Origin of the sequence: Paraliobacillus ryukyuensis (assembly GCF_003315295.1) — a bacterium.
GTDB classification, from domain to species: domain Bacteria; phylum Bacillota; class Bacilli; order Bacillales; family Amphibacillaceae; genus Paraliobacillus; species Paraliobacillus ryukyuensis.
Map to the genome: position 1 here is coordinate 73,398 of NZ_QNRI01000005.1, position 115,343 is coordinate 188,740.

The window sequence follows — 115,343 nt, forward strand, 5'->3', positions numbered from 1 at the left end:
GAAAAGCAGCCTAATAATCACGTAAATAAGAAAAACTCGTCTTCATCATCCTCTTTCGATTCTTTTGGTTTTCTGTTTTTTGGTAGGTTAATTCTTTCTTCTAGGAGGTAACGGAATTGTGCAGTGCGTTGTAGTTGGTTTAACATGGAGCCGTAAGAAACATCTAAAACAATCGTTTTTCCATTTCGAAAAATAATTTTTGTTCTATTTTGAGGTGTGCGTTGTAGGTCATAAACAAAGGAGTGGGAAATCCAAGAACAAAATGGTTGCTGAGGATAAGCGGTCGGAAAAAAGTACATGCTTAACACAGTATAAATGTAGTTTTAAAAATATAATATAATACCTACACATCAACGTTTTAATGATTTTATTCTAAAATGAATAAAACGATTTTTTGATTAAAAGTGTATCATTTACAGTATCACAAGCAAAAGCACCCTACTTTATAGATAGGCGTTTTCTTACATATGTAAAAGTTAGTTGGTGGTCATACACTTTAATATTATCATCTAATGTGGAAAGTATTCTTTAATTTATTTTGGTCAAAATGATTTTTCTTTTTACAAAAATTCCATAATGATTCAATTTTCTGCTGCAATATCAGTATTACAGAACTTATAAAACTGGCTTATATAAAAGAGGAGGAACTGATATTTTGAAGGAAAACAAAAAAGGCACAAAAAAGGCAGTTAAAATTTTACTGATTGGTAGCCTATTATTTATTGCACTCGTTGGAGATGGAGTATATTGGGCATTTTTCGATATGAATAGATTACCAACAGGAGAATATCTTACAGAAGAAACATCTCCAGATGGAAGCTATACTTTAAAAGCATACCTTGCGAATGGAGGAACCACGACTTCGTATTCTATACGAGGGGAATTAGTATTTAACAATCGTGATGGAAAGACAAAAAATATCTATTGGAATTATCGTGAAGAAACCGCCAATATTGAATGGAAAGATAACGACACAGTAGTAATTAACAGTCATACACTTAACGTTCTTCAAAAAAAATTAGACTTTAGAAACCAATAAATTTAGATATCTTAGTCTCTCCCGCTAAAGTGTTTTTCTGCATTTCTCTAAATTTCAACTGTTCCTAAAATCTTTTTTCTAGTACGCTCTTCTTGCGCTAGAAGCATACGGTAAAACGCAACGTTTTCCTTCGCTTCAACTAGGTGGCTGCTCATTTTTGGTAAGACAGTCGCAAAGTTTTTATTTGCCTCTGTGGCACCCGCTTGTGCTCTTCGATCCATGAAGCGCTTGATTTCCTCTAGTGCATGATCTACCTGCTCCTCATCACTACGATAACTAGTGCTGAAGCCGTTGAGTTTATTGGATAGTTTTTTCATCACTTGGACGCTGGCATGTTCATCTTCATCCATGGCAGATGGTGATGGCGCTTGAGCAGCTGTAATATCACTTACGCTAGCGGCGACAATTGTAAAATAATTTCTAAAAATTAAAACCAACTTAATTATTCTAAAAGGTTATTCTCAATCATAAAAATTGTGGCGCAAGAGAAATTTTATCTATATTAACAAATAATCTTATTTTTTACATAAAATTAATTTACATTATTTGTTTTATTTGTATAATTTATTTTATACAAATAAAAAGGAGAGATTTTCATGAAAGATAGTAGTTTTAAAGTTTTATCTATTTTTATGGCTTTAATGTTATTTTTTTCAAGTTTAGCACCATCGCTAATCTATGCTTCTGAATCAAGCAATGAAAGTTTAGAATCTCTAGAACTAAGTTAAATAGATTTTAAGAACATTCCTAAAGAGTTGCTAGATCCGAATTATTACAGCGAAGATGAAATTTTATACATACCAAATGAGTACTTTAACCCTTATCATGAAGATTCGATAGGAGCAACTTTTAATCCATACAAAACAGAAAAATCAAAATATGAAATGCATGCAGCGTTTGCGGCGGCTGCCGGTATTTATTTAATTCCTGGAATTGGTGAAGTAGCTCTCACTGTAACTGGCGCTGTAGTAATCGGAGGAGTTACAATTAAGGCGGGATCGTGGCTGTATAACAAGGTAGCAGCATACTTTACTGCAAGAGCATATGGTAAAGCAAAAAAGAATGGAACAAAAACTAAAGATCATTCCACTACTAGTTCAGGGTTATCTAGACACGGAGACAGCTATTCATCAAAGGACAGGGTCAAAAATGGTAAAGTAATTCAAAGGAGATACTACGACAAAAACGGTAACGCTGACATGGATATTGATTACACAAACCATGGGAACCCTAAGAAGCACCCTAAAGTTCCTCACAGACATGATTGGAAAAAGGGAAAAAGGGGCTCTGGTTATTAGAAAAAAGGAGGATCATAATGACAAAACAAGAGTTTGATAAATTAAAAAATTTAATAGCTATAGGTGAAGAAATAAATTTTGATTATAACAGCCAAGAATATTGGATTAGTCAAACTCCCGGAGAATATCATTTAACTAGAGTAAGTGACTCATATTCTCAAACTTTTAAAACTGTCGATAATTTATTTAATAATGCAACTTTAAACGGAGAGTATTTAAAGGATGTTTATTCAGAAATAACCTGGTGAGTAATTAAATATTTACTCTAATAATTTAGAAAGCCTCCACGATGTGGGGGCTTATTTTTTTATAGATTACCATTATTTAACCTGCATTGTAGCTCTTTAATCATCGTAGATGGTTCACTGATCTTCTTGTCATAAGGTGTACCAAGATGTTTTTGTAAAGCGCCTACAGTGTTAGGGCCAAGTAGTCCATCGGCTTTAGAACCTACTTTTCTTTAAATGCATGAATTACTATACTACCATCCTTGCCATTATCGAACTTAATACCACTTGTAATAGCGTTTGTAGTATGGTTGTGTACTGGTCGCTCATATAACCATCTTCTGTGGTTCCGAGTTCATCTTGCAATGCTTTCGTTGTTTTACTTCCCCAGTAGCCATCAACGCTAAGGTTTGCGCCACCTTTAGATGAGCGACTTGATTTACCACCAAGATTAGGTTTTTTACCAGATCTAAGTTGTGATAGTGATAAACCGCCAGGCATTTGTAAATGTGGGTAGTCTTTAAAACTAGACCAATCACCGCCCCATTCAAATCCAAGAGACTTACCAACAGCTGCAACACGTCTCCAGTCTTTGTTTACATCCCAAATAGCTTTTTTCCCGTCATTTGATACTAAGAAGTAGTCTACAGATAATCCAAAATTATCCATCCACTCGAAAAAAGTAGAAAAAATTATTAGAGAACTAATGTCTAAAGCTTTAGCTACCTTCGAGCAACCAACCGTTCAATAAAAACAAAAAAGCATGAAGTCGATGCCTAACTATATCGACTTCATGCGCAATGGCATAGTACTTCTAAATGAATATATACGAAAAAGCAGCCTAATAATCACGTAAATAAGAAAAACTCGTCTTCATCATCCTCTTTCGATTCTTTTGGTTTTCTGTTTTTTGGTAGGTTAATTCTTTCTTCTAGGAGGTAACGGAATTGAGCAGTGCGTTGTAGTTGGTTTAACATGGAGCCGTAAGAAACATCTAAAACAATCGTTTTTCCATTTCGAAAAATAATTTTTGTTCTATTTTGAGGTGTGCGTTGTAGGTCATAAACAAAGGAGTGGGAAATCCAAGAACAAAATGGTTGCTGAGGAGAAGCAGTCGGAAAAAAGTACATTCCACTAGAAGGATCAATGGAGATAGGTACTTTATGTTTTACATTTAAAATCGTACGAGCTCCTTCTTGTCTTCCTTTTAAACTACTGCCAAAATACTTACAGGCAAAATCAATCAATTGCACCGGAGCTTGTCTTACATAACTAGATTGTCCATTACTTTCAATTACGTGTGAAACATAGTAACCATCAACCTTTTCAGCAATAATAGCTACAGTTACTGGATTCACTTCGTAGTTATCTTTCATAAAAACCATCTCCCTTAAATAAAATTTATTTTAAGTAATAAATAACTCAAAATATGTATACAATATACTATATTATTGTAAATATTGGTAGTATTTTGAATAATTGTACCCAAAATTGTCACATTTATCTTTTACAAACATTTTTTTGATATAATAAACATAAAATATGATAAGGAAAAGGAGGCACTTTGATGTGGAATCCTTTCAAGAAACAATCAACAGATGCTCAAAAACAGGAGCAAACATACCCTACGATTGATATTTCATTAGCAGAATTAAAATATGCCATTCATGAATATGGTATGCAACTTCCAAAAGAGATCCCTTTAAGTATTTTAATTAAACATGACTTAAGTGTTGACTACAAGTTATTAGCCCCGATTTTAAAAGGTATACCAAACAAAACGTATTATATGTCTCATGAAACTTATGAAATTTTTGAAGAAAAGGATCGCCAGTTAGCAATTGATTTTGATAATGTACAGCAAGCTGTCGACAATTATATGCAACAAACAAAAGAACTACCAGTTATTCATGGTGATCCTTACCGCAAAGTAAGTTACCACAAGCTAGAAAAACTAGGATTACTCGATTATCGACCACAACAAGAATTCTATATTACAGATGAAGAACACTTGATTTCTAACCAACGGCCGTAACGTTAGCTGAGTTTTTTCTCCAAGAAAAAAACACGAACTATAAAAATAAAATGTACTCATTTTATTTTTATAGTTCGTGTTACGCATAGATAGCTTGTTAATCATGTAGTAGAATTGATTTATTTGGATAAGATAACTTGTTCCCAATGTTGTTTGGACTTAACCAGCGTTGCTTTTGTATCCTTCCGTAATTCATCCAACTTTGCTAACGTATGCGATGTTTGTTGATACATTTGGTTTACTTGCTCTTGTGAACGATGAATTTTATCTTGTACCATCCAATCCGCAATGACACCATCAAAAAAATAATCCATAAACGTTAAACCACCAGAAATAGATACATCTGCCGAAAACTTCGTACCGATATCATCTAATTCTCTAGCAAATTTACGTAATAATTGTTGCGCATAACGCACTTCATTCCGGGCATCATCCATATGACCATGTTTAATTGATGTAGAAATAAGTCCGCCACCAAACAAATCAACCGTACCCCAATTACCAGCTTTCTCTAAATAATTCAGCGCACGCTTTAAAGCTAATTTTGCATTTAATCCTGCTTCATAGGCTTCCTCTATTTCTTTTTGATCGGCTTGTAGATCTGCAATTGTTTCATTTAATTGTAATAATTGCGGCGTTTCTTGCTTATGGATCAAAACTTCTTGTTTTTCATTCAACATTTTTTGATAACGAGAAGGAGCATCGGCTATGTCACTAATTTGCTTTTTTAAAGTCATTAGCTCTTGATAAACTTCTTGTTTAGCTGCCTTTGCTTCTTCAAAACGCAATTGAGCAGCAAGTACTTCTTCTTTTTCTTTTAACAAGCGATCATCTTTCTTTCCAACTAAGGTCACAAATAAGCTTGTGAGACTAACCCCTTCCAGCTTCTCTACATCTACTTTCTCTTCCTCTAATTTTTTCCGATAACGATTTTCCTGAAGTACTAATTGGTCATATTCTGCTTCTACTTTATTTAAAGCTTTCTTATACTTTTCTAATTCACGTACCTTTTCTTTTTCCATCACTAATTGTTCATGCGTAACCATTATTTACTCACCTCTTTCGTCCTATCTACGAAAAAGACTACATATGGGTTTCACGTTGTTTAATAGTTTTTTCAATTTTATTAATTCTCTCCTGCATCGGTGGATGGCTATACCGCATCCATTTAACAAAGAACAGTGGATCGGTGTCGCTTTTTGCTTGCTTCGCGATACGTTCAAAACTTGCTAAAGCAGGCTCAAGATCTTCGGTATGTCTAATTGCATAATTATCTGCTTGTTTCTCCATTTCGCGAGAGATAAATAGTGAGACTGGTTCACTAACCGTTAATAACGCTAAAACTATCACCAAAATAATTGGAATCGCACGAATATCACATAATCTGTAATTCGGAAATTTCTTTTGCATCAACCAACGATAAAAACGTGACGTCAAAAATAGTAACAAGAAGGCAAACAGTAAATAGCCAATTGTCCCTACATAGACATGATGCATGGTATAGTGCCCTATTTCATGGGTCAGAATAAATAAAACCTCATCAGGCTTCATTTGATTTAATGTGGTATCCCAAAGCACAATCCGTGCATTGCCAAATATACCTGTTACATAAGCATTAAAGGTAGAAACTTCCTCACTCCTATTGACTTGTAAAATGGTTGGGTCTGTTAATCCCAATTCTTCGGTTAACGCTTCAATATCATTCCTAAGTTCTCCAGGCTTAAGTAAAGAAAAATCTTGATAAAGTGGATCAATGAGAACAGGTTGTACATAAACAAAAATGATTGTGAATGGGATCAATAATAACCAGATGACCAAGTACCATTTGTTCGGCCAACGTTTGACCACCGGTCTAAAGATGCTCATTAAAGCTGCAAGTAAAATCCATGTGAATACAAAATCTAGCACTTGATCCCAAGACCAACTTGCAAATGTTTGATGACTGGTTTCGGCTACATGGGTTACGATATACCAGAGGAGATGAAAAGGTAGTTGAGCTACCTCATAAATAACTAAAAGAAACAAGCTAATGACGATATTTTCTAACCAGAAGCTCTTAAATTGTAATCGCTCCTTCCACTGTTCAACCCATTCACGTTGTATGCAAGTAAGCAGTAACAAAATGGGTAGTGGTAGTTTACTAAAAAAAATCGCGTGAGCAATTGCTGGGTATCTTGAATTGTCGAAAGAGACAAGCGGATAAGCATATAAAAAGTAACTAAACACTATTGCTACATAAAGTAAATAAATAAACAAGATCTTTTTACTCAATATGATCGCTCCTAAGAAAAATCGTTAATCTAAATAAAAGGAGTTGTCCCTTAGACAACTCCCTTTATTGTTGAAACTTCATAAACATGATTGATTCAATTAATAAATTAAATCAATTAATTGTTCTTTTGTTATTTTACCTAGATAGTGCGGTACATCTATATCAGCTAATGCATCTTCTAACGCTTGACGTTGGTATCTTGTATCTACTAAAGCTTGTTCAAGTTCGGTTATATCTCCGATTCCAAAAAAGTCTCCGTAGATTTTAAAATCTTTGATCACCCCTTTTGAAACATCCATTCGAACATCGACTAAACCAGCGTCAAACTTGTGTGACTTTTGAATATCAAAAGCTGGTGATTTTCCGTAGTTCCAATCCCATTGTTGATAACGTTCTTTTGATAGTTGATGAATATTATCCCAATCTTGTTCCGTTAGCTGGTAACGTGGAACATCCTTAACATCTTTAACATTAAAAATATATTTCAAAATATGCTCTTTGAATGCTTGCATTGACAATTTTTCATCCATAAATTCCGAAATATTTGATACACGACTGCGAATAGATTTAATCCCTTTTGATTTAATCTTTTCCGCATTTACGTTTAAAGCCGAAACAACATGTTCAATCTCTGAATCGTACATTAATGTTCCGTGGCTAAACATACGTCCACGAGTCGTAAATTGTGCATTTCCGGATATTTTTTTTCCCTCTGCAGCCAAATCGTTACGTCCTTTTAATTCGGCAGGAACTCCCAGTTCTTGGAGTGCATCCACAACTGGTTGGGTGAATTTAGCGAAGTTATGAAAACTGTCCCCATCATCTTTTGTAATAAAACTAAAGTTCAAATTGCCTTCATCATGATAAACTGCTCCTCCACCAGAAAGGCGACGAACAACATCGATGCCGTGTTCTTCCACGTATTTCGTATTAATCTCTTCAATCGTATTTTGGTTTTTTCCAATGATAATAGACGGCTTGTTGATGTAAAATAATAAATATGTATCTTCTTCACTGAAATTTTTTAGAATATATTCTTCAATTGCTAAATTAATATGTGGATCAGTAATCCCCTCGTTATCAATAAATTTCATTGCAAAAGCGCCTCCTTTTTTATCTATTATCAGTGTAAAACAAACGATATGGTAAGGCAATATTTCTGCATTTTTCTACCACTTGCTTTGCCATTGAAATCCGCCATTTGCCAAATCAATCACGCCTTTAAAAACAGATGCCGCTTCTGTCTTTAAATTTAACCGATCACCAAAATGCGGATGATGACTTAGTAGTAAATGACCGACATTTGCCTGTGATGCAATTCTGCCACATTCGACACTATTCATGTGCCCAAAAGCAGCAGCATCTTGATCATGATAGAAACTACAGTCCGTTATTAATAAATCAACATCCTTCGCAAATGGAATAACTGCGTCTTGAAAACTTGAATCTGCTGTATAAACGACAGTAGATTCACCATCTGTAATACGCATCGCATAACAGGGAGCCGGATGAATGGTTTTTAAAAAAGAAATGCTAAATGGACCAATTTCTAATGTTTCTTCTGGTTGATAAGCAAATCCTTTCGTTGCTTCATGTGTTAGTCTATCAAAAGTTGTTTTATCCTCTTGATGTCCAAAAATCGGTAGAACATGATCGGTTTGACGAATATCATTTTGAACCAACCACTGGTATTGAAGCACACCCAGGTCTGCAATATGATCTTGATGATAGTGCGATAGAATTAGCCCATTAATATCCATCACATCTGTATATTTGGGTAATTGCGCTAATGCACCACTGCCACAATCCAATAAAATTTTAAAATCGTCTTTTTCAAGTAAATAACAGGAGGTAGCACTATCTTCTTCGGGATAGGCTCCCCAAAATCCAACAACGGTTAATTTCATGATTTACCTCTTTTCATCATCTAAAAAGGTTATGATTTGGTCCACCACTTGCTCTCCCTGACGAATACAGTCAGGTAAACCAATTCCTCGATATGAATTGCCTGCTACAAAAACCCCTGGTAGTTGATCATCTAAATCATGGGAGAGTGTCTCTAATCGTTCTAAATGACCAACTGTATACTGTGGCATCGAATCTCTCCATCGTGTCACCACATGGAAGTCTGGTTTAGCGGTAATCCCCATAATTTTTTCTAAATCTTTTAACGCGATAGCAACGATTTCTTCATCTGTTAAATTTACCACTTCTTCATCGCCAGGCTTTCCTACATAGCAACGAAGCAATGCTTTATTTTCTGGTGTCGTAGTTGGCCATTTTTTATGTGTCCACGTACAAGCAGTAATACGATAATCGCTATTACGGGAGACGACAAATCCAGTTCCATCGATATCTGTTGGAATAGCAGCTTGATCAAATGCCATTGCAACATTAGCTACAGAAGTGGCTTTCATCTCTCCAAATTGTTCCCAGAAGTCATATTGACTAAACATGCGCTGTGCTTGTTTTACAGACGTTGTTAAAGCAACACTGTCAGCTGTTAACACTTCTCCATTATCTAGCAACAAATGATAGCCTACTGGCTTTTTTTCAATATGATTCACTTTCGTTGTTGTTAAAACTTGCACAATCGAAGAATCGAACTGATTTTTAACTTGGGTTACTAATGATTCTAATCCATCTTTTAATGAATAGAATTTACTCGATTTTTTAGCCGTTTTTTTATCTTTTTGTCCCATTGTTTGACGGGACGCTTTTATTAAACTACTATACTCTTGTTCCATTTGATAGAATTGCGGAAAGGTAGCCATTAGGCTTAATTGATCAATATCTCCCGCATAAATTCCAGATAAGAGTGGTTCAATTAAATGTTCAAGTAATTCATTACCAAAGTGATAACGAAAAAATTCTCCAACCGATTGATCGGATTGTGCTTCTTTTTTCGATATGGACAAATCACGCAACATGCGTAACTTCCCTTTTAAGGAAAACATTTTAGACAACATGAATGGTGATAGTTTAGTAGGAATCCCCATGAAAGAACCTTTAGGAATTTCGTGTAACGACTCGCCTACTAGAACAAAAGATTTACCTGTATTGTTTTTAACAAGTTGATCTTCAAGTCCAATTCGACGTGCTAAACGAGCAGCAGCTTCTTTCCGGATTAAGAAAGAATCAGGACCCCGTTCAATGGTAAAACCTTGTTTTTTTACCGTTTCAATTTTCCCACCTAATTTGTCTGATGCTTCGATTAAGGTAACTTTATATGGTAATTGATTGTCTTTAATTGCTTCTTGTAAGTAGTAAGCAGTGGTTAATCCTGTAATACCGCCACCTACAATTACTATTTCCTTTGTCGTCATCATTATTGATCCCCACGCTTTTGGAATTGTTCCCACACAACATCTGCCAATGTTTCAATAAATGCGTTCGCGACATTTGGCATTGGTGGTCGATAATAAGATGCACCCAATTCCTCACATACTACTTTACATTCATAGTCATTGTCATAAAGAACTTCTAAGTGATCCGCTACAAAACCTACCGGAGCATAAACAAATGTGCGATATCCTTGGTCATGATAGAGATCACGTGTCAAATCTTGCACATCAGGTCCAAGCCACGGATCCGGTGTGTTGCCTTCACTTTGCCACCCCAATGCATAATTACTAATACCAGTAGCTTCTGAAATTAATCTAGCTGTTGTTGCCAATTGGTCTGGATATGGGTCGCCATTTTTTATAATTTTTTCGGGTAGACTATGGGCAGAAACGACTAATACAGCCTTCTCCCTTTCTTCATCGGTCATCTTGGCATATTCCCCTTTTATTGCTTCTGACCAATAATTGATAAACCCCGGTGCATCGTACCAACTTTCTACCGAATAAATGGTTGGTTTTCCATGCTTTTCTGCTTCTTCCTGTGCACGGCCATTATAGGACTTCACGCTAAAGGTGGAGTAATGAGGTGCTAGCACAAGTGATACTGCTTCTTCGATGCCGTCTTCCGCCATTTGTTTTACAGCATCTTCAATAAATGGTTCTATATGTTTTAGTCCTAAGTAAGGAACAAATTCTACTTCTTCTTGCATATCATTGAGTTTATGCAACAGAGCATCTTTTTGTTGATCAGTTATGCGTGCTAACGGAGAAATACCTCCAATTGCGCGATAACGATCCGTTAAGTCTTGCAGCATTTCTGGGGTTGGTTTACGACCATGACGAATATCAGTATAGTAACGTTCAATGTCTTCTTCTTTGTATGGCGTACCATATGCCATCACAAGTAAACCTATTTTTTTCTTTGTCATAAAAAACACCTTCCTAATAATTTAATAAATATATTTATTTTGCAGAATAAGTATGAATAAATTGCGTTAATCGTTTTAATGTTTCAGGTTTAATTTCTGGTGTCACCCCATGTCCTAAATTAAATACGTGACTTGGATGTTTTTTGCCTTGATCAATAATGAATTTTGTTCTTGTTTCAATCGTATCCCAATCTGAAAGCAAGATAGCTGGATCAAGATTTCCTTGCAGTGTCTTCGTTATGCCTAAATTTCTTGCTTCTTGAATTGACATTCTCCAATCAAGTCCAATGACGTCTATAGGTAAATCATTCCATTCTTGAATTAAATGACTTGCTCCTACACCAAAGAGAATAAGTGGTACATTTTCCTCTTGTAAAGCAACAAAAATGCGTTTCATTACAGGCTTGATAAACGTCTGGTAATCAGCTGCAGGTAACGCCCCTACCCAGGAATCAAAAATTTGGATAGCTTTGGCACCTGCACGGATTTGAGCTTTCACATAGGAAATGGTCATCGTAGCTAGCTTATCCATTAATGCAAACCAGATGGCTGGGTCCTTATACATCATTGCTTTCGTTTCTTGATAATTTTTCGAAGGACCACCTTCAATCATGTAACTAGCCAGTGTAAAAGGAGCTCCACTAAAACCAATTAGCGGTACGTTCAACTGCTCATTAGTTAACAAACGAATCGTATCTAAAACGTAGGGCACATCACGTTCTGGTGCAATCCTGCCAAGTCGCTCTACATCTGCCATCGTACGAATCGGTTGTTCAATAACAGGACCAACGCCAGATTTAATTTCAACATCTACACCAAGTGCAGGTAGAGGAGACATGATATCTTTATATAAAATCGCTGCATCTACCCCATACTGTTCGACTGGCAACCGTGTTACATAAGCACAGAGTTCAGGCTCATGTGTAATCTCAAATAAAGTATATTTTTCTTTCAATTTACGATATTCGGGTTGCGACCGACCAGCTTGACGCATAAACCAAACTGGTGTATAAGCGGTCTCTTCCCCTCTGAATGCTTTTATTATTGTGTCATTATACTGTTTACCCACAAACGTCACCCTTCAACTATTTATTCCTGCTTTTTTTGATCACTCTTCCTATCATATTGGAATTTATCTTAGCATTGTAGTACTTATGAAAAATTGTCACCAAATTGTAATTATTATAAATAAATAACCCTTTTAATTGTATCGATTAATTTCCAAATGATAAAGTAATTTGATTTGATTTTGTTCCTTGCTGTTTGGTCAATTGATTATACGGTACAACATAATAACTAGAAGATTGAAATACTGATACATCTGTTAAAATAAATTGGCCTTTACCTTGCACTTGACCAATCTTCTTACTACCTGCATCTGTTACGCTATATATATGATAAACCACGCGTTCATCATCACTTGCGGTCCATGTTAATTTTCCTTGCACAAGTGACCATCCACCAAGTTGATACGAAACGTCTAGATCATCAATCACAGGCAATTGAATTGGTTGTTCCACATCATCTACATTAATTGGTTTGGTGAATTGATCACCTAGTGGTTGTTGTTGATCAATGGCTTGTAGTATCGCTTTTGTTGCAATCGTAGCTGCACTACTTCCTTTGGTTAAATAATGTGTTTCATCACTTTGATCATATCCCATCCACAATGCAGTGGTATATTCTGGTGTCACACCAGCAAACCAAGCATCTTTTGCTTGACCTTCTACTTGTGGATGTTGTGTTGTACCTGTTTTACCCGCTAATGCTTTTGCGTATTCTCCAGCAGTAGCAGTTCCATTATTTACTACATTTTCGAGCATGCGCAACATACTCCACGCAACTTGTTTGGAAAATACTTGGGTAGTCGTTGGATTCGCTTCACCAATTAGCGTCCCATTACGATCATGAATCGATACAATGGCATGCGGTTGAATCCACTCCCCATCATGAATAAATGTGCGATATCCTGCAGCAATTTCGATTGGGGTTAACCCATTTTTCAAACCGCCTAATGCGATTGCCAACCCTTGATCAGATAATGAGATATCCATTTTTTCTAAGTAGGTTTTGCTATAGTCGATTCCAATTTGATCCAACAACCAAACTGCTGTTGCATTTTTTGATTCTGCTATCGCTTGGTACATAGATATCTCACCAGCATAACCCCCGTCTGCATTAGCTACTTGATAATCATCATAAGATTGTGCGCGATCTTGTAATAAGGAATAGGGTTGATAATTATTCATTAAAGCAGGTCCATAAACAGCTAACGGTTTAAGAACCGAACCAGGTTGACGTCTGAGCATTGCTCGATTATGCTCACCGATTTGAAAATTACGTCCTGCAATAACCGCTTCTAATGCGCCAGATTTTTGATTCATCAGTACAAAAGAAGACTCCACATTTGGTTCCGATCCATAGTAAAAATTTTCTTGTTGTAGTTGTTGATAAGCTGTTTTTTGTGCAACGTTATTCATGTAGACCGTTATATCATATCCACCACGTTTTAGTTCTTCTGTTGTTAATTGATATTGTGAAGCTGCTTCACGAATCACAACATCTAGATAGTCGTCTAACCATGGAGATTGCGCTTCTTTTTGTTCCACAACATCTACGGTCTTTCCTTGTAACGTTAGTTTTTCCTCAGTCTCTAGCATACCCGCTTTTTCCATTTGAGATAAAACAATGTCCCTGCGCTTTTTCGTTGCATCTTTATCTAAATAAGGAGAATACGTATTAGGAGCTTTTACTAACCCCGCAAGCATAGCACCTTCTGTAATTGTTAATTCTTCCACTGGTTTATCAAAATAATAATCGGCGGCTGTACCAATCCCATAAATGCCATGAGCAAAATACACTTCATTCATATACAACTCTAATATTTTATCTTTGCTATAATGACGCTCAAGATAAATGGAAGCCATTACTTCTTTTGTTTTTCTCATCCATGTTTTTTCATCGTGTAAGAACAAATTTTTTGCTAATTGCTGTGTTATCGTACTGGCACCTTCTACTTTTTGCAAAGCCACCACATCTTTATAGACTGCACGAGCTACCGCATTAAAATCTACTCCAGCATGGTCATAAAAACGAACATCCTCGACTGCAACAAATGCTTGTTGGACATGTTTCGGTACTTGATCTATGGTCACAAGATTTCGGTTTTCTTGATATAATTTACCTACTACATCACCGTCTTGTGTCTTGACTGTAGTTGTAGCTGGCAAAATTAAATCTTCTTCATCAACCACTAATCCTCCACCGTAAATAATAATCATAAAACCTACAATAGCTAATAAAGCCATCGAACCAAATCCAATACTTAGCCATTTAACCCAGGAAGACCAGCGGATTTGTCGCATTCTATCTATATATTTCATTTCATTCTCCTCTTTGTATAACCCTTCATTTCATAATTTTTTCGATTTAAATATAGCATAGCTAGTACATTTAACCACCAAAAGGAAGCAAACAACTGCTAATCATTGGTTAATTATACGACAGTTTTCGACTTTTAGAAAGAATAACTGTAAGCTATTGTCAGATCAATGTACATGCAAATAAATTATTGGTAAACTAGAGACAATAACATATCATACTTGTATAGGAATCTTCATTTATAACATCGCTTATCTTTTCGAAAAAACCAAAATTCAACGAGGTGATAACAATGAAAGCTTATATGACAAACGGAACTTTACCTTACCTTGAACATATTGCGCTTCATCATCCAGAATTAACCATCACTTTGATGGAACGGGATAACTCAACACTTGCTTATTATGAGATAGATCAACAAGTTTCGCTTTTTCGTGAAGCTCGAATTTACGATGTACTCATGACTTATGGAGAATTACAACAACAAGGTATCGTCACAATGCGACATATCCCGCTTACAGATGATGGCAAACCAGTTTTTGAAGCGGAATGGAAAAAAAATAATGATGTATTAAAAAAACAAGAAGAATTGTTTGCTTACAGGGTATTAAAGCCCCTTTACGGTAACACCTATGTGGTTATGATGCAGTGGAAAAACAGAGACGCTTTTCATCAATGGGACGTAACTAACCTTACAAATGAACATATTGCAACTGATTATCGAGCTGGTCGAGCGTTCACCACCTATTACACTATGGTCGATTGGGAAGAAGAACAATAGTAAAAAAACTCGTAAAATACTATTTTACGAGTTTTTTATGCGAAATAATCCATTTCGATGTGCATAAACCGCTGCTTGCGTGCGATCGTTGACATTTAATTTACTTAAGATATTACTAACATGTGTCTTGACTGTTTTTATCCCGATAAATAACCGATCGCCAATTTCCTGATTTGTCAACCCTTCCCCAATACACATTAAAACTTCTAATTCTCTCTCGGTTAACTGGTCGTGTGGTTTCTCCTGATGTGATCGAAAGCTAGTCATCATCTTATTGGCAACTTTCGGTTCAATCACCGTATCACCCCCGTAGGCTTTTTTGATTGCGTCACATATTTCTTCGGCTGAAGAGGTTTTAAGCAAATAACTAAATGCCCCGGCTTCTAAAGCTGGAAATACTTGTTGATCATCATAATAGCTAGTAAGTATAATTACTTTACAATTTGACAATTGGCTCATAATTTCTCGCGTTGCTTCAATTCCATTGCCGTTTTCCATGATGAGATCCATTAACACAACGTCAGGCTTCTGAGCTAAAACAATTTCCACCCCTTTTGTACCACTTGAGGCTTCTCCGACAACTTCCAATTGTTCTTCTGTTTCTAAATACGTAATGACACCTTTTCTAACAATATCATGGTCATCAACAACAACAACTCGAATCATACTACTCTTCCTCCCCTATTTGTAACGGTATACGGATATCGATATGCGTGCCTTCCTCTAACTTTGATCGAATAGAAAAAGTACCGCCGATTTCCTCTGCTCTTTCTTTCATTGTTTTTAAACCATAAGAAGCAATTTTTTGGTGATCAGCAAACAAATCAATTCCTTTGCCATTATCAGCTATATGTAAAAAAAACTCTTGTTGATACTTTTTGATATCGATGGTAACTTCTGTTGCTTCAGAGTGACGTAAAATATTTGAGAGTGCTTCTTGGACAATTCGAAACACATGTTCCTCAGTAGTTTGTGATAATCTATCAAAGGGGTCAATATGCATTTGAAAGTTAATCGAACATTTTTGTTCTAGTTCATTGACTAATTGTTTTATCCCAATCGAAAGCGAATCACCTGACAAGTGTACAGGTCGTAGGTGAAGTAACAATGCACGCATCTCTGTTTGTGCTTGTTTTGCCGTCATTGCAATTTCTTTGATTTGTTTTTTTGCCTTTTCAGGATGCTTATCTACTACGCGAACAGTTGCTTCTGACATCATGGTTAAAGCAAACAATTGCTGACTTACAGCATCATGCAGATCCCTAGCTAACCGCTGCCTTTCCTCGATTGTGGCTGCTTTATGAGCAGATTTTGCATACTCTGATTTTTCATCAGCTAAACGTTGCAACGATCTAACCTGGCCTTGCATCTTCTCTCCTAGTTCATTCAATTCATCACCAATACGGCCGATCTCGTCTTCCCCAATATCATAAATGCGTGTAGTGTAGTTTCCTCTGGCCAATTGGGCAATTAAAACAGATAAATAATCCACTCTTGTTTTCGTATCACTACTAGCTTTAAACCCACTGTAAATAGAGAATATGAAGGCAATAACGACATACGCAAGGATAAAGACAAATATGCTAATACTTGTAAGCCAGGTAGGTGAAAACAGGACATGAATGGTTAATAAAAATGCTAGTAAAGTAATTAGTGTAAGAAATAACGCATATAAATGAGCTCGTATATACGTATAACGAATAGAGTTTAACCGATTTAACAACTAACCTTCACTTCCTTCTTTATACTTTATCGATTCGTATCGAACCTATCCTTAATTTTAAATCCATTGTTAATTTTCGCGTAACTGTTTGATAGTTCTCTGTTTCATAAGCGAAGCTCCGATTGAATCCTTCACTTACGTCTTGATCAAATAAGGTAATATCTCCGGTATTCACTTCTGCATTTACTGCAAATTCAACATTTTCAGGAATTAAAATTTGAATATCTCCAATTAAACCATGGATACGGATAGGAATATTCTTATCAGCAATAAAAGCTTTCGTGAAATCAATATGATAGTCACCAATCGCATTCCACATCTCCATTGGCTCTACTTTCCAATTTGGTGTGTTAAATTTGTGATCTCCTATCATAAATTTCTGTTTACCACTATACATGGCTTCACTTTGTTTATGATCATCAGAATCAAAAATTACTTTGAACTTGTTTTTCTTCTTTTTAGGTTTGAGAAAACTAAATCCAATATAAACAATTAATAATGGCCATAATTTAAAAACATCCCAAAATGTAAACGTAATATAATCTAGTCGATCTGCTAACAATAGACCTCCAAATATTAAAAAGAAAGAACCAGAAATCCATCCACCTTTGCCTCTTATTCCGTCAAAACACCATTTCCCACCTAATAAAGCAAAAAATATTGGATAGATAAAAAACCAAGCTTCTGCAAACCCCCAGTCTAATATACCAATATTGGTCAAAATTAAGCTTACACCCAATAAAATGATGAAAAGTGCAATGATATTACGGACTAAATTATTTTTCATTACGATGCCATCCTTATCTATTAAAATTAAATTTTATTCATATTGACGTGTTACGTTGATTATAAGTATAAAAGAAAAACTGTCGATCGTATACAACCGACAGTTTGGTTTTCCATCAGACCTTAGACGGAGAAAAAATTTAATGATGTTTAGTAAAGATTTCTAAACAATATCCATCAAAAATAGTATTATCTCAACCGAATGATTTTTTTGAAACGATATTATATACTATAATCCATCCCACGATAAATAAATATCCAAATCCAAAACCAGCCAGCACATCTGATAAGTAATGAACATTAATGACGTAACGACTTAGACCGATCATTAAGATCAGTATGACACCGATCAATTGTATCACTAACTTCAACGATGCTTGTTTGACTTCTTTACTTACAAAATAAATTAGTAGACCATAGGTAATCATGGCTCCCATTGCATGACCAGAAGGAAAACTAAAACCTACTCCTTCGGCTTCCTCTAAAATACTCGGGCGCTCTCGCTGAGCAATCAGCTTTATCCAACCATTCAAGCGATATCCGAGGAAGGACCCTGCTACTATCCATATAGAAGCAAACCACTTCTTCGTCCATAACAAATAAAGAAGTGCTACAATCAAGATGAAAGGAGTAATAAAACTTCCTGACCCGAGTTCTGTAATCCAACGAAAGATAGAAAAAAATGTAGTACCTGTCCATTGATTAACAAACCTAGACGACCATTGATCAATTATTGGTTCTGTTCCATGCATTACTTGCCAAGTTATCCAGCTTAAAAATAAACTAACTACCACCGTTGAATGAAAAATGAAACGTTTCTGCATTTATATCCCCCATAATAATTTTCCCTAATAAGAACCACCAAGCACTTTTAATTTTAACCTATGCTAATAAAATTAGTTTATCACATGTTTAGTTAGAACGAATTCGGGAATTGTATTATTAGAAATAAACACAGATAATAAAGTAAAGAAAGGATGTTATCAAATGGCAGACAATATTCGTCAAATGAAAAATAGTGAATTAGAAGAATTAATTGAGGGGTTAAATGTAGACCTAGCTAATGAATATGCAGCAGCAATTATGTACACGCACAACGCTTCTGTATTAGAAGGCTTGTATCGCCCATTATTAAAACCTTTCTTTGAAGATGAGATTTCCGATGAAATGGGCCATGCTTTATACCTATCAAATAAAATAAAAATATTAGGTGGATCTCCTACAACAACACCAGCAAAGGTAAGTCAATATACGGATCCAAAAGATATGCTAGAAGATACACTGAAAGCTGAAGAAGATACCATCGAACGTTATCAAAAACGTAAAGAGCAAGCTGAAAAATTAGGCTTAACAGAATTGACTAACCATCTAGATGATATGATTGATGATGAGACTGGACATAGAGAAGAAGCTATGCGTCTCTTAAAAGATGCCACATTTAATAAATAATGAATGACTAGTTAAATTAATTTTTAATACGTGACCGATCTGCTTTTTTAGAGACGGTCACGTTTTCTATATCTATGTTAAACTAAAGGAATAAACATTTTATTGGGAGGAGTTAAATCATGTGGGAAGCTATTAACGATATGCTTGATGCAAAGTACGGAGATATGGTCTCCATACGTAGATACTTACATCAACATCCTGAATTATCATTTCAAGAAGAAAAAACAGTACAATATATCGCTGCTACATACGAAGAAATAGGGATTCCTTATGAACAAAATGTTGGCGGAAATGGTGTTATTGCTAGACTCAAAGGGAACAAACCAGGTAAAACAATTGCTTTACGCGCTGATTTTGATGCATTACCGATCCAAGACGAAAAAGAAGCACCTTACAAATCAACCGTAGATGGTGTTATGCATGCATGTGGTCATGATGGTCATACTGCGACATTGTTAACAGTTGCCAAAGTATTAAAAGAACACCAAGCTGACTTAGCAGGTACGATTGTTTTTGTTCATCAGCACGCGGAAGAATTAGCTCCAGGTGGTGCAAAACCAATTGTAGAAAGTGGCGTATTAGATGATGTTGATCTAGTATTTGGTGCACATCTATGGACAAATACCCCTTATGGACTAGTACAGACTGCAGAAAAAGAATTTATGGCAGGAGCAGATAGATTCTCAATTGAGATCCAAGGGAAAGGTGGTCACGGGGCAATTCCTCAACAAACGAAAGATGCTATTGTAATTGGATCTCAATTAGTTTCTAACTTACAACAGATCGTTAGTAGAAGAATTGATCCATTGAGCACCGCTGTATTAAGTATTGGTACCTTTCACGCCGGAAATACATTTAACATCATTGCCGATACCGCAGAAGTCACTGGGACAGTTCGAACGTTTGATCAAGCCTTGCAACAACAAATCATTGATGAAATGGAAGATATCATTAAAGGGACATGTATTGGTTATGGAGCCTCCTACACATTTAATTATGAGAAAGGTTATCCACCTGTCGTTAACCATGCAAAAGAAGCTAATGTTGTGATAAAAGCAGCAACTCAAGTGTCAGAAGTCACAGAAGCTGCATTGGTCGAACCAACCATGACAGGAGAAGACTTTTCCTATTACTTACTAGAAAAACCAGGTGCTTTTTTCTTTGTTGGTGCACAACAAGAAGGAAACTTCCAACCACACCATCATCCAAAATTTGATATCGATGAGCGTGCAATGCTTGTTGCTGCAAAGACATTTATAGAAATCTTAAAAAACTATCAGTAATATAAAGAAAGCTACGACGAATGATGACCGCAAGTCATCTAAGGGTCGTAGCTTTGTTAGTATTTCTATACTGTTTTTATTTTAATTTCCCTTTTATATAACCGTACACAAATAATAAGCTAAATAACAAACCACCAATCAACATCATAAGCGAACCTGTTATATCCTTCGAAACCACTACTGTTAGTGTAAATAAAATCGTCTGTAAAAACAACAACTGTTGTAGCATACGAATAACCGCCTGCTTCCGCGCGTCATGAGATAATGGATACAAATCAATCCATAAAACTATACGATGATGTTGCCATATCGTCATTAACTGAAGTCCTGCTAAATAAAGAAATAGTATCCCAATCAAAACAGCTATCCACTGTTGAGGAATATAATAAATAGCAATTAATCCGATAACAAGCAATCGTATATACATTCCCAAGTAATCACTACTACGTGCCAGTGTAATGCGATATAGATAGGTATAGCTATTCTTTTGATCAAATGGGACACGCGCAGTTAGCAAATGCACAAGCCAATGTCTTTTTTTTACTTGTGATTTTAAATGCGGCACATCAGTAAACATATTTGCTAAGCGATAAAAACTACGCATTCGCATACGGTCTTTTTCGATTAATAAATCCCAAGCTAAAGCTTTCTGCCGCATATTTAGATAATAAGCATATAAAAATAAAATAAACAATAAAAAAGTTGTTATTCCAGCAAAAACTGGCGAACCTTCAATGAAAAAGAAAAACAATACAAATTGCAAAATAAAACGTGCAACGTTATCAAACATTCGGCTATACTTATCCCTTATTTTCAACATCCACCATGTCGCCATGAGATTCCATGCTTTTAAAATAAGTAACACAATTGCATACAACCAGTATCCACGATAATCACCAAAACTTGCTGCATACAACGGAGCAAATACAGCTAACACTAAGATAACTAAATACAACTGTAATAAGTAACTAACAAAAATCGCATTAAAAAAATACCGACTCATCTGTTGTTCAGCAGGTAATAAAAAAACTAAATCCGCTTCTTTTAAAAATGTTTGGATCGGACTATAGGTAGCAACTAAACTAAAAAAGAAAGCAATAATCCAGACTGTTGGAAAATTGGCTGGTAAGGTGCTTAGAAATTGCTGATAATAATATGCTCCCGCAGATAGTAAAAACAGGATAGCAATCGCCGTATGTCCATTTAACATATATTGTAAATATCGGCTTGTTTCTTTCACATACGCACGAAATCGATTCATAAAAAACCGTTGCGCATTAAACATGGTTATCTGCTTCTTTCGTTAATTGAATATAAATATCATCAAGTGTCGCATCTGGCATATCAAACTCTAGCTGTAGATCACTTAATGTTCCATTCGCTTTGATCTTTCCTTCATGTAAAATGATAAATCGATCACAATAACGCTCAGCTGTAGCTAAGATATGGGTAGACATTAATATACCCGCCCCACGTTTTTTCTGTAATTCCATCCATTCTAGAAAAGATTGGATACCTAGTGGATCTAAACCCACAAATGGTTCATCCACAATATAGAGTGCCGGTTCAACTAAAAACGCACACATAATCATTACCTTTTGTTTCATACCTTTTGAAAAATGAATAGGGAACCATTTAAGTTGTTTCTCTAAACGAAATGCTTTTAATAATGGCTGTAACCTCGCTTCAAAAGTCGTTTCATCCAACTGATATGCCATTGCAGTTAAATGTAAATGTTCATATAATGTCAATTCATCATACAGTAAAGGCATTTCAGGGATATACGCAAACTGTTTTCGATAATACTCAGGTGCTTCTTGAAAAGTTTTTTGATTAATCTTAACTGCGCCCTTTTTTGACTGCATTAATCCAATGATATGCTTGATAGTGGTACTTTTCCCTGCTCCATTTAAGCCAATTAATCCAACGATTTCATTTGGATTAACATCAAAAGAAATACCATGTAGCACATTTTTATTTGTATAGCCACCCACTAATTGATCAATATGTAATAACGCGCTCAACTTAATTCCTCCACTCTCTAACGGTTACTACTCAGATTTTACCATTAAATTTTAATAAATCCAAAAAAATTAGGTATATATTTTGTTAATCTGTAGATATTAGTAGTGAGGGAGTTGGATATAAGCTTTTACCACACATTCATAACAAATGAGGTGTTTGTGAAAGATAATTAACTGCTTGTAAAATCTTTGTTAAAAAGAAGATATCCGAAAAAGACATGAGGTGTTGACAATCGGTATTTACTAGCAATATACGTGTTTAAAGAATCATTCCCCTGATTCCAAAACAAAATAAATATCCTTCTCCTTTAGACAAGTGGGTTGTCAGGAACAACAGGTCTTTATAGATACTGTTTCCAACGACATACCCACTTGTTTTTTTACTTCATTACTTTTAAATGTTAGTATAAAGGTAAAATATGATAGGAGTTGAGGATTTACATGGCTGAAAGAGATGAACTTTTTTTAAAAATAATCAATGGAGAAATCCCTGCTGCAAAGGTCTATGAAGACGACGATGTATTCGCCTTTTTAGATATTAGCCAAGTGACAAAAGGTCATACACTACTCGTACCAAAACAACACGTTAAAAATATTTATGAAACATCTGAAGACATTGCAAGTAAATTATTTGCGAAAGTTCCTAAGATAGCTAATGCGATAAAAGAAGCCTTTCAACCAGAAGGAATAAATGTACTTAGCAATACTGGTGAAATTGCTGGTCAATCTGTTTTTCATTTACATATTCATTTGATCCCACGTTACGGATCAGAAGACGGCTTTAAACCAAAATGGGAAACACACGGTGATGACTATACCTCAGAAGACTTACAATCCATAGCTCGCAATATTCATCAAAAAATTAATTAGCCAGAGGCTGAGACAAAACAGAATTAGAGAAACCAGAATGCGAACAATGTGAACGAAGCGTAAGCAAAATACGTAGACTTCGGATTTTGCTTATTCAGTTCCTCTTTTGTCCTAGCCTCTTTGTGGATTTCTTTTTGTATTAATGTCTGTTATAATTAAATAACTTCGCATTCGGCAAACAGTGCACGAATGGAAGAATATAGTTAGTTGAGCAGAGGAGAGAATTAGATGCAGACCAAAGTATTGGTTTTGTTGGCCTTATTTATTAGTATTGGAGCGGTACTTCATATCATTGCACCACCGATATTTGGTGTGAAACCCGATATTATGTTAACAATGATGTTTTTAGGTATTTTGTTATTCCCTAAATTCCAGTATGTGATCGTGCTTGCGTTTGCAACCGGGATACTATCAGCGTTAACCACAAATGCACCGGGAGGACAAATTTCAAATTTAGTAGATAAACCTATCACAGCACTTGTTTTTTTTGGATTACTACTAATGCTACCGAAATCTACCAACCAAAAATTAGTTGCACCTGTTCTAGTGGCTATTGGTACAGCGGTAAGTGGTACAGTCTTCTTAACCATGGCGCTATATGTAATTGGATTATTACCCGGAAGTTTTGGTGGATTATTTATTGGCGTGGTATTACCAGCAATTGTAATTAATGTAATTTTAACTATAATCTTGCACCCATTGTTAAAAACAATTATGAATCGTTCCCAAATCTCAGCTGCATAATTGAGAGTGAGAACATACAACAACAAGGAAATCAAAGAGACTTTGCTTATCATTGATGGATAGATAAGCAAAGTCTTTTTAGCATAAAGCTCAAAAAATAAATGAATTTTATGTTTGATGCTGATAAAAATAGAGAAAATAGTATAATATAAGGGAAAGGAGTGTTTTTTATGGCAAACGGAAAGTCTTTACTACTTGGAATGTTAGCTGGAGGCGCTGTAAGTGCAGTAGTAACTTTACTAAGCACACCAAAATCGGGAAAAGAACTGCGACATGACGCAAAATCAAGAGGCGAAGAAATTGTTCAATCTTTGGATAAAATTAAAGCTGAAGGACGTTTACTTACTGAACAGATTGCAAATACCTCTAAAGAGGGTGCTGAGCTAATCAAGGAATTATCAGCAGATATGAAACATTCGATTGAAAACTGGAAAAATACTATTGAACCACATCAAAAAAATATACAAAGCTATCTTGCTCAAATTGAGGATAGACTAAAAGAATTGGAAGAACAAACAAGTTCAAGAACATAAAAAAAATTGCCCTTCAAAGGGCAATTTTTTGTTTATCTTGTTGCATTTAAATCTTCAATTGAATTTATATCCATATAACTTGGTACTACTAATTCAAGTCTTACTCCTTCAAAGTTCAGGCCTGAATTCACAAGATTTTTTTTATATTGTTCATAAAAGTTTTAGAAATTTTGATTCTCTGTCAAATGTGGTGGTGCAATTTTCACTCCATCATCTCTTTTATTACACTTACATTATTAATCCTACTTGTACCTGAACCGCAGGGGAAATATACTCGCTTTCCTCGGGCACGGCCTCGGGCACACAGGACGTGGGTCAGTTAGACGTTGTCACAGGACGTGACGGTTTTCGTCTAACTTCTAATCACTTAACCAAGTGGATCTTCGGACGCGTGGGACTGCGATTACTCATCCCATCGAAAACATTTGCTGTTCCCGTAGGAGTCTCGCATATTTCTTCTGCTAAGGTACTTTTATAATAAGACGCTTCTTATCTCTTGACGCCCCAGTATCTTCTTTTTCAATCGCTCAAAACGCTTAATACCATAAGATATGCATTTCGTCACTTTTATTGTATTGTTCACACCCTCAATATATCCATTATTAAAGAGAGGGGTTGCATGTATTTTTTTCTTCGAGGGAAGCTTTGAGAAATCAAGGGATACCACCACATTTAGTATAGAGCCGAAATTTTAAAAGGCTATCTTTAGATTTCACCTAAAGATAGCCTTTTCAAACATAAAATTAAATTTTATTGTTCTAAGTTTGTCCACTCATCTACTTTGTCTTGGTTATCTTCAATCCATGTTTGAGCTGCTTCTTCTGGTGCAGTTCCATTTTGAATATCAAGCATAACTGATTCAATATCTGCAGATTCCCAATTGAAGTTATCTAAGATTTGGTATGCAGCAGGGCTATCTTCTTCAAGTCCTTGACGAACCATTGTTTCAATAGTTTCTTCTTCACCAAAAGAACCTTCTGGATCTTCTAAATACTTAAGATCATATTTACTGAACATCCAGTGTGGAGACCAACCAGTTACAACGATTGGTTCTTCATTGTCTATTGCCTCTCCTAATGCAGTTGCCATTGCACCACTAGAAGAAGTTTCAACAGCCCATCCATCTAAACTATAATCTTCGATAGCTTGTTCTGATGATTGCACTACACCTGAACCTGGTTCAATACCAGTAATAGCACTGTCAAGTTCATCAGATACATCTGCTAAATCACCGATAGAATTAACATCCATATATTCAGGTACCACTAGGCCAGTTTTAGCACCTTTAAGGTTCACACCTAATTCGACTAACTGGTCTTGATACTCTTCGTATAAATCACCGTGTGTGGTTGGTAACCAAGCAGCTACCATTCCATCAGCATCACCACTAGCTACAGATTCCCACATAACAGCATTATCTAATGGAGTTACAGTGACATCATAACCCTGTTCTTTTAGTACTTGAGCAATAACATTTGTAGAAGCAACCTCTGTATCCCATTCAACATATACTAACTCAATTTCTTTATTACCTAAATCTGCTCCAGATGCTTCTTCAGAATTATTGTCATCAGATGAACTATCATCCGTTGAATCCCCGTTGCCACATGCAGCTAGTACAAGTGATAACATCAGTACAAATACTATTCCTAAATGTTTCCATGTTAACTTAAACATACTAAAAAATCTCCCCTTCTTAAAAAATTTAAATTTATGATTAACTTTTCATTTTGAAAAGTTACCAACTTATTTAATTAGATTTATTCAGATTCTGTGTAAAGCGGTCAATAATAATTGCCAAGATAACAATACCCATACCTGCAACGAAACCAGTACCAACTTGTGCACGTTGAAGTGAAGATAATACGTCACGTCCAAGTCCAGGTGCACCAATCATAGATGCGATAACAACCATGGAAAGAGATAACATAACGGTTTGGTTAATCCCTGCCATAATTGTACTTTTGGCCATTGGCAATTCAACCTTAAATAATTTCTGAGATCCAGTACTACCGAATGCTTCTGATGCTTCCACCAATTCTTCAGACACTTGTCGAATACCTAAATTTGTAAAACGAACAGTTGGTGGAGTAGCAAATATTAATGATGCAAAAATCCCTGGTACCATCCCAATACTGAAGAACGCTACCGCTGGGATTAAGTAAACAAATGCAGGCATTGTCTGCATAAAGTCTAATATTGGAGTAATAATTGTTTCAGCTATTTTACTTTTCGACATTAAAATACCGATAGGCACACCAATAATAACGGATAATAAACTAGCAATAAGTACTAATGCAAAAGTGCTCATTAATTCTTCCCATGCACCTTGGTTATAAATCAACCATAATCCTACAATAGAGAAAACGGCCAGTCCAAATTTTTTACCTGTAATGAAAAATGCGACTACGGCTACGATAATAATAACAATAATTGGTGGAATTAGAGCTAAAGTCTCAGCAAACCATTCCATAAAGTCACCAAATTGATTTTTGATTGGATTAAATAAAAATGCAAAAACATCTGTTATCCAATCAGTTAGTCTACTAATCCAATCTGCTATAGGTATTTGTGGTATAAAATCAAGCATTTTCGTTAACCTCGCCTTCTCCAACTAATGCTGCAATAACGGCACCGCGGACAATAATCCCTAATAATTTACCATCTTCAACTACTGCCACTGGAACTGGTGTGTTATGAATAATTTCAAAAATATCGTGCATTGGTTTATCGCGATCAACAGTTGGTGTGTCTGTTTTTAAGATCTCGTTAAGATCCCGAATTTCTTTTTTGCGGGCTGCTGACGCATCGTCCGCAGTCACATAACCTTTTAAGTTACGGTTATTATCAATAACATAAATACTAGAAATTCCTTCTTCGCGCATGCGTTCTAGCGCAACACGCGGACCATGTTTCTCAATATTAACTGTCTCTGGACGCTTCATAATATGTTCTGCTGTTAATACTTTCGAACGATCAACATCTTCAACGAAACGTTCCACATAATCATTTGCAGGACTTACTAATATTTCTTCCGGCGTACCGATTTGAACAATAGAACCATCTTTCATTAAAGCAATACGGTCACCAATACGGAGCGCTTCATCTAAATCGTGCGTGATAAAGATAATCGTTTTCTGCATTTTTTGTTGTAAATCTAACAATTCATCTTGCATATCTTTACGAATTAGTGGGTCTAACGCTGAGAAAGCTTCATCCATTAGTAATACTTCTGGATCATTTGCTAACGCACGAGCTAAACCTACACGTTGTTGCATACCACCAGACAATTGTCCAGGTAATTGGTTTATGTAGTTACCTAGTCCAACTAGTTCAAGTGATTCTTTTGCTTTTGCACTTCGTTTTTCTTTGTCCATTCCTTGTATTTCTAATCCAAATTCAGCATTCTCTAGAATTGTTCGGAATGGAAATAGTGCAAATCGTTGAAATACCATACTTAGTTTTTCACGACGAACACGACGAAGGTCTTCTTTATTCATGGTTGCTAAATTTTCACCATCAACAAAAACGCTACCTTCTGTAGGTTCAATCAATCGATTAATCAAACGTACTAGTGTGGATTTACCACTTCCGGATAGACCCATTATTACGAATACTTCTCCTTGTTCAACTTCAAACGAAGCACGATTGACCCCTACCGTATCACCAGTTTGTTTTAATATCTCTTCTTTTTTCATACCTTGATCCAAGAGCTTTAATGAGTCTTTCACATTTTTACCAAATACTTTTGATAAGCCCTCTACTTTGATGATCGGCATGCTCTTCACCTCTCTCTTACTTTCTTTATGAGAATTCAACAACTAACAGTTCCCTGTTTTATCAAATTCTAAACCAGTGCTGTAATATATAAGCTAATAATTTTTTGCTCATAATGTGCTACTTTAATACTATAACGCTTAACTTTGTATTTTTCAAACGATAAAAACCATTGATTTTGTACATATTTTATATACAGTTTAAACTGGATATATTTTAATGTAAAATACTTTAATTATCTTTGATTTTCTTTAATTTTCGTCAATCACTCGCATTTTATTTCATCTCAAACATAGTGTAACCCATAAATAGAACTTTATTTATTAGGAGTAGAAGAAATTTTTTCCGATTTTTAAAAAAGCTTTGCAACAAAAATAGCAAATGCATTAAAAAAATTTGAATAGTTTGAAGTATCTCTTGTCGAACCATGCTTTTTCATCATCATATATATCAGTGATATTCCGATGATACTGAATGACATGGGTAATGTTTTAAGAAAACGGATAGACTGGAATCGATGCATTAATGATGTTTAAACTTGTCTAGCGTGTTTGCATACAAGAATTGCGTAAAGATATATACAGAGCTAACGACAAAATGTACCGAAATTTAAGGCAAACCTACTGGAACAAGTGAAATAATCAGACGGTTAGGCAGGTTTTCATAGAAGTAGTTAACTAAAGGAACAAAATAATAAGTAACAAAATTTATGGGGCTTCCTCCTGCTGTTGAACAAACATTTTTATATATGTATCCCTATATGTATCCCTAAGTATAATAATGTTTTTCCATCCTTGGATATATAGGCTTTGAACTATATTTGAACTATATATGTTTTTTTATATATTTTTTAAGAAAATCTATTGATTTTTCCTTTGAATCATACTATATTCATTTAAGGATATTTCCCATTAATATGTTGAATCAGGGGAGTGATCGATGATGAACTGCTGGAAAACTGTGAATGTTCACAGAGAAGTAGGCATGAATCGGATCTTTATTTTTTCTTTTTTAATCGGATTTTTATCATTTATTTTTTTGTATTTACCTTTTTCAGTTATACATCAAACCAGCAGTATGAAAGATTATGGTATTTTCCCATTAATTATAGGTTTGGTATTGTTACCTTATTTGCACAAATTAACGCACGTGATTCCTTTGTTCTTAACAAATCGTGCATTTAAAATAAAATTTCGTATAAACAAGTGGAAATTTCCTATTATAAATTTTTTATCTACAACTAAAATGTCAAAGCAATTATTGATTATTCATTTATTAGCACCAACGTTATTTATTACAGTTCCAAGTTTAATCGTAAGTTATTTTTTTCCGAACTATTTTGTTTACTTTCTTATTATAGCTTCTTTGAATCTGGGGATTTCATACACTGATTTTATTTATATTGGACGGCTCATGAAAGCTCCTAGAAAATGTGTAATAGAAAATGACGGTGTCGGTTACGATATCCTAATTAGTAAATAAAAGAAAAAATTAACAAAAAGCAAAAACGAACTATATGAGAGGTAGTCCCTATCATTATATAGCTCGTTTTTGCTTTATATTTTTTTCGTAATTTATTTATGTACATAGGGTGCTAAGATTTAATTGATCAATTCTACTATTCAAAATAGTAAATTTCTGATAAAGTATTACTAAGGTAAAAGGAGGGCATAATTATGGTATTCGTTTTCTTTTTCGTTGCCTTTGCATTTTTTATATTGTTCATGATTAATTCACTAACCTATCGTCTTTGTACCCAGACAGAGATGTCCCAGGAAAAACAAAGTTCTGTGTTTCGAACAATCAACGTTTTGATTACCATTTTATTAATTTCTTCATACATACAAATTTTTTATACAACGAACGTATAGGGTACAATTCAATTGCATCCTATACGTTTTTTATTCCTTATACCCATGCAGCACCAACGATAATTAGTAAGATAAACAAAACTACAATTAGCGCAAATCCGCCTCCGGAGCTATATCCCAATTCAAGCACCCCCTTTTAGTCTCTACTAATATGCTATGCAAACCTCATTCATGAAGTAATAGGATATTCGCCTGAAAAATATGTAAAAAGTGAGTAATTTGGGATTTGACTATTAATTTATAATCAAAATGTGTTATATTATCTCAAGAGCGCTTAATAGCGCTAGGAATACAATTGTTTAAGAGTAGGAGTGTAATAAAATGAAAAAATTAGCTATGGCAGCAACCATCGCAGCAGGTGTAATTGCATTATCTGCTTGTTCATCTCAAGACCCAGAAACGGTTGTAGAAACGGATTCTGGTAATGTAACAAAGGACGAATTCTATCAAGAATTAAAATCAACTAGTGGTGAGAGTGTTTTACAACAATTAGTTACGAAAACAATCCTAAACGATAAATATGAAGTTACTGATGAAGAAGTGGACAAGCAATTACAAACGTACAAAGACCAATACGGCGATAAATGGGAATCTATTCTACAGCAGAGTGGATATGTAGATGAAGATGATTTCCGTGATGATTTAAGAACGCAGTTATTGCAACAAAAAGCAATTACAGAAGATGTTAAAGTTAGTGATGAAGAAATTCAGACACGTTATGATCATATGCAAAAAGAAGTAAAAGCTAGTCATATCCTTGTTGCTGATGAAGAAACAGCAAAAGATATTAAGTCACAATTAGATGATGGCGCAGACTTTGCTAAACTTGCAGAAGAAAATTCAACCGATACCGGTTCTGCATCTAATGGTGGTGACCTTGGATACTTTGGTGCAGGTGACATGGTACCTGAATTTGAAGAAGCTGCTTATAACTTAGAAGTTGGTGAAATCAGCGATCCTGTACAAACTCAAAATGGTTGGCATATCATTAAAGTAACGGATAAACGGGAAACAGAAGAAGATGTAAAACCTTTAGAAGATATTCGTGATCAAATTAAACAAGAAATTGCTTTAACTAAAGTAGACAATGCTGCTGCTCAAGAAAAAATGAATCAATTAGTAGAAGATGCAAATGTTGATGTGAAAGTAGAAGGCATGGAAGATCTGTTTGAACAAAAGGCTACTTCTCAACCGGCATCAGAAGACAACTCTTCAAGTAATGAAGAATCCTCTGAAGATAATTCATCTTCTGAAGATAGCTCTTCAGAAGAATAATTATTAATAAAAACTACAGCGAACACATTTCGTTGTAGTTTTTTTCTATTCAATACACTTATTTTACGTTACAATAAATTAATGTGATATGTTCGCTATTGTAATTGGAGGTTAACTTATGCCAGCGCAAGGGCACTATTTTTATCAATTTATACCTGTCTCTTATCAACTAACAGAAAGCGATAAACAAAAGATATTGACACAATTTCCTTCTCCTACATTACCAACAGGAGAGCATTTTTTTTCTATACAAGAAAAAGAAAAAGGCGACTTCATTAATGAATTATTATTACTGAATGAAAGTGAAACAAGATTAACTAAAACAAATAAACAGTTTTTAAAGATGTCATTCAGCAACAATGCGGGCATCATACAGGCAAAAATGTGGGATAACAATGGAGAAATTGCAGCTAATAAATCACTTATTGAGCAATATTCGATATTCCAAGTGCAAGGCATGGTTGATGAATTTAAAGGCAATAAATCGATCACAGTTAATCGATTAGAACCCGTGAAAGAAGATATTAACCCTTTTAAACTGTTACCTTACACGAATCAAGATCTTGATCAATTGACAACGGAATTGTTTTCCTATCTTTATGAATTAGAAGAACCCTATCAAACCATCTGTCTACAAGCGATGAATGAACTTTGGCAAGATTTTTCTACAGCCCCAGCTGCTAAAGGTTTTCATCATAATTATTTAGGTGGACTCTTAAAACACACTGTTGGTTTAATGCGGTTTGCTCGTTACATACTGAAGTTTGAAGACCATCCTATTCAAGCATTAATAAAATTAGTAAGTATCGTGGAAAAGGCATATAAAAATGAGTTATGGCAATCCTATCAAGCTCCAAATGCTAAACTTATTTGGAGAGACACAGTCGATCATTTGTATCACATGATTGAAGGGACAAAAGATTATCAAGAACAAACGCCTAATTATGATGTGTTACTTACCAGTATATTATTTCATGACATCGGGAAGCTCTGCGAATACGATTACACCAGTAGATCAGCCAAAGCCTTTGAATTGTTGTATCCCACTGCAGATATGACAAATTTACAGAATAACAAACAGGCTGGAATCGCAATGGATCCACTTGGTGTATTAATTGGACACATTCCGTATGGTGTCATGTTATTTAATAAGATGATGGAATTATCTAAGGTACAACTTTCTGTTACCTCCATCCATGCAATAAGTCATTGTATTCTTTGTCACCATGGCTTACCTGAATGGGGATCTGCTGTTCGCAAACCACAATCATTAGAAGGCTATCTTATTCATATTGTTGATTATTTAGATAGTAGATATGAAAATACCGAAACAACAAAGTAAATTATGCTAAAAAATCCCCTCTAAAGCTTTAGAGGGGATTTAGAATATAACAGATACTTTTTATTATCAGTGTTTTGGAACATACTTGAAAATTTCACCAGATTCAACCACTTGTATAAACCGCATCAACCAGCGATAATAATTTTGTGCATAACGCAATCGATCAATATCATTCGTGATTTTTTTGATTAATTCTTCATCAGTAGAATTATCTCGAATTACTTTTAGTTCATGAATGGCTTCTTCTGCTTCTTCAATGTTGGTTTCAGTGTGGTGTCTCCAACGATTACCAAATAAAGAAGTGAATGATTTGTACCAGTCTTCCTCTGATTTATATAGATCTTTTCGTATACCTTTCTTAAAAGCTGGCTCTACCATTTTCATTTCCGATAATGAGCGAACACCAGTAGACATACTTGTTTTACTCATCTCTAGTGCATCTCTCATATCATCTAGTGTCATAGGTCCATCATTAAAATATAATGTTCCATATAAACGACCAACGGAAGGTGTAATACCATAAAGATTCATATTTTTTGCTATTACTTGAATAAATTTATCTACCGTTTCTTCATATGAGACCCACTCTGCTTGACTTCTATCTTCTGCCATCTTAAAAACCTCCCGGATACAGACCTATTTTTGAGAAAGGTAGGATCTTATACATTAATTAGGAAATCCCTATCTCACTTACCCGTATCTAATGAAATGCAAACTTCACTACCTTATACCAGCAAAAATAGATGCATTACAAATTGTCTCCAAATATTTTACCATTATTATATATAGATTGCGAATAGATATTTAGTCAAATTTCGAGTAAATGCAAATTTTTTTTCCTTAAAGACGGCATACTCCCTATTTTTTCTTTTGTAAACCAAATAATTTGGTGTGTTTCAGACAGTTCTCCAATGATGGTAACCATTGCTTCGATCCGATTTTTATCAAAATGTACAAAAGCATCATCGACAAAAAAAGGCATAGTATGGTTTCGTTGGATCAAAATACTTAAGCCAATTCGAAGGGAAACATACAACTGATCCTTTGTTCCTTGAGATAATTCAGCAATGGTATAACGCAAACCTTGTGGATCCTCTACTAATAATGCACCATTTTCTTCATTGATCAAAACAAGGTGATAATGCCCATTAGTTAAACGTTTGAAATAGGAAGATGTATGAGCTAAGACTGTTGGTAAATAATTTTGAAAGTATAGTTGCTTCGTTTGCTTCATCTTGACTCTAGCTAATTGATACATCGTCCACTGCTTCGCTTGATGCCGCAATTCACTTTTCATCTGATGAAAACGATGTTTTTCATCCATTAAAGCATGTGAGTTTTCTAAGTTTTCCATGGTTACGTTGATGTCAGCTAGTTGTTGTTGTTTGGTTTTTATTTTATCATTTGCTGTTAACAATGCATGTTCCATATTTTCTAACGTTGCTTGCAACTCAGATTTTGTGATAGGCTCTCCTTTAATTATATTAGACATATCTTCACCTGTCAGGACAGCTTCTAATGTTTTCCGATAGGATTTCATTTGATTATAAAGCAATTCGTATGCTTGTTTTAGTTCTCCTTTTGCTAGAAATGCTTCTTCATCGGAAACATTTGCTTTTTCCCATAATAGTCGAATTTGATTTTGGTAGGGAATCATTTTTGCATATACTTCAGCAAGCTGTTCTTCCAGCTGTTTTATCGTATCTTTTGATTGCTCTAATTGTTGGAAAAACAGTTTATGTTGATCTAACGTGCCTTTCAATTTGATTTGGATTGCTTCAATGGATGGAACGGTTTTATCCTCTGTAAAAATCGTTGTATATGATTGTCGAATTCTTGCTGCATAATCATTTTGCATTTGCCCGAGTTCTTCTACCACATTTAACAGTTTCGTATACTTTTTGGTCTGATCAATTGCTTGTATTAAATAATGGTACAACTTTGGCCAATGTTCTAATGAAACATCGTGCAAAAAAGGGAATTGAATCAACTGTACTTGTACTTTTTGATTCAATCGTTCTTGACGTTGTAAATGAAATTGTTTCGTTTCCTCTTGTTTCAATTGTTGTAAATTCAAATCTCTTAATTGATTAGCCAAAGCTTCTTGTTTTCGCTTAATCCTTACCTGTTCCTCAATTACTTGTTTCCATTCTCCTAACGTCTCATCCGTTACTGTTCTTTTGTTTTTACCTTGGTTAAGATCATAAGATCGCATAAAAATTGGTTCCATCGATTTTATTGATGAACGACTAATCAAAAAAACAATTAAAGCTGCAGCTGTCATCCCCAGTCCAACAATGAACCAAGTTAATTGTCGGTCTAGTAATAAACCAATTACCATTGCTACGAATGCTAAACTTAATCCCAGTATAGTGAGCCATTTTGTTTGAATTTGCTTCTTCTTTTTAAATTGATACCACTCTTCTTGTTGTTGGCTATTCAAATAAGTCTGTGTTTGATATTGTATAATTTTTTCTTCATTCTCAACGTCGTGTTTTAATTGGTCTACTCTCTCCGTCTTTAATGCCCTGCGCTCCAGGTCATCTTGTTCTTGTTGCAAATAACGAGCTTGCTCTTTAATTAATTGACCTTCTTTGTCTATATTGATTAAAGATTGGTTGATTGCTTGGTTTTCTTCTTTTAACTGAATCCAGGTGTCTTCTGTCGCAAAAGGTAAAGACAGGGATTGGATATCTGACAAGTTTAAATCTAGATTTAGTTGATTGATGTCATAGATTAACTGTTGTTCTAACTCATTTTTATCTTTCTGTTTGTATTGCAGCTGATTGGTTATATCTTTCCATCCATTAAAACCTTCCAAGGTCGCTTCTATTTCTTCCACTACCCCATCGCTTAAAATATTTTCCGACAACTGTTTGTTTTGTTGTTTTTCTTTTTCTAATTTACGCTCAAACACGGTCGCTTCGCTGTGCAATGGGTAAAGTGATTGTTGCAATTGATCATATCGTGTTAATCCTTGTTCAGGAAAACTTATCTCATCAGGAAATGTTGCTAATTCTTGATTTACTTGTTGAAAAGCTGCAATGGTATCAAGGTAATGTATTTTTTGTTTCAAATTTTGTAGTTGTTGGTTAAGTAACGATTGCTTGTTTTGGTGTTCTGTTATTTCTTGTTGTAATCTTTGCTTTGCTTGCTGTTTTTCTAAATAGTCTCTCGTTTCGGCTTCTCTTTTTGTGACTTCTTCTGCTTGATGAGACAACGATTCTAGTAATTGATTGATTTTTGGCTTTTTACCTTGGGGTTTAAAATATTGATTTAACTGTTGATCTAACCATTTTTCTGTCCAATACAGTTGGTCTGTTCCAGCCATTCCTACCCCTAATAAAATTTCACCAATATCTTGTTGTTTGATTTGATGTAATTTTTGCAGCATCGTTGTATCAAAAGCGAATATATCCAAGAATGTTTCCCTATTCACTCCTGCTAATTGTTTTGTTAACCAATCTTCCCCTTGTACATTACCATCACTAGTGTAACAACTTGCTTCTCCTTTGTTTCGATCATGCAAGCGTTCGATGGTAAACGTGCTACCATCATCTGTTTCCACCGTTAAGCGGCCACCTAGTTTACCACCCTTTTTAGGCAAAAATAAGCGACGTTCTTTTGGTGACATTCCAAATAACATAAACAATAAAAATTGTTTTAACGTCGATTTACCTGCTTCGTTGTTACCAGATACAATCACTAGCGATTGACTTGATAAATCAAATTGTTTATTTTCCCATTTTCCAAAACCGAATATATTGATTTGTTTTATCTTCATTCGCTATGCTTCCTTGTTAATTGATATAATAAAATGTTTTCCGCTTCTTCGTTAAGTTCCATTTTTTCTTCATCTGTTAATTGATCTAATAATTTTCGCGCCTCTTGATGTTTCCATAATGGAGCAAGTGCAGCATCCAATTCATCGATGCCTGGAGAAAGTTGTAACAATTGTGCTAAAAAATGTTCGCCTTGCCGATAATCGGCTTTATCTAATTGGCCTTGCCCAATGAGTTCTACCTGTTGAATCCAGACCCAATTAGTGGTTTTCATCATGGCTTCATTTATAAAATCTACCAAATCCACTAACATTTCTTCATAATAAAAGTGCTTTACTTCGTTTGTATATTGTTCTAACGCAATCCAAACAAAAGTTTTACCATAGAAAGACAATTGTTTCACTGTTTCATGAAGAAGTTGCTCAACTGCTGATAGTGCAGTTACTGAACGAACATTTAACGTAACCCGCTCAAATCGTATCGCTTGCAAAGGAATAAATGTCATGGCTACTTCCTTACGATCTAATTCTACATAATAGCAACCTTTTTCTCCAGTTTCTTTTTTTGATCGCCCTTGTATATTACCTGAATATACAATTGGTGGGGACTGACGGCATTCTCGGCGTTGATGAATATGACCTAACGCCCAGTAGTCAAACCCTTTATCAGCCAGTTCGTTCAGTTTAAAGGGCGCATATGTATCATGATCGGTATTTTGTTCCACACTACCATGCAACATCCCAATATGATAGGGTGTTGATGTTTGTTTAACAAATTGACTTGTCTTATTTTCAAATACAGCTTGATTTCGATAGCTAAAACCATAGATGGTTGCAAGTGGTTGATCGTCTTTGTGATAGATAAATGTTGTTACATTTTCATCGGTAAAAAGATGCACATTAGTTGGAAAATCCAGATTCGTCCACCCACGTTGAATATAATCATGATTACCGAATGAAATATAGACTTTAATCTGGTGGTCATTCAGTCGTCTACAGGCATCTAAAAACTTCATTTGTGCATACACACTTTGAATACTTTGATCAAACACATCTCCCACCATTAGAATAAATTCAACTTGTTTATCAATTGCTGTCTTTACTAATTGATCTAATGCTCGATAAGTACTTTGTTTTACTTCTTTCACTAATGAATCTGGTAAATGTTCTAATCCTTTAAATGGACTATCAATATGTAAATCCGCACAATGTATAAAACGGAGTTTAGTTGTCATAAATCGTTTCCTCTCTAAACTATGGATTGCTATTATTGTATCAGACAACAAAAACGAATGCACGTTCGATTAATTTTATTAAACAACATACGAAGAGCCCTGCTAGTAGCAAGGCTCATAAAAAAGTTATTCTTTTTTTGATAACTGCAATGCTTTCTTAAAATCTTTGATTGAAGAAGCGCGACCATACATTAACACGCCCCCACGATAAACTCGAGCACCAATAATGGCGAGAATGGTTATAGTAACCACCATAATTAAGATACTTAAAATTGGTTGCCAAAACGGAATGTCTAGCATCCCCACCCTTAAGAACATTACCATTGGTGTAAAGAATGGGATATAGGATGTGATCGCAATAAAGCTATTGTCTGGATTGTTCAATCCAAAGATAGAAATCATAAATGCGATGATAATTAAAAACATTATTGGTGTCATCATTTGCTGCACATCTTCCATGCGACTAACTAATGAACCTAGCATGGCCATCAGTGTAGCATATAGCAAATAGCCTAACAAAAAGAAGATGATAGCATAGACAAAAGTAGAAATTGGTGTATCGGCAAAACCTAACGCTGTTAATATTTCATTGTCTTGTTTCTGTTGCATTAGTGAAAAACCTACAATAAAGGTTAGCCCTATCTGCGTTAAACCCAGTAAAGCAATTCCAATGATTTTGGCAAACATTTGACTTACCGGGGGAGAACTAGAAATTAAAATTTCCATAACACGAGATGATTTTTCATTTGCAATGTCAACAGCAATCATATTTCCATAGACAATAACCGTAATATATAGAAGAAACAGCATGATGTAGACTAGTCCACGTGCACTATTTAATTCTTCTTCTGTTTTTGCAGTTGTTCCATCCTCTTTTTCAATAGCTACCGTATCAAACGAAACAGGAGCATAAATGGACTGGATCACCGACTGCTCAACGCCAGCTTGATTGGTTGCCATTGCAACTTTAATTTGCTGTAATTGATTTTCAAGCATTGTAGAAATTGAAGTGTTCGCTAATTGGTCGGTGTGGTAGGAACCAACTGGTAAGTTTTCTTGATTGTATGCTATCTCTAGCACTCCTACATATTCTCCTGACCTTACTAGTTCTTCTACTTCAGATAAAGAACCATCATAAGCTTCTAGCGTCACATTATTGTCCAATTGTTTGACACTTTCTTCCAATGAATCAAATACGGTATCTGTATTATCAATCACAGCGACAACATCTGTTTCATCCTCTTGATCAAATAACTCAACTATTGATTGAATATTTGCCATACCAATAACGAATAAGAGAAAAATTGCTGTAGTAATAATAAATGATTTGGATTTAAAGCGAGTCCAATAACTGTGACCTAATACAATCCAAAATTTATTCATACGATTCACCTGCTTTCTCAATGAAAATATCATTTAATGAAGGCTCTTCTAGTTCAAATCGACGAATAAATCCTTTATCATGCAAGGCTTGTAATACCTTTTGCGAGATAGCTTCACTTTCAATTTGAAGCTTACAGCCCTCAGTATATTTCTTTATTGCTACTACACCAGGAATATCTTTCAAGAAATCAAGATCAAAGTCGGCATGCACAAACAAATTTTTCTTTCCAAACGATCGTTTAATTTCTTTTAATGCGCCGTGTACAACTGGTTTCCCATGTTGCATAATGCAAAGATGTTCACACAATTCTTCCACATGAGCCATTTGATGGGAAGAAAATACAATCGATGTGCCTGAATTAGCTAGATCAACCACTGCTTCTTTTAACATCTCTACGTTAACTGGATCCAAGCCTGTGAATGGTTCATCTAAAATAAGTAGTTTCGGATTATGTATGACGGCAGAAATGAATTGAATCTTCTGTTGGTTTCCTTTAGATAATTCTTCAACTTTCTTGTCGAGATATTCTGGTACTTTAAATCGTTCCAGCCATTTTTTTAATGCTGGTATAATGTCATTTTTCTTCATACCACGTAATCGCGCTAAATAAATAATTTGCTCACTTACTTTTAATTTTAGGTACAATCCTCTTTCTTCTGGCAGATAACCAATTTGATTACTTTTACTATAGTCAATAGTTTCCCCATTCCATGTAACTTGACCATCAGTTGGATCAATTAGTCCTAAAATCATACGGAATGTTGTTGTTTTACCTGCACCATTTGCTCCTAAAAAGCCAAATATTTGTTTTTCAGGTATTTCTAATGACAGGTGATCTACAGCAGTAAATGTACCATATTTTTTGGTGACATCTTCTAACTTTAATGACATCTTTTCCTCACTCCTTCGTTTTCTCTTTATTAATTATACGAAAAGGAAGTTAAAACGTTTCGTAAAATTGAGTTATTATTTACCATCATTTAAGATTTTAAAAAATCTCGCTATGTGAACCATAACGAGATCGCTTCGATTACTTATTCTTGTTCTTGTACACCATATAAATCTTCTAATGGCTTGGTAATAATTTTACTTACATCGTTAATTAACACGTTTAAGCGTTGTTCTTCTTCCATTAGTTTAGAGATTTGCTCATGTTGTTGAACAGTTTCCACAACTTTACGTGCTTGCTCTATCTCCTCTTCGGTGATTTCTTGTCCTTGCATTTGTTTTTCTTGCAATTCAATTTGCGTATTGCGGAAATCATCGAACATTTTCTTTGCAATTTCATCCGCCATTACGGTTTCATATGCTTCCTTCAGTGCTTGAAATTCATCACTGTTACGAATTGCTTTTTCTAATTCATATGCGCTATCATAGATATTTGCCATTTAAAAAAATCCTCCTAGAATTATTGCTTACCTTTACACTATATCAAACCTATTTTAATTATCCAACCGTGAGAGAATAATTCCTTGATTTCACCCAATTCTAACAACTTTATCAAAAGACAAAATTAAATATTTTTTCTAGTTCATGGTTTGTTATAATATGATGAGAGAGAAATATTTTTCAATTTATTTCTTTGTAAACGCAACCAAAAATAAGAAAGAGGATGAACTATGTTAAAACAATTGAAAGCAATTTTTCCTTCTCTTATACATGGAGCTTATACGAACACGATAGATAAACAAGCTTACCTCTGGTTTACCACACCTGCTGATGAAGTGATTGGCATTAATAAAACAGAGATAACTGACAAAGATAAAGCCCTATTATTGACTTTTCTTACTCCATATAATGGTGTTCAACAACCAACTTCAGAAGCAGAAAAATATTGGTCATCTTATTTATTTCATAATCAAATCTTTCAACGAAAACAGCAATCAACTACCTATCGTTTTATTTTCTTTTCGCTATCTGATCCCCCAGTTGATGTAGCTGATTTTCAAGAGGCAATTCATGCCTTGTTTCCCAAACATGTGCCTATCTTGTGGGAAACACCTTTAGACGGAGTTATTATTGAAGAAGAGAAGCCCCCGGTAGATGAAGAAATTGACTATGCTAATATTATTGATGTGTTTAGTAGTGATTTTTATTTAGACCTTCAACTGTTTATTAGCCCTTTTTTTAACGAGATATCCAAAGCGAATGCATACTACCATTGGTTAAAAAAAGCGTATGAATTAAGTAAACATACAAATAAAAAGTCTGTTGTTGATTATACAGAAATTATTCCGTTGCTATTCAAGCCTTCACTCACAGAAAACGACTATAAGCTAATGGTAGATACTGTTTTACAAGAAACACGAGAAGATGAAACACTTCTTGAAACGATTCAAACTTTTTTAGAATGTAATTCCAATGTAAGTCTAACTGCTAAAAAAATGTATATGCACCGCAACAGTTTACAATATCGAATTGAAAAATTCATTGAAAAAACAACGATCGATGTAAAACAATTTACCAATGCGGTATCAGTGTATTTAATCTTGTTACTCAAACAAAAAATTGATTAACTTATGTAAGCGTGCACAAAACAAGTTCCATTTTTTGTGCATACTTACCATTTACCTATATGATAGCTTGACGTACACTAAGTATATAAAATGAAACGCTTTCAAAAACTTAGGAGGGTATCTAATGGCACAGTTAGCATTAAAACATATTGATAAAGTATATGAAAAAGGTACATTAAAAGCAGTAAATGATTTTAATCTTGACATAGCGGATAAAGAATTTATTGTGTTTGTTGGTCCATCTGGTTGTGGTAAATCTACTACGCTACGTATGATTGCTGGTTTAGAGGACATTACAGATGGAGAATTCTATATTGATGATACATTAATGAATGATGTTGCTCCTAAAGATCGTGATATTGCAATGGTATTCCAAAACTATGCATTATATCCACATATGAATGTATATGATAATATGGCGTTCGGTCTAAAGCTTCGTAAATTCAAAAAAGACGAGATTGACAAACGTGTACAAAACGCAGCTAAAATTCTTGGATTAGATGCATACTTGGATCGTAAACCAAAAGCATTATCAGGTGGGCAACGTCAACGTGTAGCATTAGGTCGTGCGATTGTGCGTGATGCAAAAGTTTTCTTGATGGATGAACCTTTATCTAACTTGGATGCAAAACTACGTGTACAAATGCGTGCAGAAATCCAAAAATTACACAAACGTTTACAAACAACAACAATCTATGTTACACATGATCAAACAGAAGCGATGACAATGGCATCACGTCTTGTTGTAATGAAAGATGGTGTTATCCAACAAGTTGGTGCACCAAAAGAAGTATATGATAAACCAAACAATGTGTTTGTTGGCGGCTTTATTGGTTCACCTTCTATGAACTTCTTTAGTGGCGTATTAGAAGAAGGAAAATTTGCAATAAATGATGAGGTCAAACTTGATGTACCTGAAGGAAAAATGAAAATTCTTCGTGAACAAGGTTACATTGGAAAAGAACTAGTTCTTGGTGTTCGTCCAGAAGATATGCATGATGAACCTGTTTTCATCGATGCTAACCCGGGATCTACCATTACGGCTACAATTGATGTAGCTGAGTTAATGGGATCAGAATCTTACTTATATTCCAAACTAGCTGATCAAGACTTTATCGCTAGAGTTGATTCACGTTCCGACATTCAAGGTGGAGAACAAGTAAAATTAGCACTAAACATGCATAAGGCACACTTTTTCGATAATGATAGTGAATTGCGAATTAAATAGTATTATATCAAAAGTAGCGGATGCTTCCGCTACTTTTGATTATGTGATAAAAACTTCCTGCAATGCTATTTGCTGTTCATTTTCACAATTAGGGCATTGATAAAGATGTAAACAGCTATGTTGCTCTAGAGAATGTGGGTCCCCATCTACCTGCTTGATGTGCTCGTCATCCATATACGGCGTATAATCATCAAATTGATCAGCAATTTTGCCCATATCTACCATAGCTGAACCACAATTCACACAACTTTTCTCTTTTTCTTCTATGCCGTTACACGCTAAACAAATGTACATACTCCGCTACCTCATTTATTAATCATACTGTAGACAAACCTCATCTAAAAAAGGAGCACAAGTAGTGCCCCTTTATAGCCATATACTATTCAATTATTGTTGTGAGCCAAATTGTTGTTCCGCTTGTTGTACTAAACGTTTGGTGATTTCTCCACCAACGGAACCATTTGCTCTAGCTGTTTCACTTGCTCCTAGTGAAACACCGAATTCCTGAGCAATTTCATACTTCATTTGATCCAAAGCTTGCTCAATTCCAGGGACTAGTAATTGGTTAGATCGAGTTTGATCAGCCATCTTTACTCACCTCCTATAAGCATAGTGTGAGCAAAAATGAAAAAGTTATGATATCAATTCTTGGACACGTTTCCTCATTTCTCCTTTGGTTGTACCATTTGATGTGGATTTACTAAACGATCATAGTCCTCTGCTTTAAGGATACCTAAGGAAACAGCAGCTTGCTTTAAAGATAGATTTTGTTGGTAAGCCGTTTTAGCAATTGTAGCTGCTTTTTCATAACCAATATGCGGATTAAGTGCGGTTACAAGCATTAGTGAATCTTGTACATATTGACTCATTTTCTCTTCGTTCGGCTGTAACCCTTTGATACACCTTTTTTCAAACGAAAGAATTCCTTCCGTGAGTAGGTGTAACGATTGCATGAAATTATAAATAATGACCGGTTTATAAACGTTTAATTGAAAATTGCCTTGGCTAGCTGCAACCCCAATTGTTGTATCATTTCCCATCACTTGTGTCGCAACCATAGTAATTGCTTCTGTTTGTGTGGGATTGACTTTACCCGGCATAATTGATGATCCTGGCTCATTAGCTGGAATCGTTATTTCCCCAATTCCTGCACGCGGTCCACTTGCTAACCAACGGATATCATTTGCTATTTTCATGAGATTGGCAGCTAACGCTTTGATCGCACCATGTGTATAAACAAATGGATCATGGCTTGTTAATGCATGAAATTTATTAGGTGCAGAAGTAAACGTGTGCTTTGTTTGTTTACTAATCTCTTCACAGATATTTGTTGCAAAATCAGGGTGTGCATTAATACCCGTGCCAACAGCTGTTCCTCCAATGGCTAAATGTTTTAGATAAGCATAACTCTCGCTAATCATCTGTTGGGTTTGTTCAAGCATTTCTAGCCACCCACTTATCTCTTGAGAAAAAGTCAATGGAGTAGCATCTTGTAAATGGGTTCGACCAATTTTAATGATGTGATGATAAGCAGCTACTTTCTCATTTAAAGTTATCTTGATTTTTTCAATTGCAGGAAATAAATGTTGATCAATGTATAATACGGATGCAATATGCATTGCTGTAGGAAATGTATCATTTGAGCTTTGCGATTTATTTACGTCATCATTCGGGTGAAGATGGTGTTCACTTTTCTTGTCCTTCAACCACCCATTCCCAATATAAGCGATCACTTCGTTTACATTCATATTAGTTTGTGTCCCACTACCCGTTTGCCATACGACTAAGGGAAAGTGATCCATTATTTTACCACTAAGTATTTGGTCTGTCGCATATTCAATTGCTTGTAATTTTTCCGTTTCTAATAAGCCAAATTGATGATTCACTTTGGCAGCACAGCGTTTAAGGATCGCAAATGCAGTAATTATTTCTAAAGGCATTTTTTCTGATCCAATTGGAAAGTTTTCTATACTACGTTGCGTTTGTGCTCCCCAGAATTTTTTATCATCGACTTTTATTAGACCTAGTGTATCTTGTTCAATGCGGTAAGACATTAGTTCCATCCTTTCTTTTACACTTTATTCTATTGTAGCTTGTTTGTTTTTAAGACCCTATCCTACTTTCGATATACAATAGTAAAAACCTTTCTTGCTTAAACAAGAAAGGCTTCCCGACTATTAATAATCATAGCCAAAATATTCTTCTAATGTTATATCTTCATTATAAATTTCTGTTGCGATTTCTTTACCAACATAACGAATATGCCAAGGTTCGTAGTTATAGCCAGTAATTTCGTTTTTTCCTTCAGGATAGCGAATAATAAATCCAAAGTTATGCGCATTTTCGGCCAACCATGTTCCTGCATCTGTTTGCTTAAATGACTGTTCTAACAGTGTTGCTGCTGTTTCTGTTGCCGATGCTACATCCATTGCTAATCCAGTCTGATGTTCACTTGTTCCTGGTCTAGCAGAAAATTTGTCAGCATGCTCTTGCCCTTTATTAGCTACCGCACTTTCATATATTTGCTTTTGCCGTTCATAAGAACGATATCCAGATACAGCAACTAAACCAATACCTTGCTGATCTGCTTCTGCAAATAATTGTTCTAACGCATCAGCAGCAACCTTTTGAAGTTGTCTTTTAGGACTACCTTCAGACGAATAGTGTGAAACATCTGGAACCACTAAATTAGGCGGAACATACCCTTCTGGTAATGTGCGTTGTTTATTTACATACACTTCAGGACTTTCAGGATTGTCTACTACATGTAAACCAGTACTTTTTTCAACTTTAGCAATATGCTTATCTATTTCTTTTTCTTCTTTTTGTTTATCTTCTTCGTTAGTAGAATCATCAGCTTTTGCTGATTCATTCTCATTTAATCCATCAGAAGCATTGTCTTGTTCTTCAGTTTTCGCTGTCTCTTTTTTTGGTACTGATTGATCTGCTTGTTGTTCTTGTTGTGTTGTTTGTTCTTTCTCGTCTATATTTGTGTTTGGATCACCTTGCTGACAAGCTGTTAAAAACAGTCCAATTAAAAAAATAGATGCGATATAAATTTTTTGCAATGTCAAAATCCTTTCAATTGTACTTTTACTCACTTCTTAACTATAACATAACTTAAAAAAACAAGGGGAAGAAAAAAGTAGTAATTCAGTTACAACTTACATATAGCCGCTATAACAAATAATAGAAAAAGCCCTTGTCATAATGACAAGGACTAGCGATAAATTATTAAAATTCATACGTGTAAGTCTGATATGCTTTACTTAATCGCATAAACGTTGGTTTGTCTTTTTGATCAATGGATTCATTAATGCGCTGCTCTAAATTTGACTTATTCCAAGTGGAGACAAGTTCATCAAGTAGTAATCGCGATGCTAACTTGATCTCAAATGAAATTTCTTTCTTTGCTTTAATTGGTGTACCTTCGAGAGCAGAATAGGTGCTTAATACAAAGTTGGTTTTCTGCTTTTTCATAGAACACGCCCCCTTGCTCCTTTTTTTTATTATCCTAAATTTTTTGTCCAATTGCAATAGGCAAACGTTAAATTTTCTGAATATTTTTTATATATTTACCCCTTTAACCCCATTATTAAACAAAAAACGTCAAGAAACAGGCGAATGTATCTTTTTAAAAGCAAAAAACAATGCGATACCTATAGAGAAACTGAAGACAACTACCATCCACCAAATTGTGTATTTCATTAAAAAAGCAGTAACTGGTGGGCCAAGTGCTACACCAACATATCTGGCGGAACTGTACAAACAAGTAGTTGTTCCGCGAACTTCTTTGTCAATGGTTTCCGTAATAATGGCATCTAAACAGGGCAGACCAATACCGATACCTATCCCACCAATTAAAAATACAAATAAGACATAAAGAAAATAGCTTGATAATGCAATGATCAATACTGCCGTCACCAATGTTACTAATCCAATAATAGTAAGTAATTTCATCCGCTTAATGTCAGAACCAATTTTTTTACCTGTAATATAGGAAGCAGAACATAAAGCAGCTAATGGTGCTGCCAAATAAAACCCTTTTTTAATCCCTGTTATTTGATACTCATCCTCTAGCACGCTGGAGAGATAAAATAAAATACCAAATAAGACAAACATTAAAATTGCTCCAATGATAAATACAGCAAGTAACCAAGCACCATGCTCTTTAAATGTATGTTTTGTATCTTTCCAATATTTTCGAAATGAAAAAGGATCCTCTACTTTTTTTGGTTTTTTTACTAAAAACAGAACGGAAACGGCCGATATTAAACAAAAAACTGGAATAGACCAAAATGGTAAAAACCAAACAATTCCCGCAAGAAAGGCGCCTAATATCGGACTAAGTACCTTTCCAAGAGTATTTGACGTCTCAATTAAACCAAGCGTCGCACTAACATCTTTTTCTCGTTTAAACATATCGCCTACCAAAGGCAAAACAATTGGAGCTGTTCCAGATACTCCCACCCCTTGCAAAATACGTCCGATTAATATGATCATATAGGGTGATTCCATTTTCCAAGCAGCGTAACCAGACAATAATCCTCCTGCGCCTGCAATAAGTAAGGACGGAATAATGACAATTTTTCTACCATAGCGATCCGATAAAAATCCAGCAAGAGGAATTAAAATAATCGCAACAACGGAATAAAAGGTAATGATATAACTAGACTGTAATGCTGTTATATCTAACTTTTTTTCCATTAGCGGTAATACGGGAATTAGCATGGAATTTCCAAGTGTCATAATTAAGGGGATCGATGCTAATGATACAATTGCCCACCTTTTCTCATGGATATCCTTTGATACACTTGCTCTATTATTACTCACTACTTGTTCGCCTTCCTTCTCAAAATAACTATCCTCTATTATGCTTTTTTATTTAAAAATCATGTATTAGGCATATAAAACTAGCCATGCTAGGATTGTTTACCTAAGCAAACTTCCTTTCCACTTTACAATTGATGTTCCTTGAGGACGTATTTTTTCTCTAGACTCAACCAAAATCTATTTGATAAACTTATGTTGTTTTATGAACAGGAGGAAAGGTCATGAACCAATATGAAAAGTTTAAAAAGGGAGAGAAAGGTGCTTGGATTAGCATCGTGGCTTACCTTGGTTTAGCGACTTTGAAGTTAGTTGTTGCTACCATTGGTGGATCAGCAGCTTTGCGAGCAGACGGACTAAATAATACGACAGATATTGTTGCCTCTGTAGCTGTGTTAATTGGGCTACGCATCTCTAGAAAACCCCCTGATGAAGATCATCACTACGGACATTACCGAGCAGAGATGATTGCTTCATTAGTAGCAGCATTTATTATGGTTACCGTAGGTTTACAAGTCATCTTTGGAACCGTTCAGTCCGTGATACAAAATAATTATGACCAACCTTCTATGTTAACTGGTTGGGTCGCATTAATTGCGGCTTTTATTATGCTCGGTGTTTATAAATATAACTTACAATTAGCAAAAAAAATAAATAGTAGTTCCCTCCGCGCAGCAGCGCAGGATAACAAATCCGATGCGCTTGTTAGTATCGGAGCCTTTATTGGAATTGTTGGTTCACAATTTGGCGCTTTTTGGCTTGACCCAATTGCTGGTTTTATTGTTGGGATCATTATTTGTAAAACAGCATGGACAATATTTTATGATGCAAGCCACACGTTGACCGATGGATTTGATGAAGAAAAATTAGAAGAAATTCGTACCAGTGTTGCACAAGATGAAGAAGTCTTAGAAGTAAAAGATATTAAAGGTCGTCTACATGGCAATCAAGCATTAATAGAAATGACATTATATGTTGATCCACAATTAACTGTAGCACAAAGTCATAAAATAACCGATCGCATTGAGGATTTATTAAAGCAAGAACATGATGTACCACGTGCACATATTCACATCGAACCATTTCCTAACTAAAGGAGGATAGATTGCCGTTTCAAGATAGAGCATGATGGCAATCTAATCATCCGTTATGCCAGTAAAAATATAACTCCACTTGCAATTGCGACAATCAAAATGGTTTGTACTCGAAAAATAGCTAATAGAACCGCTACTAAACCACCTACAAAACCAATCCAAGGTCGTTCGGGTATCACAGTCAATACCCCTGGAAATATTAAAGCACCTAAAGCTGCATAAGGAATAACGTTTAACCATTGATTGATCCATTCTGGAAATTGAATCCTATCAACGATAAATACAGGAATAAACCTTGGAACTATCGTCACCAGTGCCATTCCTATAATAATCATCATCATTTCCCTTCACTCCTTCTCATTATCATCATTCCGATAAAACTTGCAAGAAGCGTACTACAAACAATAGCCCATCCTTCCGCTAGGGCTACATAATACGTGAATACATAATTACAAATCATTGCTATCAGTGCGATAAATCCATACTTTACTTCGTTTTTCACTGAAGGAATTAATAATGCAATAAACATCGCATATAGCGCAATCCCCATACTTTGACTAAGAGAAGACGGTATAACATCACCTAGTACGCCTCCAATAAAGGAACCAATTATCCAAGAAGCATAAGCAGCAATCATGAGTGCTCCATAAAAGTAGCTACTGTGTTCCTGTTTCGCTTTTTCTGTATGTAAAGATGCAACGGAAAAAGACTCGTCTGTTAACCCTAAAGAAAGCGGTAATTTCCAACTATTAGTGATTCCTTTCGTTCGGTTAGCAAATGATAAACTCATGACAAAATGTCTAAAATTTAGAACAAACGTAGCAAAGACAATCTCTATACCGCCTGCTCCAATAGCGAACATATTGGTCCCCATAAATTGAGCTGCCCCTGCATAAACAAGGATGCTCATTGCTGTTAATTCGAGTAAAGAAATTCCTGATTGAGAAGCTAATACCCCATAGGTAATCGCAATTGGAAAATAACCCAACGTGATTGGGACACCTGCAGCTAGCCCACTCCGCATCATTTTCATTTTTTCCGTAGTTTGTTTGTTAGATATGACACTATCCATCAGTGCAATCCCACCTAATTTTTTATATTTTTAGACACTTTACCATACATTTATGGAACTGTGTATGAATTTCAAGTAAAATTTTAATTTCTTCATAAAAAAAACAGCACGCTATTGCGCACTGCTTATGGTTTATTCTTGATTTTGCTCTGTTAAAACAAGTGGGCCATCTTTTGTAATAACAACCGTGTGCTCAAATTGGGCAGAACGTTTACCGTCTACTGTTCTTGCCGTCCAATTATTATTATCCATTTTACTTTGCCATGATCCTTCATTTAACATCGGTTCAATGGTAATCACCATACCTTCTTTTAGCCGCACACCTTTGTTAGGTAAACCGTAGTGCGGAATATGTGGGGATTCGTGAATGGTTGGTCCGATGCCATGACCAGTAAAGTCTCGTACCACAGAAAAACCTTCTGCTTCTGCATACTGTTGAATGGCATGACCTATATCGCCAATACGACTTCCTACTTTTGCTTGTTCAATCCCACGATACAATGATTCTTTGGTTACATCTAACAAATGCTTCGTTTGTTCATCTGGTTCCCCTACAACATAGGTCCAAGCTGAATCAGCTAAGCCACCATTCAAATTAACTACCATATCAATGGTCACAATATCACCCTGTTTTAACGGTTCATTTCTAGGGAAACCGTGACAGATTTCATCATTTATAGATGCACAAGTTGCATATTCATAGCCGTTATATCCTTTTTGTTCTGGTGTTGCACCATTTTTTGCTAGAAAATTTTCTACAAAATCATCAATTTCTTTTGTAGTGATCCCAGGCTTGATTCGCTTTGCTATTTCTTTATGACAAGAAGCTAATAACTCTCCTGCCTTTTTCATCATGTCAATTTCTCTTTGACTTTTTCGAGTAATCATTACTTTACCCCTTCCTTCTTAAAACTTACCATACTTTTTTATTTTCTTATGTACAAAACGATTGATCCATTACTACATTTTCTTCTACTATGGAATTATTGTCAACTCAAATGTATGTAAAAATAGAGAACGCCAAAAGCGCTCTCTACTTTATAAAGCTTGTTACATTTACTTCTTAGTAACCATAACCCCAAGATGCACCAATGATAATCAACAAGATGAATAAAACAACAATTAGCGCAAATCCTGCACCGTAATTATAACCTGCACTCATCTGTAATTCCCTCCTTTAGTTATTTCACTATAGAATATGTAATTCTCTAAAGAATGGGAGGGCAAAATGGAAAAATGGGTATTTGCCTTAGATATTTTTTTATGACAATAAATTTTTTACGCTATAATACTTTCCGTTTTCAATGGTTGAACTATTACTCAGTTGATCCACTAATACCTGAGCTACTTTATCCGTGCTTCTAAGATTATTCTCTCTCTTATATGCTTTGAATTTCTCCACATCTTGAAATGAACTTTCGGATGATGAGCGAATTTCCTTTTGCATATCCGTATCCATAATACTCGGATCAAAAATGATTGCTTTATGAGGCGTACCTAATTCTTTTTGTTCTAATGCAACTGTTGAAGCGTAACGGTTTAACCCTGCTTTTGTGGCGCTGTAAGCACCCCAACCGTAAACGGATCGTTCAGCAGCACCAGATGTTACATATACATTAGTGAGTGGAATTTCAGTTTTGTTCGCTGCCATTAAAAAGATACTAGAACCGATCATTGGCGCAATTAAATTGACATGAACGTGTTTATTTATCGCCTCCGGGATGTGTTTATCAACCGTATCAATTGGATTCACTGTACCAGCATTGTGTATGAAATAAACAGTTGAAGTTTGTTGGTTAAATAGTTGGTTTGCAATAATAGAAAAAACTTTATCTACTTGTTCCGTATCACCAAGATGACAGGTGTAATGTTGATACGTCACACCTTGCTCTTGTGCTATTTGTACTAATGCCTTGTTTTCATTTCTCGCTACTCCAATCACATGAAAACCTTTTTCTAAAAACAATTTTGCTAATGAAGCACCTAGTCCTCTAGAAGTACCTGTTATTACGACATAAATCATTTTTTGCCTCCTAATCGTTTGATCTTTATTCTATTATACCTAATATAAACATTGAACAAAATTCGATTGTTTAAAAATACCCATAACGGGTATATTGCGAGTAGATCGTTCGGTATAATAAGCTGGAGGGATAAAATTGGATAAGAAGAATCACGAACACAATCACATGGAACATGAACATCATGAGCAGCAGCATCAACATGATCATAATCATGACCATCACGATCATCACGCACACATGATGGAAGATTTCAAAAAAAGATTCTATGTCAGCCTTATACTGACAATACCAATATTACTCTTATCGCCTATGATTCAAGACTTTATGAACGTCGATTGGCGTTTCACAGGTGATATGTACGTATTGTTTGCATTATCTACCGTAGTATTTTTTTATGGTGGTTATCCATTTTTAACAGGTATGATCGATGAAGTAAAACAAAAAAATCCAGGAATGATGAATTTAATTGCAATGGCAATTATCGTTGCTTATGGTTACAGTGCTTTAACCGTATTTGGGTTATCAGGCCGAAACTTCTTTTGGGAATTAGCCACTTTAATTGATGTTATGTTAATCGGCCATTGGATTGAAATGAAATCAGTTATGCAAGCTTCATCTTCTTTAGAAAAATTAATGAAATTAATGCCAAATACAGCTAATAGACTTAAGGCAAACGGTGAGACAGAAGAAGTATCCATTTCTGACTTACAAAAAGGCGACCAACTTCTGATTAAACCTGGTGAAAAAATACCTGCAGACGGTAATATACTTAAAGGGAAATCAGATATTGATGAATCTATGTTAACCGGTGAATCTACCCCTGTTACAAGAAGCGAAGAGGATGAGGTAATTGGAGGATCGATAAACGGCCAAGGATCATTAACCGTGTCCGTAGAAAAAATCGGTCAAGATAGCTATTTATCACAAGTAGTCAAATTGGTGCAAGATGCACAAAATGCAAAATCAAAAACACAAGATCTATCTGATCGAATGGCCAAGTGGTTATTTTATGTGGCCGTTGGCGCGGGGTTAGTTACTTTTCTCATATGGATTTTTGTCGCACAATCGTTTGATTATGCCTTAGAACGTGCCGTAACTGTTATGGTTATTGCTTGTCCACATGCCTTAGGACTAGCTGCTCCTCTTGTAGTAGCAAAATCAACATCACTGGCTGCTACCAATGGATTACTCATTCGTAAGCGTGCTAGCTTTGAAGAAGCACGCAAGCTCGATACAGTTATTTTTGATAAGACTGGTACGCTTACAAAAGGGGAATTTGGTGTTGTACAAGTCGAAACGTTTGCAAATTGGAATGAACAACAAATTATCAGTTATGCTGCAGCTTTAGAAGTTCAATCTGAACACCCTATTGCCCAAGGTATTGTCAACTATGCACAAAATCAAGAAATTTCCACTAAACAACCAACAGATTTTGAATCCATTACCGGTAAAGGGATCCAAGGAAATGTAGATAACAAGTACATTCAAGTTGTTAGTCGAAATTATTTAGATAGCAATAACTTAGACTACCAACATTCGATAAATCAAGAAGGGGCGACTGTAGTTTATGTTGTCATAGATAAGCAAGTTGCTGGAGCAATTGCTTTGGCTGATCAAGTTAAACCTTCTGCAAAAGAAGCTATTCAGTCATTAAAACAAATTGGCATAGCGTCTAGCATGTTAACTGGTGATAATCAAAAGGTTGCCAATTGGGTAGGAAATCAACTCAACCTAGATCATATTACTGCAGAGGTATTGCCAGATCAAAAAGCTTCTTATGTGAAAGAATATAAAAATCGAGGTAAAAAAGTTGCGATGACTGGTGATGGTATTAATGATGCGCCAGCCTTAGCAAGTGCTGACCTTGGTATCGCTATCGGAGCTGGTACAGATGTAGCAATGGAAACAGCTGATGTTATTTTAGTCGAAAGCGATCCAAATGATGTTGTGCATATTATTCGATTATCAAGAGCTACTTATAAGAAGATGATGCAAAACTTATGGTGGGCTGCTGGGTACAATATTATTGCAATTCCATTAGCCGCGGGAATCTTAGCACCAATTGGAATCATTTTAAGTCCCGCAGTTGGAGCAATCTTGATGTCACTAAGCACAGTGATTGTTGCGATTAATGCTAGACTATTTAAATATAATAAATAAAATAGTAACGTCGTTTAATCATCCCCTGCTTTAGAAATTTTCTAAAGCAGGGGATGTAAGAAAAAGACGATGATAATTTAATATTTAGCTGTATCGATAGCAGTTTCAAAAGCTTCAATAATATCTGTAGCATCTTCAATTCCTACGGATATACGAACCAATCCTTCTGTTATGTTTAACTCTTTTTGTTTCTCTGGTGGTAATGCACGATGCGATGTTGCTAAAGGATAAGAGACTGACGTTTCAACACCAGCTAATGTTGGTACAATTTTCACCCAATCCAAAGCTTTGAAAAATGCATTAATATCACAGTTTCCCGTTATATCAATGGAAACAATTGCGCCGCTCCCTTTTTCAGTTGCATGCTCTGGGTAATAAACCTTCGTAACTGCATTATTTTTCACTAAAGCATTTGCAAGTATATTTGCATTCTTATTATGACGTTCCATCCTTACACTAAGGGTTTTTAAACCTCTTACTGCTAACCAAGCATCAAATGGGCTTAAATTCGTTCCTATGTTCACTACTTTTGTTCTCGCCTTTGCGATTAGCTCTTTCTCACCTACTAACACTCCTGCTGTCACATCACTATGCCCAGCTAAATATTTAGTAGCACTATGTACCACTAAATCAACTCCAGATAAAATTGGTTGGACAAGATAAGGTGTTGCAAACGTATTATCAATCATTGTATATAAGTGATGTTGCTTAGCAATTTGCACAATACTTTTAATGTCTTCTACACGTAATAATGGGTTAGTAATGGACTCTGAATATAGCAGTTTTGTATTCGATTGGATGTTACGCTCAATCGCTTGATGGTCATCAAATGGTACAAAAGAAACTTCAATACCAAAATCAGTTAATTCATTCGCAAGTAGTTGATACGTACCACCATAAATATCATTAGCTGCTACGATATGATCCCCAGCTTTAGCAACTGCCAACACCCCGACTAGTATAGCGGAGAGCCCAGATGATGTTGCTATACCATCAGAAGCATTTTCTAATTGTGCTACAGCAACTCCTAATTCATCTGTATTAGGATTGCCAACACGTGAATATAGGTAATCCTTTTTTCCTTGGTAGAATCCTTCTAAATCATCTAAATCGGTGAACTTAAATGCTGTTGTTTGATAGATAGGTGTCACCTTACTATCAATGTTTGCTGCATGGTTTAATGAAGATTGAACAGACTTAGTATCAAATTTTTTTCCCATCTTTATCATCTCCCTATATAAAATACAATTACATAAACTCTTGATCGGGTATGTATCCATATTGTTTTAAACTTATTTTATTAGCATGATTTACTATTACGCCTTCTTTCTCCAGTAACTGTTTTTGCGTAACTGCTCCTTCCCCTTTCAGACTTATTTCTCCTTTACTATTAATGACACGGTGCCACGGTAATTGATATTTTTCACTTAGTGTGTGCAAAAGTCTTGCTACTTGTCTGGCGCCTCTTGCTTTGCCAGCAACTTTAGCAATTTGTCCATAGGTCATTACACGACCAACTGGAATTCCGCTAATAATTTGAACCACATTGATTGAAAATTGTTGCATTTCATTCATACCTTTTCATATTTTCTAAACGTCTAAAAAGCTAATAGTTTATTGCAAAGTATAGCATGAATTATCTGAAAAATAAATAAAAGCTATCTCCTAATATACTTAGAAAATAGCTTTTATTTATTTTTTATGTCGACGACGGCCTTCATTTGTTTCATCCTCTCTAGTCTATTTTGGTCGTCGATCATTGATTAAATATTCAAGTTCAAACAAATTCACTTTTTATCAGCTCCTATTTTATAATTTGAATCCATTACTTTACACGTTTTTCTGCAATATAATATTCCAACTCATTTATGTTCACGCTAACTCCTCCTCTCTGTTTCTATAATAAGTATAAAGAAATGGCTTCAAAATCGTAACGGCAGCACGATTGAAAATACTTCCTCCTTTAGACGGAAATGCTTCTAAGACCCTTAATGAAAAATAAAAATACTCGATGTTTGCCGAGTATTACAGAATAGGTGAATATAAAAAAGCCTATCCTCTTCCCAATATGGGAAAAGAATAGGCTTTCGTTTGTTTTAATGCGCCGCATGTCCAGTTGTTAAGATCCAAATCGATCCTGCAACAATGACAACTGCTAAAAACACACTATACACAATATTGATAATATTAATTTGACCTGATTTACCTTCCGTAATATGCATAAACATAATTAGCTGCACTAATGCTTGAAAGACAGCTAACGTACCGATAATCCACATTTTAATGTTAGAAGCGAAGTCGGTTTGCATTGCAACAAGCGCTGCTAATATAGTTAATACAATGGACAACAGAAAGCCTACGACGTGATTTAATGGAAATTGTCTTTTTAACATCTTACATCAGTCCTTTCAAGTACACAAAGGTAAAGATAAAGATCCATACAACGTCTAGGAAGTGCCAGTATAAGCTCACAATAAAGAATTTACGTGCTGTAACGGCAGTAATTCCTCGTCGCAGAATTTGAATAATCAACATTAAAACCCAACCAATACCTAGTGATACGTGTAGTCCGTGTGTACCAAGTAGTGTGAAGAACGCAGATCCAAATGCATTTGTCTGCATTGTTAATCCTTCATGTACATAATGAATAAACTCATTTATTTCAAAATATACGAAACCAGCACCTAATAATAAAGTAATAACTGTCCAAACGAGCATAGCTGTTTTATTGTTATCACGCATTTGATGAAGCGCAAGTCCCATTGTGAAACTACTCGTTAATAGTAAGAATGTTTCAATTAATACATCTTTTAAAACAAAGATTTCGCCTTGAGCTGGACCACCTACTGTACTGCCTTCTAACACAGCATATGAAGCAAAGAGTGTTGAGAAAAGCACAATCTCTGCACCTAAAAAGATCCAAAATCCAAGAATATTCATCTCATTTTGTTTTGTACTATATTCTAATGGTGTTGATGTATGTGAAGCCATTATAGATCACCTCTCCACTTTCGTTCTGTTTCCCAAACCTTCTCAGCCGGAATATGGTAACCATCATCATAGTCAAATGAGTTGGCGATTAGACCAGCGATAATTAAAACGGAGAAGATCGCTGCCAAAGTGATCCATTCAAAAACTAAGAAGAAACCAACAATACCTAATGCAATACTAAATAAGATTGGTATCCCAGAACTACTTGGCATGTGAATATCTTTAATATCTTCTCGTTTAATCTTCGTTCTACCTGCTTTTTTCATATTCCAGAATTCATCATGATCAGAAACTTCTGGTACCACTGCAAAGTTATATTCTTGTACAGGGGATGCCGTTGCCCATTCTAGCGTACGAGCATCCCAAGGATCTCCACCAATATCTCTTGACGCATATCGGAAACTCCAATAAATATTGTATACTAATGCTGCGAATCCAGCAGCAAGTATAAAAGCTCCAATAGCTGATAATAATAACCATGGACCCCAGCCAGTACTTTCGGAGTAAGTGTACATACGACGAGACATTCCATCTAAACCAATAAAGAACATTGGCATAAATGTTAAATTAAAACCAATAATAAACAACCAGAAGTGCCATTTTCCAATTTTTTCGTTTAGTTTAAAGCCAAACATTTTTGGCCACCAGTAATACAATCCAGCAAATACAGCAAACACTACACCAGGAATTAATACATAGTGGAAGTGAGCCACTAAGAACATCGTATTGTGATATTGATAGTCAGCTGCAGCCATTGCTAACATTACCCCTGTAACACCACCAATAGTGAAACATGGTATAAATGCTAATGACCAAAGCATGGCATTCGAAAACTTAATACGCCCTTTTCGCATGGTAAAGAGCCAGTTAAATATTTTTACACCAGTTGGTATAGCGATCATCATTGTGGTAATCGAGAATACTGAATTAACTGCTGCACTGTTCCCCATTGTATAGAAGTGGTGCACCCATACAAGCATACTTAAAAAAGCGATACCTACAATAGAAAGAACCATTGTGGCATAACCAAATAGATTTTTTCGTGAGAATGTTGCAATTACTTCGGAGAACATTCCGAATGCTGGTAATACAACAATATAAACTTCAGGGTGTCCCCAAAGCCAGAATAAGTTTAACCAAAGCATTGGATCCCCGCCAGCCGCAACTGTGAAGAAGTGTGCACCAAATATACGATCAAGTGACATTTGCGCTAGTGCTACTGTTAAAATCGGGAATGCTGCTACAATTAAAACGGATGTTACAAGTGTTGTCCAAGTAAACATCGGCATGCGCATTAACTTCATTCCAGGAGCACGCATTTTTAAAATCGTAACAATAAAGTTAATACCAGAAGCAAGCGTACCGATACCAGCAATCTGGAGTGCAATTGCATAATAGTTATTCCCTATATCTGGGGAGAATTCTTTACCAGCCAATGGCATATAAGCTGTCCATCCTGCATCAGGAGAACCTCCGATGACAAAGGAAACATTAAATAGCATCGCTCCTACAAAGAATGTCCAAAAACTTAACGCATTTAATTTAGGAAACGCTACGTCTCTTGCTCCAATTTGCAATGGCATTACTACATTAATAATACCGATTAACAATGGCATTGCCATAAATAAAATCATAACAACACCGTGTGTCGTAAATACTTCGTTATAATGTTGTGCATCTAAGAATTCCATGTTTGGTCTTGATGTTTGTGTACGCATCATTAGTCCATCTACTCCACCACGGAAAAACATTAGTACACCAGCAATGATATACATAATACCTATTTTCTTATGGTCAACAGTTGTAAACCATTCTTCCCATAGCCACTTCCATTTTTTAAGATAGGTGATTAGGACAACTAATCCTACCATTGTTAGACCAATGGCTATTTGTGATCCCAAGATTAAGGGGTCACCTGTAACAAAAAAATTACTTAAATCCATGTTTCCATTCACCTCCGATTAGTGATTATGCTGTGATTCTTCGTCTTGGTGATCGGAATTAGACTGATCGTCTGCATCTTGTTCACGCTCATGCGACTGTGTATCATTTTCCGAATCAAATGTCTTACCCTTTGTTCCATGCCCTGTATAGTAGGCTTCTGTATCTATATATTTTTCTGATCCACCTTGTGCATGATCAACCCACTGTAAATGCGTGCCATTATATGTTTGACGACCGATAATGGTTGGTTCAAGTAATTGGGCATACTGTTGTTCCGTCAGATCTTTTGCAGTGTTCTTTACTTCTTCTACCCATTCGGTATAATCAGCAGGAGATTGGGCCGAGACATCGAAATCCATTTCTGCATAACCTTCACCATTAAACCCATTATTCGTTCCCATATAGTCGCCTTCCCTATCAGCAACCAAATATAATTGAGTCTGCATGTTGGCCATTGTATATTTTTGGCCAGCCAAAGCAGGTATCCACATAGACTGCATCGTACCAGCTGAGGTCATTTTAAAATGTACGGGACGATCAACAGGAATATTGATATAATTCACTGTTTCAATACCTTCTTCTGGATAGCTAAATATCCATTTCCAATCAGCAGAAGTAACATGAATTACAAGGGGCTCTTGGTCATCATATCCTTCAGGGATGTCCTCTACTTCTGTGATTGTTTTAACTGTTGGAATCGTTAACGCAACAACGATAACTACAGGGATTAAAAACCATGTCACTTCAAGTGTTTTACTACCTTCTTCAAATTCTGGTTCATAATCTTTATTGTCTTTTTTTTCACGGTACTTCCAGACAATAACTCCAAATAAAATAAATACGGTTATAACTATAACTGCCATAAAAATAATCGAGAATATAATTAAATCTGATAAGTTACGTGCTACCGGCCCTTGCGGATCAAACACGGTTAACGGTTCACACCCGGTTAAAGCTAACGTTCCTAAGAATAAAACAACGTACTTCATTATTGAACGAACACGCTTCATTTTTCTGTCTCCTTTCTCTTGTAGCCTACTTCTTTATTACTAATACTTGATAAACAACAAGAGATATTATACTTAAATGTTTATCAAGTGTAAATAATAACTAGTCATACAAATTTATTTTAACAAGTAATATGAAATTAGTATGTAATTATTATTAAATGTCACAAAAAGTTCACAAACGTATTTATTAAACTTGGAATAACATGTAACTATTTACTTATTACCCACTATTGCGGAACAATAAAACCACGAACTGACAATCATCTTACCAAATTCGTGGTGTACATTTTTACCTTATTTTATTTTATATTTACCGTCTTACTATTTTTGTAGTGATTTATATACGTAGATACGTTGATTTTGAAATGCTTGTTTCTGATAAAATTGGGTTGCTTGAGTATTACTATACCAGTAATCTAATTCTATTTGATCCGCTTGATAAACTTTTGCTAAGTTATCAATTTCATTTAACAAAGCTGTCCCATAACCTTTATGCTGTGCTTTTTCTTCAATACTTAATTGTCTAACAAAAACAGAACGATAGCCATAGCGAAAATCATCAGTAGGATATTCACGGTATTCAATCCAAGCATAGCCAACTGGTTCAGAATAATCATTACTTATTATTAAAAAGGTGAATTGGGAATAGTTTATCATTTCTTTTATATAATTTTTTACACTATTGTAATTATAAGGTTTAAAAAGTGCTGGATATAATCTGTGATGCAAATCATGAACCGTTTTATTTAATTGTGCAATTAAATGATAATCATGTGTTTGTCGAATTTTCATTTTAAAACCCTCCGTAACATACATTATGATACATAGCAAAACTACAATGCGCTATCTTTTCACAATTACCCAACCGTTAACTTGCATGCAATTTTCCCAAAGTAACAACACTAAAGCAAGCTACTATTACTTATATTTAATTAAATTTACAAATGTAACGACTTAAGACATATTGAAATCATTCCGATAGTAATATCATATCTCGATATCTTGGTTAGAGAATCACCATGATTTTATATAACTGGAAGAACGCTGTATCCCATATTACACCATATGCTTGAAGATGGTCTATTGTCGATTGAGAAGTGTAGGGTTGTTTAATAGAGAAGTAACATAGTATTATACCATTACAGAACACGACATAATACCCTTAGAAGAAGTCCGCATCAAAGTTTACGAACTGTTTAAAGAAATAAAATAAGGAAAGGTGCGTAGCAGCATGACACAATTAAAAACATTATGGGAAATAGTAAAACTAGCTACACAACTTGGCTTCACTTCCTTTGGTGGTCCAATTGCACATTTAGGTTTCTTTCATGAAACGTATGTCAAACGGCACAAGTGGTTAAATGAAAAAAGTTATGCAGATTTAGTTGCGCTATGCCAGTTTCTTCCTGGTCCAGCGAGTAGTCAAGTGAATATGGGGATTGGCATTATTCGCGGTGGGATGCTAGGTGGAATTGTTTCATTTATCGGCTTTACTCTACCTTCTGTATGTGCGCTTATTATTTTTGCTAATGTGCTGAACTTGTTTGCTATAGAAAATACTGGCGCCATTCAAGGCTTAAAAATTGTTGCAGTTGTTGTTGTTGCGCATGCCATTATTAATATGGGAAAAAAACTAACGCCTTCGCTTAGTCATAAAGTAATTGCATTGTGTGCATTAATCATGATGCTATTATGGCAAACAACATTCTCACAAATAATTGTTATTATAACAGCGGCAGTAATAGGGTTAATGTTTTTCAAAAAAGATATAGATGAAAGTGATGCCGATTTACCCCTAAAGCTTTCGAAAAAAACAGCTATCATTAGTCTGACCTTGTTTTTTTTCTTACTTTTCCTATTACCTTTATTAAGGGAATGGATTCAAAAAGATTGGATAGCTATGTTTGACAGTTTTTATCGATCTGGTGCTTTAGTCTTTGGTGGAGGTCATGTTGTCTTACCTTTATTAGAAAGAGAATTTGTTCCTCCTGGTTTTTTAACAGAACAACAATTTCTAACAGGGTATGGCGCTGCTCAAGCAGTACCTGGACCGTTATTTACATTTGCTGCATATATCGGAGCAGTTAAAGCCAGTTGGCCAGGTGGTTTACTTGCTACATTTGCTATTTTCTTACCAGCTTTTTTATTAATATTTGGTACACTACCTTTTTGGCAACAACTACGGAATAATAAAACAATACGTGGTGCTTTTGTTAGTGTTAACGCAGCGGTAGTAGGTATTTTAATTGCTGCCTTTTATCAACCAATTTGGGTTAGCACGATTAACTCGTCTAATAGCTTCACATTTGCAGCTGTATTATTTAGCTTATTGGTTCACTTTAAACTTCCTGCTTGGTTGATTGTTGTATTAGGTGCGATTGGTGGTATATTACTACCGCTTTAGTTTTTTTATTATCAATGATAAATGAAGCAATAAGGGGATAATAACCGCTATTATATAAGAAATAACCACATACGTACTATTAATAAATTCTGGAATGTAATACGAGTTTTTAAATCCTTCATATGCAGCATAGAAAATTAAAAAGGCTAAAGGGACAATAAATATTTTATAAGATTTAAATCGAAAAAAATGTTGAAGTCCCTTAGCCAGAACAATATACGAGATACATATTTTAAAAAAATTAGTAAAAAACCAAATAAAAGCAACAATACCTTCAATACGTTGGATAAAATCAGCGAGACTAATTTTTTGGCCTAGAACATAGATGGGGTAAGTTTGACGTATGGTAGCATCAACACCTAGCACGCATATACATAAGAATGTCACCACAAAAATTACGATTCCTCCCATAATTCCCCCAATCAAGTAACCGCGCATTAATTTTTCTTTATTACTGACTTGCTCCATGATACCAAGAAAGATGATTAATTCTAAGTAAGTAAGTGTCAATATTGGAATAATACCCACAAAAGTACTTGCTTGATTCATCTGAAACACAGGAAATACATTTTGGATATCTATTTTAGGAGACACAAATAAAAACAATAAAATAATACTAATTACAATAAAGGAGAAAAAAAACTCTGCTGACCTCGCGATTACCTCAAGACCATACCGAACACCTACAACTGCTGTGCATAATACAATAAAAGTGATTACCTTTGACGGCGTTCCCATCAAAACTTGAACAGATACGAAATCACCTATTGTTATTAAGTTAGCCACGGCATTTAAAAAAACATAACTTAAAAATAAAAAACCAAAAATAAAGCCTCCTTTTCTTCCAAAACCTTGCTCAATTATAACAAAGAAATTTTGCTTTCCCCCTTCAATAAACAATGTTGTATACCAACAAATCACGAAGCAGCCAATCACAACGGTAATAACCATTGTTATCCAACTATCAGCTTTAGCAAAATTAGTAGCAATACTTGGAAGGAAGATAACCGCGGTCCCTAAAAGATTAATAAAGATCAAAATCATGAATTGTCGTAAATTGATTTTTTCTTTCACAACGGCTTAATCTCCTCCCCCTGTTTGAAATGTAGATAATATTCTTTCAATTGGGTCTGCAATAGGCTTAGCTACCCAGCTATATCCAGAAATGATATTTAAACTGAAGATATTACTTACTTGTAAAGTAGCAAAAATGATTAAAACAACCATGGATAGCAGATAGAATCTTGTTTCTCTCTTATCTGCAATTTTTATCAATTTTTTGTATTCAAATATAAGAACACTTATCGAGAAAATCATAAATAAGATACCCACTACTAGTGCCAATTTTATTCCTCACTATTCTTTTCTTTTATTTTCTTATAAAATGGCGAAGTAATCATACCAGATTTGTCAATTTGCACTTCTGCTTTAACGTTAATCTCAGCAAATACGAATTGCTTTGACCAATTATCTTTCACTTTTCCCCATTCTTCAGGACTTGTTTTTCGCATAACTTCACCAAAACCAAATATATCACTTTCATATTCTTTTGCTTTTGTTATACTAGCTTGACAAATTCTTTCTATTTTTTCCGCTACTTTTTCTTCTATCTTTTGTACATCAGACTGATCCATTATCATAAAATCTGTTTCCACTTCGCCAATGTTTACAACTGTTTTTAATACGACATCGAATGTTTTTGCATCATTTTTTTGATTCATGATTATTTTTGTATCATTTTTTTTAACCTCCACAGATACTTTTCCATTCCCTATGCTTACCCATCCTACGGTGTTTTTTACATTATTTGTTATATAATTAAAACCTTTACTTTCCTCCTCATTTAACCAACCAACTAATTGATCACCGTTAAATACACCAATTCCATTAATATAAATATTAGCTAAAGGTTTAGTCTGTTCCACACTTTGTAATTTCTGTCCTTCTTCACTATTTCCCACTATATAAATACCTGTTAGTACTGCTTCTTTTCCTTCTGCTGTTAAAGAATTCACTAATTCATCCACTTGTACTTTTTTCGTTGGCGCCCAATAGTCTTGCGCGGATTCAATGCTATCATATATTTTTGAAGCAGAAATCTTTTCAAGTGGTGTTAAAACAGAAATAAGTTCTCCTGCTGTATTATCCTTCACTATAGCCATAACAAAATCGGTTCTTAATTCATGATCACGAATAAGAAAATCTAGCGAACTAGAAATCCCTTCTTCAGCAACTGATTCACCATATGCCACTAGCATTAAATGGCTAAGAAACACTTTCCTTGGTGTTACTTTAGTTAATTTTCGAACAGCTTCAAAAAAAGTAGCCCCACTCTCTGTGTAATTACTGATAGCTGTTCGAGATGATAATCCTTCTTTACCAGCAATTTCATTAGGGTTTAAAACTTGTAATGTTAAGGTAAATCCTTTTTCAGATTTATCAATGCCTAGTGCCGTAGCAATTGTTATGGAAGACAATTCATTCGCACTCCAACATCCAGACAACCATACACACAAACAAATCGCATAGAGCATGTTTATGTACTTTCCCATAAATCAGTCCTCACTTACCTATTTTTTATGATTAACCTTCCATGAACGTTCCCTACGGATATTTTTTTGATTAATGAGTTTTGGCCGATTATCCCTTAACCAAATAGGAACACGAAAAATTGCATCCTCTTGATCACTACTGTTATACGGTGCAAATGGAGATAGATATGGTACTCCAAATGAACGTAAGCTGGATAAGTGCATAACTAGTAACAGTAAACCAGTAAATATTCCAAAAAAACCAAACGTTGCTGCCAGAATCATAAAACCAAATCTTAGCATACGAAGCGAAATAGCAAAATTGTAGCTTGGAAAAACAAAGCTTGAAATTGCAGTAATAGATACGACGATGACCATCATGGCAGAGACAATTCCTGCATCAACAGCTGCTTGCCCCAAAACTAAAGCCCCTACGATAGAAATAGCTGACCCTACTGTAGCAGGTAAACGGATTCCTGCTTCACGAAGCAATTCAAAAGTTACTTCCATAATAAGTGCTTCTACTAATGCTGGAAATGGAACCCCTTCTCGTTGCGCAGCTAAACTAATTAATAATCGAGTCGGAATCATCTCTTGATGAAAAACAGTTAAGGCAATATAAATCGATGGAGTTAATAACGATAAGACAACAGCCAGCATCCGTAAACACCTTAATAGTGTTGCAATATCACTACGTTGATAATAATCTTCTGGTGTTTGTAAAAAATTAATCAATAAAACAGGAACTAAGAGGACAAAAGGGGTTCCATCTATAAATATCGCAATTCTTCCCTCTAATATACCTGCAGCTATTGCATCTGGTCGTTCTGAATTATAGACAGTCGGAAATGGTGTATAGGTTTGGTCTTGGATAAACTCTTCGATGTTGCCACTTTCTAGAATCGCATCAACTTTTATTTTTTTTAACCGACTTCTCACCTCTTTTATCAAATCTTCATTAACTACATCATGTATGTACGCTATCATCACTTGTGTTTGGGTTTTGGTGCCGATAACCATTTGTTCTGTCCATAAACTTGGATCTTTTATTCGCTTTCGAATTAAAGCTACATTTATTAAAATTGATTCAGTAAAAGAATCTTTCGGTCCACGAACTACTTGTTGTGTCGTGTTCTGCTCTACCCCTCTGTCTGTGTTACTACCTTTCGTATCAATTGAAAAAGCAGCTATTTTCCCATCAATGAAAAGAACTGTTTTTCCATTAATAAGTGAATCAATAATAGTTTCGACTTCCGTTAGTTCATTGGCTATGATGCTTAATTCATGATATAAATCTTCTTTGCTTTTTGTCTTATTTGATAAAATGGGTACTGCTTCTCCTATGTCAATTAGCAGTATTTCTAAGATAATTTCTTGGACTAATTTTTGGCTAACGAGACCATTCATATAGAGAAAAACGACTGTTACAGATTCTTCCTCCTCTAGATTAACTTGCTTGCTAACCAACTCTGTACTATTCCCTAAGAGCTCTTTTATCAATTGTTCGTTATACAACGCCCTACTCGTGAGCTTATTTTTTTTTTTGTTTTTTTCATTCCATTTAGATTTATTCATTCACAAACATCCTTTTAGTCCTTCATGAAACGCCGTATCAAACATGTGAAAAATATTACTACTAATGGTATTCTTTTTCAAAAGTCTTTTTTTATACGTTTTGCATTTTCACTTGTATTATTACTTTATATATTATAATATGAATATATGATCATATTAAATACAGGAGTGATAACGATGGCTCATAATCATACGCACGATCATAGTCATAGCCACAATCATAATGCTAATAAAAAAGCGTTACTTATTAGTTTTTGTTTAATTGCTGGCTTTATGGTAGTCGAAGTAATTGGCGGAATTATTACTAACAGCCTCGCGCTATTATCAGATGCTGGGCACATGTTAAGTGATGCCGCTTCCCTAGGTTTAAGCTTCTTCGCCTTTAAATACGGGGAAAAGGCTGCTACATCTTCTAAAACATTTGGTTACAAACGATTTGAAATATTAGCTGCATTTATCAACGGATTAGCATTAATGGTTATCTCTATTTATATCTTTTGGGAAGCTTTCCATAGATTTTTTGAACCACCTTCTGTAAGTGGATCAATGATGATTATTGCTATTATTGGTTTAATCGTCAATATTTTAGTAGCTTGGATTCTCATGCGTGGGGATACAAATGAAAACTTGAACTTACGCAGTGCTTTGTTACATGTGATGGGAGATCTTTTAGGTTCTGTGGGAGCAATTATTGCAGGTATTCTGATCTTAGTATTTGATTGGAATATTGCCGATCCAATCGCAAGTGTAATCGTTGCTATTCTTATTTTAGTAAGTGGGTGGCGAATAACACGTGATTCTATCCATGTATTAATGGAAGGTATACCAAGTAATATTGATCTAAAAGCTGTAGAAGATCAATTATTGCGCATCGATGGGGTACACGAAGTGCATGATTTACATGTTTGGTCAATTACGTCTGATTTTCCAGCACTTAGTTGTCATCTCATTGTTCAGAGTGAGGTGAATCGTGATACACTTTTACAAGAAGCTTCTTCCGTATTACACAACCAATTTGACCTTGATCACACAACGATTCAAATGGAAGGAGAAGGGACGTCGATTATCGATCATGAACATAGCTGCAATTAAAGAGGTGTTATAATGAAAAACCTAAAAAAAGAAGACTATCAACCACTTGATGAGGAAACGCTATTTGTGGTATCTCAGACCTTTAAAGCATTATCTGATCCTACACGCATTCGTATTTTACACCTTTTGTTTGAGAAAGAATGTTCTGTTACTGAAATATCCAACTGCTTAGAATTAAAACAATCCAATGTTTCCCATCAGTTACGTTTTTTAAAACAACTACGTCTTGTTAAATATCGCCGAGAAGGGAAAACAATTTATTATTCACATGATGATGAACACGTGATTAATACGTTGCAACAGACCATTCATCACGCAAAACATCACTAATTAGAGCCAATAACAAAATTACTCGCAATTGTTTGTTTAAAATAACAATTACGAGTAATTTTGTTTCCTTTCTATTTTATTTATTTCTTTTCATCACACGATCTCCATTATAAGTATAAACAACTGCTTTTTCATCAACTACGGTTTCTAAAGAAACAGCTCTTCCCCACAACTGGTAAAGATAAGGCATTGTTTTCTCTAAATACCGAAGATCTAACTCAATACCTTCATAATGATGCAATAAATATAATTCACCATTCTCTTGATAATCACCATTTTGTACTGTTATATAGGGAAATCCTCCATTTATCCGTTGATTAATTAATTGATCACGAACATGTTCCCAATTTTTGTCCACTACTTGATAATCTGATCCTTGTTTTTGGAACAAATATAAATCCTCTCGTTCTACAAAATCTTTCGTTAAGTAATTTCGCAAAAATGATATATCTGATTCCATCTCTCTAACTTCAAAGATTTTTTCACGTCCTGCACCAGGAACCACTCCCCGTTCTTTCATTTCTGCAGTTGGATGATCAAAACGCCGCTCAATATCTTCAAACATTCGCACACCTAAATAGTAAGGATTAATTCGGGTTTTAGAAGGCTGTACGACGTTTGCATTTAATGAAGCAAACTCAATGGACTCATCGCTAGTTAATGATAATTCTCTTAAAATACGTTGATGCCAATAAGATGCCCAGCCTTCATTCATGATTTTGGTTTCTAGTTGCGGCCAAAAATAAAGCATTTCAGCTCGCATCATGGTGAGAATATCTCTTTGCCAATCTTGTAACTTTTTACTGTGTTCTTCAATGAAAAGCAAAAGATCTTTTTCTGGTTGGAGAGGTAATTTTGCATGTTGACTTTTCCCTTGTTTGATTGGTTTTATTTGTTCATCAAGTTCCCAAAGGTCGTTATAAAGATTAACCTTTGGCTTACGTTGAACTTCTTCAACAATTGGATGATGTTTTATTAATGAAGGGTCGATATGTTCTTGTATAGCTAATACAGCGTCTAAGAATTGTTCTACTTCTGCTTTACCATACTGCTTTTCGTAAGCTGCGATACGTTCAGCAGTTGCAGACATACTTTCTACCATATCCCGTTGTGTATTTTTAAATCTAGCATTATTTTTAAAAAAGTCACAATGTGCTAAAACATGAGCTACGATTAATTTGTTTTGAATCAGACTGTTTGTTTCAAGAAGGAATGCATAACATGGATTTGAATTGATAACTAATTCGTATATTTTACTTAACCCTAAATCATATTGTAGTTTCATCAGATGAAATTGTTTACCAAAACTCCAATGTGAAAATCGCGTCGGCATCCCATAGGCACCAAATGTGTAAATGACTTCAGGCGGACATATCTCATAACGCATAGGAAAAAAATCAAGTCCAAATCCTTTCGCAACTTCGGTGATCTCATCAATGGCGGTCTCCAATTGCTTAAGATCTGCTTGCTTCATCCAATCACCTCTTATTTCTGAATTAATTCAGTATATGAGAAGAGACGAGGTATGATGAAAGGAAGTGAACTTGATTATGCTCGTTATCTTTATCTACTTTTGACTAACAGGTTGACTGCTTCATTTACATATTCTGAGGAGTCTTCCCCTTGTTCTTCTGCTTTTCTTACACATTCTACTAGGTTCGAACTAACGACAACACCCATCGTACGATCCATAGCAGTACGAACTGCTGACATCTGAGTGATTAAATCTTTACAATCGCTTCCTTCTTCCATCATTTTAAGAATTCCGCGAATTTGTCCTTCCATACGTTTTACTCTATTTTTCATTTGTGGTGTGTATTCCATTCCAATCCCCCCTCTAATTAAATAATTTCATTAGCTTCACGTGGACATTGACATTTGGTAATCGTATAGCCGATTACTTGATAACCTTTTTGTTTTAATATCCTTGTTGCAAGATTTCTTTCTATTTTATCCGATGCAATTAAATATATTTGTTTGGAAGGAATTTGATTATGATACCTTCTTAAATACGCAACGGGCATTAAGATAGAATCAGCAATTGCTCCTTTTGATGAATCATTGTAATCACGAATATCTACTTTTACATTTGTCTTATTTTCACTTAATTGCTGCATATCAATACACGGTATTCCTTTAATAGGAAAGTAACGGATATAAATCAAGTAACCGATAAACAACAAACATATGAGCGCAAAAAAATACATAGGAACCCCCCACCCCTATCGTTTACACATGCATTATATACCCAATAAGGTATTTCAGTCAACTAATTAAATTACGCCATTATATGTTTTGTACATTTTATCGTGCAAGAAATGTTGTTATTAGTGTTGAATGAAATATAGGACATGGAGAAGATTGTACTATCCATGTCCTTTCACTAGGGAATAGACCTAAATTATTTAAATAGAAGAATCTCTAACTGAACTCCAATAATGAACAAGTGTTTCCATTCCTTTAGTAAAATTATCTAGGGGAAAGCTTTCATTTGGAGAATGCAAGCGATCATTCGGTGTACCAAAACCAAGCAGTACAATCGGCATTTGATAGATCGCATCAATCCATTCTACCACAGGAATGGAACCACCCATACGGACATAAACCGTTTCTTTACCAAAAGCTTTCGTATAGCTTTCTGCAGCTGTTTTTATTAACGAATGATCCGGATCGACTTTGTATGCTTTGGCAGACAGCGGCTCTTTTTTCACTTCTATGCGAACACCTTTAGGGGTATGCGCTTCTAGATGCTTAATCACTAAATCTTGAATGTGATCAGGTTCTTGACCTGGCACAAGTCGACACGTGATTTTCGCTGTTGCTGTAGCAGGGATAATTGTTTTTGTTCCTTCACCTTGATAGCCACTATACAATCCATTGATTTCTAACGTTGGTCGAGCCATCGTATGTTCTTTTGCCGTGTAACCTTGTTCTGAAACAGTTTCTGGAATACCTGTTGATCTGACATAGTCTTCACTCGGTACTTCTGCAATCAGTTCGCGCTCTGCTTGACTAATTGGTTCGACTTGATCATAAAAACCCTTTACTTGAACCACTTCGTTTTCGTCTTTTAACGATGCTAATACATGTGCCATCGCTATCGCTGGGTTACGAACAGCCCCACCATACATACCCGAATGTAAATCATTTACTGGTCCGTGTAGTGAGAATTCCAGACCTGTAAATCCTTTCAAACCATACAAAATAGTTGGTTGATCTTCTGCAACCATACCAGAATCGGAAATTAAAGCAAAATCAGCTTGAAACTGCTCTTTTTTCTCATTAAGTATTTCATATAAGTTTTCACTACCAATTTCTTCTTCACCTTCAATACAAACTTTTACATTAATTGGTAGTTTTCCTTCTGTTTTCATAAAAGCTTCGAATACGGCGAGATGCATGAAGACTTGGCCTTTATCATCACTTGATCCTCTAGCATATAGCCTGCCCCCTCGTTCCTCAGGTCGGAAAGGTTCACTGTCCCAGAGTTCCAACGGATCTGCTGGTTGCACGTCATAATGGCCATAGAATAAAACAGTTGGTGCATTTTCACCTGCTCCAAGCCATTCACCATATACCAGTGGATGGCCTTGTGTTGCTTGGACTTCAGCTTTATCAAACCCGATATCATTTAAGTAATCCTTAACATAAGTAGCCGCTTTTGTTACATCTTCTTTATATGTAGAATCGGTACTTACACTAGGGATAGATAAAAATTCATATAATGCATTTAATTGTTTTTTACGGTGTTTTTTTAAATAGTTTAACACTTGTTCAGTCATTCTTTTCACCCTTCACTTAAATATTTTATGTAGAAAAAGAGCAGAGAACCCCGTGCTCCACTCTTCATTATGCAAAAACAATATGCCACTGTCCTTTTTCTTTAAGCATATCAGAAGCAATTTGTTTTGCACCTTTCAAACTATGATTTGCAGCCCAGCCACACTGTATTTCATTACATGCAGGCACTTCAGTTGCAGCTAACACATCATTTAATGTTTTTTCTAATGCATCCAAAATATCCTCATAGCTATCATTATTTAAGATCTGTAGATAAAAACCTGTTTGACACCCCATTGGCCCTATATCAAGAATATTATCAATATGATTGCGAATATTCTCTGCCATTAAATGCTCAATGGAATGCAAACCTGGCATGTCCATATGTTCTTGGTTTGGCTGACAAAAACGAATGTCATATTTATATACCTTATCCCCATGTTGCCCTGTGGTAACACCAACTAATCGTACATATGGGGCTTTTACTTGTGTATGATCTAAATTAAAACTCTCCACATTCATTTGCTTTGTCATTTATCCTCCACTCCTTTGCTAGTATGTTACTCGTTTTTCTTATAAAATTAAGATAACACAATTTTCTAGTTCCTAAAAGGATTATAAATGGTAAAAGCGACTGCTAACATAAGCAGTCGCTTCATTTTTACTGTTGTGCTTGTGGGAATATCCGTTGAATCATATTTCCCATTTGATCAAAGAAGCCTTCGACAGGATCTCCGTTTGCCATATCATCAGCATAATCAGTAGTTAAGTTAACAAAATCAGGGTTTGTTGAAACATACACATAATCAATGTTATATTCCTCTGACTTTACAAGTTTTGCAATGTCTTCTTTTATCTTGTCACTCATTTTCCCCTTGTTATCTTTTACTTTTGCTGCTACATATGCGTTATTACCCATGGTTAAAACATAAGCGTTATCGATATTATCCATTTTTGATGTGATCCGTTTAGTAGCTTTTTTTGATACTTTATATTGTTCGTCTTGTTGACGATTATTTATATGGCTATATCGACCTCGACCAATATTATTGGTTGCACCACCATATTGGTCATTGTTCATTCGGTTATTATCTGCAGTTAAATCTTGATCTCGTTGATACGTACCATCATAAGTTGTACGATTATTTTGATTTGCTCGATTATAACCACCTTGCATTGGTGCTTCAATTCTACTGTCGTTTCGGACAGGTTGCAAATTATCAGGCTGATTTTGGCCAACCTCATAATTATTACCTGCCCCACAAGCAGTTAAGGTTATCAAGGCAGCTGTTGATATTGTGATTTTTTTAAAATTCAACTTTAACTCCTCCTTTATCAGAGTCAACCTTATTTTGTTTAAATGAAGGAGTTTTATACAAGTCAAAAAATCTCTTTTTTCGGATACACAAAATGTGATGCTTTTGCATATCATTTAACATATGGAAGTGATTCCAATAATGTAGTGGCTTAATTCAACGATCTTTTAGCCACAATAAACATGAACCCTTAGAAATCTTCGACGATAACTTTGTTCGTATAAACATTGAACAAGAAGGCTAACTTCCAACCAGAAACGCGAACAATGTTTACCTGCTGAGAAAAGACAAACATTCCAGTGTAATGGAATATTTTTAAAAGGGGCAATAAATTATGAACATTCCCGATTACGATAAAGCACTATACTTTACCCTTTGGGGTCAATGGGATGACTTACTCATTCTAATGGTTAGAACCCAAGATGATTTTTTATCCAAAAAAATTGAAACATTTCTACACGCTTTTCATTATAGCCATAGTGAACAACAAATCATGAGCAGTCACGATTCATTGCTTCATTATATCGATCATGCAATGAGAGACAATCCAATTGAGACCGTTGAAGTATTTTAAAGTGATCGAACCGAACTATTGTCCAAGTATTTAGCTGGCATAGTTCGGTTTTTTATGTTATCGGCTGTTAATTAAATTTATATTTACCTTTTTACATATTTTTATCCATGCACAGGTCGCCCGTTTGCAAGTTAGCTATAATATATTCAGATAAGTACAAGAAATCGTTATCCAAAATAATAAATATAGCTAAAATATATTTTCTATTTCTTTCCAAAGTTTTTTTGCTTACTCTCACTTTTTGGGCTAACAGCTTCATCGGCAACTGTTTCTTTTGCCGAACATACCATTTAAGTGAATCATCATTATAAAGCAAATAACCAATTTCCATAGCTGAGCGTCTTGCGTCTTTATGTTTTGGAGCAACCTGGATTAATTCTTGTAATGAAAATTTATATGCTAACAACTGTTCACAAAAATGATTAATTTCTTGTTTGCGATGCCATGTATCCTGTTCTAATTGAAAAGCTCTGCTCGTTGCAACTATTTCAAAAGGGCTTTCCATCTTTTCTTGATCATTAACTAAGTCATCTAGTGAAGATACCTTCGTGTGCTTACTTTGTTTGCGAATATAATCAATTGTCTTACGATGAATGATGAGTCGTGCAAACGCAAGAAAAGATTTACCCTTCTCAAGGGAATAATAATTAATTGCTTCGTAAAAAGCGAACAGACCAATACTAAATTCATCATCCTTATACGGATCGATATATCGCTTGCAGACCTCAGATGTACATTTGGCTATAAAAGGTTTATAAGCTTGAAGTAACTTATGTTGTAATGGTTTGTTTCCTGCTTGTATTTGACACACGATTGCTTCTATTGAGTCATCTTGTATAGCTATTTGTGCTTTCAAACTTAACACCACCAATATTACAGATATCTTGCAAATTATACGTCATTTGCGAAGAATATGATATTTTTCGTACAATAAATCTTACCTAAAATTAGTGTAAGATACTATCACAAACATATAACATTTCATTAAAAAAAAATATCAAAAAATAGTCGAATCGCACTATCTTTTGATATGTTTGAAAAATTAAATAGATTCTTATTTTTTGTTTTTTACATCTTCATAATATTCAATTGGTATAGCTAACCCTACTTCACCATGTGATTTATGGTTCATAGTAGCATATATAACACCAATTACTTTTCCCTCTTTATTAATTACTGGACTTCCACTGTTACCTCGATAAACAGGTGCTTGCAACATGATAACTTCTTCGTCTCTTGATTTTAGCGTTGTGTAACCAATTATTTCACCTTCATTTGCAATCCCATTAAACCGCAGTGGATTTCCAATAAAATAAATAGATTCTCCTTGCTCAAAAGTAGCTTGCTTAGCGATAGTTAAATGAGGTAAATTGGTGTCTTTTACATCTAAAATAGCTAAGTCAAGAGCAGCGTCTTCTGCCACTATTTCAGCTTGATAAAGGCCTAATTCAGGGAATGCAACTGATACTTTCTTCCCATTATCAATTACATGTTGATTCGTAATGATTAAACCATCAGATGAAATCGAAAAACCTGTCCCTTTACTTTCACCCGATTGCACCACCACAACAGCTGCTTGGTAGTTATCAATCGTAGAGTTTGTAGATAACTTCGCTGATGTCATTAAGAAATCAATTGCAGGAATAGAAAACGTTTTGGGCAAGATCGCAATAACATTAAGTGATAATACAAGTGCTATTAACCAAAAAGCCCATCTGGGGAAACGGCGTTTTTGCTTATATTCTTCTTCATTTGTTTGCTGATCATTGGTTTGATTGCGTTCTTCTTCCAAAATATCAAGCATTTCCTGTTCATCCAATTCTTCATACAAGTCAGTATCAATGATATCTCGTTTGTGTTTTTCCTCCACTACGACACCTCAAAAAATTTATAAGTACCTCTATTGTTGCTGTGTCACTCATTTACTTACAGAAAAATATTCGGATAATATCGACATATTTCCCCGGAAATAATTCGCTATCCGGAATCTATCCTCGGATTTTGTCTAGCTAACAAGATTGTACTTATTGCTGTATACATCAATAATCCTCCTTATGTTTCTCTCTAATAATAATTAAAATTGTTTTTTATTAATGATTAAAATTACTTGTTCAATACGCATACTATTTTCTTTTGTTGTAAGAACAAAAGTTAATTTATAACGTTTAATAAAACGATACAACAAAATTGCTGTGTTTTTAACCGTAAACACACGATCACCTACTCTATCTATTTTTCATATTCAACCGCCATCTTTTCTAACCATTCCTCCATGCTGTCCCATAATAAATTTCAACATATTCACCAGCTCCTTGTTTGTTTTATATTCACTTCCATTTGTAAATGGAAAGAGATACCGAAATAGTTGTCTGAAAATAAAAATAAGCGTACACATCCGAAGACGCATACGCTAATTAATACAGAATGTGGGTCACGGATTGATACGTGCCCTTTAAGACAAATGATTTTTCCATAGGAATAAACTTAAATGTCATCAAAAGAGGTCACGTCAACTATTAAATTTAGTGTGATTAACTGTCCTGAAATTTTCATTGTCGTAACCTCCCTTCCTTTATTCTATCTATTATTATAATGCTGGATAATATTTCGGTCAATGAAATTTCAAAAAATTCGCAACGATTTTTTCGGCTAAACGCTTGCTTAACTCTCCACTCTTCGTCTACCATTAGATTAGTACGAAAGGGGATGGATCATTATGTTATTAGAAGAAATACTTCAATTTAACCAAAAATTCGTAGAAGATGAAGCGTACAAGCCTTTTGAAACCGACGGGTTACCAAATAAGCGAGCTGTTATATTTACTTGTATGGACACTAGACTGATCGAATTGTTGCCAAACGCATTAAATTTGAAAAATGGTGATGTGAAAATGGTTAAGAATGCAGGTGCCATACTCACTGATAAATATGATAGTACAATGAAAAGTATTCTTATTGCGATTCACGCGCTCCAAGCAGAGGAAGTATTTGTCATTGCACATCACAATTGTGGAATGAATCATTTAGATACCGACACGTTACTTGAACGAATGAAAGTACAAGGGATCACAGATGAAGCAATTCATTCACTTGATAAGGATGCAAACGAATGGTTGAAAGGATTTGAATCTGTGGAGGATTCTGTTCGTCAATCAGTTTCCATTATTGAGGACCATCCATTATTACCAACTGATATTCCAGTTCACGGGTTAGTAATTGATCCACAAACAGGTAAATTAGATTTAGTAACAAATGGATATTCTAGTTAAGTACTAAGCTATAAAAAACCAAGCTTGTGCTCAGGGCTCTCACCTGTGCGAAGCTTGGTTTTTTTAATGCTATTTTGGAATTCTTTGATCAAAAAGAAAATAAGAAGTAATATGAAAAATAATACTATACAATGAAATAATTGCAATTACGATTCCTGCTGCACCATACGTCTCCGTAAACAAAAACCAACCCGCAATTAGTAACAATAGTACTAAACGAATATTAGCAGTTATTCCATTTAAAGGCGTAGTTAACTTCCAGACCGTCTTTGTATTCTCCTCTACCTTTTGATAGCAAACATAATGATACGGACGAATCTGGAGATAATTCGATAATGTTACAAGTTGGTCTCTTTTTTCAATTGGTTTATGACAGTACTTACATATCACTGGTTTCACTTTGTTCACCTACCATTACTTTGACGCTTTAGCATTATCTTTAATCACTTGAATCACTTGGTCTTTCGCTTCTTGGGTTTGGTATTTCCTCATATTATCTTGTACAATCGAAGCTTCATTACGAAGTTTTTGTAACGCTTGTTTTAGCGTATCACTGGATAATTCTTCTTCCTCTAATACATGGGCATACCCTTGTTTTTTAAAAGAGTTTGCATTTAAGATCTGATCTCCACGACTAGCTTGTCGCGATAAAGGGATGAGTAACATTGGCTTTTTTAATGCAAGAAACTCGAAGATAGCATTTGAACCAGCACGTGAAAGTACATAACTCGTGGCTGCTAAAACATCTGGCAATTCGTCTTGGATGTATTCAAATTGGGCATAGTTTTGCTGCTGAACAGTTGCATCTATATTGTTTTTACCACAGATATGAATGATTTCAAATTGCTCTGTTAATTCAGATAAGCTTTGGCGTACTGCTCCATTAATTCGTTGTGCACCGCCACTTCCCCCCATGATTAATAGCACAGGCTTTTTACCAGGCAAATTTGCATATGAAAGTCCATTTTGCTTATTTCCTTCTAACAACTCGGTCCGAACTACTGCACCAACCCATTCTGCTTTATCAGCTGAAACATAGTTCATTGTTTCTGGAAAAGTTGTTAAGATCTTTTTAGCAAATGGCATGGCAAGTTTATTCGCAAGACCAGGTGTTATATCTGATTCATGAACCACTGCTGGAAGACCTCGCATGCGTCCTGCAATCAATACCGGAACAGATACAAAACCACCTTTAGAAAAGATGACACTTGGCTTCACCTTCCCTAAAATGCGAAACGCTTGTGCGATTCCTGTTAATACTTTGAAAGGATCTTTGAAATTTTCTTTGGACATATATCGTCTGAGCTTACCAGTCGAAATAGCATGATATGACACATCATGTATGTTTTCAATTAAGTCTCGTTCAATGCCCGTTTTTGAGCCTATATAATCAATTTGCCAGCCTTCCTCTTGTAAAGTCGGGATAATTGCTAAATTAACCATAACATGACCAGCTGATCCCCCGCCGGTTAAAACAATTCGTTTATTAGCCATCATATATAATCCTCTCTCGTTCAAACATCTTCCATCAGATTGTAGCACAATTACATTGAATTTTGAAACAGCATTTATTTATATTCCGTCTTCTATCAGGAACGCAAATATTTTCACAAATAAGACTATGCACTGTTTTACTGTACTTTGCTTGCTAAAGCAATTTGTTTTTTGATTACCTGCTCTATTTTCTCATTGAATTCAATTGCTGGTGCAATGGCAACGTGATGGAAATTGGCTTCACCTACTATGGTTTCTATTTTTTTAGGGAACATAGTTGTATTGAAAAAGTGCGGCACTACTATGATATCTTTGTAGGAGCCGTTTTCTAAATCAGTTAAACATTGTTCTAAGCTCGGCTCTTGTGATTTTAGATAAGCTGGAAAAACGGAATTGCCATGCAGGTGCTTCTGTAGCTTCGTAATCAAGCGTTCAAACACAACTAAAGCTTTGGTATTTCTACTTCCATGCGAAATCACAATAATAGCTTTATCCTCACCTATCACTTTTGGTATTGTTGCTATTCTTTCGGTTATATCTTCAATTAAATCATCTGCGTCATTAAATGGAGGCGCATAATAGACAGTGAGTGACGGATACTGCGTTTTTTTCTCATTAATAATTGCGGGGATGTCTTGATTAACATGTATCCCAGGTAATAAAAAGATGGGAACAACAATTATTTCTGTCGCACCTTCTAATATACATTGATCAATTTTGTTCATTAACGATGGCTTCGCTTCAAGAAAAGCTATTTTTTGTATTGGAAAAGATACATTATTTATGATTGGGGTTATTTTGTTTATAAACGCTTGATTTCTCTGGTCATTTCTACTTCCGTGACCAATATAAATAATCGCTCTCAAATTAACTCACTCCATATAAAATATTCATAGCAACTATTTTAACAGGTTCGATACCATACTGTCATACAAATAAAAAACAGCCATACCGTAGTATGAACTGTTTTGCAAACTATATCGCCTCTTTTTCTGCCTTAAAAAAATGCTGTATCGCATGATAAACATCTGCTTTTTTTCGTAAAATAAAAGAATCAAAATTCGGCTCGTTAAATGCCTTAAATAACTGCATGAGTGTGGAATGCCTCTGGTAAGGATTCACTTCGATATAACCAAAATAACTTGCATGATCTAGTAACTGTTTAACCAAGTTCACACATCTTCGATTATCTGATGTTAAGTTGTCACCATCAGATACATGAAATGGATAAATATTATAACGAGCGGCATCATACTTCTGATCAATTAATTTCAATGCTTTTCGATAAGCAGATGAACAAAGCGTTCCACCACTTTCCCCTTTTGAAAAGAACGATTCTTCATCAACAATCTTCGCTTCCGTATGATGTGCGATAAACTCAATCTTTACTGTTTCATAGTTCGTTTTTAAAAAACGCGTTAACCAAAAGAAAAAACTTCGAGCTGCATATTTTTCAAATTGACCCATACTGCCACTCGTGTCCATCATAGCCAAGATAACGGCTTTAGAATCGGGGTTTTTTATTTCATTCCACGTCTTGTAGCGAAGGTCATCTGGATAAACAGGATGAAACGATGCCTCACCTTGCATTGCATTTCTACGATAGGCTTGCAAAAGTGTCCGTTTCTTATCAATGTTCCCGGCTAAGCCTTGTTTTCTAATGTCATTAAAATGGATGTCAGTTGTAATCAAATTATCTTTTTCTTTTTCTTGTAAGTTAGGTAAGGCTAGTTGTTGAAAAAGTGTTTCCTCTAATTCTTCTAAAGTAACCTCTGCTTCATAATAATCCTGACCTGGTTGGTCACCAGCACCATCACCTTTACCAGGCTGTTGCTGCGTTGGTCTTCCTTTCGCAACCGTGTCTCCTATTCTGGTTTTACCATTCCCTTGACCAGCATGCTTATTTTTTTCTTGACTATAACGGATTTTATATTCATCTAATGAACGAATGGGTATGCGAATAACATCTTTCCCTCTAGACATAATAATATTTTCTTCACTAATAAGGTCAGGGAGCTTTTGTTTTAGCACTTCTTGAATTTTATCTTGATGACGTTTTTGATCATCATAACCTTTTCGATGGATCGACCAGTCTTCCTCTGAGATGATAAAGTTATTCTCATGCATGTAAATCCCCTCCTTAACATGTAGTACACTATTATATGCCAAATCAGTTCAATTGATTAACTTTTCAGAAAAATCAATTTAATTACTATGTTTTTTAGTTCTTATTTACCAACGAAATATTACTTTGGCAATTACGTTTCGACTAATAATTCATACGGATTCTCTACAAATTGTTTTATACGGGTTAAAAAGCCCACTGCTTCCTTTCCATCAATGATACGATGATCATAAGACAAAGCTATATACATCATCGGTCGAACTGCGATCGAATCATCTGCTAAAGCAATTGGACGTTTTTGAATCGTGTGCATGCCCAAGATCGCTACTTGCGGCGTATTTATAATCGGTGTTGAAAATAATGATCCAAACACACCACCATTGGTTATTGTGAATGTTCCTCCTTGAAGATCATTTAATTCAAGCTTTTTGTTTTCCGCTTTTTCTCGTAATACCAGCATATTTTTTTCAATGGAAGCAAAGTCCAATTTATCTACCCCACGTAATACTGGTACAACCAACCCTTCATTGGTCGCTACGGCAATACCAAGATCATAATATTTTTTTAAAATGATATCATTTTCTGCTAGTTCAGCATTTAGCATTGGAAATTCTTTTAATGCAATCACAACCGCTTTAGCAAAAAAGGACATAAACCCGAGTTTCACTCCATGCTTTTGAGTAAATGCAACTTGCTTTTCTGCTCTAATCGCTGACACTTTAGACATGTCAATTTCATTAAACGTTGTAACCATCGCAGTTTGTTGCTTTGCTTCTACTAAATGATTCGCAATCGCCCGACGTCGAGCTGACATTTTGATTCGTTCTGTTAATTTGCTTGTTTCTCGTTCTTCCATAGGTGTGACTTCTTTTTCCCTTAACGATGGGGTTTTTTGGGCGTGTGCTAAGACATCAGCAGGACGGATACGCCCTAACGGATCAGCTGCCTGTATTTGACTCAAATCGATACCTAATTCTCTTGCTCTTTTTCTAGCTGCTGGTGTAGCAACAATATAGTCTTCTGCTCGCTTCGTATAATGGTATGATGATTTTTTACCAGACTCATTAGCGGGATTCACCTGTTCAGCAACTGTTGAATGATCAACAGCCTCTTCAAGTGTTGCAATAATTGTGTTCACCTTCACCTCATCACCAATAGTATATGGTAAATCTACAACTATACCACTTGCTAAGGAAGGTATTTCTATATTAATTTTGTCTGTTTCTAATTCTAAAATGGGATCATCTTTTTTAACGGAATCGCCTATTTTGACAAACATGTCATTAATGGTGCCACCAGTTATTGATTCGGCTAATTCTGGGACTGTTATCTGAATCATTTGCGCACACATCCTTTAAAAAAAGTTATTATTCTTTGCAAAAACCATATTCAGTAGTTATTATACTGGTCACATCTTTCATTGCTGTTTCTAGAATGTATTTTTGTTCCTTTAGATGAACTTTCATATTTCCTACAGCAGGAGAAGATCGATCCCCGCGTCCAACATAAAGTAGCACTACATTTTCATGTAACACACAAGCTATTTTTTCTTTCACAAAGTGCCATGCCCCCATATTTCTTGGTTCTTCTTGCAACCAAATCACTTCTGTTACATCAGGGTAATCAAGCAATAATTCTTGTAATAACGTTTTAGGGAAAGGATAGATTTGCTCAAGTCGGATGGTAGTTAGCCAATTAAACGATTGGCAGTCGTTTAATTCATCAAACTCAACCATTATTTTTCCACTTCCTATAATTAATCGAGTCACTGGTTGATTTGTTTGTTTCTGTTTGGCAATGATCGGTTGAAAATTATCATGGACGAGTGCATCTACATTGGATACTACTTGCTTATGACGCAGTAAACTTTTGGGTGTCATAATAATTAGTGGTCGTGCAGCATCGCTATTCACTAACGATGCTTGCCGCCGAAGTAAGTGAAAATAATTAGCACTTGTTGTGACATTGGCAATAATCCAATTGTTTTCAGCGGCTGTTAATAAAAAACGCTCCATCCTTGCGCTTGAGTGATCTGGTCCTTGTCCCTCGTAACCATGCGGTAGAAGTACAATCATGTTTGATTTTTCTCCCCACTTCGCTCGACCAGCTGAGATAAATTGATCAAAAATCACTTGACCAACATTAGCAAAATCACCAAATTGTGCTTCCCACATTACTAATGTCTTCGGAGCTTCAACACTATATCCATATTCAAATCCTAAAACAGCAACTTCTGATAGTGGTGTGTTATGGATAGCAAACGATGCTTTTGCTTCTGAAATGCCGTGAAGCGGACAATAGGTTTCATCTGAATTGATGTCATGCAATACTAGATGACGATGGGCAAATGTCCCTCTCTCTGTATCTTGACCTGTCAAACGAATTGGAATTCCATCACTTAACACCGTTGCAAAAGCAAGTATTTCTGCCATTGCCCAATCAACAATCTGTTGTTCATCAAAGACCTTCGCGCGTTTTTGCAGTAACCGCTCTAACTTGTTAAAACCAACAAAACGAGCTGGCCGTTTCAATAAATCATGATTGAATCTGCGTAGTTTGTCATAAGTTACATTGGTTTGAATATTGGTTAACTCATTCTTTAAGGCTCCTGGCTCAGATTGTATCCATTCTTCAAACTGATTTTCTTTCATATTTAGATAAATTTCTTGTAATTTGGTGTGGACTTCTTGTCTCCAATTCTCACAATCTGTACTAGTTATTACTTTTGCTGCTTCTAATTGCCCCCGGTAAATATCTACTACAGTGGGATGTTGATCAATCTCTTGATAGGCAAGTGGTTGCGTTGCTCTCGGTTCATCCATTTCATTGTGACCATATCTACGGTAACCAATTAAATCAATTAAAAAATCTTTATGAAATTTCTTTCGATATTGATATGCTAGCTTCATAGCGGATAAACAAGCCTCTGGATCATCTGCATTTACATGAATAATAGGAATCTCAAAGCCTTTAGCAAGATCACTAGCATAACGAGTAGATCGACTTTGTCGATAATTTGTTGTAAAGCCAATTTGATTATTGGCAATTAAATGAATCGTTCCACCAGTCTGATAGCCTTCAATCGCACTTAAATTTAACGTTTCTGCAACAACACCTTGTCCCATAAAAGCTGCGTCACCGTGAATCATAATGCTACACGCCCGTTGCCATTTTTGAGTTGGGTATCCACTTTCAAAACGAAAGTCTTGATGAGCTCTTGTAAATCCTTGGACAACTGGGTTAACGAATTCTAAATGTGATGGATTGTGTGCCAACGTAACTTTTGTAGGAGCAGGTTTACCCTCTCCAAATTGACGTTTCGCTCCAAAATGATATTTCACATCTCCTGTCCATCCATACGTGATCGAACTTGTACTTGATGGTACTAATGTTTTGTCTTGCGCATGATAAAATTCAGAAAAAAGTATGTCAAATGGTTTGCCAAGTATATGGGTAAGAACACTCAATCTTCCTCTATGTGCCATTCCAATCAATACATTTTCTGTATCATCATAAAGCGATTGTTGTACAAGATAATCGAGCATCGGTACCATGCTATCTAACCCTTCAATGGAAAAGCGTTTTTGCGCTACAAATGTTTTTGCCAAGAAATGTTCAAAACCTTCTACATCAATTAATGCCTTTAATAACTGTTGCTTTTGTTCATTGGAAAAAGTAACTTGATAGGTGTTTGATTCAATTTGTTTTTCTAACCATTTACGCTCTTTATTTTGGTTCACATGATCATATTCAAAAGCAATTGTCTTTGCATACGTTTGTGTCAATGCTTGTATGACATCCCAAGCGTTTGTCATCGAAGACGAAGGATTTCCCCAAATAATCTGCGCTGGTAATTGTTTGAGATCTTCAATTGTTAAATCATAAGTTTTTAAATCTATCAACTCATTGTGTCGATGTTTTTTTGTCCCAACTGGATAAATCGTTGCAGACAGATGTCCGAATCGGCGAATCGCATCTGCTAATTGAATCGTAGCTTTTATCTTTTTCGTGGAGTTGGTGTGATCAGATTCATTTCTTTGTGATTTGTAATTAGCTATTCCTGGCCAATTAGGTGCACCGTAAGTATTAAATATTTCTTGAATTGAGGAAGGTACTTGTTTTGGATCTTGTAAAAAAAGTAAATATTGCTCTTCCATATAGCTTCTATTCGCCTGATGAATATTACGCCAGAATCGCTTGTTTGATTCTTTTTGCGTCACTTAAATACCTCCATGTTCCAACGATGTGGTAATTTCTTTTTTCTTACTATAACCTATTCATAATAGCCTTACAATGCTAATGACCGCGAATTATTTGTAAAGATTGTGTGGATTATTCGATGTGATTTAATTGACGGGGGAACGAGGTATGTGTAACGATAAAAGGACTCACCCAATTAATGAATGAGTCTTAAATTAATTACATGGTAAAAGACATTAATAGGATAATGACGATTGGTAAGAAGATAATAAAATACCCTCTTGGATTTGCAAAGTTCAATGTAAACCCAATTCCAAATCGCTTTTCAACAAAAACAGAGGGATCATTGGGGTTAAAGTAGATCAAGCCACCTTTCCAATTTTGATCCTCATCAACATCTTCTATTTGATTGGTTTCCTCTATAATTACCTTTCCTTCTAAATCTGAATCTGCACTACCAACTTTGATAGCCAGTATTAGACTCCCTCCTAATATTAAAATAAAAAAGATTAATGGTGTTATCCAAAGCATTGAATTGCTTACTAAGTTTTCATAAAGTAAATTTAATTGCATGAAGCTAAATAACATTGTCATTAGAATATTCACAACAAGTAAAAACCAACTACTATATTTTCGTAAGTTTAATTGTCTACGTTTAGCAGAGTTAATGTTCGTAGCACTTAATTTTATTCCTGAATTTTTAGTGGCAGCATTAATTCCAAAAAACATGATTTGGATTACAAATAGCATGATTGGTAAGTTTAATACAGTCATCCAACTTTTGGTCGTAAAATCGTCTGGCTGTCCGTTTGGTCCCCAATGAGTAGGAACTTGATTAGGTAATTGATCAAAAACATGAATGGTTAAACCTACAATCGAGATCGTAAGAATGACTGGGATAAAATGAACGACGGAAGGCAGCATTTCATCTTTTAAACGAACCGATAAATCGGCTACTCGAACTTGTTTTACTCCTTCAAACCAGTGTTGCGACTTTTTTACCTTAGTCGTTTTATAATGAAAATAAAAATAAAGCGAAAGGCTAGCAAGAATGAGTACAAAAGGTAAGACGACACCCGATAGAACAAGTTTCGTTTCAGTAATTGAGCCTTGTTTTAATATAAAAAAACGAAGTAACACAATTAATGCGATGAAACATGTAGATATTGCATATCTTCGTTTAAACTGTTTCACCTTTGGATGGTTAGTCTGTTCATAAGGAATGGCAACTCCAAAAACAACTGTACGTTTTACTAAAAAGGGGGCGGCTATTTGAATCAAACTTATAAATAAAATGGTAATGAATAATATGGTAAATTCCATTTCATTCAACCTCCTTGATATTTTTCATTATTTTAGAAACCAAATCATGCAACTTTATTTCATTTATTCCATGTACAAGTGCCTCTGTAACAAGTGGTTTCAATTCGTTGCTTAAGGATTCAAGACGTTCTTCAGAAATATTTTCTTTGTTGTTTGCGATGATAACAGCCCCTTTTTTAGGAACTATTTCAATTATCTCCTTGGAAACAAGTTCATGATAACTTTTGTTTACTGTATGCATGTTCACACCAAGATCCGCAGCCAAAGCTCGAACCGAAGGCAATGTGTCACCTGTCGATAATTCTCCTCTAGCAATCGCTTCCATCACTTGATTACGAAGCTGTATATAGATAGGTATCGACGAAGTTGGTTCAACCGTTAACATTTTCAATCACCTCATTCACCACATTTGTTCTATAAACAGTATAACAGAACTGTTCTATATTGTATAGAACAAAAGTATTAAAAACTAATTTCACACCAAAATCCCGTATCTATACGTACGATACGGGATTAAAAACACATGTATAGTTAAAAAACATTTTCCTAGCGATTTAATAGACTACCTACATAACGCAAAAGTTCATTGGCGGAAGTTGAATTATAACCATATTCATCAATTAACGTAGCAACAACTTCATTCATTTTCTTTAATTGCTGTTCATCTGGTGTTTTTGAAGATGTTGTTATTTTAACGACATCTTTTAAATCAGCAAATAATTTCTTTTGGATTGCTTCGCGTAATCGTTCATGGGATTGATAATCAAATTTTTTCCCCTTGCGTGCATAAGCCGAAATACGGATAAGGATTTCTTCTCTAAATGCCTTTTTTGCGTTTTCCGAAATACCGATTTGTTCTTCAATCGAGCGCATCAACTTTTCATCTGGTTGCATATCTTCGCCTGTTAATGGATCTTGGAGTTTGGTTTGATGGCAAAAAGCTTCAACATTATCCAAATAATTATCCATCAAGGTTTTGGCTGATTCTTCATACGAATATACAAATGCTTTTTGGACTTCTTTTTTCGCTAATTCATCATATTGTTTGCGCGCAATCGAAATGAAGTTCAAGTATTTTTCTTTCTGGTCTTTTGAAATGGATGGGTGTGCGTCAAGACCATCCTTTAATGAACGCAACACATCAAGCGCGTTGATTGCTGTCATCTCTTTTTTAATAATCGTAGAAGAAATACGATTAATGACATACCTTGGATCAATACCATCCATGCCTTCGTTAGAAAATTCTCTTTTCAAAGCTGGTAAATCAGCATCGCTAAAACCTTCGACTGTTTGCCCATCATAGAGATATAATTTTTTCAATAAGCTAATATTTCCTTGTTCTGATTCTTTTAATCGCGTTAATATCGTAAAAATTGCTGCTATATAGAGCGTATGTGGCGCAATATGCACATCACTAATATCACTTTCATCAATCATTTTTTGATAAATTTTTTCTTCAGCACTCAATTTTAAATTATATGGAATCGGCATGACGATCATACGCGAATGTAATGCTTCATTCTTCTTGTTTGCAATAAAAGATCGATATTCAGATTCATTCGTGTGCGCGACAATTAGTTCATCTGCTGAAATTAACGCAAATCGCCCTGCTTTAAAATTACCTTCTTGGGCAAGTGACAACAGATGCCATAGAAATTTTTCATCACTTTTCAGCATTTCTTGAAATTCCATTAATCCTCGGTTTGCTTTATTCAGTTCGCCGTCGAATCGATAAGCGCGTGGATCTGATTCGGAACCGTACTCTGCTAATGTAGAAAAATCAATTGATCCTGTTAAATCAGCAATATCTTGTGACTTTGGATCTGATGGACTAAACGTTCCAATTCCTGTTCGTTTGTCTTCAGAGAAAAAGATACGTTCAATCATAACATCTTCAATTTTTCCGCCATATTCTTTTTCTAAACGCATGGTATTGAGTGGTGAAAGATGTCCTTCGATACGAATTCCATACTTATCTTCAAATTCTTCTCGAAACTCATGCGGAATTAAATGCAATGGATCTTCGTGCATCGGGCATCCTTGAATCGCATAGACAGCACCTTCATCTGTATAGGTATACGTTTCCAGCCCTCTTTTTAATAAAGTAACGATTGTTGATTTACCGCCACTAACTGGGCCCATTAATAACAAAATACGTTTTCTTACATCTAATCGTTTTGCTGCAGGATGAAAATATTCTTCTACTAAACGCTCTAACGCTTCCTCTAAACCAAATATTTGATCTTGAAAAAAGTTATATTTTTTCAATTCTTCTGATTCCTCGATCCCATGGTATTGAATCATCTGATAGATTCGTGAATGAGCAGACTGCGCTAAGTATGGCCGCTCCTTTAGCAGTTCCAAATAATCAGCTAGGGTTCCTTCCCATTTCAATTTTTCTTGTTTTTCGCGATACGCCTTTACTTTTCCTAATATATCCATTAAGTTGCCTCCCTAATTCTTTAGAATAAGCTACTTCTATTTTTATGAGGGATGTCTCCATAAAATGATATAACTGCGATTATGGGCTTAACTTGATGGCGTGTGTTCAAACATTTTATATTATTTTAATTGAAACTTATTATCAATTCTCCTTGACATATGTAATAATATCCATATAATTTTCCTTAAGGAAACTTTTTTAGTTATAGGTAACTAAGTTAGTTAAACGACATTAAAATTGATAGGGGGAAATTAAGCGTGTTAAAGAAAGTTTTTTTCAGTTTATTAAGCATTGTATTTTTAGTTAGTTTGGTGGCATGCGGTAGCAATTCTACAAATGGTGAAGGTACTAGTGAAAGCAGTGAATCAATTAAAGTAGCTACTACCATCGCTCAAATACAAGATATTGTGAAAAACGTAGGGGGAGAAAACGTAGAAGTGAGTAGCTTAATGGGACCTGGAACTGATCCACACACCTATAATGCAGTGCAAGGAGATATTGAAAAACTAAACAACGCAGATGTTATCTTTTACAACGGTTTACATCTTGAAGGTCAAATGGGAGAAATCTTTGAAAAAATGAAAGAACAAAAACCGACGATAGCGGTAGGAGAGAATATTCCTGAAAATCAATTATTAAGTGATCCTGAAGATCCTTCCATTCACGATCCACACGTTTGGTTCAGTGTTGAAAATTGGAAGTACGCCGTTGAAGCCGTTCGAGATGAACTTATTGATTTAGATAAAGCAAACGAAGAAAGTTATACAGAAAATGCGAATGCGTACTTAAATGCGTTAACAGAATTAGAAGGTTATATCAAAGAAAAAGCAGCAGAAATTCCAGAAGAAAGTAGAGTGCTGGTGACCGCTCATGACGCCTTTAACTATTTCGGTGAAGAATATGGATTTGATGTTGTTGGGCTTCAAGGTATAAGTACAGAATCTGATTTTAGTGTTAGTGATGTACAAAAAATTGTCGATACACTTGTGGATCGCGACATCAAAGGTGTTTTCGTTGAAAGTAGTGTCAATGAACGCTCGATTAACGCAGTAGTAGAAGGCGCGAAAGAAGCAGGACATGAGGTTTCTATCGGTGGTGAATTGTATTCCGATGCTATGGGAGAAGCAGGAACAGAAGAAGGCACGTATGTAGGGATGTTTAAGCATAATATTGATACCATCGTTGATGCGTTAAAATAACGTGAATTTTTGCGTAGAGAAGGCACAGTCTGTCCTTTCCCTACATTTATTATACTAGTATGAAAATGGAGGAAACATAATATGAACGCCATTACTGTGCAACAATTAACAGTAGTTTATGATAAACAACCCGCACTTGAAGATGTCTCATTCCATGTACCAAAAGGATCACTCACTGGTATTCTTGGACCGAATGGTGCGGGTAAATCCACCTTGATTAAAGCAATGCTTCATCTTATTCCCAGAAAATTTGGACATGTGAATGTCTTTGGCAAACCCTATACCGAACAAAAACATCTAATTGGGTATGTACCACAACGACGTGAGGTAGATTGGGATTTCCCTACAAATGCACTTGATGTTGTATTAATGGGAAGATATCGACAAATAGGTTTCTTTAAACGAGCTAAAAAAGAAGAAATTAGTTGGGCGAAACAATGTTTAGAAAAAGTTGGTATGCTTGCTTATGCCAACCGACAGATTAGTCAGCTTTCAGGGGGGCAGCAGCAACGCGTTTTCCTTGCACGTGCGTTAGCGCAAAATGCAAGTATCTATTTTATGGATGAGCCATTTGCTGGCGTAGATGCGCAAACAGAAAAAGCGATTATTCAGTTGATGAAAGAATGGAAAAAAGAAGGGAAAACCGTGCTTGTTGTCCATCATGATTTACAAACAGTGGAAGATTATTTTGACCACGTCCTGTTGCTAAACAAGAAGCCAATTCAATATGGAGAGACGCAGCGCGTGTTTAATTTAAATAATTTGGAACAGACTTACGGTGGGAAAATTTCCTTTCTTGAAAAATCACCAGTTTTGATTCAAGGAGGTGAATAAGGTGCTAGATTTCTATCAATCTTTTTTATCTAGCGCCAATGTCCGTTGGGTATTAATCGGTAGTTTAATACTCGGTTTTGCAAGCGGAATGATTGGAAGTTTTGTATTACTAAAAAAACAAAGCTTGATTAGTGATGCAATGTCACACGCTGCGCTTCCGGGTGTTTGTATTGGTTTTATGATTTTCCAAGAAAAATCGTTACCTATTCTTTTGGTTGGTGCTGCTGTTACAAGTTTAATTGCAACACATGCGATTCAAGTAATTGTTAATCATTCGAAGATTAAATCAGACGCTGCTATTGGAATTGTCATTTCAGTTTTCTTTGGATTTGGTATTGTATTATTGACATATATCCAACAAAACTTCACGAGTGACCAGGCTGGACTAGATGCATTTATTTTTGGTCAAGCCGCCTCATTGGTTCGAAGTGATGTACAATTAGTTGCTATCAGTTCACTTATTCTTGTTCTTATCACAACAATCTGCTTCAAAGCATTTAAGATTAGTATTTTTGATCCTTCCTTCGCCAAGAACATCGGTATTCATGTGCGTTTTTTCAATGGTTTATTGTTAGCGTTAGTCGTTGGGATTGTTGTAATAGGCATCCAAATGGTAGGTGTGGTTTTGATTGCAGCATTATTAATTACGCCTGCTTTAGCAGCAAGATATTGGACGGATAACCTGACTGTCATGGCCTGGTTAGCTGGTGTATTTGGTAGTATTTCTGGCTTGATCGGTGCTATTACTAGCACTTTATTTAGTAATTTACCAACAGGACCAATGATAGTATTAAGCGCGTCTGTAATATTCTTTATTAGTTTACTAATCGGACAGCGTAAAGGATTATTTTTAAGGGCGGTGAAAGTCAGATGATGTACACGTTTTGGATTATTCTCACGGGCTGTCTCGTTGGATTAACTTGTGGAATAGCTGGATCTTTACTAGTCCTACGTAAAATGTCTATGATTGCGGATGCCATCAGCCATACCGTATTGTTGGGGATTGTAGGTGCTTTTTTTGTTAGCCATTCATTAAATGGTGTACCAATGTTAATTGGTGCATCGGTGGTTGGTTTATTAACTGCTTATCTTGTAGAAGTACTGAATAAATCAGGGGTGCAATCAGATGCTGCAATTGGCGTTGTCTTCACTTCTTTATTCGCATTAGGTGTTATCTTAATTTCTCTCATTGGCGACCAGGTTCATTTAGACACCAATCATGCGTTGATGGGCGAAATTGCCTTTGTACCATGGGATACAATGATGATAAAAGGGCAATCTTATGGCCCTCAAGCTGTGTGGATGCTCGGTTTTGCTTTGATCGCTAACGTACTACTTATCACGTTATTCTATAAGCAAATCAAAATGTCTACATTTGATCCACAGTTCGCTACATTAGTTGGTGTACCGTTAACTTTTATTCATTACTTACTAATGACAATGGTGTCATTTTCAACAGTAGCCTCATTTAACAGTGTGGGAGCAATTTTAGTAGTTGCTATGCTTATTGTACCTGGTGCCACTGCTTATTTACTATCGGAGCGATTTTTACACGTTATCCTTTTAAGTGGTGTAATTGGTGTAATAGCCGCTTTGCTGGGCTATGGTTTTTCTATATTATTAAATGTTTCCATTGCTGGATCGATGGCAACGATGACAGGTTTATTGTTTTTACTTGCTTTTCTATTTAATCCAAAAAACGGGTTAATAATTAAAAAGTTAAGTACGCATTATTAAGAGGCAAAAGTCAATCAAAAATAGGCATGGAATTGGTGCTTACCCTCAAAAGTTAGTTTTCTATTCTAAACTTTCGGGGGCGGTAGCATCATTCTCTAGCCTATTTTTAATGCATATTTGGAAATCTTTGTTGTTTTAATACATCATAAGCAATGATTGCAGCTGTGTTGGATAAATTCAGGGAACGAACTTTATCATTCTGTGCCATTTGAATTCGCAAGCACCTGTCTTCTTTCCCCACTAAAAGCGGCTTTGGAATACCATTGGTTTCTCTGCCAAAAACAAAAAACAATTCTTGCTTTGCATCACTGAAATCAAAATCACTGTAATATTTGGAACCAAAATTTTCAATATAATAAAATTCACCAGCTGGATTAGCTTCATACAATTCTGCTAATGAATCATGGTAAAGGATGTTAACATCATGCCAATAGTCTAAGCCCGCTCGACGAAGCATTTTATCATCTGTTGAGAACCCCAGTGGGTGAATGAGATGTAATGTTGCGTTCGTTGCTAAACACGTTCGTGCAATGTTGCCTGTATTTGCTGGAATTTCAGGTTGATATAGTACAATATGTAAACCCACTTTTTTCACCTCTAAAACAATAATAACTAAATTATTATAGCATACTTTCTAACTTATTGTTGAGAAGTTTGATCAGTTCACGCCAATTTGAAAAAACTTATACTGACATTCAGGTGTCCAAGCATAAGAGTCCTCGTAACTCCAATAACGATGACGACTGTTATTGGTATGAGCATTCACTAATGGCATCCCTTCTTGATCTTTCATCACAACAATAGTATTGTGATTCCATTTTCCATCCCCCTCAAAGTCATAGCAAATGACATCTCCAGGTAAGAGTTGGTTTGCGCTGTCCACTTCTTTTCCTTTTAATCCTTGCGGCGAACCACTAAGATACCAGCGTAAGGAATGAGCAACTGCCCAGCTATAAGACCAATTGTTATCGCGATACCACCAACCTTTTGCTCGGTCTGGATAGCCACGCATGGGAGCCCCACCAGCATGCAACGCTTGTGAAACAAAGTTCGTACAATCAACATCAAACTGCTTATACGCTGGATTATAATCATCCCACCAGCGCTCTGCATAATTTACTGCCGCTCTTCTGTCATAGTTGAAACGTTGGTTTGAGAAGCGATCGTTTTTGGCAATGGATCTTTGTTCTATTTGCTTAGGTTCATTAGAAATAGGAGTCGTTACTAGTTTGTCTTCGATCAATTTTCCTTTGTAAAATATTGCTTGATGTTCACATAATTGTTCTTCATGATAAAAAAAGTGCGCTTGCCGAACTAGAAACGTTACACGAAGTAAGTAGTTTACTCTTACTTCGTGACGTTCTAGTCGCAAGCGACCAATAATTGCTCCAGTACCAGATATATGTGGTATATGATTCCCTCTCTGGCTATGGATTTGTTTTTTATATTGAACCCAATTATCCACTTTATTATCTTTATTAGTTGGATCCAGTTGTATTTCCCAGTATTTTGTAAGTTCGTTTGCTAACGTCATCATCATTCCCCCTTCTATTCATACTTATGCGCAAATAGCAGGGAACATGTAGTTAGGTTACTTGGGTATAATAAGCTAAACCTTTTTCCATTTCATGCAATACTTGTTCATCTTGTTCGTTTGTTTGGGCTTGTTTTATTGCTGCTAAACCATCTTCTGTTCCTATTTTACCAATCGCCCATGCAGCAGTTCCTCGTATTACTGGTCGTGGGTCTTCCTTCATCAAACGAATAAGCTCTGGTATCGCTGTTGTTTCTTTATAATGTGCTAAAGCAATAATAGCGTTTCGTTGAATTGGTTTTTTCCCTCGCCAAGAACCTGCCATAGAACCAAATCTTTCCTTGAACTCTCGATTAGATATCGAAAGAAGTGGAAGGAGTTCTGGCTTGACTAGGTCGGGTTCTGGTTCCAGTTCAGGATGTAAATGCGTATCGACTTGTTTATTTTTCGGACAAACGACTTGGCAAGTATCAAAGCCATATAATTGATTCCCCATAATTTCACGATACTTGTCTGGTAAAAATCCTTTCGTTTGCGTGACAAAAGCAATACAATTTTGAGCATTCAATCGACCTGGTTCTACTAATGCCCCCGTGGGACAAGCATCAAGACATTTGGTACAATCTCCACATCCATCATCTACTGGTTCATCTGGGGGGAATGGAATATTGGTAATCATTTCTCCCAAATAAACATAGGAACCAAATTCTGGCGTAATAATCATGGTATTTTTCCCACTAAAACCAATACCCGCTCGTTCAGCAACCGCCCGATCGGAAAGTTCACCTGTATCTACCATGGACCGAGACTCAAAACCAGCAATTTTTGAAGCAATAAAAGTACTTAATTGCTCCAGCTTTCCATTTAGCACATGATGATAATCCAATCCCCAAGAAGCACGACAAAAATTGCCCCGGCGGGAACCTTTCTTATTCTTTGGCGGATTTTTCATTCGAGAAGGATAGGCAACTGCAATCGCAATAATCGACTGTGCATCCGACAAATGCAGGGTTGGTTCTGTCCGCTCTTCAATGGTACCTTTTTCAAATCCAGATTGGTAGCCAGAATCTTGTTGTAATTTCAATCGCGATTTCATTTCAGCAAACTCATTCGCTGCTGCAAAACCAATCTTATCAATACCAATTGATTTACCGTACGCGATAATTTCCTCTTTCAATGTTTCATATGCCATAACTTAACCACCTTATTTTACTTTCGCAGTACGAATTCGATTCAATGCTGCAGCAATTTCAAAGCGACGTGGTCGAGCCAAATCTCCTGGATGCTGCTTTGGAAAAGGCGCAAAAGCTGCAAGTCCAGCTTGATCCATTTTCCTTTCTATATCATCTAACAGTTCAGTCAATGTTTTTCCTTGTTTTAATAGTCCTTGTTTATCCACGTAACGAATAATAGCAGCAATCATCGACGTTTGTGACGTATCCACCAATTGTTCCACATACATTAAGTCAAGATCGTTCTTACCGATGATAATCGTAGTTAAACCTTTTGCTTGGATTTTTGATTTTTTACCTTGTTGTGCTTGGATTGTATTTGGTAAGAATATACGATTGGACACCTCACCAAATGCATCTAATCCTTCTGATTGTCTTGTGATTGGATATTTTCCAGCAATGTCTTTCGCTCGACTGGTTACGTTATAAACATGGTAATGGTCGAGCATAATTACTTGATCAGCTACATCGAAATAATCACCTGATCCACCCATAACAAAAATAGTTGAAATAGCTAATTGCTCTTTCATTTGTTTTATTTTATCAATAAATGGTGTGATTGGTTCTTTGTCTTTATTGACTAAAGCTTGCATCCGTTGATCTCGAATCATAAAATTGGTTGCACTAGTATCTTCGTCAATAAGCAATGTGTTCGCACCAGCTTCAATTGCTTCCATAACATTTGCTGCTTGGGACGTACTTCCACTAGCATTATCAGTTGAAAAATGCTTGGTTTTTTGACCTTGAGGCAAGTCATTGATAAATGGAGAGATATTAACGCCAGTTACTTTTCTACCATCTTCCGCTCGTACTTTGACAGCCGCCGGATCAGTTAAAACAAATTCTCGACCATCACCCTCTATGTGATGATAGACACCACGCTCAATTGCAGCTAGTAATGTACTTTTCCCATGGTAACCGCCACCAACAATTAAGGTAATTCCCTTTGAAATCGCCATACCTGTAATCGGTTGCTCACGATGCGGCAATTGAATCGACACTTTATTTTGCACTGGACTTTCAAAGGCAATAGCGTCTTTTAGTGGTCGATTACTAATACCACTCGTTCTCGGCAGAATAGAACCATCAGCGACAAAACTAATCCATCCATTTGCTTTCATTTCTTTACGGATAGCTTGATGCTGGTCAGCAAGTTGGACTACTCGTTCAATCGCTTTATCGGTTACAGCAAATATCGAATCAGTTAGAATAGCTGGGATCGCATCAAAAAATAGCGACTCCGCGCCCTTGCCATTAATTTTTCTTCCGAATGCAGGTAAACCGATAGATAGGCAAATGGTAACATGCGCTTCATCTATTTGTACTGCTGTGCGATCTAGAATTTCTTGTCCGGGTGCATCTATTTTGATAATGCCACTTTTTCCTGAACCTTTGGCTTCGGCACTATTTTTATTAATCGCTTTTGCAACATATCGGGCAATCCAATCTTCCGCATATATTTTCCTGTTGGCCTCCAGTTTCCATTCCGGATAAATCGTTCGATATTCATTTGGAATAACAATGCGGATTTTAGAAGGAGAAGCAAATGGATCACCTTGTACATAATCCACATGGACTTCATAACGATGAAAAGAATATTTTCCTTGTATTTCCTTGTAAGCCTTGTACCCTTTTCCATTTATATTTCTTAATTTATTTTGTAATTTTTTCACTTTATAACACCTCTACCTAATAGCATACAATCTTAACTGTACCTCTTTCAAGCAAATCGGTAAAGCTGATTTGCAACATGAAAAAACGCAATACTTCGTTGCTATCAACGAAATACTGCGTTGTGACATATGTATGGAGCGGGTGAAGGGAATCGAACCCTCGACATCAGCTTGGAAGGCTGAGGTTTTACCACTAAACTACACCCGCATGGTAAGATAATTTATGTACTCAATTTAATTACGCGCTTCCATGTCCCTGCATCTTCTCGTATGAATCAATGGAGCGAATGCTTCGGGACAACTCGATGATTACTCGCTCGTGGCTGAGGTTTTACCACTAAACTACACCCGCATGGTAAGATAATTTTTGAATCGATGTATAAAATTATAACAACTTTCTACAAACCTTGCAACACCAAATTACAAAATTAATAGATAACTCTAACATAAAGGTATCATATATATTATACTGTACTATACGAAACATAGATGATGCACAAAAAATCAAAATAAGTGGGAGGCGATTGAGATGAAAAAAATAATTATTGTTGGAAGTGGGGGTGCAGGTAAATCAACATTAGCTCAACAATTAGGAGACAAATTACATATACCTGTACATCATTTAGATAGTTATTTTTGGAAACCGAATTGGGTATCCATTAGTAGAGAAGAATTAGTTGATATTCAACTTGGACTAATGCAACAAGATAGTTGGATTGTTGATGGAAATTATTCAGGTACCTTGGATCTTCGTTTAAAACAAGCAGATACAGTTATTTTTTTAAATTATCCTACTTGGAGATGCCTTTATGGGATTGTAAAGAGAAGAATACAATATCATAACAAAACAAGGCCGGATATGGGTGAAGGTTGCACTGAAAAACTTGATATGGAATTTTTTAAGTGGGTTGCTCGCTTTCAAAAAGACAAAGCCCCTAAGCTAAAAAGAAAAATCAAAGCCGCCTCACATATTAACTACATTGAATTAAATAGCCCAAAGCAAACACACAACTTTTTACAACATGTTTAGCTCCTTCATATACGGGTAGCGTGGTTATAAGAAAGGTGGCTAAATATGATTTGGACAATTATAGGTATTCTACTATTAGCTTGGTTAATTGGCTTTGTTGTGGATGTTGCTGGTGGATTAATCCACATTCTGTTAATTATTGCATTAGTTGTGTTTATCGCAAAAATGCTCAGGAGATGATTGCCTTAACAGAATGGCAGTTCATGTAAACAAATAATAATTATAAATATGTTCAAATAAGAAGAGAACTATAATAAAATGTACTTATTATAGTTCTCTCTTAGTAATTAGGACGCTTAACAAACTGAGTTCATCCGACCGGTTTGTAATAAAAGATAATTTTTAAAGGAATTGAATTGCTATTATTTCATTTTGATTTTATCGTATGTTTCTAACCATGTTTTTGCCATTAACATATTACCAGCGCTATTCATATGTACACCATCAATGGTTAATTGTTCTGTTGCCTCTGAATTCAAATAATTTAAAAAAGCTGTATGAGTTGGTACTATCACTAAATTAAACTCACTACCCAATCGGTGAATCGCATCTACATAAGCTTTTAATAATTGGTTTCCTTCAGATGCAACTGTTTCTTCAATAATTGTTGGTTCCATGAGAATAATCTCACTATTTGTAAACGCTATCGTTTTTTCTAACAATTCTCGATAAATGGATTCAAACCGCTCTGGATAAACTTGTTCCATATCAACATTATCTAATTGTTGCCAAACATCATTTATTCCAATAGAAACTGATAAAATATCTGGTTTAAGTGCCAGTACATCTTGATCCCAACGCTCTTGTAAGTTAACAACACGGTCCCCACCAACACCTTTATTTATTATCTCAGGTGTTTGATTCGGATTAGAAACTAACCAATAATCGTGAATTAGATTTACATAGCCTGTTCCTAACGGTTCCGAATCTGTTCTTCCCCATTCCGTTATACTATCACCAATAAAAACAATTCGTTTATTCTGCATATAATTTCTCCTCCATTACAAATTTCTATATCCTTATTATGGCACTTTGATTACAAAAAAACTATGTATAAACTAGATGAATGTCGCTTCACTATTCTTGTTTTACCATTTTTATGTTGAATAAACATAAAAAACTCCTGTGACTAACGTTTAGCTACAGGGGTTAATTAGTTGTTTCATGTATTTCGATCACAGCACTGTTTTTGCCATTATTCTTTGCTTTATATAATGCTTCATCGACTTGTTTCATTAAATAATTAGTTGAAAATCCCTTGCCATCTGAGAGAATGACGCCAATACTAGCTGTAATGGTGAGATGATAGGGCTCAATAATCCAAGGGTTTTGCAATTGTGCTTTGATTCTATTAAGAACTGTTTCTACATTTGCTTTTGTTTCGATAGTTGGAAGTAGTATAATGAATTCATCTCCACCCAACCTTGCAACTGTATCCATTTCGCGGACTGATTGTTCTAACCTTTTACCAAGTTCTTGCATCACTGCATCCCCAACATCATGGCCTTTTTGGTCATTGATTTGTTTAAAATCATCTAAGTCTAGCATTGCAATCGCAAAACGATTTTGATTACGCTCATTAGTTGCCATTGTTTGCATTAATCGATCTTGAAACAAGCGACGATTCGGTAATCCAGTTAATGAATCATGATAAGCTAGTGTTTTTAAGCGTGCTTCATATCGTTTCCGATCGGTAATATCTCTTCCTACTACCACAAGGTGTTTGAACTCATGGTCTGTTGTAAAAACTGGTTGACCATTTATCTCAAACCATAACCATTCATTCAAGCGATTATAAATTCGACATTCTATTGTAAACGATAACTGGTGCGTTACCGCTTGCTTTATTTTTTCTTCTACTGCTGCTTGATCTTCTTTATTGATAAAATTGGTTATCGGGTGACTTTCAAAATAGTATACAGGGTAGCCCAGAATGTAGGCATAAGATGGGGATGCATAGACTATTTTTCCATTGCTATCTAATAACGATATTAAATCATACGAATTCTCAGCAATTAGGCGAAATCGTTGTTCACTTTTTATCAGTGCCTCTTTTGCCTTGTGTTCTTTTGTCATATCTTTGATAATAGCATAAACACCGTGTATTGTATTGTGCACCTTTATTGGAACAAATTTAAATTGTAAATGTATTTCAACATTTGTTGTCGTTAATATTGGTGTTTCCACATAAGTCGTTTTTCCATCTCTCGCTTGTAAAAAACTCTCGCTAACTTTGGTTTGATCGGGATTATGTATGAGCGACAATAAAGCGATTGTTTTTTTATCTAAATGTATACGAAATAATTGTTCAAACACATTATTTCCATTTGTTATATTACCGTCCAAATCTAAGTAAATGATTGCATCCGGGTTTTGATCAAATAATGCCTTATATCTTTGTCTACTAAAACGTAATTTCTCTTGTGATATTTTCTTTTCATATTCCGCTTCTTTTAAAGTAGTAATATCACGCGTCAGAGCAACTACTTGTTTCACTTTACCATCGACGATAATAGGGGTTAATGTGGTTTCACTCACTTTATCTCCAGCGTGTCGCGCATGAAAAGAATCTTCATAAGTAATTGGTTGTTTTAGCATTACTACTTTTCGATATTTTTCATGCAATACGTTAAGCAGAGCACCGCTATTAACCTCCGCTAGTTCTTTACCAATGATATCATCGGTGTAGCCAGTTATCTTTTTTGTTTTTTCATTAATGAATTCATAATAAAAATAACGTTGATCAGAACTCACACACATGACAAACACCATATCTTGAATCCCATTATAAACGGAGAGATAATTTAACTGATTATCATTCAACCATGCTTTCCCCCTTTTATCAAAAGTATAAATTACCCAAAACTATTATACCATATTTCCAATTAAACAATTCTACATATTACATTATAATCCCAGCTCTTGATATTATCACTCAAAAAAAGCTTCGGAATTCCGAAGCTTTTTCACTATTATTTTGCAGTTTTGTTGTATATAACTTTTACAATTTCCATCATAATGACTGCCGCTACAGCTAAGCCGGTTGCTATAAGCCATTGATTCCAACCAAATGCAGCTGGTATCGAGAAAACACCTCTTGTAAATGGTAAAATGGTAATAGTGTAGAGCGCAAAACATACAAGTACAGCTCCAAGTACATATTTATTTGTTAATAACCCTACACCAAATAGCGTTTGTGTATTTGAACGAGCTGCAAAAGTTTGCAATGTACGAGATAGAATTAAGGTTGTGAATGCCATTGCCACACCCATTTCAGTTGAGTGCTGTAAACCAATAAAATGGGAAATGATAACAGCAATACCGATCATGCTTCCTCTTGTTATCACGGCACGCATGGTTCCTCCTGAGAAAATACCTTCGTTAACATTACGTGGTTTACGACGCATCACTTCTGGTTCTGATTTTTCCATTCCTAATGCAATAGCTGGCAATGAATCATTGACCAGGTTAATGAATAATAGTTGTAGCGCTGTAAATGGGTTTGCCCATCCGAACACAACTGCAAAAAGAATGGATATTATCGCTCCTAGGTTTCCTGCGAACAAATAACCAATTGCCTTTTTAATATTATCGAATACCGTTCGTCCAACACCGACTGCATTAACAATTGAAACAAAGTTATCATCGGTTAAAATCATTGCAGCAGAATCTTTCGCTACGTCTGTACCGCTTCCCATAGCAATTCCGATATCTGCTTGTTTCAATGCAGGTGCATCATTGACACCATCACCAGTCATTGCTGAAATTTGGTCTTTTCGCTGCCAAGCACGAACAATTCGAATTTTATTTTCTGGTGATACGCGTGCATAAACAGTAATATGCTCTAATTTTTCATCTAATTCCTCATCTGAAATAGCATCTAATTCTTGACCAGTCAATGCAATATCGTCTTCTTCCATTAAGCCAATTTGACGTCCAATTGCTTGTGCAGTCGTTTTGTGATCTCCAGTAATCATTACAGTTTTTATGCCAGCACCTTTTGTTTGCTCAATGGAACCATACACCGCTTCACGTGGTGGATCCATCATTGCTGTTAAACCGACTAAGACTAAATCATTCTCATCTTCGTATTGTAATGCTTCTTTATTATTATCAAATTTTTTATAACCATAGGCTAATACGCGTAAAGCTTGATTTGAGTAATCTTCATTCGCTTCATGTAGTTTATCAATCCATCCCTGTGTTAAAGCTTGCTCTTCCCCGTTCACAAGAATATAGCTAGCCCGCTTAAACATGACATCAGGTCCACCTTTTGTCAGCATCATTTTTTCACCATTAAGGGTATGCATCGTGGACATTAATTTACGATCAGAGTCAAAAGGTAACTCCGCTTCACGTTTATGTTTGTCACGTAGTTCTAAGTAATCTTGATTATTATCATTTGAAAAGTTAATTAACGCAACTTCGGTGGGATCTCCCACTTCTTGTCCATCATTGTTGATATAGGAATCGTTACACAACACTGCAATATCAACTAGCAGACGTTCAGACTGATTCCAGTTCTCTGGACTTTCAGCAAGGTGTTCTTGTTCACCTTCGGGTATAAAGTAATCCGTCACTGTCATTTTATTTTGCGTTAATGTACCTGTTTTGTCTGTACAGATAACACTTGTTGATCCTAATGTCTCCACGGCTGGAAGCTTACGTATAATCGCGTGTTGTTTTGCCATTTTGTTGGTACCAACGGATAATACAATTGTAACAATAGACTGTAGTGCTTCTGGTATCGCTGCTACTGCTACTGCTACCGCAAACATCAAAGCATTAAGAATTTCAGTGGCAAGATCTGCAGTATTATCTCCTAACCAAATTCGAGCAGCTTGAACCACAAAAATCACAATAGATAAAATTAAAATTCCAATACCAAGTTTTTTACTAAAAGCATCTAATTTTCGTTGTAGCGGGGTTTGCTTGTTTTCAGCTGTTGAAAGCAAGTTAGCAATTTTACCAATCTCTGTTTGCTCTCCTGTCCCTGTAACGACGAATGTTCCACGGCCATACACAACTAAGGAACTACTAAATACCATATTGGTTCGATCACCTAAAGCTGCCTCCTCGTCAATCGGGTGAATTTGTTTGTCAACAGCTTCTGATTCTCCTGTTAATTGTCCCTCGTTGACCTTTAGTGAGCCACTCTCTAACACTCGTCCATCGGCTGGTATGTAATCACCTGCTTCAAGATAAACGATGTCACCCTGGACAAGTTCACGCGCAGGAATCGTCTGTTTCGAACCATTTCGCAATACTTTCGCTTCGGGTGCGGACATATCTCTTAATGCATCCAGTGAGCTTTCTGCTTTTTTCGTTTGAACGACACTTATAATGGCATTCATAATTAGTACAACGACGATGACAATCGTTTCAACATACTCACCTAATAGCAGCTGAACCCCTGCTGCAACCAGTAAAACAATAACCATCGCATCTTTAAATGTCTCTAAGAAGAGCTTCCATGTAGGGACTTTTTCTTTATCTTCAAATTCATTGTAACCATCACGTTCTAATCGCTTGGTTACCTCTGCAGAAGATAACCCTTGTTCTGTTGCATCGATTTCTTGCAACACATCTTCTTTTGTCGAGCGATAAAATTCCATTTACCTCACCATCTCCTCGCAAGTTTATTTCTTGATCGCGTTAAATATCTGTTTGAATGTTCCTTATTCCACTAAAAAGCTTTATTGCATGCATTACCTGCTTTTTGCATAGTTTAAACCAAAGTAGCTAAAATAACTCATAAAAAAGACCTTTACCGCAGACAGCATTATCTACGGTAAAGGTCTTGCTAACAACGTGAGTTGCCAATCATGCCGGAGATTATTCTCGTAATGACGACATAATTGTATCAGCTACTCCCCTTTATAATTACTTTAATCTTAAGTTGAAAGCATACGTTTGTCAAGCCATTAGAGTTTTATTCTAAGTTCTAGTTCATCCATTGTTTTCCGAACAACTTGCTCATCAACTTCATGAAGCAATTCGTTTAAATTGACTGCTTCTATTTCTGGAATGTTCCGGTTGATTGTAACAAGTTCTTTACTCATAAATGCGGATGCCTCCCCTGCTGTCAACTTCTTTTTATAACGGTTAAATTTTGTATCAAGTACATCTAGTTGATTAAATAATTGCTCAATCGTCTCATATTGTTGAATAAGTGGTAAAGCAGATTTAGCTCCCACTCCTGGGCAACCTGGTATATTATCACTACTATCTCCCAGTAGTGCTTTTACATCAATCCATTGGCTTGGCTGAATACCATATTCTGCTTCAAAATGTTCCACTGTATACACCAATTCTTGACGTTTTTGTGCCATAATTTGTGATGTGAAAGGATTTAATAACTGTAGTAAATCCTTATCATTGCTATAGATAAAACATGGCATTTCTTTTTCAAGTGACCACTTATGAGAAAGCGCTCCGATAATATCATCCGCTTCATGTGGTGCAATCACAAATTGTGTCATACCAATTTGATCTAAGGCTTTCGTTAACGTCTCATATTGTTGAATAAGTGCGGGCGGTAATTCATTACGATTAGCTTTATAAAAATCATGCGCCTGTCTTCTGTCTGTTTCTTCCCGCTTCACATCCCAAGCAATCGCAATGTGGGTCATTCCATGTTGCTTAATTAAGTTGTACATTTTTTGAAAAAAGACCCTTAATGCATTTGTATATAAGCCGCTACTATTTCTAGTCAATTGGTCTTCTGTTTTATTATAAGCAGTCGCAAAATAACTTCGACTGAGTAAATTAAATCCATCAATTAATAACAATTTTTCTTGTTGCCACAAGCGTAACTACCCCTTTTTTTATTCATATGTGCTTCGGATGAATCTCTATCTATCTTTCACTACTAATCCTAATAAGGATGAAAAGGCTGTTGCTTGCGTTTCATTTACAATACAGCCCTTTACATCATTGATTCCTACCGTCATCTGTTCAAAATAGGAAGTACTAAGATCAATGCCTTTTAATGGTGTATGAGAAAAATTTGCTCCTGTCAAATCGCAGCTTTGAAAAGCTACTCTTGTTAGTGCATTTTCAAAGGCATCAATTTGTTTCAGTATGCAATTATCAAAAATAACTTGTTTTTGTTTGGCATATCCAAATCCACCAAGCAGCATATTACATTGATGAAATCGAACATCCATTAACGACCCATCTGCAAAATTTGCTCCTGTCATCTGACAATTGTCAAATAACACACGTTTCATGGTGATTTCTTCAAGTTGCGCATTCGACAAATCACATTTTTCAAACACTACATCGCGTAGATACATTTTGCTAAGTGCGATACCTTCAAATCTGACATTCTTGAAGATAACATCAATACATTCAAATGCTTCTGTTAACGGTCCATCAATGGTGCAATCTTCAATAATAACTTGTTTAATATACGGTTCCTGTTCATCATAAACCTGACTAAATGCTACTTTGTCTTCCGCCGTTACTTTTGGTCTGTGCACAGTTATAGCCATCGTAGATTTCGCTCCATTTCTTTCATGCTTTAATCTATTATCCATTGTATCACAAAGCTTGTACCAGAACGTTAAACAATAATTAAAGCATATAAGAAGAAAAAATGCTATAATAAGCAAGATTTTCAACAAAACAGCCTATTGTAATAATTCAACATTATTTAATCTAACATAAGGAGAATAAAGACATGCTAAAGCAATTTTTTTCTTACTACAAGCCACACAAACGATTGTTTCTTATTGATTTTTTTAGTGCCATTTTTGTGGCCTTATTGGAATTAGCCTTTCCAGTTGCTGTACAAAGTTTTATTGATCGCTTATTACCACAAGAGAACTGGGGTTTAATTGCAACTGTCAGCATACTTTTATTCGTTGTTTATCTATTAAGTACTTTTTTACAATATATTGTTAGCTACTTAGGGCATAAACTAGGCATTAATATTGAAACAGATATGCGTGAGCAACTTTTTACACATGTACAACGGCAATCATTCACTTTTTTTGATAATACAAAAACAGGACACATTATGAGCCGAATTACTAATGATCTATTTGATATCGGAGAGTTGGCACACCACGGTCCTGAAGATGCATTTATTTCTATTATGACATTTACAGGAGCTTTTTCGATTATGTTTTATGTCAATCCAACTCTAGCTTTAATTGCGCTAGTAATGGTTCCTTTCTTAATTGCACTTGTAACGTACTGTAATATCGCGATGAATAAAGCCTGGCATAATATGTATGGCCGAATTGCAGATGTTAATGGTCGTGTGGAAGATGCAGTATCTGGTGTTCGTGTCGTGCAATCATTTACCAATGAGGATTTTGAAATCAATCGGTTCAAAACCGATAACAATTTGTTCCGCAAAGCCAAGATAGGCGCTTACCGTGTGATGGCTGCCACTCATTCTAGCATATATATGATGACGCGTTTACTTACACTGCTTGTCCTTGTTGTTGGGGCATGGCTTAGTTACAAAAACCAACTCACTGCAGGAGAATTAGTTAGTTTTGTTCTTTATACCAATGTGTTAATTAAACCAATTGATAAAGTCAGTGCATTGCTTGAATTATATCCAAAAGGGATGGCAGGATTTAAACGATTCCAAGAGCTGATTGCGCAAGAACCCGAGATTAAAGATAAAGAAGATGCTATGTCAGTTAAGAAATTGATTGGGGACATCACGTTTGATCACGTATCGTTCTCGTACGATCAACATAAATCTGTTCTGAACGATATCTCCCTAAACATTCGTCCAGGAGAAACGGTTGCTTTTGTTGGCCCTTCTGGTGCAGGTAAAACAACGATATGCTCGTTAATCCCTCGATTTTATGATATTGATGACGGTAGCATTAGCATCGATCATATTAACATCCGTGACATGACTAAAAAATCATTACGTTCGCAAATTGGAATTGTTCAACAAGATGTATTTCTATTTAATGGTACTGTCAGCGAGAATATTGCTTACGGGAGAAGAAATGCGACAGAGGAAGAAATTAGAGTAGCTGCTCATAAGGCACATCTTGATGAAGTTATTCAAAACTTGCCACATGGTTATAATACACAAATTGGAGAAAGAGGTTTAAAATTATCTGGTGGTCAAAAACAACGATTAGCCATTGCAAGAACTTTTTTAAAGAATCCACCAATATTAATTTTAGATGAAGCAACTTCAGCACTTGATACAGAAACAGAAAGAATCATTCAAAAATCGTTAACTGAATTAGCTGAAAACCGTACAACATTAGTTATTGCCCACCGTCTAGCAACTATTCGTGACGCTGATCGTATTATTGTGGTCACTAATGATGGAATTGCAGAACAAGGAAGCTATGATGAGCTGTTAGCTAAGAACGGGATTTTTGCTCATTTACACAATATTCAATTTGATCCAGTGACAAATGGAAGCTTGATGTCTTAATTAGTTCCATACTACGAATGAACTAAAAAATCCGAATCGAAAACTGTTTACATCAGTCTATCGATTCGGATTTTAGTATACTTTGTTAGCTTTTATTTTTCTTTTTTGGCATTTGTGGCCTAAAATGAAGGCCTAACTCTTTTTTCTCAATATTTAATGATTTATAAATCGAGAACAGCATTAGCGCCATGATGATCGAGAAAGGTAATGCCGCTATAATTAACGCATTTTCTAATGCTTGCAACCCTCCACTATATAAGAGGATAAGTGCTACGGTTGATTGTGCTAATCCCCAAGTAAGTTTGACAGGATTTGGAGGTGTCAACGAGCCATTTGTTGTTTGCATTCCTAACACAAACGTAGCCGAATCCGCAGAAGTAATGAAAAATGTACTGATTAAGAATACCGCTACCATAGATAGAGCAGCTGACCAAGGCAATTCATTGAAAATTGCAAAAAGTATCTCTTCTGTTTGAAACTGTGTTAAGTCAACTAAGCCACTAGCCTGGACATCAATTGCAGCTGTTCCAAATATCGCAAACCATAAAAAGCTGACAATAGAGGGCAATAATAATACACCGATCATAAACTCTCGAATCGTTCTACCTCGTGAAACTCGGGCGATAAAAATACCAACAAATGGTCCCCAAGAAAGCCACCATGCCCAATAGAAAATCGTCCATTCATTTATCCACTCTCGGTGATCGGCATTTAGTGGCGCAATACGAAAGCTCATTTGAGCAATGTTTTGAATATATCCACCTATCGTATCCGTAAAAATGTTGAGTGTTAAAATAGTAGGTCCCGCTATAAACATTAGAATAAATAATAAAATACCTAACACCATGTTCGTATTACTTAGATATTTAATTCCTTTCCCCAGCCCTGTTGATGCTGAGATCATAAATAGAACGGTAACAATCACAATAATAATTGATTGAGCCAAGAAATTATTAGGAATATCAAATAAGAATGTTAATCCACCGTTAATCTGTGCAGCACCAAAACCAAGCGTAGTCGCTACACCAACAATTGTTGCAAATACTGCTAACACATCAATTGATGTTCCTAATGGCCCATATACTCTATCTCCAAATACCGGTTTTAAAGTAGATGAGATGAGACCAGGCTCGTCCTTTCTAAATTTAAAATAAGCTAGGCACAGCGCTATTATCGCATAAATCCCCCATGCGTGAAGTCCCCAGTGAAAGAAAGAATATCTCATCGACTCTTTAAATGCTTGATCTGTTTCTGGATCGGCTAGTGCTGGTGTCACATAATGTGCTAACGGCTCTGCTGCCCCCCAGAAGACAAGACCAATTCCCATTCCTGCACTAAATAACATAGCGAACCATGTTCCATTAGAATAATCGGGTTTATCTGTAGTCTTCCCTAATTTAATTGCACCAATCGGGCTAAATATTAAGAAAATACAAAACACAATAATTACGGTAACTAAAATTAAATAATACCAGCCAAATGTCGTAGTAATTAAATTCTTTATGTTATTAGTAACTTCTTCAAATCCTGCAGGCATCGTTGCTGCTAAAATTACTGTTGCTAATACAATAGCAAGTGTGATGTAGAATACATTTGATATTTTTTTCATAACTGCTCCTTCATGTAGTAGTCTCTCTAATGTAAAATAACCCCTTCTTAGTTACAGGTGTCAACACGTTTTACATTTAGCCCGAATTCAAAATTAATTGATTTACAGGAAGATGTCAAATCGAATATCTAAAATTACAAATATTGATGGTTGGTATATGGTTAAAAAGTCCTGTCTTACATATTAGATCGAAACTTTTAATAACTAAAAACGTACGTTTCTAACGTGTTTGTTTACTATTCATTACTACCAAAAATGTCTAAATATTGATTTTGCAATATAAATTGATTATTTTTCCATCCAACAACATTATTAACATAACCTAAAGCATCCGCATTATACCTGCCAGCAATACGCTGAAACCCTAATAATTCATAGACGCCATTGTAATCAAAATCTACCGGATACATCCCACTTAATGGATTAACGAATCCTGATATTGGTTGTTTTAGTACCCCATTAGAATCATAAATTTCATTAAGATAACTTGGATCTCTTGTCGAAATATCAATGACATAATACATTCCATTATATTTGCTTAAAAAGGCGACTTTATAGTTATCTTGGTAAGTTACTTCATATTGATATTGTTCATTATAAACAGCAGAATTAAAAATTAACTGCGGCATACTTGAGGTATATTGATAAACGTAATGGTTATAGATTGCACCACTTCCACCGGTAGCCACAGAGATGAAGATGTCCTTAACCTGATTTCCAGTAAAATCTCCTAAAAAAACAGACGGATCGTAGCCTTGGCTTTCTGGTAAAACGGTACGTGTAACTGCTCCCGTAAGTCCATCTTGAACAAACAACGTAATATGATATAAGTAAGGGCTATGCTCTTTTTGTAATGCAGTTATATAAATATAATCTTCGACGCCATCTCCCGTAACATCACCTACAGTATAAGTAACTAAGATTAGGGTAAGAGGCATTTTTGATGTATCCATACATTCCCTCTTTTCTTTGTTGCTAATTCCCTCTCTTGTTACTATATGCCCATTTGCGAAACAACGTGCTAGTAGCATCAATTATTCACGATTAGAATCATCTATATTTTCTTTAAAAGCAAGTGCTTCTGGTATCATGGTAAATCCTTCGATGACTGTATCCTCTTCTACTTCAATCAAAAGATGCGTTTTACCAGCTATATTCACCTGTTTAACATAGCTTAAGTCTTGTGGGCTAATCGAGATGTTAGCAACCTTGGTCTTAATTTTAATTGATTTTGACTCGTACTTTGGCATAATACTGCTTGCTTTTAATTCGTAAGATTTGTCATCGATCACTTCATGAAAAGCTGATTCAACCTTTTCACTATTCACATCCTCGACACCGCTCATTTTTAATACATTTTCAACATCCCGATAATCTAATTTTGGTGTTTCAGCTTCTTCATTTTCTTCTATCACCCGATGGATTTCCTCGTAAACATTTGATAACGTTGTGGTATTTAACTGATTTCCTGTCACATGTTTGACGATTTCTTCAAAAACCGCTTTATCTTCTTCTGCCGTCATAGCTTCCTGCGCATTAAGCACATTTTCAATAAAATGCATATCTAATTCATTTGATTTTCCAGTGGAATACAACACATGATTCACATCTGCCGTGTTATCAGTAAAACAAGGGAACAAGAATCCTTGCATTGGCGCCTTCAAATTAATGATTGGATCTACGACAATATTGTATTTAAATGCTTTTTCGATATAGTCAAATAACAATTCTTTTTTCGGGTCTTGTGTTTTATTGACACTTGATAAGACAAAGGAATGCGCATACCGTGTCGATTCAACTTCTTCCTCTAAATCATCATTTTTGCGCTTCACTGGTTTGATATATTCGCCTCGGATAAATGTAATAACAATATCCATATCGTACGTTTTTTCGTGTAACATTTTCTCGACAAGTTCGAGCATTTGTGCTTTCCATTCTTCCACACCTTGACTTAGTAAACCTTTATGCAAAAGAAATTGACTACTGTTTTCTGCATTAGAATCAAAGCGTAATTCAAACAATTTTTCATCTAACTGTCCTGTTAGCACCTTTTTAAAATTATCCATAAATAACTCTTGTTGCTCCCGTTCTAACATATCAAACGGTTGGCTTTGATGATGATATATTTCATCAGATTCTTTCATCACGTAGACATTAAAAATGTCACTAATTTTTAGTGATTCGTTATCTACTTTAAATTGCTTTCGCAACTCAGCAATATCTTTTTTATTCATGCTTCTTCACTGCTCCTAATTTGATTAATTAACGAATACCCCTTTGATTCATTAGTTGAAAATAATTTATTATAGACTAATATTAGCGGATCTCTTTTGGAAGTCTACGTCAGGATAGTAGGTGTTCTTGACTAAGACGTTTGGTCCTAAACACTTTACAGCTGGACAATGACAAGATAGTTGCTTCGCGGTTTCTGTTTTTTTCCATCGTTCATATGCAGATTGCAATGTATTGGTTTGGATATTCCCTAGAGGAGGCACATCGCCAAAATCTGTGACAATAATCTTCCCTGTAAAAATATTTACATTTAAGCGTGATCTTCCATCAGGATCATTTCTTACGGTAACATTTTTGCTTTGATATAATTGTTTTAATAGTGATAAATCTTCTTCTGAGTTGCTGCATGGATAAAATGGAAGTGTCCCAAATAACATCCATGTATTTTGATCTCGATGGTCTAATAGTCGTTTGATCCCCTGTTTCATTTCAGCAAGACTTAACGTTTCTAAATCTTTTGCAAAGTCAACAGGGTACATGGGGTGAATTTCATGTCTGCTACATCCCATTTCAAGCACGTGATCATGAATTTTTTCTAAATATGGGAATGTTCGTCGATTTAACATCGTCTCAGCAGAAACCATTACTCCTGCTTTCGAAAGCCGTTGCGCATTTTCAACCATTTGATGAAAATATCTTTCTCGATTTTCTGCTGATGGCTTACGCTCCATATTCTTGAAGCCCGTTTCCACAAACTCTTCTACAGTTCCCCAATTATGGGAGATATGAAGTACATCCAAATAAGGAATAATTGCTTCATACCGACTAAAAGGAAGCGTTAAGTTCGAGTTTAGTTGGGTTTTTACGCCTCGCTCATGCGCGTATTTCAATAGTGGTAATACATAATCTCTTACTGATTTCTTTGACATCATTGGTTCGCCGCCGGTAATACTCAATGTTCGTAAATGGATTACTTCATCTAATCGCTTAGTGATCAGTCCCATTGGTAATGATTCCGGATCGATCATGTTCAAATCATAGCCAACTGCGCAATGTTCACAGCGCATATTACAAAGTGTTGTGGTTGTAAATTCAATGCTTGACAACACCATTTCTCCATTTATTTCGATATCGCGATATGCTTCCCATGGATCGTTAGCTGGGTTCGAATGATTTTTTAATAGATCTAGTTGCATGTAAAAAACTCCTTATTTTTATAGATTACTAAACATAACTTAGCACAAACTGTTCTACAACAGGATGTCGTCGGCTTGTTGTACCTCAGTGAGGTGTTTACTAAGAAATGCTGTCAGTCGTTGATAATACGTTTGACTATCCGTTTGCCAAGCCAGGCCATGACCTGCTCGGGGTATTAATAGTAACTCTTTCTGGTTTGTGTTAGTAGCTTGATATAGTTTATGAACCATAAAAGTTGGAACAAACGCATCTTCTTTCCCATGAACATAAAGCATTGGTTTCGTCGTTTTTTTCACTTGGTTCAGGGCAGATGCTTCTTGAAAAGAATAACCTGATTTCAATTTCGCTAATAAGCTAGTAATATGTAAAATCGGAAAAGCTGGTAAATGGTACATACGTTTCATTTGGTAGCGAAGTTCTTCCATAGCAGATGTATAGCCACAATCAGCGATAATTGCTTTCACTTGATCTGGAAGCTTTTCTCCGCTAGTCATCATAACTGTAGCTGCCCCCATGGAAACGCCATGTAAAACTATCTCCATATCATTCCCTAACTGTTGGAGAACTTGAGCAATCCAACGTTGATAATCCAGTCGCTCATGCCAACCAAATCCAATATAATCGCCTTCACTTATCCCATGTCCACGTGCATCTGGAACAAGTACATGCATGCCATATACTTCATGATAAAGTCTAGCAAATCCACTCATTGTTTTTGCGTCACCACTATAACCATGTGCAACAATAGCTACATGGCGCGTTGGTTTATTAGCCTGTAAAAAATATCCATACAAATGTAAATGATCAGGTGTTTGTTGCTGCCATTTAGCAAATTCTTGATCATTCCACCATTGCTTATCTTCTTTTGAACTAAGATCTAATTCATCATCGACTTGTAAATCAGGATCTTCCGAAAGAAACGGTTTTTCTCCTCGAGCAATTGCAACATGGTAAAAATAAAATCCAGCTCCGACTAAACCAACAAGTACAAGTGTAATTAATCCAATAATAATAGATAACATCGCACTTTCCCCTCTCTATAGTGTATTATACCAATTTTTTTATGATTCGTGGAATGATAGTTTAAGATAACCTCTATGTTCACTTGGTTTATGCCTAATGATGAAGGGGTATGCATATATTAATGTTTAAATGAAAAGGATGATCGAAGATGGTTAATTACTATGACGTGATTGGAATTGGCATTGGTCCATTTAATTTAAGTTTGGCTGCGTTAACAGAAAAAATGGATGATCTAGCGTGTATCTTTTTTGACGATACACCACAAATGGAATGGCATCCTGGTATGTTAATTGAAGGAACTGATTTACAAGTACCATTTCTTGCTGATTTAGTTTCGTTTGCTGATCCAACCAATTATTATAGCTATTTAAACTATTTACATATTCATAAACGTCTTTTTCCTTTTTATTTTTTTCACAAAATGGAAGTTCCCAGAAAAGAATATAATCATTATTTACAATGGGCAGCAAACAACATTTCTGGACTTCATTTTGGAAAAGAAGTCATCGATGTTATGGATAAACAAGATCACTATCAAGTATTTGTCCATAATAAACAGACGAATACCACAGAAGCGTATTTTGCAAAGCATCTGGTAATGGCTACCGGGACGAAGCCACTTGTATTAGATAATATGAAGGGTTTTCCCAATGAAGATGTTCTACATACTAGTCGGTATTTGTATGAGAAAGAGACATTAATAAAAGCGAAGGATATTACACTTGTAGGATCAGGACAAAGTGCAGCAGAAATTTTTTATGATTTATTAGAAGAAAAAAAAGAAAAAGATTTTCAACTAACTTGGTTGACTCGGTCTGAAGGTATTTTTCAATTAGAAGCTGCAAAGTTAGGACAGGAATTTTTTTCACCTGATTATGTAGATTATTTTCATGAACTTCCGCTAAACAAGCGAAAACAGACATTGGATACACTTGATCCATTACGGAAAGGGATTGATTATCAAACCTTAAATGGTATTTATCGATTGCTTTATCACTTTTCAATTGGGAAGAGAAGTCCAGAAGTCACCATTCAACCTTTAACAGAAATTAAAGCCATCAAACACCATAAAGAAAGCTATCAATTGGATTGTCATCAGTGGCAAGCCGACCTATCTTTTACCCACCATACCGATAAAGTTATTCTTGCTACTGGGTATCAACCGAATATTCCATCGTGGTTTATCAACCGATTTAAGGATAGCATTAATTGGGAAGATGACAAGTTATATCAAGTAGATAGAAACTATGCCTTATCTTTTAAAGATAATCGCAAACATCATGTTTACGTTGCTACCAATTTAGAGCATTCACATGGAACTGCAGCTACGAATTTAGGGCTAGCCGTACAACGTAATATGGAAATTATTAATGACATCACAAATGAAGAAAGATTTGATACCTCTGATTCATTTATCTTTCAACAATTTAAACCTTAAAAAGACTTAATTAAACAAACCACAGGAGATTACTAAACTTCCTGTGGTTTGTTTTGCATTTTCTATTTCTTAGTTTTAGAGTCCTGCTTGTTGCAACTGCAGCATTTCCTGTGCCAATTGATCCATTCGTTCTACTACCCGTTCGTCAAGAATTTCATTTACATCACTAAAGGCACTATTTTCAACAAAAACAGTTGTACTTGGTACTGTACCTTTTAAATATACCAACACTGGCTTAAGGTGATAGTCTGGTACTAAGGCGTGTCGATCAATCGATCCTGTTGCAACGATCCCTGTAATTTTTCGTTTAAATGCGTCTACTGGTAAATGGTCTAGGAGATTTTTTAATGCACCTGAAATCGACGCTTGATATATAGGAGTACCGAAAACTAGTATATCAGCGGCTAATAATTTATTAACGACGTCGAAGGTATCATCGTTATAAAAAGCGAGTGGTTCTCCCCGTGCAAATTC

At 35.5% G+C, this 115,343-nt stretch carries 115 protein-coding genes, 1 tRNA gene and 1 pseudogene (1 of these 117 only partly in view); 32 read left to right on the plus strand and 85 right to left on the minus strand.

The window, feature by feature from the left end; genetic code table 11:
- Window positions 1-17: 17 nt before the first annotated feature.
- On the minus strand, window positions 18-299 hold the full coding sequence (locus DES48_RS16615; protein WP_113868632.1) for a competence protein ComK: 282 nt from the start codon (window positions 297-299) through the stop codon (window positions 18-20).
- 356 nt (window positions 300-655) lie between these two features.
- Here DES48_RS16615 and DES48_RS09070 point away from each other — a divergent pair, with 356 nt between their 5' ends.
- Window positions 656-1,039: a DUF5412 domain-containing protein gene (locus DES48_RS09070; protein WP_170126195.1), complete on the plus strand. Its 384-nt coding sequence runs from the start codon at window positions 656-658 to the stop codon at window positions 1,037-1,039.
- 47 nt (window positions 1,040-1,086) lie between these two features.
- On the opposite strand, the gene DES48_RS09075 is transcribed toward DES48_RS09070, so the two are convergent.
- On the minus strand, window positions 1,087-1,476 hold the full coding sequence (locus tag DES48_RS09075; RefSeq protein WP_113868636.1) for a hypothetical protein: 390 nt from the start codon (window positions 1,474-1,476) through the stop codon (window positions 1,087-1,089).
- Window positions 1,477-1,635: 159 nt separating this feature from the next.
- Between DES48_RS09075 and DES48_RS16395 the strand changes: the two genes are divergently transcribed.
- The 3 genes from DES48_RS16395 to DES48_RS09085 are packed head-to-tail and all read left to right on the plus strand — an operon-like array spanning window position 1,636 to window position 2,585.
- Window positions 1,636-1,767, plus strand: coding sequence for a hypothetical protein (locus tag DES48_RS16395; RefSeq protein WP_281269234.1), 132 nt, complete (start codon window positions 1,636-1,638; stop codon window positions 1,765-1,767).
- A gap of 27 nt (window positions 1,768-1,794) precedes the next feature.
- Complete coding sequence (locus tag DES48_RS09080; protein ID WP_113868638.1) at window positions 1,795-2,337, plus strand: hypothetical protein; 543 nt, start codon at window positions 1,795-1,797, stop codon at window positions 2,335-2,337.
- Between the two features lie 17 nt (window positions 2,338-2,354).
- A complete protein-coding gene (locus tag DES48_RS09085) occupies window positions 2,355-2,585 on the plus strand; it encodes a hypothetical protein (protein ID WP_113868640.1) in 231 nt (76 codons plus the stop codon).
- 228 nt (window positions 2,586-2,813) lie between these two features.
- Here the strand turns inward: DES48_RS09085 and DES48_RS09090 are convergent, their stop codons facing one another.
- A complete protein-coding gene (locus DES48_RS09090) occupies window positions 2,814-3,233 on the minus strand; it encodes a M15 family metallopeptidase (RefSeq protein WP_113868641.1) in 420 nt (139 codons plus the stop codon).
- A 179-nt stretch (window positions 3,234-3,412) separates the two neighbouring features.
- On the minus strand, window positions 3,413-3,940 hold the full coding sequence (locus DES48_RS09095; protein WP_079709129.1) for a competence protein ComK: 528 nt from the start codon (window positions 3,938-3,940) through the stop codon (window positions 3,413-3,415).
- A 191-nt stretch (window positions 3,941-4,131) separates the two neighbouring features.
- Here DES48_RS09095 and DES48_RS09100 point away from each other — a divergent pair, with 191 nt between their 5' ends.
- Window positions 4,132-4,599, plus strand: coding sequence for a DUF3939 domain-containing protein (locus DES48_RS09100; protein WP_113868643.1), 468 nt, complete (start codon window positions 4,132-4,134; stop codon window positions 4,597-4,599).
- Window positions 4,600-4,718: 119 nt separating this feature from the next.
- On the opposite strand, the gene DES48_RS09105 is transcribed toward DES48_RS09100, so the two are convergent.
- From DES48_RS09105 to DES48_RS09140, 8 genes are all read right to left on the minus strand, one after another.
- Window positions 4,719-5,645: a hypothetical protein gene (locus tag DES48_RS09105; RefSeq protein ID WP_113868645.1), complete on the minus strand. Its 927-nt coding sequence runs from the start codon at window positions 5,643-5,645 to the stop codon at window positions 4,719-4,721.
- A 37-nt stretch (window positions 5,646-5,682) separates the two neighbouring features.
- Window positions 5,683-6,870 carry a M48 family metalloprotease gene (locus tag DES48_RS09110; protein WP_113868647.1) on the minus strand — a complete coding sequence of 396 codons (1,188 nt, stop codon included), beginning with the start codon at window positions 6,868-6,870 and terminating at the stop codon, window positions 5,683-5,685.
- A 99-nt stretch (window positions 6,871-6,969) separates the two neighbouring features.
- On the minus strand, window positions 6,970-7,965 hold the full coding sequence (gene lplA / locus DES48_RS09115) for a lipoate--protein ligase (protein WP_113868648.1): 996 nt from the start codon (window positions 7,963-7,965) through the stop codon (window positions 6,970-6,972).
- A gap of 75 nt (window positions 7,966-8,040) precedes the next feature.
- Window positions 8,041-8,778, minus strand: a complete 738-nt coding sequence (locus DES48_RS09120) for an MBL fold metallo-hydrolase (RefSeq protein WP_113868650.1) — start codon at window positions 8,776-8,778, stop codon at window positions 8,041-8,043.
- 3 nt (window positions 8,779-8,781) lie between these two features.
- Window positions 8,782-10,200: a protoporphyrinogen oxidase gene (hemY, locus tag DES48_RS09125; protein WP_113868652.1), complete on the minus strand. Its 1,419-nt coding sequence runs from the start codon at window positions 10,198-10,200 to the stop codon at window positions 8,782-8,784.
- The gene (gene hemH, locus DES48_RS09130; RefSeq protein WP_079709122.1) at window positions 10,200-11,144 is read right to left on the minus strand and encodes a ferrochelatase; all 945 of its coding nucleotides are present in this window, start codon (window positions 11,142-11,144) and stop codon (window positions 10,200-10,202) included. The genes hemY and hemH overlap by 1 nt, the downstream gene beginning before the upstream one ends.
- A gap of 34 nt (window positions 11,145-11,178) precedes the next feature.
- Complete coding sequence (gene hemE, locus DES48_RS09135) at window positions 11,179-12,213, minus strand: uroporphyrinogen decarboxylase (RefSeq protein ID WP_079709121.1); 1,035 nt, start codon at window positions 12,211-12,213, stop codon at window positions 11,179-11,181.
- 145 nt (window positions 12,214-12,358) lie between these two features.
- On the minus strand, window positions 12,359-14,527 hold the full coding sequence (locus tag DES48_RS09140) for a transglycosylase domain-containing protein (protein ID WP_113868654.1): 2,169 nt from the start codon (window positions 14,525-14,527) through the stop codon (window positions 12,359-12,361).
- A gap of 290 nt (window positions 14,528-14,817) precedes the next feature.
- Here DES48_RS09140 and DES48_RS09145 point away from each other — a divergent pair, with 290 nt between their 5' ends.
- Entirely contained in the window at window positions 14,818-15,306 is a 489-nt protein-coding gene (locus DES48_RS09145) for an antibiotic biosynthesis monooxygenase family protein (protein ID WP_079709119.1), read from the plus strand.
- A 24-nt stretch (window positions 15,307-15,330) separates the two neighbouring features.
- Here the strand turns inward: DES48_RS09145 and DES48_RS09150 are convergent, their stop codons facing one another.
- The 4 genes from DES48_RS09150 to DES48_RS09165 all read right to left on the minus strand — a co-directional run bounded on the left by DES48_RS09150 (window position 15,331) and on the right by DES48_RS09165 (window position 18,639).
- Window positions 15,331-15,972: a response regulator gene (locus tag DES48_RS09150; RefSeq protein WP_079709118.1), complete on the minus strand. Its 642-nt coding sequence runs from the start codon at window positions 15,970-15,972 to the stop codon at window positions 15,331-15,333.
- A gap of 1 nt (window position 15,973) precedes the next feature.
- On the minus strand, window positions 15,974-17,029 hold the full coding sequence (locus tag DES48_RS09155) for a sensor histidine kinase (RefSeq protein ID WP_079709117.1): 1,056 nt from the start codon (window positions 17,027-17,029) through the stop codon (window positions 15,974-15,976).
- 19 nt (window positions 17,030-17,048) lie between these two features.
- Entirely contained in the window at window positions 17,049-17,816 is a 768-nt protein-coding gene (gene liaF / locus DES48_RS09160) for a cell wall-active antibiotics response protein LiaF (RefSeq protein WP_079709116.1), read from the minus strand.
- Window positions 17,817-18,009: 193 nt separating this feature from the next.
- Complete coding sequence (locus DES48_RS09165; RefSeq protein ID WP_113868656.1) at window positions 18,010-18,639, minus strand: phosphatase PAP2 family protein; 630 nt, start codon at window positions 18,637-18,639, stop codon at window positions 18,010-18,012.
- Between the two features lie 163 nt (window positions 18,640-18,802).
- Here DES48_RS09165 and DES48_RS09170 point away from each other — a divergent pair, with 163 nt between their 5' ends.
- Both DES48_RS09170 and DES48_RS09175 read left to right on the plus strand, forming a co-directional pair.
- On the plus strand, window positions 18,803-19,264 hold the full coding sequence (locus DES48_RS09170) for a ferritin-like domain-containing protein (protein WP_079709114.1): 462 nt from the start codon (window positions 18,803-18,805) through the stop codon (window positions 19,262-19,264).
- A gap of 119 nt (window positions 19,265-19,383) precedes the next feature.
- The gene (locus DES48_RS09175) at window positions 19,384-20,547 is read left to right on the plus strand and encodes an amidohydrolase (RefSeq protein ID WP_113868658.1); all 1,164 of its coding nucleotides are present in this window, start codon (window positions 19,384-19,386) and stop codon (window positions 20,545-20,547) included.
- Between the two features lie 76 nt (window positions 20,548-20,623).
- Here DES48_RS09175 and DES48_RS09180 read toward each other — a convergent pair whose 3' ends face one another.
- Together DES48_RS09180 and DES48_RS09185 are read right to left on the minus strand one after the other, a co-directional pair.
- On the minus strand, window positions 20,624-21,832 hold the full coding sequence (locus DES48_RS09180) for an ABC transporter permease (protein ID WP_113868660.1): 1,209 nt from the start codon (window positions 21,830-21,832) through the stop codon (window positions 20,624-20,626).
- Window positions 21,825-22,571, minus strand: a complete 747-nt coding sequence (locus DES48_RS09185; RefSeq protein WP_113868662.1) for an ABC transporter ATP-binding protein — start codon at window positions 22,569-22,571, stop codon at window positions 21,825-21,827. The genes DES48_RS09180 and DES48_RS09185 overlap by 8 nt, the downstream gene beginning before the upstream one ends.
- A gap of 441 nt (window positions 22,572-23,012) precedes the next feature.
- Between DES48_RS09185 and DES48_RS09190 the strand changes: the two genes are divergently transcribed.
- The 3 genes from DES48_RS09190 to DES48_RS09200 all read left to right on the plus strand — a co-directional run bounded on the left by DES48_RS09190 (window position 23,013) and on the right by DES48_RS09200 (window position 24,718).
- Entirely contained in the window at window positions 23,013-23,441 is a 429-nt protein-coding gene (locus DES48_RS09190; RefSeq protein ID WP_113868663.1) for an HIT family protein, read from the plus strand.
- A gap of 228 nt (window positions 23,442-23,669) precedes the next feature.
- On the plus strand, window positions 23,670-24,185 hold the full coding sequence (locus tag DES48_RS09195) for a tryptophan transporter (protein ID WP_113868665.1): 516 nt from the start codon (window positions 23,670-23,672) through the stop codon (window positions 24,183-24,185).
- A gap of 170 nt (window positions 24,186-24,355) precedes the next feature.
- A complete protein-coding gene (locus tag DES48_RS09200; RefSeq protein ID WP_079709108.1) occupies window positions 24,356-24,718 on the plus strand; it encodes a YtxH domain-containing protein in 363 nt (120 codons plus the stop codon).
- Window positions 24,719-25,190: 472 nt separating this feature from the next.
- On the opposite strand, the pseudogene DES48_RS16400 reads toward DES48_RS09200, so the two are convergent.
- The 4 genes and pseudogenes from DES48_RS16400 to DES48_RS09220 all read right to left on the minus strand — a co-directional run.
- Window positions 25,191-25,325, minus strand: a pseudogene (locus DES48_RS16400) (transposase); the annotation flags it as partial.
- Window positions 25,326-25,468: 143 nt separating this feature from the next.
- Window positions 25,469-26,395: a glycine betaine ABC transporter substrate-binding protein gene (locus DES48_RS09210; RefSeq protein ID WP_113868667.1), complete on the minus strand. Its 927-nt coding sequence runs from the start codon at window positions 26,393-26,395 to the stop codon at window positions 25,469-25,471.
- 73 nt (window positions 26,396-26,468) lie between these two features.
- The gene (locus tag DES48_RS09215) at window positions 26,469-27,308 is read right to left on the minus strand and encodes an ABC transporter permease (protein WP_079709106.1); all 840 of its coding nucleotides are present in this window, start codon (window positions 27,306-27,308) and stop codon (window positions 26,469-26,471) included.
- Window positions 27,301-28,497 carry a quaternary amine ABC transporter ATP-binding protein gene (locus DES48_RS09220; protein ID WP_079709105.1) on the minus strand — a complete coding sequence of 399 codons (1,197 nt, stop codon included), beginning with the start codon at window positions 28,495-28,497 and terminating at the stop codon, window positions 27,301-27,303. Before DES48_RS09220 ends, DES48_RS09215 begins: the two co-directional genes overlap by 8 nt.
- 937 nt (window positions 28,498-29,434) lie before the next feature.
- Between DES48_RS09220 and DES48_RS09225 the strand changes: the two genes are divergently transcribed.
- Together DES48_RS09225 and DES48_RS16185 are read left to right on the plus strand one after the other, a co-directional pair.
- Window positions 29,435-29,977: a DUF3267 domain-containing protein gene (locus tag DES48_RS09225; protein ID WP_113868669.1), complete on the plus strand. Its 543-nt coding sequence runs from the start codon at window positions 29,435-29,437 to the stop codon at window positions 29,975-29,977.
- Between the two features lie 194 nt (window positions 29,978-30,171).
- A complete protein-coding gene (locus tag DES48_RS16185; RefSeq protein WP_079709103.1) occupies window positions 30,172-30,366 on the plus strand; it encodes a hypothetical protein in 195 nt (64 codons plus the stop codon).
- A 37-nt stretch (window positions 30,367-30,403) separates the two neighbouring features.
- Here DES48_RS16185 and DES48_RS09235 read toward each other — a convergent pair whose 3' ends face one another.
- A complete protein-coding gene (locus DES48_RS09235) occupies window positions 30,404-30,487 on the minus strand; it encodes a YjcZ family sporulation protein (protein ID WP_079709102.1) in 84 nt (27 codons plus the stop codon).
- Between the two features lie 200 nt (window positions 30,488-30,687).
- Between DES48_RS09235 and DES48_RS09240 the strand changes: the two genes are divergently transcribed.
- Window positions 30,688-31,641, plus strand: a complete 954-nt coding sequence (locus tag DES48_RS09240; protein ID WP_113868673.1) for a peptidylprolyl isomerase — start codon at window positions 30,688-30,690, stop codon at window positions 31,639-31,641.
- A gap of 118 nt (window positions 31,642-31,759) precedes the next feature.
- Entirely contained in the window at window positions 31,760-32,983 is a 1,224-nt protein-coding gene (locus DES48_RS09245; protein ID WP_113868675.1) for an HD domain-containing protein, read from the plus strand.
- A gap of 66 nt (window positions 32,984-33,049) precedes the next feature.
- On the opposite strand, the gene DES48_RS09250 is transcribed toward DES48_RS09245, so the two are convergent.
- From DES48_RS09250 to DES48_RS09275, 6 genes are all read right to left on the minus strand, one after another.
- A complete protein-coding gene (locus tag DES48_RS09250) occupies window positions 33,050-33,595 on the minus strand; it encodes a GbsR/MarR family transcriptional regulator (RefSeq protein ID WP_113868676.1) in 546 nt (181 codons plus the stop codon).
- A gap of 196 nt (window positions 33,596-33,791) precedes the next feature.
- Window positions 33,792-36,767 (minus strand): ATP-binding protein, encoded by a 2,976-nt coding sequence (locus DES48_RS09255; RefSeq protein ID WP_113868678.1) that lies wholly within the window; start codon window positions 36,765-36,767, stop codon window positions 33,792-33,794.
- Window positions 36,764-37,999 (minus strand): metallophosphoesterase family protein, encoded by a 1,236-nt coding sequence (locus DES48_RS09260; protein WP_113868680.1) that lies wholly within the window; start codon window positions 37,997-37,999, stop codon window positions 36,764-36,766. The genes DES48_RS09255 and DES48_RS09260 overlap by 4 nt, the downstream gene beginning before the upstream one ends.
- 126 nt (window positions 38,000-38,125) lie before the next feature.
- On the minus strand, window positions 38,126-39,382 hold the full coding sequence (locus DES48_RS09265) for an ABC transporter permease (RefSeq protein WP_113868683.1): 1,257 nt from the start codon (window positions 39,380-39,382) through the stop codon (window positions 38,126-38,128).
- The gene (locus tag DES48_RS09270) at window positions 39,375-40,274 is read right to left on the minus strand and encodes an ABC transporter ATP-binding protein (RefSeq protein WP_113868685.1); all 900 of its coding nucleotides are present in this window, start codon (window positions 40,272-40,274) and stop codon (window positions 39,375-39,377) included. Before DES48_RS09270 ends, DES48_RS09265 begins: the two co-directional genes overlap by 8 nt.
- A 143-nt stretch (window positions 40,275-40,417) precedes the next feature.
- Window positions 40,418-40,771, minus strand: coding sequence for a YlbF/YmcA family competence regulator (locus DES48_RS09275; protein WP_079709094.1), 354 nt, complete (start codon window positions 40,769-40,771; stop codon window positions 40,418-40,420).
- A gap of 231 nt (window positions 40,772-41,002) precedes the next feature.
- Here DES48_RS09275 and DES48_RS09280 point away from each other — a divergent pair, with 231 nt between their 5' ends.
- Together DES48_RS09280 and DES48_RS09285 are read left to right on the plus strand one after the other, a co-directional pair.
- A complete protein-coding gene (locus DES48_RS09280; RefSeq protein ID WP_113868687.1) occupies window positions 41,003-41,899 on the plus strand; it encodes a PucR family transcriptional regulator in 897 nt (298 codons plus the stop codon).
- A gap of 124 nt (window positions 41,900-42,023) precedes the next feature.
- Window positions 42,024-43,127, plus strand: coding sequence for an ABC transporter ATP-binding protein (locus DES48_RS09285; RefSeq protein ID WP_079709092.1), 1,104 nt, complete (start codon window positions 42,024-42,026; stop codon window positions 43,125-43,127).
- Between the two features lie 39 nt (window positions 43,128-43,166).
- Here the strand turns inward: DES48_RS09285 and DES48_RS09290 are convergent, their stop codons facing one another.
- From DES48_RS09290 to DES48_RS09315, 6 genes are all read right to left on the minus strand, one after another.
- The gene (locus tag DES48_RS09290; protein WP_113868689.1) at window positions 43,167-43,421 is read right to left on the minus strand and encodes a hypothetical protein; all 255 of its coding nucleotides are present in this window, start codon (window positions 43,419-43,421) and stop codon (window positions 43,167-43,169) included.
- A 93-nt stretch (window positions 43,422-43,514) separates the two neighbouring features.
- Complete coding sequence (locus DES48_RS09295; protein WP_079709090.1) at window positions 43,515-43,715, minus strand: alpha/beta-type small acid-soluble spore protein; 201 nt, start codon at window positions 43,713-43,715, stop codon at window positions 43,515-43,517.
- A gap of 74 nt (window positions 43,716-43,789) precedes the next feature.
- Window positions 43,790-45,181 (minus strand): class II fumarate hydratase, encoded by a 1,392-nt coding sequence (gene fumC / locus DES48_RS09300; RefSeq protein ID WP_113868691.1) that lies wholly within the window; start codon window positions 45,179-45,181, stop codon window positions 43,790-43,792.
- A 123-nt stretch (window positions 45,182-45,304) separates the two neighbouring features.
- Complete coding sequence (locus DES48_RS09305; RefSeq protein ID WP_245911356.1) at window positions 45,305-46,195, minus strand: M15 family metallopeptidase; 891 nt, start codon at window positions 46,193-46,195, stop codon at window positions 45,305-45,307.
- Between the two features lie 166 nt (window positions 46,196-46,361).
- The gene (locus DES48_RS09310; RefSeq protein ID WP_079709088.1) at window positions 46,362-46,607 is read right to left on the minus strand and encodes an IDEAL domain-containing protein; all 246 of its coding nucleotides are present in this window, start codon (window positions 46,605-46,607) and stop codon (window positions 46,362-46,364) included.
- Between the two features lie 129 nt (window positions 46,608-46,736).
- Window positions 46,737-47,960, minus strand: coding sequence for an MFS transporter (locus tag DES48_RS09315; RefSeq protein ID WP_245911358.1), 1,224 nt, complete (start codon window positions 47,958-47,960; stop codon window positions 46,737-46,739).
- 221 nt (window positions 47,961-48,181) lie between these two features.
- Here DES48_RS09315 and DES48_RS09320 point away from each other — a divergent pair, with 221 nt between their 5' ends.
- Window positions 48,182-49,051, plus strand: coding sequence for a cation diffusion facilitator family transporter (locus DES48_RS09320; protein WP_113868693.1), 870 nt, complete (start codon window positions 48,182-48,184; stop codon window positions 49,049-49,051).
- Window positions 49,052-49,104: 53 nt separating this feature from the next.
- On the opposite strand, the gene DES48_RS09325 is transcribed toward DES48_RS09320, so the two are convergent.
- The 5 genes from DES48_RS09325 to DES48_RS09345 form a co-directional block, all read right to left on the minus strand.
- Window positions 49,105-49,392, minus strand: coding sequence for an AzlD domain-containing protein (locus tag DES48_RS09325; RefSeq protein ID WP_113868695.1), 288 nt, complete (start codon window positions 49,390-49,392; stop codon window positions 49,105-49,107).
- Window positions 49,389-50,123, minus strand: a complete 735-nt coding sequence (locus tag DES48_RS09330) for an AzlC family ABC transporter permease (protein ID WP_170126196.1) — start codon at window positions 50,121-50,123, stop codon at window positions 49,389-49,391. The genes DES48_RS09325 and DES48_RS09330 overlap by 4 nt, the downstream gene beginning before the upstream one ends.
- Before the next feature lie 132 nt (window positions 50,124-50,255).
- The gene (gene map / locus DES48_RS09335; protein WP_113868696.1) at window positions 50,256-51,011 is read right to left on the minus strand and encodes a type I methionyl aminopeptidase; all 756 of its coding nucleotides are present in this window, start codon (window positions 51,009-51,011) and stop codon (window positions 50,256-50,258) included.
- Window positions 51,012-51,186: 175 nt separating this feature from the next.
- Window positions 51,187-51,285, minus strand: a complete 99-nt coding sequence (locus DES48_RS09340; RefSeq protein ID WP_079709084.1) for a YjcZ family sporulation protein — start codon at window positions 51,283-51,285, stop codon at window positions 51,187-51,189.
- 99 nt (window positions 51,286-51,384) lie between these two features.
- On the minus strand, window positions 51,385-52,146 hold the full coding sequence (locus DES48_RS09345) for an SDR family NAD(P)-dependent oxidoreductase (protein ID WP_113868698.1): 762 nt from the start codon (window positions 52,144-52,146) through the stop codon (window positions 51,385-51,387).
- A 166-nt stretch (window positions 52,147-52,312) separates the two neighbouring features.
- Between DES48_RS09345 and DES48_RS09350 the strand changes: the two genes are divergently transcribed.
- Complete coding sequence (locus DES48_RS09350; RefSeq protein WP_113868813.1) at window positions 52,313-54,307, plus strand: copper-translocating P-type ATPase; 1,995 nt, start codon at window positions 52,313-52,315, stop codon at window positions 54,305-54,307.
- A 77-nt stretch (window positions 54,308-54,384) separates the two neighbouring features.
- Here DES48_RS09350 and DES48_RS09355 read toward each other — a convergent pair whose 3' ends face one another.
- The 7 genes from DES48_RS09355 to DES48_RS09385 form a co-directional block, all read right to left on the minus strand.
- The gene (locus DES48_RS09355) at window positions 54,385-55,527 is read right to left on the minus strand and encodes a trans-sulfuration enzyme family protein (protein ID WP_113868700.1); all 1,143 of its coding nucleotides are present in this window, start codon (window positions 55,525-55,527) and stop codon (window positions 54,385-54,387) included.
- Between the two features lie 28 nt (window positions 55,528-55,555).
- A complete protein-coding gene (locus tag DES48_RS09360; protein WP_113868702.1) occupies window positions 55,556-55,873 on the minus strand; it encodes an MGMT family protein in 318 nt (105 codons plus the stop codon).
- 530 nt (window positions 55,874-56,403) lie between these two features.
- Entirely contained in the window at window positions 56,404-56,700 is a 297-nt protein-coding gene (gene qoxD / locus DES48_RS09365; protein ID WP_079709080.1) for a cytochrome aa3 quinol oxidase subunit IV, read from the minus strand.
- Between the two features lies 1 nt (window position 56,701).
- The gene (gene qoxC / locus DES48_RS09370) at window positions 56,702-57,298 is read right to left on the minus strand and encodes a cytochrome aa3 quinol oxidase subunit III (RefSeq protein ID WP_113868704.1); all 597 of its coding nucleotides are present in this window, start codon (window positions 57,296-57,298) and stop codon (window positions 56,702-56,704) included.
- Window positions 57,298-59,241, minus strand: coding sequence for a cytochrome aa3 quinol oxidase subunit I (gene qoxB, locus DES48_RS09375; protein WP_079709078.1), 1,944 nt, complete (start codon window positions 59,239-59,241; stop codon window positions 57,298-57,300). The genes qoxC and qoxB overlap by 1 nt, the downstream gene beginning before the upstream one ends.
- An 18-nt stretch (window positions 59,242-59,259) precedes the next feature.
- Window positions 59,260-60,252, minus strand: coding sequence for a cytochrome aa3 quinol oxidase subunit II (gene qoxA / locus DES48_RS09380; RefSeq protein WP_079709077.1), 993 nt, complete (start codon window positions 60,250-60,252; stop codon window positions 59,260-59,262).
- A gap of 321 nt (window positions 60,253-60,573) precedes the next feature.
- Window positions 60,574-61,044, minus strand: a complete 471-nt coding sequence (locus DES48_RS09385) for a GNAT family N-acetyltransferase (RefSeq protein ID WP_113868705.1) — start codon at window positions 61,042-61,044, stop codon at window positions 60,574-60,576.
- A gap of 439 nt (window positions 61,045-61,483) precedes the next feature.
- Here DES48_RS09385 and chrA point away from each other — a divergent pair, with 439 nt between their 5' ends.
- Window positions 61,484-62,656, plus strand: a complete 1,173-nt coding sequence (chrA, locus tag DES48_RS09390) for a chromate efflux transporter (RefSeq protein ID WP_113868707.1) — start codon at window positions 61,484-61,486, stop codon at window positions 62,654-62,656.
- On the opposite strand, the gene DES48_RS09395 is transcribed toward chrA, so the two are convergent.
- From DES48_RS09395 to DES48_RS09410, 4 genes are read right to left on the minus strand one after another with little or no spacing between them, the layout of a single operon-like run.
- The gene (locus DES48_RS09395) at window positions 62,645-63,730 is read right to left on the minus strand and encodes a GerAB/ArcD/ProY family transporter (protein WP_079709074.1); all 1,086 of its coding nucleotides are present in this window, start codon (window positions 63,728-63,730) and stop codon (window positions 62,645-62,647) included. The two genes, chrA and DES48_RS09395, sit on opposite strands and share 12 nt — an antisense overlap.
- A 6-nt stretch (window positions 63,731-63,736) precedes the next feature.
- Complete coding sequence (locus DES48_RS09400) at window positions 63,737-64,000, minus strand: hypothetical protein (protein WP_079709073.1); 264 nt, start codon at window positions 63,998-64,000, stop codon at window positions 63,737-63,739.
- 2 nt (window positions 64,001-64,002) lie between these two features.
- Window positions 64,003-65,208, minus strand: a complete 1,206-nt coding sequence (locus tag DES48_RS09405; protein WP_113868709.1) for a Ger(x)C family spore germination protein — start codon at window positions 65,206-65,208, stop codon at window positions 64,003-64,005.
- A gap of 18 nt (window positions 65,209-65,226) precedes the next feature.
- Window positions 65,227-66,762 (minus strand): spore germination protein, encoded by a 1,536-nt coding sequence (locus DES48_RS09410; RefSeq protein WP_113868711.1) that lies wholly within the window; start codon window positions 66,760-66,762, stop codon window positions 65,227-65,229.
- A 177-nt stretch (window positions 66,763-66,939) separates the two neighbouring features.
- Between DES48_RS09410 and DES48_RS09415 the strand changes: the two genes are divergently transcribed.
- Window positions 66,940-67,854 carry a cation diffusion facilitator family transporter gene (locus tag DES48_RS09415; RefSeq protein ID WP_113868713.1) on the plus strand — a complete coding sequence of 305 codons (915 nt, stop codon included), beginning with the start codon at window positions 66,940-66,942 and terminating at the stop codon, window positions 67,852-67,854.
- Window positions 67,855-67,866: 12 nt separating this feature from the next.
- Window positions 67,867-68,184 (plus strand): ArsR/SmtB family transcription factor, encoded by a 318-nt coding sequence (locus DES48_RS09420; protein ID WP_079709069.1) that lies wholly within the window; start codon window positions 67,867-67,869, stop codon window positions 68,182-68,184.
- A gap of 76 nt (window positions 68,185-68,260) precedes the next feature.
- Here DES48_RS09420 and DES48_RS09425 read toward each other — a convergent pair whose 3' ends face one another.
- The 6 genes from DES48_RS09425 to DES48_RS09450 form a co-directional block, all read right to left on the minus strand.
- Window positions 68,261-69,658, minus strand: a complete 1,398-nt coding sequence (locus DES48_RS09425) for a SpoVR family protein (RefSeq protein WP_113868715.1) — start codon at window positions 69,656-69,658, stop codon at window positions 68,261-68,263.
- Window positions 69,659-69,747: 89 nt separating this feature from the next.
- On the minus strand, window positions 69,748-70,008 hold the full coding sequence (locus DES48_RS09430) for a metal-sensitive transcriptional regulator (protein ID WP_079709067.1): 261 nt from the start codon (window positions 70,006-70,008) through the stop codon (window positions 69,748-69,750).
- Between the two features lie 17 nt (window positions 70,009-70,025).
- Entirely contained in the window at window positions 70,026-70,391 is a 366-nt protein-coding gene (locus DES48_RS09435) for a rhodanese-like domain-containing protein (protein ID WP_113868717.1), read from the minus strand.
- A 198-nt stretch (window positions 70,392-70,589) separates the two neighbouring features.
- On the minus strand, window positions 70,590-71,966 hold the full coding sequence (locus DES48_RS09440) for a dipeptidase (protein ID WP_113868719.1): 1,377 nt from the start codon (window positions 71,964-71,966) through the stop codon (window positions 70,590-70,592).
- 67 nt (window positions 71,967-72,033) lie between these two features.
- Window positions 72,034-72,498 (minus strand): S-ribosylhomocysteine lyase, encoded by a 465-nt coding sequence (locus DES48_RS09445; RefSeq protein ID WP_113868721.1) that lies wholly within the window; start codon window positions 72,496-72,498, stop codon window positions 72,034-72,036.
- A 127-nt stretch (window positions 72,499-72,625) separates the two neighbouring features.
- A complete protein-coding gene (locus tag DES48_RS09450; RefSeq protein ID WP_170126197.1) occupies window positions 72,626-73,282 on the minus strand; it encodes a YhcN/YlaJ family sporulation lipoprotein in 657 nt (218 codons plus the stop codon).
- A 332-nt stretch (window positions 73,283-73,614) separates the two neighbouring features.
- On the opposite strand from DES48_RS09450, the gene DES48_RS09455 reads away from it, so the two are divergent.
- On the plus strand, window positions 73,615-73,854 hold the full coding sequence (locus DES48_RS09455; protein ID WP_113868724.1) for a YhdB family protein: 240 nt from the start codon (window positions 73,615-73,617) through the stop codon (window positions 73,852-73,854).
- Window positions 73,855-73,945: 91 nt separating this feature from the next.
- On the opposite strand, the gene sigI is transcribed toward DES48_RS09455, so the two are convergent.
- The 3 genes from sigI to DES48_RS15915 form a co-directional block, all read right to left on the minus strand.
- Complete coding sequence (sigI, locus tag DES48_RS09460) at window positions 73,946-74,710, minus strand: RNA polymerase sigma-I factor (RefSeq protein ID WP_113868726.1); 765 nt, start codon at window positions 74,708-74,710, stop codon at window positions 73,946-73,948.
- Window positions 74,711-74,908: 198 nt separating this feature from the next.
- Window positions 74,909-75,724, minus strand: a complete 816-nt coding sequence (locus DES48_RS09465; protein ID WP_245911360.1) for a S1C family serine protease — start codon at window positions 75,722-75,724, stop codon at window positions 74,909-74,911.
- Between the two features lie 204 nt (window positions 75,725-75,928).
- On the minus strand, window positions 75,929-76,066 hold the full coding sequence (locus tag DES48_RS15915) for a hypothetical protein (RefSeq protein WP_170126198.1): 138 nt from the start codon (window positions 76,064-76,066) through the stop codon (window positions 75,929-75,931).
- A gap of 501 nt (window positions 76,067-76,567) precedes the next feature.
- Between DES48_RS15915 and DES48_RS09470 the strand changes: the two genes are divergently transcribed.
- Window positions 76,568-77,122 carry a beta-class carbonic anhydrase gene (locus DES48_RS09470; RefSeq protein WP_113868728.1) on the plus strand — a complete coding sequence of 185 codons (555 nt, stop codon included), beginning with the start codon at window positions 76,568-76,570 and terminating at the stop codon, window positions 77,120-77,122.
- A 69-nt stretch (window positions 77,123-77,191) separates the two neighbouring features.
- Here DES48_RS09470 and DES48_RS09475 read toward each other — a convergent pair whose 3' ends face one another.
- From DES48_RS09475 to DES48_RS09515, 9 genes are all read right to left on the minus strand, one after another.
- The gene (locus tag DES48_RS09475; RefSeq protein WP_113868730.1) at window positions 77,192-77,521 is read right to left on the minus strand and encodes a hypothetical protein; all 330 of its coding nucleotides are present in this window, start codon (window positions 77,519-77,521) and stop codon (window positions 77,192-77,194) included.
- A 15-nt stretch (window positions 77,522-77,536) separates the two neighbouring features.
- Window positions 77,537-78,616, minus strand: a complete 1,080-nt coding sequence (locus tag DES48_RS09480; RefSeq protein ID WP_113868817.1) for an undecaprenyldiphospho-muramoylpentapeptide beta-N-acetylglucosaminyltransferase — start codon at window positions 78,614-78,616, stop codon at window positions 77,537-77,539.
- 137 nt (window positions 78,617-78,753) lie between these two features.
- Complete coding sequence (locus DES48_RS09485; RefSeq protein WP_113868732.1) at window positions 78,754-79,482, minus strand: sirohydrochlorin chelatase; 729 nt, start codon at window positions 79,480-79,482, stop codon at window positions 78,754-78,756.
- A 109-nt stretch (window positions 79,483-79,591) separates the two neighbouring features.
- Window positions 79,592-80,743 (minus strand): sporulation protein YhbH, encoded by a 1,152-nt coding sequence (gene yhbH, locus DES48_RS09490; RefSeq protein ID WP_113868734.1) that lies wholly within the window; start codon window positions 80,741-80,743, stop codon window positions 79,592-79,594.
- 131 nt (window positions 80,744-80,874) lie between these two features.
- Window positions 80,875-82,080: a dihydrolipoyllysine-residue succinyltransferase gene (gene sucB / locus DES48_RS09495; protein ID WP_113868736.1), complete on the minus strand. Its 1,206-nt coding sequence runs from the start codon at window positions 82,078-82,080 to the stop codon at window positions 80,875-80,877.
- A gap of 28 nt (window positions 82,081-82,108) precedes the next feature.
- Window positions 82,109-84,961: a 2-oxoglutarate dehydrogenase E1 component gene (locus DES48_RS09500; protein ID WP_113868738.1), complete on the minus strand. Its 2,853-nt coding sequence runs from the start codon at window positions 84,959-84,961 to the stop codon at window positions 82,109-82,111.
- 199 nt (window positions 84,962-85,160) lie between these two features.
- Window positions 85,161-86,264 (minus strand): DUF1648 domain-containing protein, encoded by a 1,104-nt coding sequence (locus tag DES48_RS09505; protein WP_113868740.1) that lies wholly within the window; start codon window positions 86,262-86,264, stop codon window positions 85,161-85,163.
- A 1-nt stretch (window position 86,265) separates the two neighbouring features.
- Window positions 86,266-86,649: a GntR family transcriptional regulator gene (locus tag DES48_RS09510; RefSeq protein ID WP_079709053.1), complete on the minus strand. Its 384-nt coding sequence runs from the start codon at window positions 86,647-86,649 to the stop codon at window positions 86,266-86,268.
- 161 nt (window positions 86,650-86,810) lie between these two features.
- On the minus strand, window positions 86,811-88,706 hold the full coding sequence (locus DES48_RS09515) for a PrkA family serine protein kinase (RefSeq protein WP_113868742.1): 1,896 nt from the start codon (window positions 88,704-88,706) through the stop codon (window positions 86,811-86,813).
- Window positions 88,707-88,964: 258 nt separating this feature from the next.
- Between DES48_RS09515 and DES48_RS09520 the strand changes: the two genes are divergently transcribed.
- The 4 genes from DES48_RS09520 (at window position 88,965) to DES48_RS09535 (ending at window position 92,477) form a co-directional block, all read left to right on the plus strand.
- Window positions 88,965-89,906 (plus strand): metal ABC transporter solute-binding protein, Zn/Mn family, encoded by a 942-nt coding sequence (locus DES48_RS09520; protein WP_113868744.1) that lies wholly within the window; start codon window positions 88,965-88,967, stop codon window positions 89,904-89,906.
- A gap of 81 nt (window positions 89,907-89,987) precedes the next feature.
- Window positions 89,988-90,740: a metal ABC transporter ATP-binding protein gene (locus DES48_RS09525; protein ID WP_079709050.1), complete on the plus strand. Its 753-nt coding sequence runs from the start codon at window positions 89,988-89,990 to the stop codon at window positions 90,738-90,740.
- 1 nt (window position 90,741) lies between these two features.
- Complete coding sequence (locus tag DES48_RS09530) at window positions 90,742-91,614, plus strand: metal ABC transporter permease (protein WP_113868746.1); 873 nt, start codon at window positions 90,742-90,744, stop codon at window positions 91,612-91,614.
- Window positions 91,611-92,477 (plus strand): metal ABC transporter permease, encoded by an 867-nt coding sequence (locus DES48_RS09535; RefSeq protein WP_113868748.1) that lies wholly within the window; start codon window positions 91,611-91,613, stop codon window positions 92,475-92,477. Before DES48_RS09530 ends, DES48_RS09535 begins: the two co-directional genes overlap by 4 nt.
- A 106-nt stretch (window positions 92,478-92,583) precedes the next feature.
- On the opposite strand, the gene DES48_RS09540 is transcribed toward DES48_RS09535, so the two are convergent.
- The 5 genes from DES48_RS09540 to DES48_RS09560 form a co-directional block, all read right to left on the minus strand.
- Window positions 92,584-93,063, minus strand: a complete 480-nt coding sequence (locus tag DES48_RS09540; RefSeq protein WP_113868750.1) for a tRNA (cytidine(34)-2'-O)-methyltransferase — start codon at window positions 93,061-93,063, stop codon at window positions 92,584-92,586.
- Window positions 93,064-93,135: 72 nt separating this feature from the next.
- Window positions 93,136-94,011, minus strand: coding sequence for an amidase domain-containing protein (locus DES48_RS09545; RefSeq protein WP_113868752.1), 876 nt, complete (start codon window positions 94,009-94,011; stop codon window positions 93,136-93,138).
- 52 nt (window positions 94,012-94,063) lie between these two features.
- Window positions 94,064-95,203 carry a tRNA epoxyqueuosine(34) reductase QueG gene (queG, locus tag DES48_RS09550; protein WP_113868754.1) on the minus strand — a complete coding sequence of 380 codons (1,140 nt, stop codon included), beginning with the start codon at window positions 95,201-95,203 and terminating at the stop codon, window positions 94,064-94,066.
- A 12-nt stretch (window positions 95,204-95,215) separates the two neighbouring features.
- Window positions 95,216-96,916 carry an ABC-ATPase domain-containing protein gene (locus DES48_RS09555; RefSeq protein ID WP_113868756.1) on the minus strand — a complete coding sequence of 567 codons (1,701 nt, stop codon included), beginning with the start codon at window positions 96,914-96,916 and terminating at the stop codon, window positions 95,216-95,218.
- Window positions 96,917-97,050: 134 nt separating this feature from the next.
- Window positions 97,051-97,124, minus strand: a tRNA-Gly gene (locus DES48_RS09560).
- Window positions 97,125-97,445: 321 nt separating this feature from the next.
- On the opposite strand from DES48_RS09560, the gene DES48_RS09565 reads away from it, so the two are divergent.
- Both DES48_RS09565 and DES48_RS09570 read left to right on the plus strand, forming a co-directional pair.
- Window positions 97,446-97,946 carry a DNA topology modulation protein gene (locus DES48_RS09565; RefSeq protein ID WP_113868758.1) on the plus strand — a complete coding sequence of 167 codons (501 nt, stop codon included), beginning with the start codon at window positions 97,446-97,448 and terminating at the stop codon, window positions 97,944-97,946.
- Between the two features lie 45 nt (window positions 97,947-97,991).
- Window positions 97,992-98,126: a lmo0937 family membrane protein gene (locus DES48_RS09570; RefSeq protein WP_113868760.1), complete on the plus strand. Its 135-nt coding sequence runs from the start codon at window positions 97,992-97,994 to the stop codon at window positions 98,124-98,126.
- A 182-nt stretch (window positions 98,127-98,308) separates the two neighbouring features.
- Here the strand turns inward: DES48_RS09570 and DES48_RS09575 are convergent, their stop codons facing one another.
- The 5 genes from DES48_RS09575 to DES48_RS09595 all read right to left on the minus strand — a co-directional run bounded on the left by DES48_RS09575 (window position 98,309) and on the right by DES48_RS09595 (window position 105,442).
- The gene (locus DES48_RS09575) at window positions 98,309-98,932 is read right to left on the minus strand and encodes an SGNH/GDSL hydrolase family protein (protein WP_113868762.1); all 624 of its coding nucleotides are present in this window, start codon (window positions 98,930-98,932) and stop codon (window positions 98,309-98,311) included.
- A gap of 163 nt (window positions 98,933-99,095) precedes the next feature.
- The gene (locus tag DES48_RS09580) at window positions 99,096-100,769 is read right to left on the minus strand and encodes a sensor domain-containing diguanylate cyclase (protein WP_113868764.1); all 1,674 of its coding nucleotides are present in this window, start codon (window positions 100,767-100,769) and stop codon (window positions 99,096-99,098) included.
- Window positions 100,770-100,918: 149 nt separating this feature from the next.
- The gene (locus tag DES48_RS09585) at window positions 100,919-103,561 is read right to left on the minus strand and encodes a cation-translocating P-type ATPase (protein WP_113868765.1); all 2,643 of its coding nucleotides are present in this window, start codon (window positions 103,559-103,561) and stop codon (window positions 100,919-100,921) included.
- Between the two features lie 309 nt (window positions 103,562-103,870).
- Window positions 103,871-104,755, minus strand: coding sequence for a 5'-3' exonuclease (locus DES48_RS09590; RefSeq protein ID WP_113868767.1), 885 nt, complete (start codon window positions 104,753-104,755; stop codon window positions 103,871-103,873).
- A gap of 45 nt (window positions 104,756-104,800) precedes the next feature.
- Entirely contained in the window at window positions 104,801-105,442 is a 642-nt protein-coding gene (locus DES48_RS09595; protein ID WP_170126199.1) for a pentapeptide repeat-containing protein, read from the minus strand.
- A 188-nt stretch (window positions 105,443-105,630) separates the two neighbouring features.
- Between DES48_RS09595 and DES48_RS09600 the strand changes: the two genes are divergently transcribed.
- A complete protein-coding gene (locus DES48_RS09600; RefSeq protein ID WP_113868772.1) occupies window positions 105,631-107,370 on the plus strand; it encodes an ABC transporter ATP-binding protein in 1,740 nt (579 codons plus the stop codon).
- An 85-nt stretch (window positions 107,371-107,455) separates the two neighbouring features.
- Here the strand turns inward: DES48_RS09600 and DES48_RS09605 are convergent, their stop codons facing one another.
- The 5 genes from DES48_RS09605 to DES48_RS09625 form a co-directional block, all read right to left on the minus strand.
- A complete protein-coding gene (locus tag DES48_RS09605; RefSeq protein ID WP_113868774.1) occupies window positions 107,456-108,979 on the minus strand; it encodes a glycine betaine uptake BCCT transporter in 1,524 nt (507 codons plus the stop codon).
- 236 nt (window positions 108,980-109,215) lie between these two features.
- Entirely contained in the window at window positions 109,216-109,932 is a 717-nt protein-coding gene (locus DES48_RS09610) for a VCBS repeat-containing protein (protein WP_113868776.1), read from the minus strand.
- A gap of 81 nt (window positions 109,933-110,013) precedes the next feature.
- Complete coding sequence (locus DES48_RS09615) at window positions 110,014-111,213, minus strand: DUF4317 domain-containing protein (RefSeq protein WP_113868778.1); 1,200 nt, start codon at window positions 111,211-111,213, stop codon at window positions 110,014-110,016.
- Between the two features lie 69 nt (window positions 111,214-111,282).
- The gene (gene yfkAB, locus DES48_RS09620) at window positions 111,283-112,407 is read right to left on the minus strand and encodes a radical SAM/CxCxxxxC motif protein YfkAB (RefSeq protein WP_113868780.1); all 1,125 of its coding nucleotides are present in this window, start codon (window positions 112,405-112,407) and stop codon (window positions 111,283-111,285) included.
- A 54-nt stretch (window positions 112,408-112,461) separates the two neighbouring features.
- The gene (locus DES48_RS09625) at window positions 112,462-113,430 is read right to left on the minus strand and encodes an alpha/beta hydrolase (protein ID WP_113868782.1); all 969 of its coding nucleotides are present in this window, start codon (window positions 113,428-113,430) and stop codon (window positions 112,462-112,464) included.
- A gap of 149 nt (window positions 113,431-113,579) precedes the next feature.
- Here DES48_RS09625 and DES48_RS09630 point away from each other — a divergent pair, with 149 nt between their 5' ends.
- Window positions 113,580-114,869 carry a lysine N(6)-hydroxylase/L-ornithine N(5)-oxygenase family protein gene (locus DES48_RS09630; RefSeq protein ID WP_113868784.1) on the plus strand — a complete coding sequence of 430 codons (1,290 nt, stop codon included), beginning with the start codon at window positions 113,580-113,582 and terminating at the stop codon, window positions 114,867-114,869.
- Between the two features lie 75 nt (window positions 114,870-114,944).
- Here DES48_RS09630 and DES48_RS09635 read toward each other — a convergent pair whose 3' ends face one another.
- Window positions 114,945-115,343 carry the 3' portion of an NADPH-dependent FMN reductase gene (locus DES48_RS09635; RefSeq protein WP_113868786.1) on the minus strand. Its footprint extends 135 nt past the window's final position, so the window shows 399 of its 534 coding nt (coding positions 136-534); its start codon lies off the right edge, out of view; the stop codon is at window positions 114,945-114,947.

What these genes read in the sequence shown, in the direction of transcription:
- yhbH (WP_113868734.1), bottom strand. Translation starts at nt 80,743, where the DNA reads ATGCATGAGAATAACTTTATCATCTCAGAGGAAGACTGGTCGATCCAT.
- hemY (WP_113868652.1), bottom strand. Translation starts at nt 10,200, where the DNA reads ATGATGACGACAAAGGAAATAGTAATTGTAGGTGGCGGTATTACAGGA.
- DES48_RS09340 (WP_079709084.1), bottom strand. Translation starts at nt 51,285, where the DNA reads ATGAGTGCAGGTTATAATTACGGTGCAGGATTTGCGCTAATTGTTGTT.
- hemH (WP_079709122.1), bottom strand. Translation starts at nt 11,144, where the DNA reads ATGACAAAGAAAAAAATAGGTTTACTTGTGATGGCATATGGTACGCCA.
- liaF (WP_079709116.1), bottom strand. Translation starts at nt 17,816, where the DNA reads ATGAAAAATAATTTAGTCCGTAATATCATTGCACTTTTCATCATTTTA.
- DES48_RS09345 (WP_113868698.1), bottom strand. Translation starts at nt 52,146, where the DNA reads ATGATTTATGTCGTAATAACAGGTACTTCTAGAGGACTAGGTGCTTCA.
- DES48_RS09360 (WP_113868702.1), bottom strand. Translation starts at nt 55,873, where the DNA reads ATGCAACAATTTTCAATCAATGTGGTTCAAATTATTAGCGGAATTCCA.
- DES48_RS09145 (WP_079709119.1), top strand. Translation starts at nt 14,818, where the DNA reads ATGAAAGCTTATATGACAAACGGAACTTTACCTTACCTTGAACATATT.
- DES48_RS09310 (WP_079709088.1), bottom strand. Translation starts at nt 46,607, where the DNA reads ATGAAAAAGCAGAAAACCAACTTTGTATTAAGCACCTATTCTGCTCTC.
- yfkAB (WP_113868780.1), bottom strand. Translation starts at nt 112,407, where the DNA reads ATGCAACTAGATCTATTAAAAAATCATTCGAACCCAGCTAACGATCCA.
- DES48_RS16395 (WP_281269234.1), top strand. Translation starts at nt 1,636, where the DNA reads ATGAAAGATAGTAGTTTTAAAGTTTTATCTATTTTTATGGCTTTAATG.
- DES48_RS09445 (WP_113868721.1), bottom strand. Translation starts at nt 72,498, where the DNA reads ATGACAAAGCAAATGAATGTGGAGAGTTTTAATTTAGATCATACACAA.
- DES48_RS09595 (WP_170126199.1), bottom strand. Translation starts at nt 105,442, where the DNA reads ATGGCTATAACTGTGCACAGACCAAAAGTAACGGCGGAAGACAAAGTA.
- DES48_RS09435 (WP_113868717.1), bottom strand. Translation starts at nt 70,391, where the DNA reads ATGTATTTTTTTGCGCTCATATGTTTGTTGTTTATCGGTTACTTGATT.
- DES48_RS09140 (WP_113868654.1), bottom strand. Translation starts at nt 14,527, where the DNA reads ATGAAATATATAGATAGAATGCGACAAATCCGCTGGTCTTCCTGGGTT.
- DES48_RS09585 (WP_113868765.1), bottom strand. Translation starts at nt 103,561, where the DNA reads ATGGAATTTTATCGCTCGACAAAAGAAGATGTGTTGCAAGAAATCGAT.
- DES48_RS09095 (WP_079709129.1), bottom strand. Translation starts at nt 3,940, where the DNA reads ATGAAAGATAACTACGAAGTGAATCCAGTAACTGTAGCTATTATTGCT.
- DES48_RS09570 (WP_113868760.1), top strand. Translation starts at nt 97,992, where the DNA reads ATGATTTGGACAATTATAGGTATTCTACTATTAGCTTGGTTAATTGGC.
- DES48_RS09165 (WP_113868656.1), bottom strand. Translation starts at nt 18,639, where the DNA reads ATGCAGAAACGTTTCATTTTTCATTCAACGGTGGTAGTTAGTTTATTT.
- DES48_RS09105 (WP_113868645.1), bottom strand. Translation starts at nt 5,645, where the DNA reads ATGGTTACGCATGAACAATTAGTGATGGAAAAAGAAAAGGTACGTGAA.
- DES48_RS09405 (WP_113868709.1), bottom strand. Translation starts at nt 65,208, where the DNA reads ATGGGAAAGTACATAAACATGCTCTATGCGATTTGTTTGTGTGTATGG.
- DES48_RS09180 (WP_113868660.1), bottom strand. Translation starts at nt 21,832, where the DNA reads ATGTTTAATGCGCAACGGTTTTTTATGAATCGATTTCGTGCGTATGTG.
- DES48_RS09220 (WP_079709105.1), bottom strand. Translation starts at nt 28,497, where the DNA reads ATGCCGATCATCAAAGTAGAGGGCTTATCAAAAGTATTTGGTAAAAAT.
- DES48_RS09170 (WP_079709114.1), top strand. Translation starts at nt 18,803, where the DNA reads ATGGCAGACAATATTCGTCAAATGAAAAATAGTGAATTAGAAGAATTA.
- DES48_RS16615 (WP_113868632.1), bottom strand. Translation starts at nt 299, where the DNA reads ATGTACTTTTTTCCGACCGCTTATCCTCAGCAACCATTTTGTTCTTGG.
- DES48_RS09240 (WP_113868673.1), top strand. Translation starts at nt 30,688, where the DNA reads ATGAAAAAATTAGCTATGGCAGCAACCATCGCAGCAGGTGTAATTGCA.
- DES48_RS09200 (WP_079709108.1), top strand. Translation starts at nt 24,356, where the DNA reads ATGGCAAACGGAAAGTCTTTACTACTTGGAATGTTAGCTGGAGGCGCT.
- qoxA (WP_079709077.1), bottom strand. Translation starts at nt 60,252, where the DNA reads ATGAAGCGTGTTCGTTCAATAATGAAGTACGTTGTTTTATTCTTAGGA.
- DES48_RS09325 (WP_113868695.1), bottom strand. Translation starts at nt 49,392, where the DNA reads ATGATGATGATTATTATAGGAATGGCACTGGTGACGATAGTTCCAAGG.
- DES48_RS09150 (WP_079709118.1), bottom strand. Translation starts at nt 15,972, where the DNA reads ATGATTCGAGTTGTTGTTGTTGATGACCATGATATTGTTAGAAAAGGT.
- DES48_RS09285 (WP_079709092.1), top strand. Translation starts at nt 42,024, where the DNA reads ATGGCACAGTTAGCATTAAAACATATTGATAAAGTATATGAAAAAGGT.
- DES48_RS16185 (WP_079709103.1), top strand. Translation starts at nt 30,172, where the DNA reads ATGGTATTCGTTTTCTTTTTCGTTGCCTTTGCATTTTTTATATTGTTC.
- DES48_RS09425 (WP_113868715.1), bottom strand. Translation starts at nt 69,658, where the DNA reads ATGAAGCAAGCAGATCTTAAGCAATTGGAGACCGCCATTGATGAGATC.
- DES48_RS09270 (WP_113868685.1), bottom strand. Translation starts at nt 40,274, where the DNA reads ATGTCATTAAAGTTAGAAGATGTCACCAAAAAATATGGTACATTTACT.
- DES48_RS09210 (WP_113868667.1), bottom strand. Translation starts at nt 26,395, where the DNA reads ATGTTTAAGTTAACATGGAAACATTTAGGAATAGTATTTGTACTGATG.
- qoxB (WP_079709078.1), bottom strand. Translation starts at nt 59,241, where the DNA reads ATGGATTTAAGTAATTTTTTTGTTACAGGTGACCCCTTAATCTTGGGA.
- DES48_RS09195 (WP_113868665.1), top strand. Translation starts at nt 23,670, where the DNA reads ATGCAGACCAAAGTATTGGTTTTGTTGGCCTTATTTATTAGTATTGGA.
- DES48_RS09280 (WP_113868687.1), top strand. Translation starts at nt 41,003, where the DNA reads ATGTTAAAACAATTGAAAGCAATTTTTCCTTCTCTTATACATGGAGCT.
- DES48_RS09085 (WP_113868640.1), top strand. Translation starts at nt 2,355, where the DNA reads ATGACAAAACAAGAGTTTGATAAATTAAAAAATTTAATAGCTATAGGT.
- DES48_RS09420 (WP_079709069.1), top strand. Translation starts at nt 67,867, where the DNA reads ATGAAAAACCTAAAAAAAGAAGACTATCAACCACTTGATGAGGAAACG.
- DES48_RS09610 (WP_113868776.1), bottom strand. Translation starts at nt 109,932, where the DNA reads ATGGATACATCAAAAATGCCTCTTACCCTAATCTTAGTTACTTATACT.
- DES48_RS09605 (WP_113868774.1), bottom strand. Translation starts at nt 108,979, where the DNA reads ATGAAAAAAATATCAAATGTATTCTACATCACACTTGCTATTGTATTA.
- DES48_RS09100 (WP_113868643.1), top strand. Translation starts at nt 4,132, where the DNA reads ATGTGGAATCCTTTCAAGAAACAATCAACAGATGCTCAAAAACAGGAG.
- lplA (WP_113868648.1), bottom strand. Translation starts at nt 7,965, where the DNA reads ATGAAATTTATTGATAACGAGGGGATTACTGATCCACATATTAATTTA.
- DES48_RS09515 (WP_113868742.1), bottom strand. Translation starts at nt 88,706, where the DNA reads ATGGATATATTAGGAAAAGTAAAGGCGTATCGCGAAAAACAAGAAAAA.
- DES48_RS09290 (WP_113868689.1), bottom strand. Translation starts at nt 43,421, where the DNA reads ATGTACATTTGTTTAGCGTGTAACGGCATAGAAGAAAAAGAGAAAAGT.
- DES48_RS09320 (WP_113868693.1), top strand. Translation starts at nt 48,182, where the DNA reads ATGAACCAATATGAAAAGTTTAAAAAGGGAGAGAAAGGTGCTTGGATT.
- DES48_RS09565 (WP_113868758.1), top strand. Translation starts at nt 97,446, where the DNA reads ATGAAAAAAATAATTATTGTTGGAAGTGGGGGTGCAGGTAAATCAACA.
- DES48_RS09575 (WP_113868762.1), bottom strand. Translation starts at nt 98,932, where the DNA reads ATGCAGAATAAACGAATTGTTTTTATTGGTGATAGTATAACGGAATGG.
- map (WP_113868696.1), bottom strand. Translation starts at nt 51,011, where the DNA reads ATGATTACTCGAAAAAGTCAAAGAGAAATTGACATGATGAAAAAGGCA.
- DES48_RS09455 (WP_113868724.1), top strand. Translation starts at nt 73,615, where the DNA reads ATGAACATTCCCGATTACGATAAAGCACTATACTTTACCCTTTGGGGT.
- DES48_RS09330 (WP_170126196.1), bottom strand. Translation starts at nt 50,123, where the DNA reads ATGGATAGTGTCATATCTAACAAACAAACTACGGAAAAAATGAAAATG.
- DES48_RS09615 (WP_113868778.1), bottom strand. Translation starts at nt 111,213, where the DNA reads ATGAATAAAAAAGATATTGCTGAGTTGCGAAAGCAATTTAAAGTAGAT.
- DES48_RS09275 (WP_079709094.1), bottom strand. Translation starts at nt 40,771, where the DNA reads ATGGCAAATATCTATGATAGCGCATATGAATTAGAAAAAGCAATTCGT.
- qoxD (WP_079709080.1), bottom strand. Translation starts at nt 56,700, where the DNA reads ATGTTAAAAAGACAATTTCCATTAAATCACGTCGTAGGCTTTCTGTTG.
- sucB (WP_113868736.1), bottom strand. Translation starts at nt 82,080, where the DNA reads ATGATTCAGATAACAGTCCCAGAATTAGCCGAATCAATAACTGGTGGC.
- DES48_RS09545 (WP_113868752.1), bottom strand. Translation starts at nt 94,011, where the DNA reads ATGACGTTAGCAAACGAACTTACAAAATACTGGGAAATACAACTGGAT.
- qoxC (WP_113868704.1), bottom strand. Translation starts at nt 57,298, where the DNA reads ATGGCTTCACATACATCAACACCATTAGAATATAGTACAAAACAAAAT.
- queG (WP_113868754.1), bottom strand. Translation starts at nt 95,203, where the DNA reads ATGGCATATGAAACATTGAAAGAGGAAATTATCGCGTACGGTAAATCA.
- DES48_RS09505 (WP_113868740.1), bottom strand. Translation starts at nt 86,264, where the DNA reads ATGGAATTTACCATATTATTCATTACCATTTTATTTATAAGTTTGATT.
- DES48_RS09350 (WP_113868813.1), top strand. Translation starts at nt 52,313, where the DNA reads ATGGAACATGAACATCATGAGCAGCAGCATCAACATGATCATAATCAT.
- DES48_RS09440 (WP_113868719.1), bottom strand. Translation starts at nt 71,966, where the DNA reads ATGACTGAACAAGTGTTAAACTATTTAAAAAAACACCGTAAAAAACAA.
- DES48_RS09630 (WP_113868784.1), top strand. Translation starts at nt 113,580, where the DNA reads ATGGTTAATTACTATGACGTGATTGGAATTGGCATTGGTCCATTTAAT.
- DES48_RS09265 (WP_113868683.1), bottom strand. Translation starts at nt 39,382, where the DNA reads ATGAATAAATTTTGGATTGTATTAGGTCACAGTTATTGGACTCGCTTT.
- DES48_RS09525 (WP_079709050.1), top strand. Translation starts at nt 89,988, where the DNA reads ATGAACGCCATTACTGTGCAACAATTAACAGTAGTTTATGATAAACAA.
- DES48_RS09295 (WP_079709090.1), bottom strand. Translation starts at nt 43,715, where the DNA reads ATGGCTGATCAAACTCGATCTAACCAATTACTAGTCCCTGGAATTGAG.
- DES48_RS09600 (WP_113868772.1), top strand. Translation starts at nt 105,631, where the DNA reads ATGCTAAAGCAATTTTTTTCTTACTACAAGCCACACAAACGATTGTTT.
- DES48_RS09090 (WP_113868641.1), bottom strand. Translation starts at nt 3,233, where the DNA reads ATGGATAATTTTGGATTATCTGTAGACTACTTCTTAGTATCAAATGAC.
- DES48_RS09260 (WP_113868680.1), bottom strand. Translation starts at nt 37,999, where the DNA reads ATGACAACTAAACTCCGTTTTATACATTGTGCGGATTTACATATTGAT.
- DES48_RS09175 (WP_113868658.1), top strand. Translation starts at nt 19,384, where the DNA reads ATGTGGGAAGCTATTAACGATATGCTTGATGCAAAGTACGGAGATATG.
- DES48_RS09625 (WP_113868782.1), bottom strand. Translation starts at nt 113,430, where the DNA reads ATGTTATCTATTATTATTGGATTAATTACACTTGTACTTGTTGGTTTA.
- chrA (WP_113868707.1), top strand. Translation starts at nt 61,484, where the DNA reads ATGACACAATTAAAAACATTATGGGAAATAGTAAAACTAGCTACACAA.
- DES48_RS09480 (WP_113868817.1), bottom strand. Translation starts at nt 78,616, where the DNA reads ATGGCTAATAAACGAATTGTTTTAACCGGCGGGGGATCAGCTGGTCAT.
- DES48_RS09255 (WP_113868678.1), bottom strand. Translation starts at nt 36,767, where the DNA reads ATGAAGATAAAACAAATCAATATATTCGGTTTTGGAAAATGGGAAAAT.
- DES48_RS09250 (WP_113868676.1), bottom strand. Translation starts at nt 33,595, where the DNA reads ATGGCAGAAGATAGAAGTCAAGCAGAGTGGGTCTCATATGAAGAAACG.
- DES48_RS09410 (WP_113868711.1), bottom strand. Translation starts at nt 66,762, where the DNA reads ATGAATAAATCTAAATGGAATGAAAAAAACAAAAAAAAAAATAAGCTC.
- DES48_RS09430 (WP_079709067.1), bottom strand. Translation starts at nt 70,008, where the DNA reads ATGGAATACACACCACAAATGAAAAATAGAGTAAAACGTATGGAAGGA.
- DES48_RS09535 (WP_113868748.1), top strand. Translation starts at nt 91,611, where the DNA reads ATGATGTACACGTTTTGGATTATTCTCACGGGCTGTCTCGTTGGATTA.
- DES48_RS09510 (WP_079709053.1), bottom strand. Translation starts at nt 86,649, where the DNA reads ATGTTAACGGTTGAACCAACTTCGTCGATACCTATCTATATACAGCTT.
- DES48_RS09215 (WP_079709106.1), bottom strand. Translation starts at nt 27,308, where the DNA reads ATGCTTGATTTTATACCACAAATACCTATAGCAGATTGGATTAGTAGA.
- DES48_RS09245 (WP_113868675.1), top strand. Translation starts at nt 31,760, where the DNA reads ATGCCAGCGCAAGGGCACTATTTTTATCAATTTATACCTGTCTCTTAT.
- fumC (WP_113868691.1), bottom strand. Translation starts at nt 45,181, where the DNA reads ATGTCTTACCGCATTGAACAAGATACACTAGGTCTAATAAAAGTCGAT.
- DES48_RS09190 (WP_113868663.1), top strand. Translation starts at nt 23,013, where the DNA reads ATGGCTGAAAGAGATGAACTTTTTTTAAAAATAATCAATGGAGAAATC.
- DES48_RS09355 (WP_113868700.1), bottom strand. Translation starts at nt 55,527, where the DNA reads ATGGGAAAAAAATTTGATACTAAGTCTGTTCAATCTTCATTAAACCAT.
- DES48_RS09385 (WP_113868705.1), bottom strand. Translation starts at nt 61,044, where the DNA reads ATGAAAATTCGACAAACACATGATTATCATTTAATTGCACAATTAAAT.
- DES48_RS09120 (WP_113868650.1), bottom strand. Translation starts at nt 8,778, where the DNA reads ATGAAATTAACCGTTGTTGGATTTTGGGGAGCCTATCCCGAAGAAGAT.
- DES48_RS09415 (WP_113868713.1), top strand. Translation starts at nt 66,940, where the DNA reads ATGGCTCATAATCATACGCACGATCATAGTCATAGCCACAATCATAAT.
- DES48_RS09225 (WP_113868669.1), top strand. Translation starts at nt 29,435, where the DNA reads ATGATGAACTGCTGGAAAACTGTGAATGTTCACAGAGAAGTAGGCATG.